General features: G+C 36.6%; 112 protein-coding genes and 1 tRNA gene (2 of these 113 cut by a window edge). 88 read left to right on the top strand and 25 right to left on the bottom strand.

All coding sequences use genetic code 11. The annotated features are described in order from the left end of the window. The 3 genes from HZY91_RS06625 to HZY91_RS06615 form a co-directional block, all read left to right on the top strand. Window positions 1–898 carry the 3' portion of a DUF2207 domain-containing protein gene (locus tag HZY91_RS06625; RefSeq protein ID WP_197115485.1) on the top strand. The gene continues 1,022 nt to the left of window position 1, outside the view, so the window shows 898 of its 1,920 coding nt (coding positions 1,023–1,920); the start codon falls outside the window, past its left edge; its stop codon occupies window positions 896–898. Window positions 899–971: 73 nt separating this feature from the next. Next, complete coding sequence (locus tag HZY91_RS06620) at window positions 972–1,790, top strand: MBL fold metallo-hydrolase (RefSeq protein WP_197115529.1); 819 nt, start codon at window positions 972–974, stop codon at window positions 1,788–1,790. Window positions 1,791–1,922: 132 nt separating this feature from the next. Beyond that, complete coding sequence (locus HZY91_RS06615) at window positions 1,923–3,230, top strand: S1C family serine protease (protein WP_197115484.1); 1,308 nt, start codon at window positions 1,923–1,925, stop codon at window positions 3,228–3,230. 109 nt (window positions 3,231–3,339) lie between these two features. Here the strand turns inward: HZY91_RS06615 and HZY91_RS06610 are convergent, their stop codons facing one another. Then, window positions 3,340–4,008, bottom strand: a complete 669-nt coding sequence (locus tag HZY91_RS06610) for a potassium channel family protein (RefSeq protein WP_197115483.1) — start codon at window positions 4,006–4,008, stop codon at window positions 3,340–3,342. A 17-nt stretch (window positions 4,009–4,025) separates the two neighbouring features. After that, on the bottom strand, window positions 4,026–5,402 hold the full coding sequence (locus HZY91_RS06605; protein ID WP_197115482.1) for a potassium transporter TrkG: 1,377 nt from the start codon (window positions 5,400–5,402) through the stop codon (window positions 4,026–4,028). Between the two features lie 75 nt (window positions 5,403–5,477). Between HZY91_RS06605 and rlmH the strand changes: the two genes are divergently transcribed. From rlmH to HZY91_RS06590, 3 genes are all read left to right on the top strand, one after another. Next, window positions 5,478–5,957 carry a 23S rRNA (pseudouridine(1915)-N(3))-methyltransferase RlmH gene (gene rlmH, locus HZY91_RS06600; protein WP_197115528.1) on the top strand — a complete coding sequence of 160 codons (480 nt, stop codon included), beginning with the start codon at window positions 5,478–5,480 and terminating at the stop codon, window positions 5,955–5,957. Window positions 5,958–6,130: 173 nt separating this feature from the next. Next, window positions 6,131–7,378 (top strand): LysM peptidoglycan-binding domain-containing protein, encoded by a 1,248-nt coding sequence (locus tag HZY91_RS06595; protein WP_197115481.1) that lies wholly within the window; start codon window positions 6,131–6,133, stop codon window positions 7,376–7,378. 129 nt (window positions 7,379–7,507) lie between these two features. Beyond that, window positions 7,508–7,580: transfer RNA gene (locus HZY91_RS06590), tRNA-Lys, on the top strand. A gap of 146 nt (window positions 7,581–7,726) precedes the next feature. Here the strand turns inward: HZY91_RS06590 and HZY91_RS06585 are convergent. The 3 genes from HZY91_RS06585 to HZY91_RS06575 are packed head-to-tail and all read right to left on the bottom strand — an operon-like array spanning window position 7,727 to window position 11,085. Beyond that, entirely contained in the window at window positions 7,727–8,944 is a 1,218-nt protein-coding gene (locus HZY91_RS06585) for an ABC transporter permease (RefSeq protein WP_197115480.1), read from the bottom strand. Continuing rightward, entirely contained in the window at window positions 8,931–10,154 is a 1,224-nt protein-coding gene (locus tag HZY91_RS06580) for an ABC transporter permease (RefSeq protein ID WP_197115479.1), read from the bottom strand. Before HZY91_RS06580 ends, HZY91_RS06585 begins: the two co-directional genes overlap by 14 nt. Then, window positions 10,147–11,085: an ABC transporter ATP-binding protein gene (locus tag HZY91_RS06575; RefSeq protein WP_197115478.1), complete on the bottom strand. Its 939-nt coding sequence runs from the start codon at window positions 11,083–11,085 to the stop codon at window positions 10,147–10,149. The genes HZY91_RS06580 and HZY91_RS06575 overlap by 8 nt, the downstream gene beginning before the upstream one ends. A gap of 139 nt (window positions 11,086–11,224) precedes the next feature. Here HZY91_RS06575 and HZY91_RS06570 point away from each other — a divergent pair, with 139 nt between their 5' ends. The 10 genes from HZY91_RS06570 (at window position 11,225) to HZY91_RS06525 (ending at window position 16,320) form a co-directional block, all read left to right on the top strand. Beyond that, complete coding sequence (locus tag HZY91_RS06570) at window positions 11,225–12,319, top strand: sensor histidine kinase (RefSeq protein ID WP_197115477.1); 1,095 nt, start codon at window positions 11,225–11,227, stop codon at window positions 12,317–12,319. A gap of 11 nt (window positions 12,320–12,330) precedes the next feature. Then, entirely contained in the window at window positions 12,331–12,978 is a 648-nt protein-coding gene (locus HZY91_RS06565; protein WP_197115476.1) for a response regulator transcription factor, read from the top strand. Between the two features lie 11 nt (window positions 12,979–12,989). After that, a complete protein-coding gene (locus tag HZY91_RS06560; protein WP_197115475.1) occupies window positions 12,990–13,460 on the top strand; it encodes an HAD family hydrolase in 471 nt (156 codons plus the stop codon). A 159-nt stretch (window positions 13,461–13,619) separates the two neighbouring features. Next, on the top strand, window positions 13,620–13,778 hold the full coding sequence (rpmF, locus tag HZY91_RS06555; protein WP_197115474.1) for a 50S ribosomal protein L32: 159 nt from the start codon (window positions 13,620–13,622) through the stop codon (window positions 13,776–13,778). A gap of 6 nt (window positions 13,779–13,784) precedes the next feature. Beyond that, window positions 13,785–14,189 carry a hypothetical protein gene (locus tag HZY91_RS06550; RefSeq protein ID WP_197115473.1) on the top strand — a complete coding sequence of 135 codons (405 nt, stop codon included), beginning with the start codon at window positions 13,785–13,787 and terminating at the stop codon, window positions 14,187–14,189. 3 nt (window positions 14,190–14,192) lie between these two features. Next, window positions 14,193–14,345, top strand: a complete 153-nt coding sequence (gene rpmG, locus HZY91_RS06545; protein ID WP_197115472.1) for a 50S ribosomal protein L33 — start codon at window positions 14,193–14,195, stop codon at window positions 14,343–14,345. Window positions 14,346–14,354: 9 nt separating this feature from the next. Then, on the top strand, window positions 14,355–14,624 hold the full coding sequence (rpsN, locus tag HZY91_RS06540; RefSeq protein ID WP_197115471.1) for a 30S ribosomal protein S14: 270 nt from the start codon (window positions 14,355–14,357) through the stop codon (window positions 14,622–14,624). Window positions 14,625–14,639: 15 nt separating this feature from the next. After that, window positions 14,640–14,753: a putative metal homeostasis protein gene (locus HZY91_RS06535; RefSeq protein WP_197115470.1), complete on the top strand. Its 114-nt coding sequence runs from the start codon at window positions 14,640–14,642 to the stop codon at window positions 14,751–14,753. 308 nt (window positions 14,754–15,061) lie between these two features. Further along, the gene (gene phoU / locus HZY91_RS06530; RefSeq protein WP_197115469.1) at window positions 15,062–15,718 is read left to right on the top strand and encodes a phosphate signaling complex protein PhoU; all 657 of its coding nucleotides are present in this window, start codon (window positions 15,062–15,064) and stop codon (window positions 15,716–15,718) included. A gap of 116 nt (window positions 15,719–15,834) precedes the next feature. Then, window positions 15,835–16,320 carry an LURP-one-related family protein gene (locus HZY91_RS06525; RefSeq protein ID WP_197115468.1) on the top strand — a complete coding sequence of 162 codons (486 nt, stop codon included), beginning with the start codon at window positions 15,835–15,837 and terminating at the stop codon, window positions 16,318–16,320. Window positions 16,321–16,411: 91 nt separating this feature from the next. Here the strand turns inward: HZY91_RS06525 and HZY91_RS06520 are convergent, their stop codons facing one another. After that, entirely contained in the window at window positions 16,412–17,158 is a 747-nt protein-coding gene (locus tag HZY91_RS06520) for a class A sortase (RefSeq protein WP_197115467.1), read from the bottom strand. Between the two features lie 210 nt (window positions 17,159–17,368). On the opposite strand from HZY91_RS06520, the gene lepB reads away from it, so the two are divergent. The 6 genes from lepB (at window position 17,369) to tsaD (ending at window position 22,612) form a co-directional block, all read left to right on the top strand. Further along, on the top strand, window positions 17,369–17,986 hold the full coding sequence (gene lepB, locus HZY91_RS06515) for a signal peptidase I (RefSeq protein WP_197115466.1): 618 nt from the start codon (window positions 17,369–17,371) through the stop codon (window positions 17,984–17,986). A gap of 272 nt (window positions 17,987–18,258) precedes the next feature. Further along, on the top strand, window positions 18,259–19,716 hold the full coding sequence (proS, locus tag HZY91_RS06510; protein WP_197115465.1) for a proline--tRNA ligase: 1,458 nt from the start codon (window positions 18,259–18,261) through the stop codon (window positions 19,714–19,716). An 84-nt stretch (window positions 19,717–19,800) separates the two neighbouring features. Then, complete coding sequence (gene tsaB / locus HZY91_RS06505; protein WP_197115464.1) at window positions 19,801–20,577, top strand: tRNA (adenosine(37)-N6)-threonylcarbamoyltransferase complex dimerization subunit type 1 TsaB; 777 nt, start codon at window positions 19,801–19,803, stop codon at window positions 20,575–20,577. Then, on the top strand, window positions 20,534–21,127 hold the full coding sequence (locus HZY91_RS06500) for a GNAT family N-acetyltransferase (RefSeq protein WP_197115463.1): 594 nt from the start codon (window positions 20,534–20,536) through the stop codon (window positions 21,125–21,127). Before tsaB ends, HZY91_RS06500 begins: the two co-directional genes overlap by 44 nt. Beyond that, on the top strand, window positions 21,127–21,579 hold the full coding sequence (rimI, locus tag HZY91_RS06495; RefSeq protein ID WP_197115462.1) for a ribosomal protein S18-alanine N-acetyltransferase: 453 nt from the start codon (window positions 21,127–21,129) through the stop codon (window positions 21,577–21,579). Before HZY91_RS06500 ends, rimI begins: the two co-directional genes overlap by 1 nt. Window positions 21,580–21,589: 10 nt before the next feature. Continuing rightward, window positions 21,590–22,612 carry a tRNA (adenosine(37)-N6)-threonylcarbamoyltransferase complex transferase subunit TsaD gene (tsaD, locus tag HZY91_RS06490; protein ID WP_197115461.1) on the top strand — a complete coding sequence of 341 codons (1,023 nt, stop codon included), beginning with the start codon at window positions 21,590–21,592 and terminating at the stop codon, window positions 22,610–22,612. A 170-nt stretch (window positions 22,613–22,782) separates the two neighbouring features. Here tsaD and HZY91_RS06485 read toward each other — a convergent pair whose 3' ends face one another. Then, complete coding sequence (locus HZY91_RS06485; RefSeq protein WP_197115460.1) at window positions 22,783–24,759, bottom strand: ABC-F family ATP-binding cassette domain-containing protein; 1,977 nt, start codon at window positions 24,757–24,759, stop codon at window positions 22,783–22,785. A 230-nt stretch (window positions 24,760–24,989) separates the two neighbouring features. Here HZY91_RS06485 and HZY91_RS06480 point away from each other — a divergent pair, with 230 nt between their 5' ends. From HZY91_RS06480 to HZY91_RS06450, 7 genes are all read left to right on the top strand, one after another. Then, the gene (locus HZY91_RS06480) at window positions 24,990–25,631 is read left to right on the top strand and encodes a redox-sensing transcriptional repressor Rex (protein ID WP_197115459.1); all 642 of its coding nucleotides are present in this window, start codon (window positions 24,990–24,992) and stop codon (window positions 25,629–25,631) included. 176 nt (window positions 25,632–25,807) lie between these two features. Then, complete coding sequence (locus HZY91_RS06475) at window positions 25,808–26,074, top strand: co-chaperone GroES (RefSeq protein WP_197115458.1); 267 nt, start codon at window positions 25,808–25,810, stop codon at window positions 26,072–26,074. 24 nt (window positions 26,075–26,098) lie between these two features. Beyond that, a complete protein-coding gene (groL, locus tag HZY91_RS06470) occupies window positions 26,099–27,718 on the top strand; it encodes a chaperonin GroEL (protein ID WP_197115457.1) in 1,620 nt (539 codons plus the stop codon). 197 nt (window positions 27,719–27,915) lie between these two features. Continuing rightward, a complete protein-coding gene (locus HZY91_RS06465) occupies window positions 27,916–29,778 on the top strand; it encodes a polysaccharide biosynthesis protein (RefSeq protein WP_197115456.1) in 1,863 nt (620 codons plus the stop codon). 11 nt (window positions 29,779–29,789) lie between these two features. Continuing rightward, window positions 29,790–30,536, top strand: coding sequence for a YveK family protein (locus HZY91_RS06460; RefSeq protein ID WP_197115455.1), 747 nt, complete (start codon window positions 29,790–29,792; stop codon window positions 30,534–30,536). 2 nt (window positions 30,537–30,538) lie between these two features. After that, complete coding sequence (locus tag HZY91_RS06455) at window positions 30,539–31,291, top strand: CpsD/CapB family tyrosine-protein kinase (RefSeq protein WP_197115454.1); 753 nt, start codon at window positions 30,539–30,541, stop codon at window positions 31,289–31,291. Continuing rightward, on the top strand, window positions 31,288–32,073 hold the full coding sequence (locus HZY91_RS06450; protein WP_197115453.1) for a tyrosine-protein phosphatase: 786 nt from the start codon (window positions 31,288–31,290) through the stop codon (window positions 32,071–32,073). The genes HZY91_RS06455 and HZY91_RS06450 overlap by 4 nt, the downstream gene beginning before the upstream one ends. Window positions 32,074–32,134: 61 nt before the next feature. Here the strand turns inward: HZY91_RS06450 and HZY91_RS11205 are convergent, their stop codons facing one another. Further along, entirely contained in the window at window positions 32,135–32,830 is a 696-nt protein-coding gene (locus HZY91_RS11205; protein ID WP_197115452.1) for a TMEM164-related integral membrane acyltransferase, read from the bottom strand. 64 nt (window positions 32,831–32,894) lie between these two features. Continuing rightward, window positions 32,895–33,773, bottom strand: a complete 879-nt coding sequence (locus HZY91_RS06440) for a hypothetical protein (protein WP_197115451.1) — start codon at window positions 33,771–33,773, stop codon at window positions 32,895–32,897. A gap of 279 nt (window positions 33,774–34,052) precedes the next feature. Between HZY91_RS06440 and HZY91_RS06435 the strand changes: the two genes are divergently transcribed. Together HZY91_RS06435 and HZY91_RS06430 are read left to right on the top strand one after the other, a co-directional pair. After that, entirely contained in the window at window positions 34,053–35,900 is a 1,848-nt protein-coding gene (locus HZY91_RS06435) for a LysM peptidoglycan-binding domain-containing protein (RefSeq protein ID WP_197115450.1), read from the top strand. A gap of 187 nt (window positions 35,901–36,087) precedes the next feature. Next, on the top strand, window positions 36,088–37,920 hold the full coding sequence (locus HZY91_RS06430; RefSeq protein ID WP_235991613.1) for a LysM peptidoglycan-binding domain-containing protein: 1,833 nt from the start codon (window positions 36,088–36,090) through the stop codon (window positions 37,918–37,920). A 44-nt stretch (window positions 37,921–37,964) separates the two neighbouring features. Here HZY91_RS06430 and HZY91_RS06425 read toward each other — a convergent pair whose 3' ends face one another. Beyond that, complete coding sequence (locus HZY91_RS06425) at window positions 37,965–39,233, bottom strand: BaiN/RdsA family NAD(P)/FAD-dependent oxidoreductase (RefSeq protein WP_197115449.1); 1,269 nt, start codon at window positions 39,231–39,233, stop codon at window positions 37,965–37,967. Continuing rightward, entirely contained in the window at window positions 39,223–39,783 is a 561-nt protein-coding gene (locus tag HZY91_RS06420; RefSeq protein WP_197115448.1) for a hypothetical protein, read from the bottom strand. The genes HZY91_RS06425 and HZY91_RS06420 overlap by 11 nt, the downstream gene beginning before the upstream one ends. A 205-nt stretch (window positions 39,784–39,988) precedes the next feature. Here HZY91_RS06420 and rplM point away from each other — a divergent pair, with 205 nt between their 5' ends. The 3 genes from rplM (at window position 39,989) to HZY91_RS06405 (ending at window position 41,911) form a co-directional block, all read left to right on the top strand. Then, window positions 39,989–40,432 (top strand): 50S ribosomal protein L13, encoded by a 444-nt coding sequence (gene rplM, locus HZY91_RS06415; RefSeq protein WP_197115447.1) that lies wholly within the window; start codon window positions 39,989–39,991, stop codon window positions 40,430–40,432. A gap of 11 nt (window positions 40,433–40,443) precedes the next feature. After that, window positions 40,444–40,836 (top strand): 30S ribosomal protein S9, encoded by a 393-nt coding sequence (gene rpsI / locus HZY91_RS06410; RefSeq protein WP_197115446.1) that lies wholly within the window; start codon window positions 40,444–40,446, stop codon window positions 40,834–40,836. Between the two features lie 280 nt (window positions 40,837–41,116). After that, window positions 41,117–41,911 carry a CPBP family intramembrane glutamic endopeptidase gene (locus HZY91_RS06405; protein WP_197115445.1) on the top strand — a complete coding sequence of 265 codons (795 nt, stop codon included), beginning with the start codon at window positions 41,117–41,119 and terminating at the stop codon, window positions 41,909–41,911. 99 nt (window positions 41,912–42,010) lie between these two features. Here HZY91_RS06405 and HZY91_RS06400 read toward each other — a convergent pair whose 3' ends face one another. After that, entirely contained in the window at window positions 42,011–42,895 is an 885-nt protein-coding gene (locus HZY91_RS06400) for an alpha/beta fold hydrolase (RefSeq protein WP_197115444.1), read from the bottom strand. Next, window positions 42,885–43,664, bottom strand: coding sequence for a MerR family transcriptional regulator (locus HZY91_RS06395; protein WP_197115443.1), 780 nt, complete (start codon window positions 43,662–43,664; stop codon window positions 42,885–42,887). Before HZY91_RS06395 ends, HZY91_RS06400 begins: the two co-directional genes overlap by 11 nt. 501 nt (window positions 43,665–44,165) lie before the next feature. On the opposite strand from HZY91_RS06395, the gene HZY91_RS06390 reads away from it, so the two are divergent. The 3 genes from HZY91_RS06390 to HZY91_RS06380 all read left to right on the top strand — a co-directional run bounded on the left by HZY91_RS06390 (window position 44,166) and on the right by HZY91_RS06380 (window position 46,539). After that, window positions 44,166–44,489 (top strand): PTS sugar transporter subunit IIB, encoded by a 324-nt coding sequence (locus HZY91_RS06390; protein WP_197115442.1) that lies wholly within the window; start codon window positions 44,166–44,168, stop codon window positions 44,487–44,489. Window positions 44,490–44,618: 129 nt separating this feature from the next. After that, window positions 44,619–45,575, top strand: coding sequence for a tRNA modification radical SAM protein MnmL/YtqA (gene mnmL, locus HZY91_RS06385; protein WP_197115526.1), 957 nt, complete (start codon window positions 44,619–44,621; stop codon window positions 45,573–45,575). Window positions 45,576–45,687: 112 nt separating this feature from the next. Continuing rightward, window positions 45,688–46,539: a hypothetical protein gene (locus HZY91_RS06380; protein ID WP_197115441.1), complete on the top strand. Its 852-nt coding sequence runs from the start codon at window positions 45,688–45,690 to the stop codon at window positions 46,537–46,539. Between the two features lie 24 nt (window positions 46,540–46,563). On the opposite strand, the gene HZY91_RS06375 is transcribed toward HZY91_RS06380, so the two are convergent. Then, window positions 46,564–47,877: an alkaline phosphatase gene (locus HZY91_RS06375; protein ID WP_197115440.1), complete on the bottom strand. Its 1,314-nt coding sequence runs from the start codon at window positions 47,875–47,877 to the stop codon at window positions 46,564–46,566. A 130-nt stretch (window positions 47,878–48,007) separates the two neighbouring features. Between HZY91_RS06375 and HZY91_RS06370 the strand changes: the two genes are divergently transcribed. Continuing rightward, window positions 48,008–48,436, top strand: coding sequence for a pyridoxamine 5'-phosphate oxidase family protein (locus HZY91_RS06370; RefSeq protein WP_197115439.1), 429 nt, complete (start codon window positions 48,008–48,010; stop codon window positions 48,434–48,436). 29 nt (window positions 48,437–48,465) lie between these two features. Here HZY91_RS06370 and HZY91_RS06365 read toward each other — a convergent pair whose 3' ends face one another. Beyond that, a complete protein-coding gene (locus HZY91_RS06365) occupies window positions 48,466–49,677 on the bottom strand; it encodes an NADH-dependent flavin oxidoreductase (RefSeq protein WP_197115525.1) in 1,212 nt (403 codons plus the stop codon). 151 nt (window positions 49,678–49,828) lie between these two features. Between HZY91_RS06365 and ftcD the strand changes: the two genes are divergently transcribed. Further along, entirely contained in the window at window positions 49,829–50,737 is a 909-nt protein-coding gene (ftcD, locus tag HZY91_RS06360; RefSeq protein ID WP_197115438.1) for a glutamate formimidoyltransferase, read from the top strand. Window positions 50,738–50,787: 50 nt separating this feature from the next. On the opposite strand, the gene HZY91_RS06355 is transcribed toward ftcD, so the two are convergent. From HZY91_RS06355 to HZY91_RS06325, 7 genes are all read right to left on the bottom strand, one after another. Next, the gene (locus HZY91_RS06355; RefSeq protein ID WP_197115437.1) at window positions 50,788–51,384 is read right to left on the bottom strand and encodes a pyridoxamine 5'-phosphate oxidase family protein; all 597 of its coding nucleotides are present in this window, start codon (window positions 51,382–51,384) and stop codon (window positions 50,788–50,790) included. 89 nt (window positions 51,385–51,473) lie between these two features. Beyond that, entirely contained in the window at window positions 51,474–52,457 is a 984-nt protein-coding gene (locus HZY91_RS06350) for a permease prefix domain 1-containing protein (protein ID WP_197115436.1), read from the bottom strand. Between the two features lie 2 nt (window positions 52,458–52,459). Continuing rightward, complete coding sequence (locus HZY91_RS06345; RefSeq protein ID WP_197115435.1) at window positions 52,460–52,786, bottom strand: PadR family transcriptional regulator; 327 nt, start codon at window positions 52,784–52,786, stop codon at window positions 52,460–52,462. Window positions 52,787–52,933: 147 nt separating this feature from the next. Continuing rightward, window positions 52,934–54,667, bottom strand: coding sequence for an ABC transporter permease/substrate binding protein (locus tag HZY91_RS06340; RefSeq protein ID WP_197115434.1), 1,734 nt, complete (start codon window positions 54,665–54,667; stop codon window positions 52,934–52,936). Then, entirely contained in the window at window positions 54,660–55,871 is a 1,212-nt protein-coding gene (locus HZY91_RS06335) for a quaternary amine ABC transporter ATP-binding protein (RefSeq protein ID WP_197115433.1), read from the bottom strand. Before HZY91_RS06335 ends, HZY91_RS06340 begins: the two co-directional genes overlap by 8 nt. 139 nt (window positions 55,872–56,010) lie before the next feature. Continuing rightward, complete coding sequence (locus HZY91_RS06330; protein WP_197115432.1) at window positions 56,011–56,637, bottom strand: GntR family transcriptional regulator; 627 nt, start codon at window positions 56,635–56,637, stop codon at window positions 56,011–56,013. Between the two features lie 133 nt (window positions 56,638–56,770). Further along, window positions 56,771–57,457 carry a phosphoribosylaminoimidazolesuccinocarboxamide synthase gene (locus HZY91_RS06325; protein ID WP_197115431.1) on the bottom strand — a complete coding sequence of 229 codons (687 nt, stop codon included), beginning with the start codon at window positions 57,455–57,457 and terminating at the stop codon, window positions 56,771–56,773. A 157-nt stretch (window positions 57,458–57,614) separates the two neighbouring features. On the opposite strand from HZY91_RS06325, the gene uvrA reads away from it, so the two are divergent. The 40 genes from uvrA (at window position 57,615) to HZY91_RS06125 (ending at window position 103,510) form a co-directional block, all read left to right on the top strand. Next, window positions 57,615–60,455 carry an excinuclease ABC subunit UvrA gene (gene uvrA / locus HZY91_RS06320; RefSeq protein WP_197115430.1) on the top strand — a complete coding sequence of 947 codons (2,841 nt, stop codon included), beginning with the start codon at window positions 57,615–57,617 and terminating at the stop codon, window positions 60,453–60,455. A 194-nt stretch (window positions 60,456–60,649) separates the two neighbouring features. Continuing rightward, window positions 60,650–62,368, top strand: coding sequence for a DUF4097 family beta strand repeat-containing protein (locus HZY91_RS06315; protein WP_197115429.1), 1,719 nt, complete (start codon window positions 60,650–60,652; stop codon window positions 62,366–62,368). Continuing rightward, entirely contained in the window at window positions 62,368–62,667 is a 300-nt protein-coding gene (locus HZY91_RS06310; RefSeq protein ID WP_197115428.1) for a PspC domain-containing protein, read from the top strand. Before HZY91_RS06315 ends, HZY91_RS06310 begins: the two co-directional genes overlap by 1 nt. Window positions 62,668–62,798: 131 nt before the next feature. Further along, the gene (gene hprK, locus HZY91_RS06305) at window positions 62,799–63,743 is read left to right on the top strand and encodes an HPr(Ser) kinase/phosphatase (RefSeq protein ID WP_197115427.1); all 945 of its coding nucleotides are present in this window, start codon (window positions 62,799–62,801) and stop codon (window positions 63,741–63,743) included. After that, window positions 63,733–64,587 carry a prolipoprotein diacylglyceryl transferase gene (lgt, locus tag HZY91_RS06300; protein WP_235991507.1) on the top strand — a complete coding sequence of 285 codons (855 nt, stop codon included), beginning with the start codon at window positions 63,733–63,735 and terminating at the stop codon, window positions 64,585–64,587. Before hprK ends, lgt begins: the two co-directional genes overlap by 11 nt. 4 nt (window positions 64,588–64,591) lie before the next feature. Next, window positions 64,592–65,623, top strand: a complete 1,032-nt coding sequence (locus HZY91_RS06295) for an NAD(P)H-dependent glycerol-3-phosphate dehydrogenase (protein ID WP_197115426.1) — start codon at window positions 64,592–64,594, stop codon at window positions 65,621–65,623. Between the two features lie 22 nt (window positions 65,624–65,645). After that, on the top strand, window positions 65,646–66,587 hold the full coding sequence (gene trxB / locus HZY91_RS06290; RefSeq protein WP_197115425.1) for a thioredoxin-disulfide reductase: 942 nt from the start codon (window positions 65,646–65,648) through the stop codon (window positions 66,585–66,587). 135 nt (window positions 66,588–66,722) lie between these two features. After that, window positions 66,723–67,088: a hypothetical protein gene (locus HZY91_RS06285; RefSeq protein ID WP_197115424.1), complete on the top strand. Its 366-nt coding sequence runs from the start codon at window positions 66,723–66,725 to the stop codon at window positions 67,086–67,088. Window positions 67,089–67,198: 110 nt separating this feature from the next. Beyond that, window positions 67,199–68,917, top strand: a complete 1,719-nt coding sequence (locus tag HZY91_RS06280) for a phospho-sugar mutase (RefSeq protein WP_197115423.1) — start codon at window positions 67,199–67,201, stop codon at window positions 68,915–68,917. 135 nt (window positions 68,918–69,052) lie between these two features. Further along, entirely contained in the window at window positions 69,053–69,970 is a 918-nt protein-coding gene (gene rapZ, locus HZY91_RS06275; RefSeq protein WP_197115422.1) for an RNase adapter RapZ, read from the top strand. Continuing rightward, a complete protein-coding gene (locus HZY91_RS06270; RefSeq protein WP_197115421.1) occupies window positions 69,954–70,988 on the top strand; it encodes a gluconeogenesis factor YvcK family protein in 1,035 nt (344 codons plus the stop codon). Before rapZ ends, HZY91_RS06270 begins: the two co-directional genes overlap by 17 nt. A 36-nt stretch (window positions 70,989–71,024) precedes the next feature. Further along, a complete protein-coding gene (gene whiA, locus HZY91_RS06265; RefSeq protein ID WP_197115420.1) occupies window positions 71,025–71,957 on the top strand; it encodes a DNA-binding protein WhiA in 933 nt (310 codons plus the stop codon). Window positions 71,958–72,020: 63 nt separating this feature from the next. Further along, entirely contained in the window at window positions 72,021–72,437 is a 417-nt protein-coding gene (locus HZY91_RS06260) for a single-stranded DNA-binding protein (protein ID WP_197115419.1), read from the top strand. 147 nt (window positions 72,438–72,584) lie between these two features. Next, window positions 72,585–73,295 carry a response regulator transcription factor gene (locus HZY91_RS06255; RefSeq protein WP_197115418.1) on the top strand — a complete coding sequence of 237 codons (711 nt, stop codon included), beginning with the start codon at window positions 72,585–72,587 and terminating at the stop codon, window positions 73,293–73,295. 3 nt (window positions 73,296–73,298) lie between these two features. Next, window positions 73,299–74,711, top strand: coding sequence for an ATP-binding protein (locus tag HZY91_RS06250; RefSeq protein ID WP_197115417.1), 1,413 nt, complete (start codon window positions 73,299–73,301; stop codon window positions 74,709–74,711). 72 nt (window positions 74,712–74,783) lie between these two features. Beyond that, complete coding sequence (locus HZY91_RS06245) at window positions 74,784–75,866, top strand: hypothetical protein (RefSeq protein WP_197115416.1); 1,083 nt, start codon at window positions 74,784–74,786, stop codon at window positions 75,864–75,866. Window positions 75,867–75,962: 96 nt separating this feature from the next. Beyond that, a complete protein-coding gene (locus HZY91_RS06240; RefSeq protein ID WP_197115415.1) occupies window positions 75,963–76,646 on the top strand; it encodes an NAD(P)H-dependent oxidoreductase in 684 nt (227 codons plus the stop codon). Window positions 76,647–76,662: 16 nt separating this feature from the next. Next, window positions 76,663–76,848, top strand: a complete 186-nt coding sequence (locus HZY91_RS06235; RefSeq protein WP_197115414.1) for a hypothetical protein — start codon at window positions 76,663–76,665, stop codon at window positions 76,846–76,848. A gap of 65 nt (window positions 76,849–76,913) precedes the next feature. Continuing rightward, window positions 76,914–78,182 (top strand): tyrosine--tRNA ligase, encoded by a 1,269-nt coding sequence (tyrS, locus tag HZY91_RS06230; RefSeq protein ID WP_197115413.1) that lies wholly within the window; start codon window positions 76,914–76,916, stop codon window positions 78,180–78,182. A 243-nt stretch (window positions 78,183–78,425) separates the two neighbouring features. Next, the gene (locus tag HZY91_RS06225; RefSeq protein WP_197115412.1) at window positions 78,426–80,105 is read left to right on the top strand and encodes a C40 family peptidase; all 1,680 of its coding nucleotides are present in this window, start codon (window positions 78,426–78,428) and stop codon (window positions 80,103–80,105) included. Window positions 80,106–80,223: 118 nt separating this feature from the next. Next, window positions 80,224–82,254 carry a methionine--tRNA ligase gene (metG, locus tag HZY91_RS06220; protein WP_197115411.1) on the top strand — a complete coding sequence of 677 codons (2,031 nt, stop codon included), beginning with the start codon at window positions 80,224–80,226 and terminating at the stop codon, window positions 82,252–82,254. A 104-nt stretch (window positions 82,255–82,358) separates the two neighbouring features. Further along, complete coding sequence (locus HZY91_RS06215; RefSeq protein ID WP_197115410.1) at window positions 82,359–83,144, top strand: TatD family hydrolase; 786 nt, start codon at window positions 82,359–82,361, stop codon at window positions 83,142–83,144. A 1-nt stretch (window position 83,145) separates the two neighbouring features. Then, a complete protein-coding gene (gene rnmV, locus HZY91_RS06210) occupies window positions 83,146–83,709 on the top strand; it encodes a ribonuclease M5 (RefSeq protein WP_197115409.1) in 564 nt (187 codons plus the stop codon). Between the two features lie 58 nt (window positions 83,710–83,767). After that, a complete protein-coding gene (gene rsmA, locus HZY91_RS06205; protein ID WP_197115523.1) occupies window positions 83,768–84,613 on the top strand; it encodes a 16S rRNA (adenine(1518)-N(6)/adenine(1519)-N(6))-dimethyltransferase RsmA in 846 nt (281 codons plus the stop codon). A gap of 83 nt (window positions 84,614–84,696) precedes the next feature. Further along, window positions 84,697–84,924 carry a Veg family protein gene (locus HZY91_RS06200; RefSeq protein WP_197115408.1) on the top strand — a complete coding sequence of 76 codons (228 nt, stop codon included), beginning with the start codon at window positions 84,697–84,699 and terminating at the stop codon, window positions 84,922–84,924. Between the two features lie 134 nt (window positions 84,925–85,058). Beyond that, window positions 85,059–85,619: an aminoacyl-tRNA hydrolase gene (pth, locus tag HZY91_RS06195; protein ID WP_197115407.1), complete on the top strand. Its 561-nt coding sequence runs from the start codon at window positions 85,059–85,061 to the stop codon at window positions 85,617–85,619. Between the two features lie 66 nt (window positions 85,620–85,685). Then, window positions 85,686–89,270 (top strand): transcription-repair coupling factor, encoded by a 3,585-nt coding sequence (gene mfd, locus HZY91_RS06190; protein WP_197115406.1) that lies wholly within the window; start codon window positions 85,686–85,688, stop codon window positions 89,268–89,270. 8 nt (window positions 89,271–89,278) lie between these two features. Continuing rightward, window positions 89,279–89,539 carry an RNA-binding S4 domain-containing protein gene (locus tag HZY91_RS06185; protein WP_197115405.1) on the top strand — a complete coding sequence of 87 codons (261 nt, stop codon included), beginning with the start codon at window positions 89,279–89,281 and terminating at the stop codon, window positions 89,537–89,539. Window positions 89,540–89,612: 73 nt separating this feature from the next. After that, on the top strand, window positions 89,613–90,062 hold the full coding sequence (locus tag HZY91_RS06180; RefSeq protein ID WP_197115404.1) for an FtsB family cell division protein: 450 nt from the start codon (window positions 89,613–89,615) through the stop codon (window positions 90,060–90,062). 47 nt (window positions 90,063–90,109) lie between these two features. Beyond that, the gene (locus HZY91_RS06175) at window positions 90,110–90,643 is read left to right on the top strand and encodes a S1 domain-containing RNA-binding protein (protein ID WP_197115403.1); all 534 of its coding nucleotides are present in this window, start codon (window positions 90,110–90,112) and stop codon (window positions 90,641–90,643) included. 79 nt (window positions 90,644–90,722) lie between these two features. Next, entirely contained in the window at window positions 90,723–92,183 is a 1,461-nt protein-coding gene (tilS, locus tag HZY91_RS06170; RefSeq protein WP_197115402.1) for a tRNA lysidine(34) synthetase TilS, read from the top strand. Between the two features lie 69 nt (window positions 92,184–92,252). Then, entirely contained in the window at window positions 92,253–92,795 is a 543-nt protein-coding gene (hpt, locus tag HZY91_RS06165; RefSeq protein ID WP_197115401.1) for a hypoxanthine phosphoribosyltransferase, read from the top strand. Between the two features lie 79 nt (window positions 92,796–92,874). Further along, window positions 92,875–94,920, top strand: coding sequence for an ATP-dependent zinc metalloprotease FtsH (ftsH, locus tag HZY91_RS06160; RefSeq protein WP_197115400.1), 2,046 nt, complete (start codon window positions 92,875–92,877; stop codon window positions 94,918–94,920). A gap of 104 nt (window positions 94,921–95,024) precedes the next feature. Beyond that, the gene (hslO, locus tag HZY91_RS06155; RefSeq protein WP_197115399.1) at window positions 95,025–95,906 is read left to right on the top strand and encodes an Hsp33 family molecular chaperone HslO; all 882 of its coding nucleotides are present in this window, start codon (window positions 95,025–95,027) and stop codon (window positions 95,904–95,906) included. An 84-nt stretch (window positions 95,907–95,990) separates the two neighbouring features. Continuing rightward, on the top strand, window positions 95,991–97,502 hold the full coding sequence (lysS, locus tag HZY91_RS06150) for a lysine--tRNA ligase (protein WP_197115398.1): 1,512 nt from the start codon (window positions 95,991–95,993) through the stop codon (window positions 97,500–97,502). A gap of 203 nt (window positions 97,503–97,705) precedes the next feature. Then, window positions 97,706–98,116 (top strand): 30S ribosomal protein S12, encoded by a 411-nt coding sequence (rpsL, locus tag HZY91_RS06145; RefSeq protein WP_197115397.1) that lies wholly within the window; start codon window positions 97,706–97,708, stop codon window positions 98,114–98,116. A gap of 49 nt (window positions 98,117–98,165) precedes the next feature. Next, window positions 98,166–98,636 carry a 30S ribosomal protein S7 gene (gene rpsG / locus HZY91_RS06140; protein WP_197115396.1) on the top strand — a complete coding sequence of 157 codons (471 nt, stop codon included), beginning with the start codon at window positions 98,166–98,168 and terminating at the stop codon, window positions 98,634–98,636. 86 nt (window positions 98,637–98,722) lie between these two features. Next, complete coding sequence (gene fusA / locus HZY91_RS06135; protein WP_197115395.1) at window positions 98,723–100,816, top strand: elongation factor G; 2,094 nt, start codon at window positions 98,723–98,725, stop codon at window positions 100,814–100,816. A gap of 150 nt (window positions 100,817–100,966) precedes the next feature. Then, on the top strand, window positions 100,967–102,154 hold the full coding sequence (gene tuf, locus HZY91_RS06130) for an elongation factor Tu (RefSeq protein WP_197115394.1): 1,188 nt from the start codon (window positions 100,967–100,969) through the stop codon (window positions 102,152–102,154). Between the two features lie 129 nt (window positions 102,155–102,283). After that, window positions 102,284–103,510, top strand: coding sequence for a mechanosensitive ion channel (locus HZY91_RS06125; RefSeq protein ID WP_197115393.1), 1,227 nt, complete (start codon window positions 102,284–102,286; stop codon window positions 103,508–103,510). A 151-nt stretch (window positions 103,511–103,661) separates the two neighbouring features. On the opposite strand, the gene HZY91_RS06120 is transcribed toward HZY91_RS06125, so the two are convergent. From HZY91_RS06120 to ppdK, 3 genes are read right to left on the bottom strand one after another with little or no spacing between them, the layout of a single operon-like run. Then, complete coding sequence (locus HZY91_RS06120) at window positions 103,662–104,483, bottom strand: pyruvate, water dikinase regulatory protein (protein ID WP_197115392.1); 822 nt, start codon at window positions 104,481–104,483, stop codon at window positions 103,662–103,664. Between the two features lies 1 nt (window position 104,484). After that, window positions 104,485–105,099 (bottom strand): helix-turn-helix transcriptional regulator, encoded by a 615-nt coding sequence (locus tag HZY91_RS06115; protein WP_197115391.1) that lies wholly within the window; start codon window positions 105,097–105,099, stop codon window positions 104,485–104,487. 25 nt (window positions 105,100–105,124) lie between these two features. Continuing rightward, on the bottom strand, window positions 105,125–107,743 hold the full coding sequence (gene ppdK, locus HZY91_RS06110; protein ID WP_197115390.1) for a pyruvate, phosphate dikinase: 2,619 nt from the start codon (window positions 107,741–107,743) through the stop codon (window positions 105,125–105,127). A gap of 290 nt (window positions 107,744–108,033) precedes the next feature. Here ppdK and nox point away from each other — a divergent pair, with 290 nt between their 5' ends. The 9 genes from nox to HZY91_RS06065 form a co-directional block, all read left to right on the top strand. Next, window positions 108,034–109,380 carry a H2O-forming NADH oxidase gene (nox, locus tag HZY91_RS06105; RefSeq protein ID WP_197115389.1) on the top strand — a complete coding sequence of 449 codons (1,347 nt, stop codon included), beginning with the start codon at window positions 108,034–108,036 and terminating at the stop codon, window positions 109,378–109,380. 149 nt (window positions 109,381–109,529) lie between these two features. Further along, window positions 109,530–110,681, top strand: coding sequence for an NAD-dependent epimerase/dehydratase family protein (locus HZY91_RS06100; protein ID WP_197115388.1), 1,152 nt, complete (start codon window positions 109,530–109,532; stop codon window positions 110,679–110,681). A gap of 6 nt (window positions 110,682–110,687) precedes the next feature. Next, the gene (locus HZY91_RS06095) at window positions 110,688–111,812 is read left to right on the top strand and encodes a glycosyltransferase family 4 protein (protein WP_197115387.1); all 1,125 of its coding nucleotides are present in this window, start codon (window positions 110,688–110,690) and stop codon (window positions 111,810–111,812) included. 56 nt (window positions 111,813–111,868) lie between these two features. Continuing rightward, on the top strand, window positions 111,869–113,221 hold the full coding sequence (locus tag HZY91_RS06090; protein WP_197115386.1) for a YeiH family protein: 1,353 nt from the start codon (window positions 111,869–111,871) through the stop codon (window positions 113,219–113,221). Window positions 113,222–113,225: 4 nt separating this feature from the next. Beyond that, complete coding sequence (locus HZY91_RS06085) at window positions 113,226–113,420, top strand: hypothetical protein (RefSeq protein ID WP_197115385.1); 195 nt, start codon at window positions 113,226–113,228, stop codon at window positions 113,418–113,420. Window positions 113,421–113,682: 262 nt separating this feature from the next. Further along, window positions 113,683–113,991, top strand: a complete 309-nt coding sequence (rpsJ, locus tag HZY91_RS06080) for a 30S ribosomal protein S10 (protein ID WP_197115384.1) — start codon at window positions 113,683–113,685, stop codon at window positions 113,989–113,991. Window positions 113,992–114,017: 26 nt separating this feature from the next. After that, the gene (gene rplC / locus HZY91_RS06075) at window positions 114,018–114,653 is read left to right on the top strand and encodes a 50S ribosomal protein L3 (RefSeq protein WP_197115383.1); all 636 of its coding nucleotides are present in this window, start codon (window positions 114,018–114,020) and stop codon (window positions 114,651–114,653) included. Window positions 114,654–114,679: 26 nt separating this feature from the next. Continuing rightward, window positions 114,680–115,303 carry a 50S ribosomal protein L4 gene (rplD, locus tag HZY91_RS06070; protein ID WP_197115382.1) on the top strand — a complete coding sequence of 208 codons (624 nt, stop codon included), beginning with the start codon at window positions 114,680–114,682 and terminating at the stop codon, window positions 115,301–115,303. Continuing rightward, a protein-coding gene (locus HZY91_RS06065) for a 50S ribosomal protein L23 (RefSeq protein WP_197115381.1) crosses the window boundary here: on the top strand, window positions 115,303–115,343 show its beginning. It continues 256 nt past the right edge of the window; only the first 41 of its 297 coding nucleotides appear in the window; it begins with the start codon at window positions 115,303–115,305; the stop codon falls past the right edge of the window. Before rplD ends, HZY91_RS06065 begins: the two co-directional genes overlap by 1 nt.

The following is a 115,343-nucleotide window of genomic DNA, read 5'->3' as shown; positions in this document are numbered from 1 at the left end:
GATTATTGAATTAGAGTCTATTCAAAGCAAAAAAAAGAAACAAAAAACGATTCAAATTACGAAATTAGTTACTAAAGAGGCTCTGCCAAAAGAATTAGAGCCACATGAGAAATATGTATGGGAATACTTTACTTTAGCGGGTGATCAAAATAAAGTAACAATTGAAGAATTAGATGAGTATATTGAAGGAAATAATCAATTTCACACAAGACAAAATAGTCATTGGACAAAGTTTAAATCTTTTTTAGCAGTTGATCGAGAGCAATACCGTGGAAAAACGCTTCCTCCTAATCACAAAATTCTTTTTCTGCTTGTTTTTTCTAGCATAGTGACTGTTTTATCTGTTGTATTATCTATCATTATCTTAAATGCTTCCTTTATCAGTCGAGAGTTATCTTTTGGAAAATGGTTTAGTTTAATTTTATTTGGGCAGATACTTGCTTTAGTGATGAATTTGATTTTAGGTTTGAAGTGGTGGAGACATCCTATCATGACAAAAGATCAGGCATATATGCATGATATGTGGCAAGGATTTCGTAAGATGTTAAAAGATATTGGGAATTTTAAAGCAAGAGAAATAGCGAGTTTGCCTTTATGGGAAGAATATTTAGTTTATGCTACTTCATTGGGAGTTGCTGATAAAGTTGTGGATGCTTTAAAAGTGGAATTTTCTGAAAAAGAACTATTAGCGGAAAGTCGTCATTATTCAGGTCTAAATCATCCGTTTTTGATTAGCCACCTCATTCGGAGTCAAGTGAATCAAACGGTCCAAAGTGTAGCTCCTCAAAGCTCAGTTTCAGGTGGCTTTAAAGGAAATAACCAAGGAGGATTCGGTGGCGGTTTTTCTGGAGGGTCTATGGGAGGATCAGGTGGCGGAACGCATTCTGGAGGTTTTTAAAATTAGTAACAAACAAATAAATTTACAAGAGCAATTGTATTCGACTTATCAGCAAGACTCGGCTGTAGCCGTGATGCAAGAAGTTGCTGCTGATAAGAGTGATTTACGCTTTTCTATTCTTGCGAGTGGATCAAGTGGGAATTGTACATATATTGAGACAGGACAAAAGCGTTTTATTGTAGATGCTGGTTTAAGTGGCAAGAAAATAGAACAGTTATTTCAGCAGATAAATCGAGACATCCGTCAAGTAGATGCTATTTTTGTAACTCATGAGCATAAAGATCATATTCATGGAGTGGGGGTTTTATCTCGGAGGTATAATCTTCCTATTTATGCTAATCACAAAACGTGGCAAGCAATGGAGAAAATGTTAGGACATATTGCACCAGAAAATAAACAATATATTGAACCCGATACCATGTTAGAAATGGGTGATTTGGATATTGTAAGTTATAACGTGAGCCATGATGCTGCTCAACCACAATTTTATGCTTTTCAAAAAGGGAAGAAACAATTTGTCATGTTAACCGACACAGGCTATGTATCGGATCGATTAAGAAGCCAATTAAAAGATGCAGATGCCTATCTAATTGAATCAAACCATGAGGTTGAGTTATTACGTTATGGAGCTTATCCTTGGTCTGTAAAGCAAAGAATTTTGAGTGATAAAGGTCATTTATCAAATGAAGATGGAGCGTTAGCAATTCGTGATTTAATTGGGAATAAAACCAAAAATGTTTATTTGGGCCATTTAAGTCGGGATAATAATACCAAAGAATTAGCAATGGATAAGATGGAAGAAATACTTCAACAATATGATATAGATACGGGTTCTGATATTACTTTGCATATGACAGATCCTGATCAAGCCACTAATATTCAATGGATATAAATCAAGAAAGCTTTGTCTTTCTTGATTTTTTATTTTAATAGGATTGAAATTTTAAGCATGTATATTTCATACTTTCTTAATAATGTAGTGATATACTATTGATGAAAATGATAATAGAAAGGGTGTATATGAATGTTGAACGATCATTTTAAGGCTTCGAGTGCAAATTTAAAGAAATGGAAGAGAATTTTTAGAGGAGTCAGTGCTTCGACTTTAACAATTCTTTTAGCCGCAGGTATTATTACTAGCCATGAAGATTTAGCGTTTTCACGAGAAAATACCGAACAAGTGAGCTCTCAAGTTCAGACGTTGGAACCAGAAGCTTTATCAAACGAAGAACAGAAAATTGTAGATACAGTAAATCAAGCTAGCGAAGCAGTTGTATCGATTGCTAATTTACAAAATGTAGGGAGCCAGCTCGATCCTTATAGCCAGTATCAATCTAATAATTATTTTATGCCTGAAGAGGAAAATAGAAACCTTCAACCAGTTGGAGAGGGGTCTGGTGTGATCTATCGTATTGATGGTGATCAAGCTTATATTGTGACTAACCATCATGTCATTGAAGGAGCAGAAGCTTTAGAAGTTCAATTAAAGAATGGCGAGACGCTCGATGCAGAGTTGATTGGTTCTGATTCTTTAAGTGATTTAGCTGTTCTAAAAATGGATAGTGCAGGGATAGAAAAGGCGTTAGAATTTGCAGATTCGGATAAGATTCAGGTAGGCCAAACAGCAATTGCGATTGGATCTCCTTTAGGAAGTGATTTTGCTACTTCTGTAACGAAAGGAATTGTGTCTGGTTTAAACCGCTCAGTACCAGTAGATACAGATGGAGACATGACCCCAGATTGGGATATGAATCTTCTTCAGACCGATGCCGCGATTAGTCCCGGGAACTCTGGTGGGGCACTTATTAACTCTGCAGGACAATTAATTGGGATTAATTCGAGCAAGTTATCTGCCAGAGGGGTAGAAGGAATGGGATTTGCCATTCCTACTAATGATGTAGTTGATATCGTGTCACAATTAGAAGAGAATGGTGAAGTCATACGCCCAGTATTAGGAATACGTTATACAAGCTTAGATAGAATTCATCCAGATTATCGAACAGAAGTAATGGGATTAGATCAAGAGGAGTTGAATGGAGCCTTCGTTATGGAAGTTGTTCCTGAAAGCTCTGCAGATAAAGCAGGAATCGAAAAATATGACTTAATTACGGCTCTTGATGGAGAAGAAATTGAAGGAACAGCTGATTTAAAACAAAAACTTTATAAGTATCGTGTTGGGGATAAAATTAATGTAACTATTAGAAGAAAATCAGAAGAAAAAGAAATTGAAGTAAATTTGGATGCAGCAATTGAAGAAGAGAATATTCAGTCGACTACTCCACTAGAGCCTTTACAACCGGAGTCCGAAGAAAACGAAAATTCTCTGTTTTAATATAAAACTAAAAAATAATTAGGTTATTAACAAACATAAAAAGTTATCCACAGATAAAGGCGTTTTGGTTGTGGATAACTTTTTTCTTTGTGCATAAATCTGTGTAACGTTATGCAAAATAGCCTAAATAATCATATTTTTCGAAAGTATTATCATCTGCAATGGCTACTAGAATAATTTCATCCATAAGTAGAGCATTAGGAGAAAGTGTAAGCAATGGTCCTCCTTTTTCTTCTCTCATTCCAATAATATTTAAATGGTATTTGTTACGGAGATCTAATTCAACTAGACTTTTACCAATCCATTCTGCAGGAATTGTAAACTCAATTAAAGCTGTGTTTTCATCTAAACGTAAAAGCTCATCTAATTTATTGCGGAGGATTTTGCTGGCTAATCGGATACCTGAGTCTCTTTCAGGGCTGATGATAGATGAAACCCCTACTTCATATAGTACTTCTTCATATGTCAGACTTTTAGCTTTAGCTAATATTTGTTTGACTCCTAGTTTTTTACAGTGAACAATAGCTAATACAGAACTTTCTAAATTAGTTCCTGTTCCGATAATAACGATATCGCAGTGTTCGATACCAATATCTTTTAAGAGATCAATATCAGTAAAGTCCCCGATAGCAGCGTAAGTGACAGAATCGGAAACCTCTTGTACATTTTTAGCATTATTATCAATTGCAATGACTTCGCATCCATATTTGCTAAGTTCGAGTGCTACAGTTTGGCCAAAGTCGCCTAAACCTAGAACTCCGACAGTTTTTACTTGCATATCATACTCCTTTAAGTTTAACCAATTAAAATATTTGCCTCTGAATAATGTATCTCAGTATTCTTCTTTTGCAGAATGGCTAATAAAACAGTGATTGGCCCTACACGGCCTGCGAGGGTTAAAAACAGAATGATCATTTTACCGAAGTAATTCAAATGTTCAGTCACATCTAAAGAGACACCCAGCGTTCCCATAGCAGAAATGGTTTCAAAGAGAAGACCAATGGAATTAAGATGAGGGTGGGTCAATAATAGAGCACCATATCCAAACAGTGTAATAAAGATGAAAAAAATGGTGATCATGACAGCTTGTTTAACAAGGTTATCTGGCACAACTCGCTTATTATAAATAACTTTGGAATAACTCATTAATTCAGCTCGAAATAGTAGATAGAGGATGGCAACGGTTGTGACTTTTAAGCCACCTGCAGTACCTCCTGGAGCTCCTCCAATTGTAGCAAGTAACATATATATAAATTTTGTAAAAGGTTGAGAACCTTTGTATGAGAATGTTGTATAGCCAGCTGAACGAGTCGATGCGGACTTAAAAAAACTTTCAAGTATTTGTTGGGGGAAGGGTTTATTAGCAAGAGTATTCGGGTTATTGTGCTCGACCATCCAAATTAAGAGCGTTCCACCGATTAACAAGAAGAGTGTCATGGTTAATACTAAACGTGTATGGGTCGAGATATTATGGAAAGCTAATTTGAAATGACGAGGTCTTTGTTTGATGAAAATCTCTAACCGATTAAGGATTTCGAACCACACAGAAAAACCCAACCCTCCCATGATGACTAAGAGAGCAACAGTGATAGTTATGACAGGATTTTGATTAAAAGTTTGAATAGAAGCAGAACCGATATTATCAAATCCAGAGTTTGTAAAAGCAGCAACAGCTAGAAAAATAGAATTAAAGCTACCTTTTAACCACCCATATTGAGGAATAAAATAAGTCATAATAATGATACTACCGGTTAACTCAACTATAGCGGTTAGTATGTAAATTGATTTTAAAAAGTCAAATAAATTTGAATTAGTGTTTCGATTTAGTGAAGCTTGAATTAGGTACTGATTCTTGAGTGAAAGTTGTTGGTTTAAATAAAATAGGCCTGTGTTAATAATGGTGATCACTCCAAGACCTCCAATTTGAATGAGGATGAGGGCAATGATTTGACCAAAAATAGTATAGGTTTCACCAATAGGCAGAGAGGCTATACCAGAGACACAAACTAGAGAAACGGCTGTAATAAAGTGTTCAAAAAAAATCGTTTGAGTATAGGGGTGTGTTGCGAATGGCATGGAAAGAGCAATACTTCCCACGAGCGCAAGACTAATAAAGCTTAGGGTAATAATAACAGAAGTAGACCAATTTCGGGGATTAAGGTGCTTATCCACAAGTGCTCCTCCTTCATAGATATGTTAATATAATAGCACAAAAGTAATAGTTTTTAGGAGATAAAGGATAGAATGATCAAAATTGATATTATTTGTGTTGGAAAATTAAAGGAAAAATATTATAAGCAAGGAGTAGAGGAATATCTTAAACGACTTGGGACATATGCAAATGTGACTGTACATGAGGTCAATGATGAACCAACAAAAGAAGAAATGTCTGCTGTTGAGCGAGATCGAGTATTAGCATTAGAAGCAGAGCGAATTAAGAAAAAGATATCCCCCCAGCATAAAGTTGTGGTTTTAGCGATTGAAGGAAAGTTAATCTCCTCTGAGGATCTTGCCAATCAATTGGACGCATATGCAACTTATGGACAATCAAAAATTTGTTTTATTATTGGAGGTTCTTTGGGCTTAGCCACGAGTTTGAAACAAGAAGCTGACTGGTCTATTTCGTTTGGTCGGATTACTTTACCGCATCAGTTAATGCGTGTAGTCTTAGTGGAACAAATTTATCGTGCTTATCGGATAATAAACGGTCATGCTTATCATAAATAAGAATAAGTTTCTAAGTACTTAAACATTAAAATATTACATAAAAACTTACTTGCTAGACGAATATTACAAAGAGACGTCAATTCATTTAAGAAAAGCTAAAAGGGCTTGTTAAAAGACTATCAAATGATTTAGACTAGGTGCAGATAAAAAAAGAAAAAGGGTGTATATATAAAATGAATTTAAAGAGAAAAGTATGCTTCGGATCTATCTTATTACTTTTATCACCAGCTGCACTTGTCTCAGCGCAAGAATGGAATGCGAGAACAATTGATCAAGTGGCTTCAGAAATAATGGTCAACGAGCAAAATCAAGTATCTTATCTTGTAAAAGAAGGAGATACACTGGGTGTAATTTCAGAAGCAATGTCTATAGACTTAGAGTATTTAGCAGAAATTAACCAAATTGAAAATATTGATTTAATTTTTCCTGGTACTTTACTTTCGGCACAATTGGATGAGTATGATCGTCCGGAAAAGCTGACTGTAGAAGCTCCTGATGGCCAGATTGTTGAATTTGATGTTCCAGTGGACTTATCTCCAGTCGAAGATATTGAAACAATAGGTGGAGATGGGATTGTTTCTCAACCTTCCAATGAGGAAGTGTTAGAAGAGACGGTTGAAGCTGAGTTTGTTTCTAACGTTGCTCCAGCAGAAGATTTTCTGAGTGTAGAATCTTCGGAAGTGGTAGAAGAGGAAGGCGTTGACACTCCAATAATAGAAACAACAGTTGCAGAAGAAGTTGCAGTAGAAGAAGTTTCTGAAACCACAGTAGGAGAACCTGTAGAAGAGGAAGTTATTGAAACAACAGCAACAGAAGTAATGGAAGAAGTTGCTGAGACCACAGTGGAAGAACCTGTAGTAGAGGAAGTTATTGAAACAACAGCAGCAGAAATAATTGAAGAAGCTCCTGAAACCACAGTGGAAGAGCCTGTAGTAGAGGAAGTTATTGAAACAACAGCAGCAGAAATAATTGAAGAAGTCCCTGAAACCACAGTAGAAGAGCCTGTAGTAGAGGAAGAAGTCATTGAAACAACAGTCACAGAAGTTGTGGAGGAAGAAATTCCTGAGACAACTGTTGAAGAAGTGGTAGCCTCTGATCCTCAAGGATTACAACCACATGCAGCAGCTTATCGGGATCAAATTGTTAGTCAATACGGTGTAACCGCCTATGGCTTACGTCCAGGAGATTCTGGAGATCACGGTAGTGGTTTAGCGGTTGATTTCATGGTTCCTGAAAGTTCAGCAACAGGTGATGCGATTGCTAATGATGCAATTAGTAGTATGGGAGCCAATAACATTTCGTATGTGATTTGGAAACAACAAATTTATGGTGATTGGACGAATGGCTGGGAAGGAATGGAAGATCGTGGTGGTGTAACCGCAAATCATTATGATCATGTTCATGTGTCGTTTAATCCATAATTGAATAGATAGATTATTGAGCTTTAGCCAAAAATTAGGGCTAAAGCTTTTCTATTTATTAAAAATCATTATTAATGAAAACTTGAATGCACTATTTATTGAGAGTAGAATAGGAGCAATTAAATTGTTGTCTCCTTAGCTTAGTTGGTAGAGCATCTGACTCTTAATCAGAGGGTCGTAGGTTCGAATCCTACAGGGGACACTGTGGCTACAGGATCATCTTTATAGGTGATTGGTAGCCATAATTTTTATATTCAGAATCATGACAAGATGCACAAAAGTATCATCGCTAAATAACGCCAGAATAAAAGCCCATATTCAAGATATGAATATGGGCTTAGCTTCATCTTAGGAAGGGCGATGAGATAAAAAAATGTTATGACGATGTCGATACTGTTGAATGACGAGACTAAGAGCAAAATACGCACCTGCAATTAATAATTGAATCCCTGAGTAAGTAGCAATTTGTTGCCAATCCTGATAAGACCATTGATCCTTATAAAGCAAAATTTCGTTGGTATAAACGTTCCAGATCGGTGTAGCAATAGAGGCAATTGTTTTGAGAGGTTTGGCAATGATATTTAAATCGATAAAACTTCCAGAACTAAAGGCGATTAAAATACTGACAAAGGTTGATAGAAAATTGACCATTCCTTTGTTGGGGGCTAAAGTAACTAAAAAATAAGAGAGAGATTGTATTCCCAATAGATTAATTAAGCTGGCTATAATAAGCAGTATTCCCTTTTGTGAAAAGAGGGTAGAAGGTCCATAAAAAGCACAAGCGATCAGGATGAGTAGTAACCAAAAGATCCAACTAAACACGATACATGCTAGTAATGTTTGCCTCCATCTTTTTCCTTCTGTCATGATACTTAGACGATCGCGTTTAACAATTTCTGGATGTCTCATAGATAGAATTCCAGTACCAAATCCAGTGATACAAGTTGAAATAAGAGTGTAGGATATAAATGGAATAAAAAAGACACCAAAAGTTAATAGTTTTGATTGATTTTTTCTGGGCATACTTGGGATGACAGTGATTTCACTTTCCTCTAGGGATGATCTGACTTGTTCAGTCAGAGTTTGAAGGTCGGTATCATTTGGCTTTTCTGGAAGACTAGTAGCTAATAAGTCAAGGTTTGTCAAATAGGAATTGATAATAATATCCATATTAATCTCATCCATTTCAGATTTGATGACTTGCTTTTCTAATGAAATAGGCTGGGTTTCTGCATCAATCATACTAGCACCAAAACCTTCTGGAATAGTCAAAGCGTAGGATATCTTTTCATTATAGAAGGCATCTGCGATCGCTTCATCTGAATCATTGACATATGTAACTTCAGCTTTTTCTTGTAGGTAATCAATTAAATCCTGACTAATCGGATCTTCTTTATCATAATTAAAGATGGCTAAATTACTTTGCTTAATCGAAAAATCTTCATCCAGATTACTGTTATTTTGAGGATTGGTAATGATTGTGACAAAGATTAGAATCGCTAAGTTTAAGATGAAACTAAATTTACTATCTCTTAGAAGCTTAAAAAATAAATTAAAGACTTGCATAATCTTTCCTCCTTAGTCCAAATAAAGTAATAAGCGTGAGGATAAGGCAATAAACAATAATCATTAAAATATTTTGATTATATTGCTTATAGCTAGGATAATTATTGAGATAATATAACCCGTCATTAATGAGACTAACTGGATTAATTTTGTTGATCCAAGGGGCTCTTTCGTTGATGGTGATCTTAATACCATGTCCCATCATCCCTGAAGTCATAGCAAAAAATAGAGGCAACCCAATTGCTAAAGCTTGAGATAATTTTTCTCTTTTTCCAGCTATACTGGAAATGCTTGTCCCGATTAAAAGACCTAGTAATACGCCTAAGGTCATTAGGAGATAGACTCTCCCCCAATCATCTCCTAGGGGAACGCCATAGAGATAATATATGCCAACTAATAGGTAAGTGACTAATAGACAAGGAATGCCCCATGCGATGAAACAGATGATAAAACGTTTCCATTTGGGGGCAGGACTATGGGTAACAAGTAAGGAGGAAGAAGAATTGTAAGCTTGATTAATTTCTACCATACTAGCCCCCATATGAGTAAAATAAATACAGATATAAGCCAAAGCAGCATAGAAATAAACAGAAAGAGAGGAAGTCCCCTTTTTTTGTTCTTTTTTAACAAGATAGGGATTTGATTGGAAATTATCTAATTTTTGGGTTAACATTTCAATTCTTTTATTGGCATTTTCTGTTTTTACAGCATTCATGAAGGCTTGCTGGGCGCCATTTGAAATGCTTGAATAGGAAGATAGAACGGAATAAAGAATCGATGAAGAGAATTGATTGATGGCCCCAGGAGCTATCTCCATTGAAATTTTAGCAGGATCGCCTTCCATGATAATATAACCATTGAGTTTTTTTTGTTCCATTATTTCTTTTGCAGATTTGATATCATTTACTGGATGATAAACAATTAGCGCTTCTTCTTGATTATCAGTTTCAATGGCAATCAATTCATCTTTTTCATTAAATTTTCCCTCTTGGGCAACAACCGCTATTTGTTCTTGCAACTTATCTTTTTGTTCACTTTCAAAAATTGCCGCGACGGGCACAGGATCAAATTCATTATTAAGAGTTAGAAGATTAGAAAAAGCAAACAATAATATGATGGCATAGAATATCGGAAAGAGTAGTCCCCATAATGTTCCTTCTGGGTTTCGGTACATAATCAATGGCGTATAATGAAAAAGGTGTTTAAGCATGGTCTCTCAGCTCCTTGCCTGTTATTTCTAAGAAAACATCATTTAATGAGGGCTGTTTTACGCTCATGTTAATTACAGGGACTTGATTTTCTTCTAAAATGTTCATTAAGCGGATGAGATGACTCTTTCCTTTCTCAAAAGTAATCGTTGCTTTTCCGAATTCATAGTTAAAATCTGAAACTTCATTTAAATTGGTGATTTGATTTTGTACTTCATTGTTTAATTCAAACACTTCAAGCGTAATAATTTCTCCACTTTTTGACATGTTCTTGATTTCATCACTGGTTCCTGTAATAATCTCTTTGCCTCGATCTAAGATGGTTAAACGGTCGCAAAGATACTCTACTTCTTCCATATAGTGAGTTGTATAGAGAATGGTTCTACCTTCACTCGCTAATTGTTTAATTCCAGCTAAAATATGATTTCTAGACTGTGGATCAACAGCTACAGTAGGTTCATCCAAAATAATCAAATCTGGTCGGTGAGCAATCCCGCATGCAAGATTTAATCGTCTCAATAATCCTCCTGATAATTTTGTAGGCTTAAATTTTCGAAATTCGTCTAAGCCGACAAATTGTATAGCTTCATCGACACATTCTTGACGGATTTTGTTGTTATTAATATAGAGCCCACAAAAGTAATCAACATTTTCTTGGACCGTTAGTTGATAATAAACGCCAATATTTTGCATTACTAAACCAATACGGCTTTTAACAGAATAGTTATTAGGATGCATTCTCTCGCCAAAAATATGGACTTCTCCACTATCGTATTGTAGTAAGGCTAACATGCAGTTAATGGCAGTTGTTTTTCCGCTTCCGTTGGGACCTAGCAAACCAAATATTTCTCCTTGGCTGACTGTCATATTAAAGTGATCGAGAGCCAGTAACTCTTGATAGCGCTTAACTAGATTGTTTATTTTAACAATCATATGTGTCCATCCTTTCCTTTATTGAGTATTTACTATTAGTATGAACAAAATGGATCAAGAAGGGTAGAGTAAATTGTCATATAGGTTGATGACAATTGTCATGAATAATATGCTACTATTACACTATGGAGGTGCTTACATGTCGAGTCTAAGTTTATTTCTACGCAGCATCTTACTTGTATCTTTATTTTCATATCGACTCTCACAAACTAGCCCTGATTTTGCTATTATCGAACTTTCATTGATTATTATTTATACGTGTCAAGCCATTGTTTCTGGTACTTATTTGAAGGGAAAGTTTAAGAAGAAAGATTTGATCTTCTGGCTATTTTTTTTCGAGTTTGTTTTAACCTGTATTTTTTTGCCAAGTTTTTTTTATGTTTTCCCTTTATTATTTTTTGAATGGAAGATTAAGGGTTGGAAGGATTTTTTTATTTTTCTCTTAGTTGTTTTAGTTGGCTTTTGGTTAGTTGAGCCTTATACGGTAGTATTTATTATGGGTATCTGTGTAGTAGCGGCGTATTTAAGTACGTTAATTGATAGAGAAGAAGAATTAAAAGAAACTTCTTTCACTAAAATAGATCAATTGCGATATGTTAATCGGCGCTTTAAAAGTGAGCAGGCACAACTGGTTGAGTTGCAAGACGAAAAGGTTAGAAATACATTGTTAGAAGAGAGAAAACGGTTAGTAGGAGAAATTCATGATTTATTGGGACATCAACTCTCATCTGCTGTTATCCAGATAGGTGCTTTAGAGTTTCTGGTAGAGGATTTAAGCTTAAAAGAATCTCTCAGACAAGTAAAAGAAGTATTATCTTCTAGTATGGATAATGTCAGAAGAGTGATTCATACAGAGAGAGAGACAGCACTAGATTTAAAACATGAACTTTCTTTATTAGTAGCGGATTTTGAAAAAGCCGAAATAGAATTTACCTTCGAGAATCAGACTTCTCTATCGAATCAGAAAGCACATTCTGTTGTAAATATCATAAGAGAAGCATTGACAAATATTAACAAGCACTCAAATGCAGATAAAGTCATATTAAGATTTGTGGAATTGAGCGATAAGTGGATTTTGTTAATATCAGATAATGGAACAATCCATTCAACTAGCAATCAGCATGGAGGGATTGGTTTGCTAACGATTGAGGAGAGAGTTAGGAATATGGCGGGAACTCTTCATATTAGTCAAAATCAGGGGTTCAGAATTTTTATTACGATACCAAAGAATTAGGAGGATCAAATATGCGAATTCTGGTAGTAGATGACGATCCAATAGTAACAGGGGGGATTAAAACGATTCTTGAAGTGGCTAGTCAGTCATACTCTGTTCCATTTCAAGTCATTGGTTTAGGTCATAATGGGCAAGATGCTATTGATTTATACAGTCAGTTAAAGCCAGATATACTATTAATGGATATTCGAATGCCTGTTATGGATGGAATTTGTGCTGGGAAAATGATATTAAAAGCAGACCCAGAAGCAAAGATTATTTTTTTAACTACTTTCCTTGAGGATGATTACATTGTTTCAGCTTTACAAATAGGTGCTAAGGGTTATATGATGAAAACGGATTATGAAAGTTTGATGCCTGCCTTAGAAGCAGTTAGTAATGGTCAACGCGTATTTGGTGATGAGATTATTGCCAAAATTCCCCATTATTTATCGTCACAAGAGAGTAGAATAAAGAAAACCTTGGCTAACTTTTCTGACAAGGAAATAACTTTAATTCAAGGGGTTGCGGAAGGACTTAATAATAAGGAATTAGCAACGAGCATGCATTTTAGTGAGGGCACCATTCGAAATTATTTATCGTTGATTTTAGAAAAATTAAATCTTAGAGATCGTACGCAACTGGCGATTTATTATTATAAATATATGCAAGATGAATAAAGGAGAGTAAGATGTTAAGATATCAGATACCAGGCAGAGAAGAAATTAAAATTTGTCAGCTAGTATTGGACTACAATGGGACGATTGCTTTTGATGGCCAACTAATTGAGGGAGTCGAAGAACTTATCATAAAATTAGCAAATTTAGTAAAAATTTATATAGTAACGGCTGATACATATGGTACAGTTGCTGCCCAATGTGAACATCTTCCTGTGACCGTTAAGACATTTCCAGCAGAGAATGCTGGACTTGAGAAATTAAAAATTGTGGAGTCACTTGACTCCTCACAAACTCTCTGTATTGGAAATGGATATAATGATGTAGAGATGTTTGAAAAAGCAATTTTATCTATAGCAGTGATAGAAAATGAAGGAGTCAGCAGTCAAGCCCTAATGGCATCCGATGTTGTGACACATTCAATTATTGATGCATTGACGTTGTTATTAAATCATCATCGGATGAGGGCGACTTTAAGAAATTAAAAAGAAGGCTAAGTGGATAAACCATTTAGCCTTCTTTTTGAATAATATCAAAAAAATTTAATTCAATACACGCATAGAAAAAGATTGACAGTAAAAGTTATTTTTATATAATAGTAATTATTACTATTAAAGTTTGTTTAAATTGAAAGGAGTTAACAGATGGCAGTGCCAAAGAGAAAAATTTCTAAATCTAAAAAGAGAAGTCGGCGTCATCATCAAAAAATGAAGACTCCTAATATTGCTTGGGATCCTAATTTGGGAGAATATCGACTCCCTCATTATGTAAGCCAAAAGGAGGTTTATAAAGGGGAAGAATAACTAATAATGAAATATCGAATTAAATTTTGTTTTTATTTGGAAGTAGTTCGTCAGATGTATCAGCAAGTAAAATTGATTCATAATGATATTAGAATTTTTCAAGTCTATGAAGAACTTGTAGAGCTAAACGTAATTGAGACGGATGGTCGTCCGACTCAAGAAGCGATTCAGTCAGGAAGACTAGAAATTTTATGCGAAACTCCAGATATGAGTTTTGAAGAATTTATAAAAGTTTACCCAGTATTTACTAATTATAATAAAGAAGGTTTTATTTTTGAAAACCAATTTTGGGAAATGAAAGAAGAACTTTTTCATAGAGTTCAAGTCGATCGACAAGAACATAAATTTAATTCATTAGAATTAAAACAAATTAATCAGTATTTTGAAGATCGTAAAATGATAGAGGAGTAAAAGATGCGAATAAATATTCTATTAGAGTGTCCTGAAACGCAGGAACGCATATATTTAACCAGTAAAAATAGGAGAAATAATCCTGAACGATTACAATTGCGAAAATATTCACCCAAAGCGCAAAAACATTTACTTTTTATTGAAGTGAAAAAATAGGGGGGAAGTATGGCGAAGAAATCTAAAATTGCTAAATATAAAAAACAGAAAGCTTTAATTAGTCAATATGATGAGCTACGTAATGAACTGAAAAAGAATAAAGATTATCAGGCTTTAGCCAAGTTACCACTTAATTCTAATCCGAATCGACTTAAAAATCGTGATCAAATTGATGGAAGACCACGAGGATATATGCGCAAGTTTGGAATCTCACGAGTAAAATTTCGTCAATTAGCCCATAAAGGATTAATACCGGGAATTAAAAAAGCTTCTTGGTAGAAGGAGGTAAGACGAATGGAAAAAAATGATTTGGCTTCTGCCTATCGACGCTTGAAAAGTCCGAATCAGAAAACGAAACAACGGGCAAAAAAAATAATCCGACAATACAAAAAAAGTAAAAATCATTAAGAAATTTCCGATAGTTAGATGAGAAACTAACTGTCGGATTTTTTTGGATGTGTCAGAAAAGGCATTTAAATTTTGCAATTATAGGCTTTATATTTTCTGTGTTTTGATGTAAAATGATTATCAATAATATAAATGTTTTGCAAAAAAAGCTATACAAAAATTCATAAAAAAATCACACAAAAACCTTAATAAATACACATTTATGGTGTATAGTTATTTGTTATAGCATTTAAGGAATTACAATTCAATATTTTAAAATTTGTATTTTTTTAAAATGTTCATAATATTAAATAGAAGGAGGAGAAGAGATGAGACAGTTATATATTTTAGAATTAGAAGGTTTAGTAGATAAAGTCGATCAGTTAGCAAGTTTTGTTCAAACTGCGATTAGTCAGGCGATGCAAGCAGTCAATGAATCAAATGTTGATTTAGCAAACAAAGTGGTTGAAGCAAATGAGGCAATTAACCAGTATGCAGCTGAGATTGAGAAAGAATCATATCGAATTGTTGCTTTACAACAACCTGTTGCTGGTGACTTACGTTTAGTTTTTGCTATTATGCATATTGGCGTTGAGATGAAACGGATGGGAGAGCATGCTTCAGTGATCGCTAAGAAAGTGATTCGCAATAAAGCAGACATTACTGCTAGCCTTGATTTGATTGAGGTTCTCAATGAGATGGCGGATCAAGTATTGGCGATGTTCAATCAAGTCATTGAATTGATTCATGAATCAGATTTAGAGAGAACTGGCGAAACAGCCCTGATGGATCCTAAAGTGGATGAACTATTAAATTATGTCTATCAAACAGCCACTCAAAGAATGATTGAAGATGAAGAATCAGTTCAAGCTGGAATTCATATTATTGATGTCGCTACCAGTTTAGAGCGTATTGGTGATTATATTACTAATATTTGTGAACATCTTGTTTATCTTGAAACAGGTAGCATGATGCGTTTAAATTAATTTGATGAAGTAGTCAAGAAAATTCTTGGCTACTTTTTATTTTGGGGAAATGAGCCTTAAGACCGAGAGATAGGAATTAAATTTTGCTATAATGTATTAGAGATAGGAGGATGGATATGAAGTTGTATATGAAGCAAAAAGTATGGTCTATTAAACAAGATTTTGATATTTTTGATGTTGAAGAGTCTCCTGTTTATCATGTTAGTGAGAAAATGTTTACTTTTGGTCGGCAAATGACGATTATAGATGCTATAACTAGGGATACTTTATGTGAGGTAAAGCAAAAGTTGCTGAGTTTCACTCCAACATTAGAAGTATTTTGTCAAGGGAAAAAGATTTGTACGATTCGCAAAAAGATAACTTTTTTTAAACCTTCTTACGAAGTTTCTGGGTTAAATTGGAGTATTAAAGGTGATTTCTGGGGGCATGATTACACAATTAATGAGTCTGACGGGACGATGATTGCAGATATTAGAAAAAAATTCCTTTCTTGGTCTGATACGTTCGAATTCAATATAGTGTATGATGATATTGATCCAGTCCAAGTTGTAGCGGTTATTTTAGCGATTGATATGGCAATGGATATGGATGATTCAAAATAAACAAGATGAGAAGATCCCCATGTTGATAATTGATATGCCCCCTTACTAGCTTTCTCAGTAAGGGGGCATATCAATTTGCGGGGATCAATGTTTATTGAACGATTGTTTGTTGGACATCAAAGGCTGCCATCATTTCATCGCTAGCTTGTTCAATTGGAACTTCTTCTATGAGAGAACCTTGAACAACAATGCGATTTTGAAGATCGTATGTACAGGTGATAAGTGTAACAATGGGGTAAGAACTTGGATCTAGAACATAGCCATCATTGGGTGAGACGGTTAGTACATTATCTATTTCATAGACATAGACCTTTTCTAAATCAGTCAGATAGATGAGTTGTCCATTCTCTGCTTCAAGTAATGGAGCGAAAAGTAATTCAGGATCAGAAGAGTGGTGACTGGCTAGTGGATAGTTAGAGTATCCCATCTCTTGATCAGGAAAGAGAGTTCCTGCTCCATAGTACATTCCTTCATTGGAAGTTCCCATATTGATAGGTAAATTCATATCTAAATCAGGAATAGCAATTCCTCCGATTACAGGAAGATCTGAGGGATTCACGCCATCTGAAATCACAGTCATTGGATCGATAGCTGTCACATTAGCGAAATCAAAACTGACATCCTTTTGCTGATTTTCAAGAATTTGTTCGCGAGTAAGATTAGGAACGGTTATATTTTCCGTTTTTTGAGCGATCATATAGTTTTTTATAGGATTAAGTAAAAGCAAACCGATTGCGATTAGGATTAATAAGATACCTAGAAAACTTGTAAAAGAAAATCCCTTTTTCTTTCTGGCTGCAGACCGACTAGGCTGTTGGTTAGAATTTGAACGTCTCATGGCGACCTCCATTTTTTTAATAACTGTATAGCTAATATTACCACCTGAGAATGATTATTTAAAGGAAACTAAAATTTATCTAAAATTAAACATTGTTTTTTCAAGTTTTCGTCTTAAAGTTAAAATAGTATGTCATTGATAAATAGTCGTGCATTTTAAATGATTTAGTTATATGATAAAAAGCGAAATAAAAAAGAGGTGGATGCTAGGATGGATAAAATGAGTGCTTTCTTTAGGGAAGTGTTAAGCTGGATTGGATATTTAGCAATATGGTTGATTGTTTTATTTGGGGTGTATCGATGGATAGCTCAACCCTTTTCAGTAGATGGATCATCTATGGAACATACATTAGAGGACAGTCAAAGAGTTTGGATGTGGAAATTATCAGATCCTGATCGGTTTGATGTTGTAATTTTCCCTCAACCAGATGCACATGCTGAAGAGAAAGCGAAGCTGTACGTTAAGCGTGTTATTGGCATGCCAGGAGATACCATTGCTTATAAAGATGATCAATTAATTATTAATGGAGCTGTAATGAAAGAACCTTATTTAGAAGAGAAAGCTAAAGAATACAAGCATGTCTCAGAAGATTTTTTTACATCTGATTTTGACTTGGAAATGATAACAGGCCAAACGAAAGTTCCGGAAGGGAAACTATTTGTAATGGGAGATAATCGTCGAAATTCAGTAGATGGACGTAGCTTTGGTTTTATTGAAGCTGAATCTGTTCTTGGGGAAGCTGATTTTATCTATTGGCCATTATCTGATTTTGGATTAATTCCACAGTATCAATTAAATGAAGAGCAGACAGCAATCATTACGAAATAGAGTGATGATTGACTTGCAGAAAGAGAATTAATCGCTATAATTAAGAGCATAAAATAGATTAGTAGATTGTGGATGGATGAAGCGAGAGATAGATAGTGTGAGTATCTCCCCTCTCAACAATTGAACCTACTATTGACAAGAATGGGTAGCCCCTTTATCGGCATTAAGTTGGCATCTATAAAGGTGCAATAAAGGTGGTACCGCGGAGACTGACTGTGCTTCGTCCTTTTGGACGGAGACAGTCAGTCTATTTTTTAGGAGGAATTATTATAATGGTGACACGTAAAGAAGATTTTTCAAAATGGTATTTACAGACAATTCAACAGGCAGATTTGATGGATTACTCTCCAGTGAGAGGTTGTATGATTTTTAAGCCAAATGGTTATGAAATATGGGAGCATATACAGGATTATTTTAATAGTCGTCTTAAGGAAGAAGGGATCCGTAATGCCTATTTTCCAATGCTAATTCCCGAGTCTTTCTTTAGTCGTGAAAAGGAACACATTGAAGGGTTTAGTCCAGAACTTCCATGGGTAACGGAGGCTGCTGGTGAAATATTAGAAGAACGCTTAGCTTTAAGACCTACTTCAGAAACAATGATTGGAGATGCTTTTTCTAACTGGATTAATTCATATCGTGATCTACCGTATGAAATCAATCAGTGGGCCAATGTTTTCCGTTGGGAAAAAAGAACCCTTCCCTTTTTAAGGACGTCTGAATTTTTATGGCAAGAAGGACATACTGCCCACATTGATGAAAAATCTGCTAGAGAACGAACAATGAAAATGTTGGGGATCTATGTTGAGATGATTGAAGAGTTGTTAGCCGTGCCAGTTTTTCAAGGAGAAAAAACGCCTTCTGAGAGATTTGCTGGGGCAGAGCAAACTTACTCTGTTGAATCTATGATGCAGGATGGCAAAGCAGTTCAGACAGGAACGTCGCATTATATGGGGACTAAGTTTGCAGAAGCATTTAATATTAAATTTCTTAATCAAGATAATGAGCATGTATATGCTCATACAACTTCTTGGGGGGTCTCTACTCGTTTAATCGGCTCTATGATTATGGTTCATTCTGATGATAAGGGGTTAGTGTTACCCCCAGCAGTAGCCCCACAACAAGTTGTTTTTATTCCAGTAGGACCCAAGAAGAAACTAGCGGATGTTTTGGTCAAGATAGAAGAATTGGATCGTGCTTTAAAAGGTATTGGAATTAGAACTTATATTGATGATTCAGATAACTCTGCAGGCTATAAGTTTAATGAGTGGGAATTAAGAGGAGCTGCTATCCGAATTGAAATAGGACCGAGAGACATTGAGAAAGATCAAGTCATCATTAAAGCTCGTGATGAAGATGAAAAAATCGAAGTAAAGTTTGATGAGTTGATTGAGTATGTTGAATTAGAATTAGAAAAAATGCAAAAACGGTTACTTGATAAAGCTCGTCAGCGCAATATAGAAAATATTTATACAAATATTGAGACACTGGATGATTTGGTAGCGCACATTGAGAACAAACGACAAGCCGGTGAATTGCCGGGATGGATCTTAGCTGGTTGGGATGGAAGTGAAGAATCCGAAGCTAAAATCAAGGAGATAACCGGTTTTACTACTAGAAATATACCATTTGATTCCTATTTTGAAGGAGAAAACGCCCTCCCTCATAAATCGAAATGTATCGTGACAGGTAAACCAGCAGTTGCAACTGTTTGGCTTGCAAGAGCCTATTAATAAGAAGGGTGCTTTTAATGACTGATCTTATTGAGTTTAGATAAATTTGGATGATTTAATTTCGTTTGATGTAAAGGAGGATCTATGAAGCAGTTATCATTTGATACTTCTGGCGATAATTTAAACGTTGCTGTATTTGAAAGCGGTCGTGTGCTTACGCATTTTGAATGTAATGTTTCAAAGCAGCACGGAGAACATTTACTACCAGTTATTCAAGAGGTTATTCAAGGGGTAGGATGGAAACCAGAGGACTTGGATGAAATTTACGTTGGAAGAGGACCGGGATCCTATACAGGTCTTAGAATTGGAATTACAATGGCCAAAGTTTGGGCCAAAATGATGAATTGTAAATTATATACTTATTCCAGTCTTTCCTTGATAGCTAGCCAAGTTTGTACGTTTGATGTAAAGACATTGCTCATTCCAATGATAGATGCAAGGAGAGGAAGTGTCTATGTTGGAGCTTATCGATGGAATAAACATATCTATCAAAATGTTATGAAGGATGTCCATCAGGATTGGCAGGACTGGATCAATCAACAGTTAATTCCCTACCTTGCTAATAATCAAATAGAAAATCTTGTTTTTGTTAACCTTGTAGACCGAGAATTGCTAGAAATGGTAGAGAACCGATTAGAAAGTAGTTCATATAAGATTCATACTGTGCTAGAACCGCGGTCATGGCCAAACACAATTCATACTTTTCAAGTGGAATGTAGTCGTGAAAAGGATGTGGATCTTTTAGTTCCTTACTATGCACATGCTAGTTTGGCTGAACAAGAATGGGCGGAGCGTAATAGAGGAGAAGTCAATCAAGATGAAGGATATATTGAATACTCTTATGAATCGGACTTTCCATAAGCAAATGGTTAAGTTAGAGCCTCTTATGGTTCATTATCCAGCTTTTCAAACAGAGGATTCGTCTGAAGCAAGTCGATTTGTGCTACGATTTGCACGAAAGGAAGACTTACCTAATATTGTAGAACTAGAAAGAAAAGGCTACGATGGCTACTTAGCTTGGGATCTTGTTGATTTTAGTAGGGACTGGAATCGAAATAGATATGGCGTTTATATCCTTTTGGAAAAGAAGGGTGATGAAAATAAACGGAAGTTAGTGGGGATGGTAATTGGGCGCTTTGTGATGAATAGGTCGCATATTAGCCATCTGGTGGTGGCTCCTGATTGTCATAGTCAAGGGTTAGGTTCTTACTTGCTGGAATTTTGGTTGAAATCGAGTTTATATTTAAATAAAAATGAAGTAACCTTAGAAGTGAGAGAGTCAAATTTTAAAGCGCAGCAATTATATTTTAAATATGGATTTAAAATTCAACATATAAAAAATGATTATTATGATAATGGGGAAGCGGCTCTATATCTTAAAAAACTATTGGGATTTGAGGAAGGCTTTTAATGGAACTATATTATTATCAAGACGGGAAAGCTCAGCTTTCTGAACGTGAAAAAGAGTTTATTTATCAAAATAATTTAAGTATATTGAATTGGTCTATAAATCTTACAGATTCAGATTTAGCTAATCCATTATCAAGAATTGTTTTGTTATATTCAGAAAATACATTAATGGGTTATTGCGGTTGGCAGGAAGTCTTGGATGAGGCTAGCATTAATTATATCGTAATAGGCCAGGCATTCCGTTCTTGTGGTTATGGCTCAGCGCTTTTAGAAAAAAGTATAAATTGTATGCGTTCAACAGGTATTAAATTTATCCATTTGGAAGTTCGGGAGAGTAACCAATCAGCTATTTGTTTATACAAAAAGTTTGGTTTTAAACGTATCTTAACTCGACCTAATTACTATCATCAACCACTTGAATCGGGATATATTATGCAATTAAAGCTTTTATAGGAGGGGTTATATGAATAAATCGATTTTCATTTTAGCGATTGAATCCTCTTGTGATGAAACAAGTGTCGCAATTATTGAAAATGGGTCATCGATAAAAGCTAATATAGTGGCTTCACAAGTAAAAAGTCATGTTCGTTTTGGAGGTGTTGTCCCTGAAGTGGCCAGTCGGCACCATGTAGAACAAATTAGTCAATTAATCGGAATGGCGATAAAAAAATCCGGCATTTCCGGCTGGGGTCAAATTGATGCGGTTGCAGTAACTCAAGGGCCCGGATTAGTGGGCCCGTTGTTAGTTGGAGTAACAGCAGCGAAAACATTAGCTTATATTTATCACAAGCCACTGATCGCGGTTAATCATTTAGCTGGGCATATATATTCCAGTCGTTTCATGAGTGAATTAAAATTTCCTTTATTGGCTCTAATTGTGAGTGGTGGGCATACGGAACTCGTTTATATGGAGGGAGATCATCGATTTGAGGTGGTCGGTGAAACTCAAGATGATGCTGTCGGAGAAGCATATGATAAAGTAGGACGTTTATTAGATTTGCCTTATCCAGCTGGTAAATATCTTGATGTGTTAGCTCAAAAAGGAGATCCGAGAGTTTATGAGGTTCCTCGCGCAATGATAGATGAGGAGAATTTAGATTTTTCTTTCTCAGGAATGAAAAGTGCGGTGATGAATATAGTTCATAATGCTAATCAGAGAGGTGAAACTATTCAATCGGCAGATTTGGCAGCAGGTTTTCAATTAGCAGTCATTGAAGTCATTGAGACGAAAGTTCGGAGAGCTTTAAGAACCTATCCTCAAGTTAAGCAATTTGTTCTGGCTGGAGGTGTAGCAGCTAATTCAGGTATTAGAACCCAGTTAAGAAAAATGATGGATGAAGAGTTTTCTCAGGTTGAAATGTTAATTCCGCCCTTATCACTTTGTGGAGATAATGCGGCAATGATAGGTGCTGCTGCTTATCCTTTATTTTGTGAAGAACAGTTTTCAAATTTAACGATCAATGCGAAGCCAGGTCTAATGTTATAGATAAAATATTATATGTTCTTAATGGTTGATTTATTTTTTGGAGAAAAGGATAATTTTGTTGAAGACTGTTATGAAGAGATATTTGTCTGAGAAAAATCTCCTATCTCATTCCATTACTGGAATGAGATAGGAGATTTTGTTTACTTTTATTATGAGAAGTCAGGGAATTATTATTGAGACGTTTTTAAATGAGGATGCTGTTCTAAAAACTCTTCTAATAATAGCGAATGATATTCCCATTGATTAAGAGCTTCTTCAGTTTGTTTTTGTGTTTCTTTAAGTTTTAAATCTAGTGCTAATAGTTGCTCTTGATCATTATTATTAGCAGCAGTTGTCATTGCAATATGAATCTGAGTGATTTCATTTTCTAAGCATTCAGTGAGTTTCCATGCTTTGTTGACTAAATTTTGTATTTTGCGTAATTCGCTTTTGAGCTTTTTATTTTCTTTATAGGAGAAAGTTTTATCAGTTTCAGTATTTTCTATGGGCACTTCTACTTCTGTTTGAGTATTGAATGCTTCCTCTTCCTCTTTTTTAGCTAAGTAATAGTCATAATCTCCTAAGTACAATTGACTACCTTCAGGGGTGATCTCTAATATTTGAGTGGCGATTCGATTGATGAAATATCGATCGTGTGAAACGAAAAACAAACTGCCATCAAATTCAATTAGTGAGTTTTCCAGAACTTCTTTAGAATCAATATCCAAATGGTTAGTAGGTTCATCTAATAAAAGAGTATTATCATGGTTGGTTGCGAGTAGGGCAAGTGCTAGTCTCGCTTTTTCACCACCACTTAATAGAGAAACTTTTTTTTCAACTGCTTCGCCACTAAAAAGAAAGCTTCCTAGAATAGAGCGAATTTTCCATTCATCTATATTATCATGAGCTTGCCAAAGTGTTTCTAGGATGGTCAAGGACTCATCTAATGTATTAACATTTTGGGCATAGTAACCAATACTGACATTGCTTCCGATAACTACATTTCCTGATAAAGTGGGGAGTTCTCCAAGAATGGTTTTAAGTAAAGTTGTTTTTCCGATTCCGTTTGGCCCCACAACTGCTATCGCTTGTTGTCGTCTTAAATCAAAATTAATATTATCTGCGATAACAAAGTCTTTTTGGTAACCAATGGCAAGGTTTTTTGCTTCAATAACACGATCTCCTGATTTTTTTTCAGCCTTAAACTGGATGCGAGGTGCTTGAGCATCTTGTTTTGGAGGGGTGATTCGTTCAATTTTTTCAAGTTGTTTTCTGCGGCTTTGTGCACGTTTAGTGGTGGAAGCTCGTACAATATTTTTTTGAATAAAGTCTTCTAGTTTAGCAATTTCACTTTGCTGTTTTGAATATTCTTTAAGATCTTGTTCTAATCGTGCCTGTTTTTCAATAATATAGTTTGAATAATTTCCTTTGTAAAGATGAGCTTGATGATTGCGAATCTCAATAACTTGATTGGCAATTTTGTCGAGAAAATAACGATCATGGGAAACAATCAATAGTGCTCCCTTATAAGAAAGTAGATACTTCTCTAACCAATTGAGCGTCTCCATATCTAGATGATTGGTCGGTTCATCTAGAATGAGTAAATCATAGTCCTTTAGAAGGATTTGCGCCAAGGCTAGGCGGGTTTTTTGCCCTCCGGAAAGAGATTGAACAGGAGTGTCATAATCTTCTTCATAGAAACGAAAACCGTGTAAAACCATTCTAATATCAGATTCTATCTGATAAACATTTTGATTTTCTAAATCTATTTGAAGCTGATCATACAGTTGCACAGCCTCATGGTATTCTGATGATGAAGTATCACCAACCTGGGCGAATTGTGCAATTGTTTCTGCAGCCTTTTGAGCTCTATCTCTTAAAAGCAAAGGCTCTTTAAAAATAGAAAGCATTTCTTGCCAGATAGTTAAATTCGAATGGATTGCAACATGTTGTTCAAGATAACCGATCTTTAGTTTTTTTGCTCGAGTAAAATTTCCGTTGTTGATGGGTTCGCTTCCCATTATCTGTTTAATTAGGGTTGATTTTCCTGTTCCATTACGTCCAACTAAAGCAATACGATCGCGTTCTTGGATGCTAAAGTTGACATTTTCATATAATGTGTAATCAGCGAAGCGCCGGCTAATATTATTTGCTTGTAATAAAATCATTTTTATAACCACCTTTATAATCGAAGTAATTATAGCATTAAAAGAAAGATCTCACTAGATGTGAGGGTTGAATGCAAAAATGCTCACAAATATTAAAACTTTGTGAAAAATTCAATATTTTTACAGAACTTATTTGGAAGTATTGGTATTTGATGGTATACTAGTATTAAATATATTGTGATTAAAAATACAAGCGAACTGAAAAATAAAATATTAATGGAGGTAACAAGGTGAAAGATATACCAAGAGCTACAGCAAAACGTTTGCCCATTTATCATCGCTATTTGCGATACCTTCACAATGCGGGTAAAACACGAATTTCGTCAACAGAATTAAGTGAAGCTGTAAAAGTGGATAGTGCAACAATTCGTCGTGATTTTTCTTACTTTGGTGCACTTGGCAAGAGGGGTTATGGGTATGATGTAGAGTATCTCCTGCAGTTTTTTGGAAAAACATTGAATCAGGATCGTTTGACAACTACCGCTTTAATAGGAGTTGGGTCTCTAGGAAATGCGCTATTGAATTATAATTTTAGAAAATCAAATAATGTTAGAATTGGTGCAGGGTTTGATGTTAACAAGGATTTAGTGGGAACTGTTCATTCTGGAATTCCCATTTATTCGATCGAGGAATTAGAAGAGCAATTAGAAATTCAAGCCATTGACGTAGCGATTTTAACTGTTCCTCAAGAATTCGCTGAGGAAATTGTAGATCGTTTGGTAGCTGCAGGTATTAAAGGAATCTTAAATTTTACACCGCTTCGTTTTGAAGTTCCTAGCCATGTGAGAATCCAAAATGTAGATTTAACGAATGAATTACAGACCTTGATTTATTTTATTAATCAGGATGAAGCAAATCTTAGCATGGAATAGACACTTATGATCTGACCAGCTGTGAAATACAGCTGGTTTTTTGTTTATCTAATTTGAGTATTAGACTTGCAATTTGGTCAAAGATGGTCTATTATAATAAATGTAATTAGCACTTATGATCAAAGAGTGCTAATTCTTTTGACCACAAATAAAAATATGAAGTTGGAGGGACTACTATGTTAAAACCATTAGCAAAAAAAATTGTCATAAAAGCAAAAGAGGTTGAAGAAACTACTGCAAGTGGATTCGTATTACCAAGCTCCGCTCAAGAAAAACAACAAATTGGAGAGGTTGTAGCGCTTGGACCTGAAATTGAATCGGAAGATGGTATTAAAGTAGGCGACCAAGTAATTTATAAATCATATTCAGCTACAGAAGTGAAAGATAATGATGAAGACTTCACAATTATTGAACTTAAAGAAGTTTTAGCAGTTATTGAATAATAATAGAGAAGAGGAGTAGAAATTATGGCAAAAGAACTTAAATTTTCAGAAGATGCTCGTACAGCTTTATTGCGTGGGGTGGACATTTTAGCAGACACTGTCAAAACAACTATTGGGCCTAAAGGTCGTAATGTGGTTTTAGATAAAACTTATGGTTCTCCTTTAATTACCAATGATGGTGTTACAATTGCTCGAGAAATCGAATTAGAAGATCGTTATGAAAATATGGGCGCACAGCTTGTCCAAGAAGTAGCTTCTAAAACCAATGATATTGCAGGTGACGGAACAACCACTGCAACTGTTTTAACTCAAGCTATTGCACGTGAAGGAATGAAAAATGTAACAGCTGGAGCCAACCCTGTAGGAATTCGTCGTGGTATTGATAAAGCAACTCAAACTGCTGTTGCAGCACTTAAGGAACTTTCACAGACTGTATCTTCAAAAGAGGCGATTGCTCAAGTAGCAGCTGTTTCATCTGGGGATGAAAAAGTTGGAGAATTAATTGCAGATGCAATGGAAAAAGTGGGTAATGATGGTGTCATTACGATTGAAGACTCACAGTCTATTGAAACAGAACTTTCAGTTGTTGAAGGAATGCAATTTGATCGAGGATATTTATCACAATACATGGTAACAGATAATGAGAAAATGGTAGCAAGTCTTGAAAATCCTTATGTTTTAATTACCGATCGTAAAATTTCAAATATTCAAGATGTATTGCCAGTCTTAGAGTCTATTATGCAGTCAGGTCGTTCTCTATTATTAATCGCAGAAGATGTAGAGGGTGAAGCACTACCTACACTAGTATTGAATAAATTACGTGGAACATTAAATGTTGTGGCAGTAAAAGCACCAGGATTTGGAGACCGTCGCAAAGCAATGCTAGAAGATATCGCAATCTTAACAGGAGCAACTGTTATTTCTGAGGAATTAGGATTTGAATTAAAAGATGCGACAGTTGAACATTTAGGTTCTGCTGGAAAAGTTACGGTAACTAAGGATAATACTACCATTGTAGAAGGTGGAGGCGCTTCTGATAAGATTCAAGAACGGGTGGCATTAATTCGTTCGCAGACAGAAGACACTACTTCAAGCTATGATAAAGAGAAATTACAAGAACGATTAGCGAAATTAGCAGGTGGAGTTGCAGTTATTAAAGTAGGGGCTGCAACTGAAACTGAGCAAAAAGAAGTAAAACTACGTATTGAGGATGCTTTGAACGCAACACGTGCTGCTGTTGAAGAAGGGATTGTTTCAGGAGGAGGAACTGCATATCTTAATATTCAAGAGAAAGTAGCTGCGACTGAAACTGAAACTGATGATGAAGCTACTGGAGTGAAAATTGTAGTGCGTGCGCTTGAAGAGCCGTTACGCCAAATTGCTGAGAATGCAGGTAAAGAAGGATCTGTAGTAGTAAATGCTATTCTAAACGCTGATAAAGGCACAGGTTATAATGCTGCAACTGATCAGTATGAAAATATGATTGAATCGGGAATTGTAGATCCGACAAAAGTGACGCGCTCTGCTTTACAAAATGCAACATCAGTGGCTGCTTTGCTACTTACAACAGAGGCTGTAGTGGCAGAAATCCCTAAAGATGAGCCTGAAGCACCAATGCCAGGTGGCGGAATGGGTATGATGTAATCAAATATTTTAAGTTGATAAACCCGTACAATACGTACGGGTTTATTTTTTGTCCATTTAATAAAGAAAACTTAATAATTCGTTGAAAAAAAATGAGAAGACCGGTAAAATGGGAGAGTGTTAGTATAGATTTAATATACTATATTTCCGCATCAATCCAAAATGACTAAATTGATGTTAGGAGGGAGTTAAAGTAAATGACACAGACAAGTTTAACCAGTAAAGTGGTAGAAGTAGTAGATAAAATGTCATTTTTTCAAAAAAGAACAGTTTGGTTAGTGAGTGATTTTTTAGCGTTTATCTTGGCTTCTATTGCAACAAGGGCCATTTTTTATGGGCTGTTTCAAGAAGGATTATCGCTATATCTATTACATATTTTATTAGGTTTTATTTTTTATAATCTCATCTCTTCACTACTGAACCTTCGAACAAGGATTAATCGTTATGCCCTCATGAGTGATATATCGCTTTTATTCGTTATTGTAATTATTGCGAATATTTTAAGTGGTACGATTTGTAGCTTTATAATTGAACAGTTTCCCATTCGTTATGCTGTGGTTATGAGTGGCTTGTCCGCGATTTTAGTGGTAGGACTACGATTGATTTGGCAGACTATTTATTTTAAAAGGTTTGGGAATCGCTATGTTAATGAAAATAGTGAGATAGAAAATATTGTTTTAATTGGTGCTGGAGATGGCGGTTCACTGTATATGAGTTCTCAGCGTAGACATCTAGGCAAGGAAAATGTCGTAGCAATCTTTGACGAAGATGCGTCTAAAGTAGGATTAAATCTTGGTGGGGTCAAAGTCGTCGGGGGATTAGAAAAATTACCAGAAGTTACCGAAGAATTTGGAGTAAGCAAGGCTGTTATCGCGATACCTTCTTTAAAACCTGAAAAATATGAAGAGATTCTTCAAAAATGTAATGAATTAGATATTAAAGTTTACAATATGCCGCCGGTGGAAGAGGTTTTGCTTGGTATTCATAACGATAATAATCAAGTAAGAGAAATTAATATTGCAGATCTTTTAGGACGCAAAGAGATTGAGTTGAATGAGGAACGATTACGAAATGAGATAGAAGGTAAGAAAATATTGATAACCGGAGCCGGTGGTTCGATTGGTTCGGAAATTGTGCGTCAAATTTCAAAATTTAACCCTGCCAAATTGTTACTTTTAGGACATGGAGAAAATTCAATTTATCTAATCTATCACGAGGTCAACATTGGAAATCGGATGACGCAATATGTTCCGATTATTGCTGATATTCAAGACTATGATCGAATTTATAAAATTTTTAAAAAAGAAAAACCGGATATTGTATATCATGCTGCAGCTCATAAGCATGTGCCTTTGATGGAATCAAATCCAGTGGAGGCATATAAAAACAATATTATTGGGACTTATAATGTAGCCAAAGCAGTGGATAAAGCTGGAGTGCCTAAAATGGTCATGATTTCCACAGATAAGGCAGTGAAACCACCTAACATTATGGGGGCTACGAAACGAGTAGCAGAGTTGATTATCACTGGGATGAATGAGAAATCTAATTCTACTTATTGCGCCGTAAGATTCGGGAATGTTTTAGGAAGTAGAGGAAGTGTGGTACCGGCTTTTAAAAAGCAAATCTTAGCTGGTGGACCAGTACAAGTTACAGATTTTAGAATGATTCGATATTTTATGACAATTCCTGAGGCAAGTAGGTTAGTAGTATATGCTGGAGCTTTTGCCGAAGGAGGAGAGGTGTTTATTCTTGACATGGGAGAACCGGTTAAGATATTAGATTTAGCTAAAAAAATGATTTTGTTGATGGGATATACGGTTAGTGAGATTGGTATTGAAGAAGTGGGAATTCGCCCAGGAGAAAAGCTTTATGAAGAATTGTTGACCAACTCCGAATTAGTTGAAAATCAACTAAATGATCAAATATTTATTGGTCGTGTGGCTTCCATTCCGTTGGAAGAAACGTTACAATTTGTAGAGAGTCTGAAAAAGTATATAGAACAGCCTCGTGAATTAAAAGAAAAAATAATTACATTTGCCAATGAAAGTGCAGAATAGTGGAGGGTAATATGCATCAAGAAGAAATCAGTATAGCAGATTTGTGGAAACTATTTTTAAAGCATGCCTTTAGAATCTTTACAGTAGTGTTGTTATGTATGATATTAGCAATATCATTTATGATCTTTTTTGTACATCCTAAGTACGAGTCTACAGCACAACTTTTAGTCAACCAACCAGAAACGAATTTAAAAGAAGCTCCCATTCAATATAGCGAGTTACAAGCAAGTTCACAATTAATCAATACCTATCGGGATATTATTACTGGAGATTCTGTTTTATCTCAAGTAAGTCAAGAAATGAATAATGATTATTCAATTGGACAATTACAGGGGGCAATTGCTGTGGAGCAATCGCCTAATTCACAGGCTTTTAACATCACAGTTCAGTTGGATTCACCAAAAGGAGCACAAGAAGTTTTATATAAAGTGGTTTCTATTTTTGAAGAAACAGTCCGAGATGTTTACGGAGCGAAGGAAACAAATATTTTTATTTTATCTCCTGCTTCCTATAATCCGAATCGAGTTTCACCAAGCCTACCTATTTATGCTATTATAGGTGCGATGATTGGGTTAGGTGTGAGTATATTATTAGTATTAATTAGTGAAATTTCGGATACTACTGTAAAAGATGATGAGTTTATGACGAGCTTAGGATTGAACAATTTAGGGAAAGTTTATGAATTATCTTCTAAAGACTTAAAACAGTCGCGTATGTCTACTGTTAAAATGAATAAACGTAATAGAAAGACGGTGTAAGTATGTTTGATAAACGTAAGAAAAGAGAGCAAAAATTATTGCGAGAACAAGAACGTGGGACTACTCTTATAACCTATACTGCACCTCAATCTATTAGTGCAGAACAGTTTAGAGCAATTCGAACAAACGTAGAATTCGCTCAGGTAGATAGCAATTTAAGTAGTATTTTAGTTTCCTCGTGTATTCCTGCTGAAGGGAAATCAACAGTATCCTCAAACCTGGCAATTGTGATGGCTCAGACAGAAAAGAGAGTTTTAATTGTGGATGCTGATATGCGTAAGCCGACTTTACATAAGACTTTTCATACGGACAACACAGTGGGCTTATCAACTTTAATTTCGAATCAAGATATGAAATTTAATCAGATTGTACAGTATAATAAGGAAATTGGCTTATATATTTTGCCTTGTGGCCCAATACCGCCTAATCCGTCAGAGCTATTAGGCTCAGCTCGGATGGCGGCTATCATGCAAGAAATGTCTCAGTATTTTGATTTGATTATTTATGATGCTCCGCCTGTTACAGCTGTGGCAGATCCGCAGATTCTGGCAGCTAAAGTGGATGGCGTACTTTTGGTTTCACGATACGGATATGTTAAAAAAGAAGAAGTTCGTCAAGCTAAGGAGATTCTAGAGAATGTTAATGCTAAAATTCTAGGATATGTTATGAACGGTGTTCCACATGAAGAAAATTCTGGTTATTATGCTTACTATGGTTATGGCCATGGCGCTCAGAAAGAGTCGAAGAAAAAGTGATTATAGATTTACATGCGCATTTAATCCCTGGCGTTGATGATGGAGCACAGACGCTCGAGGATTCAATTGAATTAGCAAGGATAGGGCAGGCAGAGGGTGTGAAGCATATTGTATTGACCCCTCATCATCGCAATGGTCAATATATAAATCCTAAACAGGATGTTTTAGCTTTTGCTGAAGCTTTAAGTGACACTTATGCTCAAGCTGGATTAGAACTTGAAGTATATCCTTCTCAAGAGATTAGGTTGACGGAAAAATTTATGGAAGATTATTACAATCAAGATCTGTTATCTTTGGATGAAATTGGGCGATATTATCTGATCGAATTTCCTACTAAAACCGTCCCCTCATTTGCTAAAGAGATTTTAGGACATTTAATTGAATTAGGGATTACCCCTTTAATCGCTCATCCAGAGAGAAATCATGCTCTAGCCTCTGATTATGATTTACTCTATGAGTTAGTGGCGATGGGTTGTTTAGGACAAATTACTTCTTCTAGCTATGTAGGCTTGTATGGAGAGCAATTACAATATCATGCCCGAAATATGATTGAAAGAAATTTAGCACATATTATAGCCTCTGATGTTCATCATATTGATTATCGTCCTTTTAATATGAAAGCTGCATTTGAACAGTTAGAAAGAGATTTTGGGATAGAAAAAGTAGAGCGTTTCAAACAAAATGCTCGTGATATATTTAATGGTGATACGGTCCAAGTGTTACCCCCGATTGGAAAGATGCCAAAGAAAAAAAGAAAGAGACGTTTTTTTGGATTCTTTTAGAGAATGGTTATTTGATGAAGCGCCCCTTAAATCCGAATAGGATCTAAGGGGCGCTTCAATATTATGGAATCTCTTTTCTATGCTGAATAATATATACTAGAAAGAGATGGAAAAAGTAAAATAAACATAAGGTAGTTAAGGCTAATAAAACCATATAAGATTGAAGAGATAAGGATTGAAAGATACTTAAGGGTCTTTGATTTAAATAAAAATAATTTCCATTTGTTAGCTGGTTGATTAGGGGTAAACTAAGCAAGTAAAAAATAAAATAAAAATAACTTTTAACAAGAGCTTTAAGAGTAGGTCTCCATTTATAAGCGATAATTGCAAAGTATGGCAAAATAATAGTAATAACATGGTTTATTAAGAAAGATAAACCAAGAGCATGATAACCGGGATGAATTTTGGCAGGGGCCAAAAAACTTAAATAGGCAAAGGTGCTAAAATAAGCCATTATATGCTTGTTGAGGGTCAATAAATATAATATGCCTAACAAGCTAGAAATTCTGCTAATATGAAAAGGTAAGGCTTCTGAAACAGGAAAGTTTTCTTGATCAAGATACCAGAGGTAGAGAATTATTTGTTGAAATATAGATATTGTTAAAAGACTGTAACGATATTTGTTGGGCTTCTTGGCAATGGTTTTTTGATTTTTTATCAGCAAGAAAAAACAAAAAATAAAAAATATAAGATAAAACCAATGACTCCATGAAAACAATTGAATGTAAGGAATGTTATGTGACCAGAACCAATCCATGGTTTTTGCTCCTTTTTACTATATCTTATTAATTATTTTACTAGAAGGTTAACTCTTTAATCATTTAGGATTGAGCATCTTCTAGAATTGAATTTTCATATTGTTCGACAGCTAAATAAGTTTTGGCACCTGGAACATTATTCTGGATTAATTTATCTAAGAAATAGTGATTATGATAGGCATAAGAATGATAGATAGAGATAAACAACTGATAATCGAGATAGTCTTGAATAATGGAAGGATCGATTAGGATATTGTTCTTTCCAAGATAAGTAGCTAAACAATTATGTTTATTTTGTTTAAGAATTAGTTGGAAATATCCAGCTAAAGACGGATTAGGATAACTTTTTAGGTAATGAATGGTGAGCCATGCTTGAGTGATATAAGAACAAAAGTAAAGTCTAAATTGTAATTCAGGTGTGTGGGGAGCCATTAAAAGGAACTCAAAGTAAGGGCTAGGTTTGAGATGAAAGACAGCATATCCCTGATTCTGAGAAATGGTAGGGATCATTCTAAATTCATTACAATATGAAAAGTTTAGCCATATAACAGAGTTAAAATCGGTATTTAAAGGAAGAAGAACATGTTGATATCGTACGTAAGGATATAGAACATGGTGAGTATGGAAATAAAAATTAATGTATTGATTCCAATGCTCAAAGTCGCCATTTATACTTGTGCAATATTGGCTAAGATACTGATTAGGTTTATAAGTAGTCGTCCAACCTCTTGCCTCGCTATCGATGATGATTGTTTTTTCTTTTTTGTTTAAAAAGCTGATGTCACTTATCAAAATTGGATTTAAAGAGCGATTTGATGTCAGAGGTTTTGAATGGTAGAAGAGATGAGTAAGGACAGTTTGAAGTCTTTTGGTAAAAAGTGGTAAACTGATAGGGGTTGTTAAAGAGTAGTCTATTGGAGAGGGTAAATTTGACATTGACATTGACAGATGCACCTTTCTAACATTAATATAATTCTAAAATATCATAGGATAAATCGTTATTCAAGCTCGTTTATCTTGTATTTTATATATTGTAAATTTAATGTTTTTTACTTTCATGAAAACCCCTTCATTTTAAAGGGTTTATTTGTAAATGACAAAACGACACGAAAATGTAATTTGATTGTAATATACAAAAAGGTCTATCATTTTGTGAACATGATAAACTAGAGAAAGAAAATGTTCGTTACCTTGATCATACATATTAAAGGAGACTATTGAATGTTAAATAAAAAAGTACTTTTTGTTTCATCCGTAGTATTATCATCTATCGCAGTATATACATCAAATACTATAAGTATATCTGCTCAAGCAGCTGATATTCATGTGATTAGTCAAGGAGATCAATTAGAAACGATTGCAAACCAGTACGGTGTTACGATTGATGAATTAATGAGTTGGAATGAACTTTCAGGAATAGAAGAATTATCTGCCGGAGAGACTCTATTCGTTACAGATCCCTTAGCTGAAGAGGTGCTTCAAGAAGAAGAGAACATATTAGAATCAACAGAGTCTTCAGAAGAATTAATAAATGGGGAGGTGAGTACAGAAGAATCTTCGTTAAACACAGAAGTAGAAACAGAAGTATTGGAAACACATGAAACGATAACAATAACCCAAAATATTTTTACTTCTGAGATGAACAGTCATTATGTTGTTAAACACGGGGATTCATTGTGGGCCATTGCGAATGCAAATGGCATAACTGTCGCCCAATTAAAAGAGTGGAACGGATTAAGTTCCAATTATATTTATACAGGGGATCGTTTGGTTGTAAGTAATCCCAACGTAACAGCGCCCGAAACACCGCAACCTGATGAGCCAACACCTCCCGAAGAAGAACCTGAAAATCCAGCTCCTACCAATTATTATACAGTCAAGCAGGGGGATTCATTGTGGGCCATTGCGAATGCGAATGGCATAACTGTCGCCCAATTAAAAGAGTGGAACGGATTAAGTTCCAATTATATTTATACAGGAGATCGTTTGGTTGTAAGTAATCCCAACGTAACAGTGCCCGAAACACCGCAACCTGATGAGCCAACACCTCCCGAAGAAGAACCTGAAAATCCAGCTCCTACCAATTATTATACAGTCAAGCACGGAGATTCATTGTGGGCCATTGCGAATGCGAATGGCATAACTGTCGCCCAATTAAAAGAGTGGAACGGATTAAGTTCCAATTATATTTATACAGGAGATCGTTTGGTTGTAAGTAATCCTAACGTAACAGTGCCCGAAACACCGCAACCTGATGAGCCAACACCTCCCGAAGAAGAACCTGAAAATCCAGCTCCTACCAATTATTATACAGTCAAGCACGGAGATTCATTGTGGGCCATTGCGAATGCGAATGGCATAACTGTCGCCCAATTAAAAGAGTGGAACGGATTAAGTTCAAATTATATTTATTCTGGAGATCAGCTAATTGTTTCTAAAACGACCAATACTCCAACTGATCCCATTCCGGTGACAAGTCGATCAGTGTATATTGATGCGGGGCATGGTGGGAGCGAGACTGGCGCTTCCTTTTATGGAGTCCATGAGAAAAACTTAAATTTAAAGATTGCTACGCAAGTTGCAGATAAATTACGAGCTCAGGGTTATTCTGTTTTTGAAACACGTCGTGATGATCGAACTGTTGACCTGCACCAACGTGATGATCTGCCTAATGAATTGAAGACGGATATTTTTGTGTCAATTCACCATAATGCAATGCCGGCTCATCTGCAAGGGAGTGCTAGAGGTATTCTGACGTTATACCATGATCGCTCGATTGATGAACCTGGTTATAACACCCTTCCTCATCATACAGATCAAATGCTAGCTGAAGGAAAGCGCCTTGCTCAATTACTTCAGCAAGGCATGGTAGAGTCTTCGGGAGGGATTGATCTTGGGGCTCGTCCACAAAACCTCCATGTGACAAGAACCACGGATATGCCAGCAGCTTTGGTAGAATTAGGTTTTATGGATAACTGGTCAGATTTTAAGAATATTACGGATTCAGTTTATCAAGCAAAAATGGTTGATGGTTTAGTTCGAGGGATTAATCGTTACTTTGGAGTTTAAAATTGTAGTTATTAATTTTATTTTTGGGACTCATGGAGTCCCTTTTTATATAGAGCAGGAGTCTCATATTTTGTAACATTTTTATGAAGTTTAACTGACAAAATGGTTAAAAACTTTGTAGATTAATAGTAACGTGTTATACTGGTCATGATTCTATAACCCTTAGAGTAAAGGAGATGGGGACATAATGAAATACATGTCAAAAAATATTTTATTACGATCAGTAATTGCTCTTTCATCTATGAGCTTATTGACTTTTAGTGTGCAACATGTTGTCAATGCACAAACAACATATACTGTGCAAAAAGGGGATAACTTATATCGTATTGCGCAAACATATGGTTTAACGGAAGAAGAACTAATGACTATCAATGGTTTGACTTCAACATTTATTGATGTAGGGGATCAGTTAATTGTGGAGGGAACCCCGAATGCGTCTGCACCTGAAGCGGGGGGAGATCAAACAGAGAACGGCAGCGTTTATAAGGTTAAACCTGGAGATACCTTGTCAAGTATCGCGAATACGCACGGGATTACGGTATCTGAACTAAAGGCTCTGAATGGTCTAAGTTCAGACTATTTAGATGTGGGAGATGAGCTAATTGTAGCAGGCACTGGTCAAGCTCCCGTTGTTGATAATGGGAATAATTCAGGGCTTCCAGATGGAACTTATATTGTTAATCCTGGTGATAGTTTATACACTATTGCAAGCAGTTATGGAGTAACTGTAGAACAATTACTAGCTTGGAATGGTTTGGTCACAGATCTTATTTATCCAGGTGATAAAATTTCTGTTTTGGGCAGTGGACAAGGTCCTGTTCAACAGCCTTCAGTTCCTGCTCCAGGAACAGGGGTTACAGCGGACGGTGATCACTCTCATGTTGTACAACCTGGTGAAAATTTATATGATCTTGGGCGTGCGTATGGAATGACAGAAGAACAAGTCATGGCTTACAATGGGCTATCTTCTAATTTGATTTATCCAGGGGATGTCATTTATTTTCCAAGTTCTTCATCCGAAGTTGTAACAGAACCATCTGCTCAAGCGCCAAGTTCCAATGAAGAAACGAATAATGTCAGCCCAGTTACGTCTTCTGAGGGGCCGGGAGAGACTCCAAATGCAGCAGGAGCAGATAAGGAAGATGAGTCAGAGTCAAAAGTTAGACGTCCTCAATCTTCGAAGAAAGAAAAAGAAAAACTAACTGATCCAGAAACTAAGGCTGTTTCACCTGATCAAATAGAGATACAGACTCACGAGGTTCAAGAAGGAGAAAAATTGGCGGATATTGCTAAGCAATATGATATTTCGGGGACAGATATTCGAAAATGGAATGGATTGTTAAATGATGAAATAGCAGCAGGAGATGTGTTATATGTTTCGGATCCAAGTCAAGTTGTTACGAAGTTTAATCAAGAACGTCCTTTAAAAGATACTTATCCTATTCGCTATAGTTTTACTCGTACTGACAAAATGAAAGATCTTGAAAAATTATTTAATACCTCTGAAAAGCAAATTCGTGAGTGGAGTGATATTGCTGAAGATGCTGAAATAGAAACAGGTCAAGAGCTGACTGTTTCACATCCTGATAAGAAACCAGGGATTCATGAAGTTACAGAAGAAGATAGTATTGCTTCAATTGCTAAGAAATACAAAGTATCGGTAGAAGCTATCCGAAAATGGAATGGGTTATTAGATAACTTACTTTATATTGGAGAAGAAATTGCCGTCGCGAATCCGTGGTCAACTTATCATCAAGTAGAACCAGGCGAAACACTAGAGGTCTTAGCAGATAAATATAGTGTATCGATTGAGGAATTGCGTCAATGGAATAATTTACCGGAAGAATCAATGATTGTGAATGGTGTTCTAATTGTTTCTGACCCTAAAGCTTTTGAAGACGAAAATGAAACTGCAGAATCGGAAGAAAGTAAAGAAAATTCTACGAGTGATGAAACCACAGCTGAAGACGAGACTAATAATGAAGAATCAACCGTTGAACAGTCTGAAACTTCAGAGTAATTAATAGACAATAAAAAGCAAGGCACAAAAGTGCCCTGCTTTTTTTAATTTATCTGACTGTTCCAAGCAGCATGCATACCAGCGACAGCTCCAGTCGAAAAGGCAGCTGTGATATTATATCCTCCGGTATAGCCGTTGATATCAAGGATTTCGCCACAGAAAAATAATCCCTTTATTTTTTTGGATTCCATAGACTGCGGGGTGATTTCTTTGAGGCAAACTCCTCCGCCTGTTACAAAGCCTTTAGCAATCGGTTGGGTTCCATAAGCAGTAATTGGAAAAGCTTCAAGTAACTGAAATAGTTTTTCAATTTGTTTATGGTCTAGTTGTTTGTAACTCAGTTTGTTAGAGCAATTAAGTAGATTTAAGAGTAATTGGATTAATTTATCTGGTAACCATTGCTTTAAAATATTTGAGAGTTGTTTATCTCGATTTTGTTCAGCATAATCGAGAACGGCTTGTTTTGAGTAATCAGCTATGAGATTAATAGATAAACGAGCAAAAGGAGCTTTTGTTTCTTTTAGCAATAGGTTAACGTGACCTGAGCAACGTAAAATAGCAGGACCACTATAGCCAAAGTGAGTAAAGATCATGTCCATTTGATGGGTGACTATTTCTTTTCCTTGATCATTCCACAAAGTAATAGCAACATTACGTAAAGAAATTCCTTGTAAGCTTTTATTGCTAATAAAGGAATCATTAGATAAAAGTGGAACTTCTGTAGCGTAGAAGTCGGTTAAATGATGTCCGGCTTGTTTTGCCCATTGATATCCATCTCCCGATGAACCGGTTCGAGGATATGCTTGCCCTCCAGCTGCAACTATTACGCTGCGACAGCTATGGTATTCCCTTGATTGGTCATGAACACCCTTGACGCTTTGATTAGATAAATCATATTCAATGTGATTTACTGGATTATTGAGACTGACCGTCACGTTTAATTTTTTTAATTCATTAATTAAACAGTCTCTAATGGTCCGAGCTGAATTTGAAATAGGAAACATACGTCCATGGTCTTCTTCTTTGAGTGCGATACCTCTTTGAATAAAAAAATCCATAATGTCCGATTGATCGAATTGGTCGAGGCTAGAATATAAAAACTTGCCATTTCCGGGAATATGTTCAATCAGGTCTTCTCGACTTGAGTTATTGGTGACATTACATCGGCCTCCGCCAGTTAAGATGAGTTTGCGACCTAATTGTTTGTTCTTATCGATTAACATGGTATGAGCGCCTTGTTGAGCAGCTTGAATAGCTGCCATCATACCACTTGTTCCGCCACCTATCACGATTACATCATAATCATATTTCATGGGACACCTCATTTATTTTTAGATGATTCGGGAATACTAACTTATGTTTATTGATTGAATGAGCTAGCAAATGAGCAAGATAAAAGTCAATAATTCCATGGATAAGAGTGCCAAGTCCAACCAATAAAACAACAGTATAAAAATAGTGAAGGTCGAATTGTAGGCTTGTAATTGCAGTGACCACGATTACTTCTGCAACTGCATGAAATAAATTAATTATAATATTAAAGACGTTGAAATTTACTGTGCTGATTGAGATCAGTTTATTGGCTCCATAGTATGCAAAGAGTAAGTGTGATGCCGCTCTTAGGACAATAACGATTGGAAATCCAGCGAGAAAGAAACCTAAGGCAGTTCCGATCGCAACAATACTTGCAACCATGGGAGAGATAAACATCGCTAACATGATTGGGACATGGCTGGCCAAGGTATAAGAAGCGGGGCCAATTATTATTTTGATGGGCATTAGCAGGGGAATTAATATACCAATTGCCGTTAATAAAGCAGCTTGAGTAATGACAGAGCTTTTATTCCAAGTTTGATGTGGCATTTTGATCTCCTTAAATCATAATAGTTATTTTTACTATACTATAAGTGACTCATAAATAAAATTCAATCCAGTAAAATGTAGATTGGTCATTGACTTTGCTTAATATTCGCGTTATGATGATTAACGGTATTGTTTACCCCACTGATGAGCCCCGGAAACTCATAGTAACCGTAAACAACTAGATATAATAATGGAGGAAAACAACGTGCGTCAAACATATATGGCTAAAAAGAACGAAGTTGAACGCAACTGGGTATTATTAGATGCCACAGATGTTCCTTTAGGACGTCTTTCAACAGTTGTAGCATCTATCTTACGTGGAAAAAATAAACCAACTTACACTCCTCATGTTGATACTGGGGATTTCGTTATCGTAATCAATGCTGACAAAGTTGCGCTGACTGGACATAAAGCAACAGATAAGAAATATTACAATTATTCAGGACATCCAGGTGGAATGCGAGTAACAACTGCTGGCGCTATGCGTGAGAAAACACCAGGTCGTTTAATTGAAAGATCTGTTAAAGGCATGTTACCTGATAACCGTTTAGGTCGTAAACAATTTAGTAAGCTTTTTGTTTATGCTGGATCAGAACATAATCATGCAGCACAACAACCCGAAACTCTAGACATCAATACATTAATTTAAGGAGGGATTAAATGGCTACAGTACAATACTTAGGAACAGGTCGTCGTAAAAACTCATCAGCTCGTGTACGTTTAGTACCAGGAACTGGTGAATTTACTGTAAATGGTAAACCATTAGATGAATATATTCCTTTTCCTCACTTGCATGAAGTGATCAAACAACCATTCAACGCGACTGAGACTTTAGGATCTTACGATGTGATTGTGAATGTACAAGGCGGTGGCTTCTCTGGCCAATCAGGTGCTATTCGTCATGGAATTGCACGCGCATTGCTAAATGTGGATCCTGATTTCCGTTCAGCATTAAAGACTGCTGGATTGCTAACTCGTGACCCTCGTATGGTGGAACGTAAAAAAGCTGGACTTAAGAAAGCTCGTAAAGCTTCACAATTCTCAAAACGTTAATTGCTGGAGTCGTTGCGAATTTATTCGCTTACGGATACAGTATGGAACGAAGATTCTATTAAGAATCGAGTACCATTCATTGCGAAATACAACGTTTCAAAGCGCTTTCCAAAATTGGAGAGTGCTTTTTTGTTGTCGTGACTAACTTTATTATTCAGAATTTGGTTATGAAAGGGACGATATATAATAGAGATCTTGCTTACTAAGAATCACTTAGACTTTTGTCTATGGCATCGATATAATAAAAATAGAAGGAGACTTCAAATAAAGGGGAGAGGTTATGAAAGTAAATCATTGGTTGAGATATAGCTGGTTAGTATGTGCTGTTCTATTCTGGTATTTCATGAATCGTATGTTAACTAAATTTCTTACAAACTATTTGAGTCAAACTTTTATTAACCTTCCTTCTGCCATGCACACTCTGATTGTAACAGTTTTGATCCCTTATGGTTTCTCGATGATTATCCTTTACTTACTTATTAAACCGCTGGTTCCTTATCGCTTTCTTGCTAAGAAAAAAATGACTTTTAAAGAATTGGTTAACTATTCGGTTGTCATGAATGGGATCGGAATGTTTATTTTTTTACTTTTTATTTTGGGGTGTCGATTGATTGGCGTTTCGATCAAGCAACCATTGGGGGATTCTATGGTTTCTGAATGGCTAATGGCCTTACTTCTCTTGCTTTTAAATCCCATCTTTGAAGGAATTCTTTTTCGTAAGCTGTTACTAGAAAGAGTTCCGGCACTTCCACATCTAAAACAAGCGCTACTCGGGGGTCTGTTATTTGCTGTACCGCATTTTTTTAGTCTTGGAATTGTTGGGGGGTTACGGACCTTTTGGCTTGGGATTTTTTTGGCATATGTGACTCTCAATTCAAGATCATTGAAATATTCAGCTATTCTGCACTCTATCAGCAATTTGTATGCTTATTATTTATTGACTTTCTTGCTAGACTACCCCGTTCTTTTTTTCTTATTCTACTTTGTAGGGATGCCGTGTTGGGCTTTCTATCTTATTCAACGGTACTTTAAATCTGCCCCTTCTTCCGAAAAAGATTGGGAATGTAAACTATAATGAAATATTTAAAGCACCTTTCAATTATGTTTGAAAGGTGCTTTTTTAGTTTACAGGTTAAAAGTGTCGGGAAACCATTTTGCTTTTTGAAAGAGGTACTTATTGAGTAAAATTGATTAGTTCTTCGCTAAATTCTTCTGGGTATTCCATCGGTAATGAATGGGTCGCATTCTTCCAGTTTTTGATGTCAACATTCTCAATACTAAGCAGTGCTTTTTTTACGATCTTTTCAGAATTATGTAAGCTACTTTGGTCAGCTACTCGGATATAAATAGGATGCTTGATCTGGTTAAGTGATTCTCCTGTAATAAGATCTGGTATGGGGAGTTTTACTTGAAAGTATTCGCTCGAGTATGAGATCATTCTTGCCACTGGATCCTTTAAATCTACCTCACTTGAACCACTAATTTCTTTTAAAAGATCTTCTTTAAAATTTTTCGGTAAAAAAGGAAGGCTGGCTGGAATGGATTTTAAAAAAATCATGGGCTTTAAGCCTTCAATTACAAAGACGGGTTCTAATAAGCTGAGTGATTTAATATCCTCTGGATAATGAGTGGCATGATTACTTGCCAGCCATCCGCCAAAGGAATGTCCCACGCTATGGACTGGCCCTAATTCTAGCTTTGTAATAAATTCGTGTACCCACTGAGCTTGATCTTTAGAATCTTTTATAGCTTTTGTTTGCTTGCTTAACCCTGAATCACCGATGGCATCAATGACTATGACGGTTCGCTCTTGTATTAATTCTTTGATATTTGCCTCCCACATTGGAGCACCTGAATGGCGTCCAGGTAACAGTAATAAGGGGGCCTTTTTTTGTGTAGGATGTTCATATAAATAATATTGCACCTCTCCATAACTCGTTTTGATTCTACTTTGTTTGGAAGGTTTAGGAAGTTGTTTCATTGAGGCGTAATAGGCTTCTAAAAATAAGGCTTGTCCTTGTGACGATCGAAAGGAGCTAATTGATCGTTTAAATGTCATTATTATCACCCTTTTTGATATGATTTTGTTTAAGAAAAGTCTCTAAAGTGTTATCCAAGAAGTTAGATGCCGCTATAATGGCTTCATTATGCCCCAAAGAGACATGGTTGAGTAAATTTTGATGAGCTATTTGATTAATCAGGTCTCGATTTCCATTTGTCAAGGCGATAATAGCTTCCCACCAATCGGATGCTAGTTCCTGAGCTTCATTGCTTTTATAATCTATTTCTTCATAAATTAAAAGATTAGCCTTTAAGAGACATCGTTTCCACTCGTGGTAAAAATGAATCACATCATTACTTTTTATTGTTTTATAGGCGTTCCAATCTGTTGTATTTTGGTGAAGGTTTAAGATCTGAGTAAAAATATCATCGTCCGGTGCAATTTCCAGATGCTGGATCATAAAAGCTAAATCTATTTTTTCCCCTTGATTTAAGCGTTCTTCAACAAGTTCCAACATTAAAAAGGAGGTGTTTAGTTTTTCGATTTTTTGTAAAAGTAGTAACTGTTGCTTTTGAATAAGTGATTGAAAGTCTTCAATTTTCTCCGCTTTTTCTAGGTTATTTTTTACCTCTTTTAAGGGAAATCCTAACAGCTTATAGAACATAATTTGTTCTAGTAGATGTAAATCTTGTTCATTATAAGTCCGTTTGCCACTCTGATTGCGCGTTGAAGGTAGTAAATGGATATCATCATAGTACTGCAAAGTTCGGATACTGAGTCCAGATAGTTTGGAAAAATCTCCAATTGAGTATTGATTATCTTTCATATGAATCACCTCTTTTATTTAGTATAAGTGATGACGTTAGGGGATGTGCAACCATTGTATTCATTAATTTTAATGTGAGGCACTTATGAGCCAATATAAATTTCATCTATTAAATCATGAAAAATTTATGGAACGCTTGAAAATCGGTGAGAAAGTTGGGTGCGATTTATTTGGCTTAAACGATTTATTAATAAAGATAAGTCATTTATTATAAGGGATTATTATCCAAAATAATAAATAATTTATTTGAGGAATGTGTATTCATTTTTAAGTAGGTATCGTTCGGTCAATTAGAAAATAACAGATAGTTGAAAGTTAACTTGGAGAAAAAATTTATTAAAAATACGAACTTGATTAACTAGTCTTAATTATTACATAAAAGTATACCAGCAAGTAAATAAAGTAGTATGAGAGTGAGGTTATTTTTAATTGAAAACGCTTTATTGATAAATTATGATAACTTACAAGAAGGCTTTGAATATTTTTTGGGGAGGAATAAGGATGTGTAAAAAAACAATCATGTTAGCCTGTGGTTTGGGGATGTCAACGAATATTCTGGTGGAAAAAATGAAGAAAATCATAGCAGATCAAAATATAGAATATGAAGTGTTGGCAAGTACTACAGCCCAAGTTGAAGGAATTATTAATAAGCAACCGATTGATGTACTATTGTTAGGACCACAAGTCGCATATATGGCAAATCGTTTAGCTGAAAAATATGCTAGTCAAGGAGTGAGAGTCGGAGTGATTGATAAAGATGATTATGGTTTGGCTCGTGCAAGACGGGTATTAGATTTAGCGGAAAATTTATTAAAAGATGGGTAATTACTGACCAATACTTTAGGAGTGGGTTCTATAAATGGTTTGCAAGTTTGAGATAAGTATGTAAGTTCCTTTAGATAAAGGGACTTTTTTGTGGAATTTATAAAAATGATTAACGCTCAATATGGCTTTATGCTACTATGGAAGAAAGGCGGTGGAAATGTGTCAGGAGAAGATAAGCGTTATAATTCATGGAACAAACATTTAAAAGAACATTTTGGTGAGAAAGTATTTAAGGTTTCTTTGGACGGAGGCTTTACCTGTCCCAATCGGGATGGAACGGTAGCAACGGGAGGATGTACCTTTTGCTCAGAGTCTGGGTCTGGTGATTTTGCCCAAAGTAGGTTGGACCCTTTACCGATTCAATTAGGAAAAGGTATTAAGCAAATGCACAAGAAGTGGCCGAGAGTACAAAAATATATTGCTTATTTCCAAAATTTCACAAATACTCATGCTCCGGTGGAAGTGTTGCGACGCCGATTTGAGCAAGTTCTGTATCATGAAGGGATTGTAGGGATTATGATCGCCACCAGACCGGACTGTTTGCCGCTTGAGACGGTAGAGTATTTAGCAGAATTGAATCAAAGATATTATATGTGGGTTGAATTAGGTTTACAGACTATTTACGATCAAACAAGTCAGCATATTAATCGAGGACATGATTATGATTGTTATCTTGAAGGAGTGGCTAAATTAAGAAAGCATCATATTCCTGTCTGCACCCATTTAATTAATGGTTTGCCAGGAGAAACAACAGATATGATGTTGACGAGTGTCAGAAGAGTGGTGCAAGATTCAGATATTCAAGGGTTGAAATTACACTTACTTTATTTAATGGAAGGCACCAAGATGGTAGAAGATTATGAATCAGGTTTGCTAACTTTAATGGAACAAGAGGAATATATTCAAGTGATTTGTGATCAATTAGAATATATCCCGAAACATATTATTATCCATCGTTTAACAGGGGATGCTCCTCGTGAGCGCCTGATTGGCCCTCAATGGAGTCTAAATAAGTGGGAAATATTGAACGCTATTGATGATGAGCTGGTGCGTAGAAATTCTTATCAGGGTATTTCTGCACCATGAGTTTATAATTTTCATTTTGTGGTAGTATGAATGGAAAGAATAATGATTGAAACCTCCTTACAATAAAGTTACAATGAAATTATAAAAAAATGGTAAGGGAGTGTCCTATTACATGTTTTCCAAAGCGAGTAGTGAATTGAAAGAAAACTATGGGTATTATATTGGCTTATTTTTTCTACAGATAGTGATAATGTTGATCGTTCAGACTGTAATTAGTATGTTTTTACCGACTAATCCTGCATTCTTGGAAATGGCGACCATGTCTCCTCAAGAAATGTCTGCCTTTGATCCTGTTCAAAATGTTAATGCGTTTATTAATCAATACACTGGTTTAGCTGGTGTTTTAAATCTGGTTTCAATGTTTATTTCTACTTTAATATCAGTATTAGTGACTAGATCTGTATTTCAGAAGATTAATTATTCTGAAACAACACTTAAAGATTCTGCCTTATTTAATACAAATCCTGGACATGCTTTGATACTTCCTTTTAAAGTTTTTGTAGCCAATTTACTCATGACCTTATTAACTATAGTCGTGATGGGGGTCGGAATCTTGCTTGCTATCCGAACAGGGGACTCTAGTGGGACTTCTCTTATCATAGCGTTAGGACTGTTCTTGGTGATGTTGGTGATTGCGGTAATTGTTTCCCCTATTTCCTATTTGATTGCGTATGATGTAGAACGACGATATAATTTCTGGACATCGTTTACTAAGGGGATTTCGATTGGAACGAAACACTTTGGACGAATTTTTAAAACGATTATTAGTATTGTTTTACTGTTTATTTTGTTTTTTGCAATTGTAGGAACGGTTATCACAATGATTATGCATTCCACAAATTCTATCTTAATTGGAGGAATTTTAGGATTGGCGGCTTTTCTCGCTTTGATTTTTTGGTTAGCTCCTTTCAACCTTATTTATATGGCTGAAACAATGAATGAAATCATTTCACAAGAATATTAAGTTAGAAAGCTTAGCCAAAAGAGGCTAAGCTTTTTTGTTTTGAATTAAATTAATAAGTGTTTGTCCGATATCTGAATTTTGATGGAAGCCTAAGAAGTTCTCCCATCCAGGACCATAAGCATAGAGGTTAACATCTCCACCAGTATGATTAAAAGATGTCCAACCAGAATTAGTACGCCAATTAATAAATTGGATGAGATTGGACAAAGTTTCTTTATAAGGATCCGCAAACATCCCTCCTCTTGAATTAGAGAGCGTAGCAATTTCGATAGGGGTGAGATCCCAATCAATGTACTTCTTAAGAATAGCTTCATCATCTTGATGAATGATAAGTTCCTGAGCAATTTTTTCTGGTGAAGCATGCATTTGTAAAAGTGGGTTGACATCAAATGTTTCTTGACCTTTAGAAGCTACCGAAAAGCCACCTGTATCATGATCAGAAGCGGCAATCACCAAGGTTTCACCATTTCTTTTAGCGAAGTCAATGGCAACATTCCAAGCAGCTTCATAATCTTCCATTTCACTCATTGCACTAGCAATTGAATTGAGATGAGCAGCGCGATCAATTTGGCTAGCCTCAACCATGAGAAAAAATCCTTCTTCATGTGTACTAAGACGTTCCAGTGCACAATGGGTCATTTCGGCTAAGGTAGGGATAGTTTCAGGCATATCCCAATATTTGGGTAGGAAATAATCAGCAAATAGTCCTAAAATTTTAGACTCCTTACTTGTCAGCAGGTCATGTTTATTATCGACAAATATGTAGCCTTTTTGTTGAATTTCCTGGATTAAGTTGCGATCTTGGCGCTTGAAATAAGGGGTTCCAGCTCCCATTAGGATGTCAACTTTTAATTCACCGTTGCTTGCTGGGTGATCAAGTAGTTGATCAGCGATATGTGCTTTTTCATTACGGTTGGTAGCGTGTGCATAGAAAACAGCAGGAGTTGCATGGGCAACATCTGCGGTGACTACAATACCGACTTTTTTATTTACTTCTTTAGCATATTCAGCCATATTTTTAATCGGATTACCTTTGTGATCCATTGAAATGGCAGAGGTGTACGTTTTTTGTCCGGTGGCAAAAGCTGTGCCCGCAGCGGCAGAATCCGTTACGGTTATAAAAGTTTTACTGGAATCGTTTTTAGGGCTGGTTGAAACTTGTCCTAATAAATAATCATCCATAATAATCCGATTCATAAAAGCTGCATAGCCTTGGTTTTTGTATTGACGGTAGGCTGCATAGAGTGATGGGCCAGCCCCATCGGGGATTACGAAAATAATATTCTTGGGGATTTGCCCCATTGAGGTGTGTATGTGAAAGTTATTCGTTTTTGTCATAGTAGACCTCCTTGATTATGGGATATGACTCTTATATTATACAAGAAGTAAGAGAGAAAAGTTGTAAAGCTTATGTAAAGAAATGATTCAACATGTATAAATGTAAAGTTCAAAAAGGAAGAGGGTAGAGATGAAAGTATCAGAAATTATGAGTATTTTACAAGAAGAGATGAAAGCCGCTGTAGTTGCAACGGTAGATATAAAAGGAAAGCCTCATGCTCGCTATGTGAATATAGGAGTGGCAAATGAAGAAGGGGTATTTTTTATGACCCACCCTAAAACTAATTTTTATCAACAGCTACAGGATCATCCCCACATAGCCATTACAGGAATGAAAGAGGAAGGGTATTTGATTCAAGTGATTCGAATGGAAGGGGAAGTAAGGGAGTTAGGGAAAGAAAAATTAGAAAGAGTTCTGGCTAATAATCCATATGTTAAACAAGTTTATCCCAATCAAGAAGAGCAGTCAGCTATTCATGTTTTTCAATTATATCGAGGTGAAGGTTTTTATCATAGTCTTACTCAAGGTCATAAATATATTTTTAAAATTGGACAATAATAAATAGAGGAGCAACAATGGTTGCTCCTCTATTTAAATTCTTTAAAATATGAGTGTGAGCTTTGTTCCGCAATGCGTCGAAATTCATCTCTTGTTTCTTTAGGAAGGGAACCACCAAAGTCCATGAATTCAACTAAATCTTTAAAAGCTCTTTGCGGAATTGCTAAATCAGGTAATTCTTCTAATGATACTCCTAAATTAATCTCGTCCTCATTACCGTTTGCTAATTTTTTGACGAAATCTGGTTCTGTCACTAGAACTGAAGACATTCCGATCATATCAGCGTTGTCTAAGGCTTCTATCGCTTTTTCTGGTGAATTGATACCTCCTGTTGCTATCACAGGGACTCGCCCCTGTACATGGTCAAGAACAAGACGATTAATATATTCTCCTTTATTTTGACCTGCTCTTGCTTTTTCTCTGAAAATATCATGCCCCCATGATGCAATCGCATAATATTGGATGTTAGAAACTTCTAATAGCCAGTCAAAATATTGATTAAAATCTTCCACTGTATAGCCTACTTCTTGTCCTCGAGTTTCTTCAGGCGTTCCTCGGAAACCAAGAATAAATTGTGAAACCGAATGCCGATCAATTTCTTTTTGAACGGCTTTCATTATTTCGATTCCAAAGCGAGCACGATTTTCGAGGGATTGTGATCCATATTCATCTGATCTTTGGTTGGAAAAAGGTGAGAAAAACTGCTGAGGTAATAATCGTTGAGCATTTGAAATCTCAACTCCATCAAATCCAGCTAAGATAGCACGACGAGTCGCATCGGCATACTGTTGAATAACTTGGCGGATTTTACGATGAGACATTTCAAGGACGTCGTGTTCAATTGGACTCTTTAAATGCATGGGACTAGGACCATATACGACCCCATAATCTTTTAGGGAAATTTTTGCAAAGCGACCAGCATGGGCTAATTGTAAAATGGCCTTAGCCCCATCTTTTTTCATAGCAGAGGCTAATTTGGAGAGGCCATAGATATAAGAATCATCTTTAATACTGGGTCCATATTCGAAAAGTTGAGCATAGTCTTCAATATAAGCCGCAGTAGTGACTTGAAGAGGAGCTGACTGACTTCTTCTTTCAGCGTATTTGATTTCTTCTTCTGTAACATAACCTTCGATTGAAGAAGCATTTGTTGTTAAAGGGTTGAGTGAGAAACGGTTTTCTAAACGGATGCCATTAGGAAGTTTAATGGGTTCAAATAAAGCTTGGTAAGTGTGATTCATCATATCGTATCCTCCTTGGTAAACTCTTCTCATTATATCATAGTCATAAGTTGAATAATATTGGGGAAAATAGTGGTGAAATATCAGATAATCAATAAGGGGTGTATTTATAAGGGAATGATTTATAATGAGAGAGAAAGGATGGGATAAAGTGAGTCAACTAATTCAGACAATTCCAAATTTTAGTGAAGGAAAGAATCCTGCGTTTATTGAAGGTTTGGAAAAAATTGCGAAAGAAGTTCCAGAGATTATGATTTTAGATGTTTCTTCGGATGTGAATCACCATCGTTCCTCTATTGCTGTATTGGGTGGAGCGAAAGCCATTCAAGAGGTTTGTTTTCAATTGGTTAAATATGCCAGTCAAAATATTGATATGAATCAACACCAAGGCGAGCATCCTCGAATGGGTGCGACGGATGTCATTCCTTTGATTCCGGTGAAGAATATTAGCTTAGATGAATGTGTCGTAATTTCTCAGAAAATTGCAAACCGGATTAGTGAAGAATTAGGGATTCCGACTTATTTATATGAAGCTTCTGCCAAGTGTCAAGAAAGACGAAATCTATCGAATATCCGTAAAGGAGAATTTGAAGGCATGCAAAAGAAGATTCAAGAAGAAAAATGGCATCCAGATTTTGGGCCAGTTAAAATTCACCCTACAGCAGGGGTTACTGCGGTAGGAGCTCGAAAGCCTTTAGTAGCTTTTAATGTGAATTTAGCAACGGATAATCTTGATATTGCTAAAAAAATTGCAAAAGCGATCCGCTCCTCTTCTGGCGGCTTTCGTTATTGTAAAGCGATAGGAGTTAATTTACCTGATAAAGGAATCGTACAAGTATCAATGGATTTGGTTGATTATACTCAAACACCCATTCATAGGGTGTTTGAAACAATCAAAATGGAAGCAAGTCGTTATGGCGTTCAAGTTCTAGGTTCAGAAGTTTATGGAATGATTCCGGCTCAAGCATTAATGGATGTGGCAGAACATTATTTACAGTTGGAAGGTTTTGAGTCTGCACAGCAAGTAACAGAGCAAAGGCTAATTGAAGAGTTTTTGTAGAAAATCGTTTCCCCCTCGCAGTATTCTTTGCTGAGAGGGGGAAATAATAATTAATAGTATAGTTCTGGCCATCCTCGGCTATTTTTCATTTCAATTCCTTGGGAGTCATATTTTTTACGTTTGCCTGTTAGGTGGTTGATGTCAATTGCATAAACTTGAACACGATCGAGAGCAGTGTTGATGGCTTTATCAACCAATGGATAGCGGTTACTGACATATTTTTTAGCGATAGCGCGTAGTCCTTTTCGTAATTCTTTAGGATCCGTAATTTTACGAATTGTGCCGTAGACAATAGCAGATTCAAATTGAGTAGTAAAAACTGTTCTGGCAAGTTTTGACCATTCATTGGGGTTCGCTTCAATGTCTTTAATCTCTTGATCAGAATAAAGGTTAGGAACACTTACCTCTCCAACAAAAGAAATACAGACTTTTGGTTCATCGTTTAGCAAAGTAACTTTTTTTCCTTCATTTGCTGAATGGAAATAAAGTGTTTGTCCTACTCTTGCTATGGAGAGAGGCAGACTATAAGGGTAGGGTTGGTCTGGGATGGCAAGCGTTCCAAAAGTTGATTTGTCAATAACATAATAAGCAAAATCGGCTGGCATTTCTCGATCATCTCGTCTCATTGGATTGTGAATGTCAGTCATAGATACACCTCAGTTTCTATAAATTATATTTAATAGAGGGGGAGGAAAAGGGGTTTTCATTTGATAAAGTAGCTATTTTGAACATTTATTTATTGCTCTTTTTCAATATCAAAAAGAGCTCTGATAGCATCTTCAAAAATGCCCGCTATGACAAAGATCAGCCAAGATATATGCCAAGATCCCCTTGAAAAAGACCAAAGGAAATAGATAACCGTAATGATTGGCCAATAGATATCTTCAATAAGGCGGTTCGTCTTACGATTTCTTTGGTGTTTTTGAATATCTTTGGGGCTGCTCTTTTCACTGATTGTATTTTTAAGTAAAGATTGGTACATAGATTTGATATTTCCGAAATAGATAAAGATAAAGACAGCGGCAGCAATACCTAGAACTAAGGCAGAGGTAGCTAATAAGATAAATCGGTCTGATAGATCCATCATTCCTACAATTACAACAGGAATCACAGGCAGGAGGATGAGAGCAATCCCCATAATAGTAGAGAGCGAATGGGTTGATTCAAAGGATTCGGCTTGTTTAATAAGTTCATTGCGGTTATTATTGGACAGACCATATTCACCTTTGTCAATGTATTTATATTTTTTATCTTTTTTCCCACCGATAATATAGAGGGCAATTGCTAAGACAACAGAAATAATAATTAAAGAGGTTCCTGCTATAGTGGCGAAGTTACTTTCTTCTCCAAAAAGACTGAGTAAAGAGATTAGAATAGCGACTGAAGCAATAATCAGAAAAGTTCCTAGACCGGTAAGTAAACCAGCGTATGTTTTATCTGCTAAATAGTTATTGATCTCGCTCTGGTTTAAAAGTGGGAGGGATGGGGTAATTGCCTGTGATTGTTCTTGATCGATGTTGAGTTCGTCTAGTAATTCATCAATATTTCCAAACTCAGAGATAACTTTTCCGACTGCTTCATTTTCTGATGCTCCATTCTGAATGAGATCGTGATATTTATCGAGCATATTCGAGTGTATTTCTTCTTTTAAATGTAGGACTTCGGGACTATCATCTAAGTGGGCGAACATTGAGTCGAGATAAGTTTGGATGGTATTCATTTTTATGCTCCTTTTATAATTTGTTCAATAACTTCTTTTGTGAGTGACCATTCTTTGAGCTTCTGATAGAGCGCATCTTTACCGCTTGGGGTTAGCCGGTAGTAGGTTCTTTTGCGACCATTTGTTTCGGTTCCAGGAAAAGATTCTATGTATTGTGCTTTAGAGAGTCGAGTAAAGGCAGAATATAACGTTGTCTCTTTAATAATATACTGACCGTTTGTTAATTGTGAAATTTTTTTGCCAATTTCGTAACCATAAGATTCACCATCAAATAAGATTCTTAGAATAAATAGATCATTGTAACCTCTTATCACATCACTGGATATCAAATAACCACCTCTCTTCTGTTTTACTCTATCTATCAGAGTAATTTAATTATAAAACATTTACTCCGTCAGGTAAAGTAATTCTAGCGAAATCCGACTTGAGACCGAGTAAACAAAAAGGTTCTAAGCTTTTGCTTAGAACCTAGAGTATTATTTAAACCAATTATCGGTTAGATCGCGATTATTGTCGATCCATTCTTGGGCAGCTTGTTCAACGGGAGCGCCAGATTCCATATCTAACATCATTTTTTCTAAATCTTCTAATGGCCATTGGAAGTTATCTAAAAATTGATAAACTTCAGGCATATCTTTATCTAGGCCTTTACGAGCGAAGGTCGTGACTTCTTCGGCTCCACCCATTGTTTCTTTAGAATCTTCTAGAAACTTAATATCAAAGCGTTGGAACATCCAATGAGGTGTCCAGCCTGTAATGACAATTTCTTCTTTGTTTGCAATGGCTTGTTCTAATTGAGTGGTCATAGCTCCTGTGGAGGAAGTTTTTTGCTCCCAATTAGTCAGATTTGGATAAGAATCAAGTGTCTCCTGAGTTAATTTAGTAATTCCAGCACCTGGTTCAATCCCTGTAATAACTTGATCAGCCTGTTGATCAAGATCTTCAATCGAATTGACATCTTCCATATAGGTTGGAACAGCTAACCCGCATTTAGCGCCTACTGTATTTGGTCCTAAATTGACCATTTGGTCACCATATTCCTCGTAGAGAGCTCCATGAGTAATGGGAAGCCAAGGAACAAGAGTCCCATCAGATTCACCACTAGCGACTGAGGAGAAGAGTATCGCAGGATCTAGTTGGGTAATTTCAACTTCATAACCTTTTTCTTCTAAAAGAATTTTAGCAATTGTTGAAGTTGCCATATCCGCATCCCACTGGGTACTGCTTAAGATTACTTTTTGAGTATTACTTTCTTGGTAAAGATAGTAGCTAGATCCTATAATGCCGACTAGCATGGCAGCAATGAGACCGAAAACAGTTCGTTTACGGCTTTTTCTACTTTCTTCTTTTGTTCTTGCAACACGGGGGCGATTTAAGTATTGAGTAAATCGGTCCACAATGATTGCAAGAAAGACAAGAGAGACACCATAGACAAAACCAGAACCGATGTTAGCTCTTTGTAAAGCGGTTAGGACTCCTTCTCCAAGACCTGGGGCACCAATCATAGAAGCTGTTACAACCATAGATAGTGCCAGCATTGTCGTCTGGTTAATTCCAGCAAAAATTGTGTCTTTTGCAGTAGGTAATTCAAGCTTGAATAGTTTCTGCCAGCCTGTTGAGCCAAATGCTTCAGAAGCTTCTACAAGGTCAGTCGGCACTTGTCTGATTCCTAGATTAGTAAAGCGAACGGTAGGGGGCAAAGCAAAAATGACTGAAGCAAAAACACCTGGAACCATTCCGATTCCGAAAAAAGCGACTGCCGGAATTAAGTAAACAAAAGAAGGCATCGTCTGCATAAAATCGAGCACAGGGGTAATAATACTGGAGGCTAGTTTACTTTTTGACATCAAAATCCCGAGAGGAATCCCGATAATGATGGAGATTAAACTGGCCATCATGACGAGTGTAAGAGTATTAATTAAGTGATCCCAAAGTCCTTGATTATACACAAATAAAAGCCCTAGCAAAGTGAAAATTGAAATTCCCCAATTGCGTTTACTAATGATAAACATTCCGAGAGTAATGAAAGCGATGAATAGTAAGGGAGGAATAGCTCCTAAAATACCTGAAAAGCCATTCATCATTGCGTTACCTAAATTTTGTAAGAGATTAAAAAGACCTGAAAAAGTGACGGTTATCCAGTTCGTTGCGGCATCTACCCAGTCTGCTAATGGGATAGGTTGCTGTAAAAGATCGAGTATGTTAGTCATTGATGATCACCTCTTCTTTTTCTTCGCTACTTGTTTTGGCAAGCGAGTCGATAATTTTCCCACGTCTAATAACGCCTAGCAAGCGATCTTCTTCACCTACTACAGCGATGGGAGCAGGGGAGAGGTTGGTTAATTCAAAAAGGTCACCGACTAGAGTTTCTTTTCTTACTTTTGTAACATTAGGATTAATAACATCTTTTAATGGTAAATGTTCGCGACGGGCACGAAGGAGATCTTCTGCATCCATGTATCCATATAATTTTCTCTTGGAATCAATGGCTAATACTAATGATGTGCCTTCGTGTCGCATATGTGTAAAGGCTACGTGTGGACCATCAGTGTGGATGTTAGTTGTAATAGCCGGTTCCATAATGTTCTCTGCGGTAAATACCTTAGAACGGTCAACCTCTTCTACGAAGTCTCGCACATAATCATTGGCAGGGTTGGTTAAGATTTCTTCGCCGGTTCCAATTTGCATTAACTGGCCATCTTTTAGGATAGCAATTCGATTCCCAATTCTAAGTGCTTCATTCAGATCGTGGGTAATGAAAATGATTGTTTTTTGAACATTTTCTTGTAATTCAACGAGCTCATCTTGCATTTCCCGACGAATTAAAGGATCGAGTGCAGAAAAAGCTTCATCCATTAAAAGAATCTCCGGATCATTTGCTAAGGCGCGTGCAAGTCCTACTCGTTGTTGCATTCCACCGGAGAGTTGATCAGGAAACTGGTCCTTAAAAGCAAGCAGACCTGAATTATCCAGAGCCTTCTCAGCCAGAGTCTGACGTTCCGCTTCTTCAATACCTCTTAATTCAAGCCCATATTCTGTATTTTCTAGAATAGTACGGTGAGGGAAGAGGGCAAAGTTTTGAAAGACCATATTAATTTTTTCACGTCTAACTTTTCTCAGTTGTTCGTGATTTAATTGATTAATATCTTCACCATCAATATATATTTCACCAGAAGTAGGTTCGATTAAACGATTAATGAGGCGAACAAGTGTGGATTTACCAGAACCAGATAGCCCCATAATTACAAAAATTTCGTTTTCTTCAATATCCATTGATACATCATAAACTCCGACTGTTGCGCCGGTGCCTTTTAGTATCTCTTGCTTAGTTTTATTTTGTTTAACCATTTCTAAAGCAGGCTTTGTTTTTTTGCCGAAGATCTTGGTTAAATTTCTAATTTTTACTTTTGTCAATTGTCGACTCCTTTCTTAAAATGAATGTGTATTGTCTAAATAAAGTGCAAATCAAAGTGACTATATTATATTACACAACATTGTCACTTTTTGCAAAGAAAATAGCGCTCATTTTCATGAAAAGCGCTATGTAAACGTTTTATAATGTAGGGGAGTAGAAAAATTGTTGCATGCGATGCATGGCATCTTCGTCGCCAATAAAATATAAGATATCCCCGATTGTCACTTTGGCATAAGGACCTGGTGATAAAATAAGGTCCTTTTCGTGCTGGATAGCTATAATAGTGGCACCTGTGGTTTGCCACAGTTTAAGTTCTCCCGCTGTTTTTCCAATATGTTGGGCATTCTGGGTGATTTCTAACTCATAAGGAATGAAGGGATTTTCTTGATTAACTTGACGAGTATAGGTTAAGAGTTGTGATAACTGATCTTGGATATGATTCCACTCACGGGTCTGTCGTTCAATACTTGTCATAAGTTCTGACCGCATTTTATCGATCGTCATAGAGCTTTGGTATTTTTCATAGTATTGGACTGCTTTTTCGGTTGAAGCAACGATTGTTCCTGACCCGTGGTGAGGTTCCATGATGGCCAGATCCACTAGAACTTGGACTGCCTTTCGAGCAGTTTCTGAGGAAACGTCAAATTGACTGGCAATATCTGATCGGACAAATAGTTTCTGTCCCTGGTGATAATAGCCATTTGCAATCATTTCAGCTAATTGGAGTGCAATTTGCTGGTACAAAGGTTGTTTGATTTTAGTCATAAAACTTTTCGACTCCTATGGATTAATGAGTGAAAGAGAGCCCCACTATCATTGGTAGAATTCTAAAGATCCAGTTGATTTTTAAAATTTTGCTGATATTGAGGCATTTAATTATATCCGATTTCTGAGGTGTTTACTTGGAAAATAAGATTCTATGGAGTTCTAAAGGTTCAATATAACGATCTCCTTGATAAACACGCATATTTCCACCAGAGATTTCATCAATTAAAACAACTTCCTCACTGCCTTCTAATAGTCCGAATTCAAATTTAATATCATAGAGATCTAATTGATGCTGAGCTAGATCTTTCGCTACAAGACTAGTAATTTGACGAGTGAGAGAAATGATTTGTTCGATTTGTTTGTCATTCAAAATATTTAGGATCATTAATCCTTCAGCATTAATAGGAGGATCTTGTCGTTCATCATCTTTAATAGTGAATTCAACAAATTGAGGTAAATCAGCGCCTTCTTCAATGTATTCTCCATAACGACGATAGAAGGAACCAACGGCCTTCAGGCGACAAATGACTTCTAATCCCTTACCAAAAACTTGGGCAGGTTTAACTTCCATTGTCTGTTCATCCAAATTGGCCTTAACAAAATGGGTCGCAATATTCGCTTGATTCAATTGATCGAAAAAGTAGCTAGACATTTCTAAGCCTGCACGCCCCACACCCTCGATACTTAATCCAACTGAGTTTGCTCCAGGATCAAATTTTCCATCTTCGCCTGTTACATCATCTTTGAATTTTAGAAGGTAGTGACCGTTCTCCAATTGATAGACATCTTTTGTTTTTCCTTTTTTTACTAGCTGCATTTTCTTCACTCCTTATATTGATAATAGGCATATTGTAGCACATTAAAGATTTAACGGATATCTTTTTTGAGGCTTTTTTTACGAACGTATATTCTGTTTATTCGAAATGATTATGCTATAATGTAGCGTGTATAATGATGAAGGAGTGATCATAACGATGGCTAAAGACAAAATTACCGTAAAAGGGGCACGCACCCATAATCTTAAAAATATTAATATTGAAATACCTCGTGATCAATTAGTTGTGATAACAGGATTATCAGGATCGGGAAAATCGTCTTTGGCTTTTGATACCTTGTATGCTGAAGGGCAAAGACGGTATGTTGAAAGTTTATCAGCTTATGCACGCCAATTTCTAGGCCAAATGGATAAACCGGAAGTCGATTCGATAGAAGGGCTGAGTCCTGCTATTTCGATTGATCAGAAAACGACTAGCCAGAATCCGAGGTCGACAGTAGGAACAGCCACTGAGATTAATGACTTTCTGCGTTTGTTATACGCACGTGTTGGGGTGCCGTATTGTCCCAAGCACCACATTCCGATTGAGCGTCAAACAATTGATCAGATGGTTGATCGAATTTTAGAGTTACCTGAGCGGACAAGAATTCAAATTTTAGCTCCTCATATTCGTAATCAACGTGGACAACATAAGAAAGCCTTAGAAAAAATCGCTAAGGAAGGTTATGCACGTGTCAGAGTTGATGGTGAAATATATGATATATCCGAGGTCCCTGAGTTAGAAAAAAATATTAAACACACAATTGAGATAGTTGTAGATCGTCTAATTATGAAGGAAGGTATTCGTTCGCGTTTATTTGATTCTGTTGAGACAGCGATCACTTTTTCTAAAGGCTATATGGTTGTAGATGTAATTGACGGCCAGCCTCTTTATTTTAATGAGCATTTTGCCTGTCCTTTTTGTGACTTTTCAGTAGATGAAATTCAACCTCGATTGTTTTCTTTTAATGCTCCTTTTGGTGCGTGTGAAGCTTGTGATGGGTTGGGGGCTCGCTTAACTCCAGATGAAGAATTGATCATTGTGGATCCGAGTCTAAGTTTGGCCGAGGGAGCTTTTGTCCCGTGGGGCAAAAAAGGTTCTGGCTACTATGCTTCGATGCTGGAACAATTTGCTGAGGCCAAAGGAATTTCAATGGATATTCCTTACCAGGATTTAGAAGAAGAGGAGCAGCAAGTATTAAAGTATGGCGATCCTCATTTTACCTTTAAATTTACATTTGAGCCCATGCATGGTGGGAGAAAACGAACAGTTGATCAGGTTTTTGAAGGAGTTATGAATAATGTTGAACGGCGCTATAATGGAACCGGTTCGAATTATATGCGCGAAGTGTTAAGAGAGTACATGCAGGAATTAGAATGTCCCACTTGTAAAGGACAGCGATTAAATGAAGAAGCACTCTCGGTTAAAGTACAAGACAAAAATATTGCCGAAGTAACAAAAATGTCAATTGGATGGGCAAAGAATTATTTTGAGGAAATTACGTTTTCGGAGCATGATCGAATGATTGCTAAGCCGATTCTCAAAGAAATTATTGATCGACTCAGTTTTTTAGATAATGTAGGTTTAGATTATCTAACTTTAGACCGTATTGCGGGTTCTTTATCTGGAGGAGAGGCGCAGAGGATTAGACTGGCGACACAGATAGGATCGCAGCTGAGTGGTGTTCTCTACATATTAGATGAGCCTTCTATTGGTTTGCATCAAAGAGATAACGATCGATTAATTAATTCCCTTATTCAAATGCGAGATTTAGGAAATACTTTAATAGTAGTAGAACATGATGAAGAGACGATGCTTGCTGCCGATTATTTGATTGATATTGGTCCCGGAGCGGGCGAGCAAGGTGGACAAATTATTGCAGCAGGTACTCCTAAAGAAGTGATGGCAACGGAACAATCTCTAACAGGAAAGTATCTCCGCGGAGATTTGGGCATACCTTTACCTAACGAACGCCGAGATGAAGATCGGGGTTGGATTCAAATTAAGGGAGCTCGAGAGAATAACCTAAAGAATATTGATGTAAAGTTTCCAATTGGACGCTTAACTTGTGTGACGGGAGTCTCGGGTTCAGGAAAGTCTTCTTTAGTGAATCGGATATTAAAAGTGGCGTTAACGAAGCGCCTGACTTCCACAAAAGAACGACCAGGGATATTTGAAGAAATTCTGGGTTATGAAAGTTTAGAGAAAGTAATCGATATCGATCAGAGTCCGATTGGACGAACACCTCGTTCGAATCCAGCTACTTATACGTCTGTGTTTGATGATATTCGAGGATTGTTTGCAAGTACGAATGATGCCAAAATGAGAGGCTATAAAAAAGGACGTTTCTCTTTTAATGTTAAGGGAGGAAGATGTGAAGCATGTCAAGGTGGGGGAATTACTAAAATAGAAATGCATTTTCTACCGGATATATATGTTCCTTGTGAAATTTGTCATGGAGCAAGATATAATTCTGAAACGTTGGAGATTAAGTATAAAGGAAAAAATATTTCAGAAGTGTTGAATATGACAGTTGATGAAGCGGTTGATTTTTTCTCTGCGCAACCGAAGATCTCACGTAAAATGCAAACCTTACAGGATGTCGGTTTGGGATATATTCGTTTGGGACAATCCGCTACAACTTTATCAGGAGGAGAAGCTCAAAGAATGAAGCTTGCTTCTGAATTGCATCGAGTATCGAATGGAAGCACACTTTATATACTAGATGAGCCAACTACAGGCTTACATGCTCACGATATTCAAAAATTATTAAATGTTATTAACCGTTTAGTAGATGCTGGAAATACGGTGGTGATTATTGAACATAATTTGGATGTCATTAAAACAGCAGATTATATTATTGATATGGGACCAGAAGGTGGTGAACGTGGGGGAGAAGTAATTGCCACTGGGACGCCTGAAGAATTGGCCGAAGTTGCGAACAGCTTTACAGGCCAATATTTAAAAGGGATTATTCAACGTGATCAACCGAAAAAATAAAAATCATTGGTTCTTTGGCATAGGTTTGGGGAAGTTAGGCCCCAAGTCCTATGCTTTTTGTTTAGATGATTGCGATAATGGACATAGTCCATTAGGAAAGTATTCAAGATCAGCCTAGGGACCTATGATTAAACTGTCAAACGATGACATAATAAATATTGTAGATAGATGATAAGCTAATAGGAGGAAAAAATATGAATGAAAAAGAACGCATCATTGAATTAGTTCGTCAAAATGTTATATCCATGGATGAAGCTTTGCGTCTTTTAGAAGCGAGTGGTGACCAGACGGAAACTAACGTTGAAACCTCTAAACCTAAAAAAAATGTTGAAGATAAAAATAAAAAATCGAAAGATGGTTTAAATCGCTTCTTCAAATCCGTTGTAAATGTAGGATCTGTAGTGGTAAAAGAAGTAGTGGATGCAGGAAGCACAGTGATTCAAGAGGTCAATGATTCATTAGAAAAGACAGCAGATAAACCGGAGAAATCAGAACCATCTCCTGATCCAATCTCTGAGGAAGAGACAGCAGAATATCAAGCTCAGGTTCATGAGTATAAGACTAAAGGTCAAGAAATTTCCGACCAGATTGAGCAGTTAAATGAGCAGTTGCACCAAGCCCATGAAGAAGCAATTATTGTGCAGCAAAGACAAAGGGAACTTGAAATTTATGCTGAAATTGATGAGATGACTCCTGAATTGAAAGAGCAAGAGGCAAAACTTCGAGAAGAAGAAGAAGAAATTAAGCAAAAAGTTGCTGATTTAGAAGAACAAATTGAGCTTCTTTATAAACAGCAAACAGAATTGCATGATAAATGCCAACAAGATCAAAAATCAGACCCCGATTTTAGAGCCTTTTTGGAGAAATCAACCGAAGTGCTCAATGAGAAGGCAAGTAATTTTAGCCAAGAAGCTAGTCGAGAAGGGCGAAAATTAGGGCACCAAGTAACAGAACTGGTTAAGTCGACCATGAGTAATTTTACTACTAAAGATGTGAATGTTTCTTTAAATGTTCCTTGGGTTAAAACCCAAAGCCTATCTCATCAGTTTACATTTGAAGCATCCGATATCCAAGAGTTGGATATTGATGTCTTGAATGGCAACCTTCAGCTAGAAGCTTATGAAGGAGAGTCCATTGTGGTGGATGCGTCTATAAAACATCATGGAAATATTGAAACTTTGACACCGGAGTTAGTGACAGAGATGAGTACATTTGAGACGATTGAGGGCAAACTGATTATTCATGTTCCCTCTCCTAAGTTAATGATGGATGCCACTATTAAGGTTCCTCATAAGGATTATCAAACGATCAATCTAAAAACACTTAATGGGAATATGGTTATAAATGATTTGGAATGTGTTGATGTGATATGCACAAGTAAGCGTGGGCATTTAAATATGAGTCATGTCGAAGCACGTGAAATGAAATTAGATACTAAATTGGGTAATGTAGAATTAGAGCAAGTTTCAATTGAATTATTAGATTTAGATTTAGTGAATGGCAATGTTGAAATAGCTGACAGTAAGATTTCTTCTATTGGTTTGAAAAATATTAATGGTAATTTTAGAATGAATGGAGAGGTTGGCGACATTAAAGCGAACACAGTGAATGGTAATTTTTACATTACCAAATGTGATTCTGTTGCTGCTAATATCTCTGTGGAAACTATGCATGGTAATTTGAAAGTGAGTTTACCTTCAGAGCAAGCTTTTAGAGCTAATTTGAAAACTTCTGCTGGTAAAATTCAGCACCGAATGGCTAGCCTTGATATAGAAGAAATTTCTGAAGAAGGTAAGAAGGCAAAGCTAGAAAGACAATCTAATGATCCTGAATCAGCAGTGCAACTGGATTTAACTTTAACAGCTGGTAATATTTACCTAAAAGATAATGATTTAACCAAGGAGGAATTATAATGGCACACCCTAAAAGATTAACCCGTTCATCGACTGACAGACGTATTTTTGGAGTTTGTGGAGGTTTAGGTGAATATTTCAATATTGATTCGACCCTTTTCCGAATTCTTTTTGTGATTTTGATGTTTGTTTTCTCTGTAGGATTATTTCCCTACATCATCTTGGCATTAATTATGCCATATGATTATCAAGTCAGCGATGCGGGTCAAATAACAAGTCAGAGAGGTTTTCAGCGTTCAATGAGTGGTCATCGTCAAGATGTAACTCCAGCAGATGAAGATCATTGGAGTGACTTTTAATTAATAAAAAAATTTCAGCCACATGCAACTTTGCATGTGGCTTTTGTCTTCTGATAAGCGTCTCTCTCTGCTAGTCAGGGCGGTTTTTCTATGGTAACATTCTTATGAATGATATGAATGGGGGACATGGAATGCACAAATATGTTACTGTCCAGGATTTAATTAATACATTAGATATGGAAATTGTATATGGTCATGAGTTTGCTTCAAATAAAATTATCTCGAGCGAAGTTTCAAGACCAGGTTTAATTTTATCAGGATTCAAAGAGTTCTATCCAAGTGAGCGTATTCAATTAATTGGGCGGACGGAGATATCTTATTTAAATTCACAGACGAGTCGTGAAAGAATGGAAAAATTCCGTTCAATATGTCGTGAAGATACACCTGCCATTGTAGTGGCACGCAAAATTGATACTCCTCCAGAGTTGGTTTATGTTGCGCATGAAATGAAAGTGCCTATTATTAGTGCTCGATCTAAGACCAGTCGTGTTTTAGCTAACTTAACAAACTTTTTAGAAGGAAAATTAGCTGAGCGTTTTTCTAAGCACGGAGTCTTTTTAGAAGTGTTTGGAATGGGGGTTCTGTTGACAGGAACGTCTGGTGTTGGTAAATCTGAAACGGCTTTGGAACTTATTCAAAGAGGACATCGTTTAATTGCAGACGATCGGGTGGAATTTTATATGATTGATGAACTCACTTTGATGGGAGAGGCACCAGAAATTCTGCAAAATCTTCTCGAAATACGGGGCTTAGGTATTGTAGATGTGATGAGCTTATACGGAGTTTCAGCAATCGTTCGGTCTAAAAAGCTTGAAGTTATTATTGAAATGGTATTGGATACGGGGCAAATTGAGTATGACCGTTTGGGTTCTGGACGAGAATATGATCGGATTTTTGATGTTCAGATACCTAGGATTCGGATACCTGTTAAAACTGGACGGAATTTAGCTGCAATTATTGAAGCTGCTGCCATGAATTTTAGAGCAAATGAAATGGGATTCGATGCTACGGAAACTTTTAATAATAAATTAGATGCCTTAATTCTATCAAATCGAGAGGCTGAAAATGATGGGTAATTTGTCATTCGTATTCTTTAATCAATTAGACCCTATCGCTTTTCGCTTAGGTTCTTGGCCTGTTTATTGGTATGGGCTGTTGATCGGATTGGGAATGGTTACAGGATATTTTCTTTATACTTTTGAGATCAAGCGAAAGGGAATGGATGCGGAGAAAGCATTTGATTTAATGTTTTGGTCTATTATTATCGGGTTTGTGGGAGCTCGAATTTACTATGTTGCTTTCTCTTGGGAACAGTATAGTGAAAATATATTGGATGTGCTTGCTATTTGGAACGGCGGTATTGCGATATATGGTGGAATTATTGCGGGAGCATTCACCTTAATTTATTTATGCCGTAAATATGAATACCCTATCCCACTGATGACTGATATGGTAGCTCCGGCGTTAATGGCAGCTCAAGCCATTGGTAGGTGGGGTAACTTTATGAATCAAGAAGCTTTTGGAGGAGTAGTAGAGCGTAGCTTTTTAGAAAGAATGTATTTGCCAGAATTTGTTATTCAACAAATGTATATTGCGGGACAATATCGACATCCAACTTTTTTATATGAATCTGTTTGGAATTTGTTAGGTTTAATATTTTTGCTTGTTTTACGAAGAAAAAGACATTTCTTGTTGGAGGGAGATATTACGCTGTTATATGTCATTTGGTATGGGGTAGGCCGAGCGTATATTGAAGGGATGAGAACAGATAGTTTATATCTAGGACCTTTCCGGGTGTCTCAAGTGCTATCCTTATTCTTGGTGGCGAGTGCGGTTATAATATTTATCTATCGGCGAAAGACAAATACAAAAATTCGTAAATATACTGACAGTGATCAGCTTATAAAGATGAAGGGGTAACTATATGAACATATCAATTATTGGTTCAGGGTCTTGGGGAACAGCTTTGGCCAAAGTATTAGCAGATAATTCTCATCAAGTGATATTGTGGGGGCTAGATACTTCTGTTGCAGAAGAGATTAATAAGTATCATACGAACACTTCCTATTTGCCTGAACTTAAACTTCCTGAAAATATTAAAGCCTCAAATGATTTAGAAAACAGTATTTTATTGGCTGATATTATTTTAATAGCATTGCCAACTAAGGCGATACGATCAGTTATGAGCGGGGTACATTCCTTTTTGAGCAGAAAAACAAGGAAGCCCCTTTTAGTTCATGTGAGCAAAGGCTTAGAACAAGAAACACATATGCGAGTTTCCCAGATCATATCGGATGTAGTCCCCCGTGAGCTTTATCAGGAAATAGTGGTTTTATCAGGGCCTAGTCATGCTGAAGAGGTAGCGCGGGAAGATATTACAACGATTACAGCGGCCAGTGAGTCGTTAGAAGCGGCTCAAAAAATACAGGCTTGTTTTATGAATCACTATTTCAGGGTCTATACGAATACTGATGTGATTGGGGTTGAATTAGGAGCAGCACTTAAAAACATTATTGCGTTAGGAGCTGGGATCCTTCACGGTCTAGGATATGGTGATAATGCAAAAGCGGCTTTAATAACTCGTGGACTAGCTGAAATTTCTCGACTTGGTATTGAAATGGGAGCGGATCCTTTAACTTTTGCTGGTTTGAGTGGTGTCGGGGATTTAATTGTTACATGTACAAGTATTCATTCACGGAATTGGCAGGCAGGTAATTTGCTTGCTCAAGGATATCAACCTGAAGAAGTCACACAAAAGGTTCGAATGGTAGTCGAAGGAATGTCAACTTGTCGGGTTGCATATGAGTTGGCTCAACAATATCAAGTAGAGATGCCTATTACTGAAGGGTTATATCAGGTGATATATGAGAAGGCGGAGTTGAAGGAAGTTATGCGCCAGTTGATGAGCCGTTCAGGTAAACAAGAAGCCTCAATGGCTCAACATGAAGAAAAGTAATTAAAGAGAGTGGTGGAATATTATGTCAGTTACACAGGAAGAATTTTACGTTGATGTCATCGTGATTGGTGGAGGACCAGCTGGGATGACGGCTGCTTTGTACGCTTCTCGAGCAAATCTAAGAACCGTCATGATTGAAAAAGGAATACCGGGGGGAGAGGTCAATAATACAGCAGATGTAGAAAACTATCCGGGTTATTCAAAGATATCAGGGCCTGAATTAGCTGCTAAAATTTACGAAGGGGCGATGAGTTTTGGTGCGGAGCATATTACTGCAAATGTTATTTCTCTTGAAATACACAATGAAGAGAAGTATGTTCAAACTGAAGGCGCAACGTATATTGCTCCAGTTGTTATTATGGCAACGGGATCTCACCATCGCCAATTAGGAGTTGCAGGTGAAGAAAAGTTGAGTGGACAAGGAGTTTCCTACTGTGCGGTATGTGATGGCTTCTTTTTTAGAAATCGTCATTTAGTGGTGGTTGGAGGCGGTGATTCTGCGGTGGAAGAAGGTGTTTATTTGACGCAATTTGCTGATAAAGTAACGATTATCCATCGTCGTGATGAATTACGAGCCCAACAAATTTTACAAGATCGTGCTTTTAATAATGAGAAAATAAATTTTATTTGGGATAGTATAGTAGAAGAAATTGAAGGCGATTTTAGTGTCAAAGGGGTCCAATTACAAAACTTAAAAACAGCGGAGCGAAGTTTTTTACCATGCGAGGGAGTCTTTATCTATATTGGTTTAATTCCTAATTCTGAGTTAGTCAGAAATCTAGGTGTAACGGATGAAGAGGGCTGGATTGTGACGAATGAGCGAATGGAAACGACGATTCCAGGCCTTTATGCGGTAGGTGATGTTCGACAAACTCATCTTCGTCAGATCGCTACAGCCGTAGGTGATGGTAGCCATGCAGGACATATGGCTTATCAGTATATTCAGACATTAGCTGATAAATAGTCATGGAAAATACCTTTCAAGAAATTTGATGGCATGAAAGCTATGAAAATCTTGAAAGGTATTTTTGTGAGGAGTCAATCTTGCGTTTGCAAAAACGAACTTATGTTCGTATAATGTGAGTGTGAGGTGGTTTCAATGAAAGAAAAGTTTTATCGAAATAGAGAAAATTTGAAAGTAGATCGTGGGATGGTGAAGTGGCAAGGTTTTATTTTATCGGAACATAGTGAAGTTTTGAGGGAGTTGACAGAACAGTATAGTGAGTGCTATGAACCACCTGTTCAGCAAGTAGAGTATGAAATTGAACAAAGATTAAAAATGGCTTATATTCAGCATCTCCGAATTCAAGTGATTTTAAATTTTTTAGAGAACGGTCGTTATTTTTACTGTACAGGATATGTATTGGGTTATGATGGAGAAGATATTTGGATTGGTCATCAGAAAATACATCGGACGGCCATCCGGCGTATTATTTATTTAGAAGAAGTAAAATTCTGGCAATAAATAAAGAATGCGATTATATGGGGCTTATCTCCTAATTCGTTTTGGGATAAAGCTACACCTTTTTATATAAAACATGCTATAATAATCTTTATAAGAAAGGTGGCGATAGTATGGAATGGCGCGAGACCTATGATCATTGGAAAAATGCTGAAAGTCTTGATCAGACTGTACAGACAGCTTTAGAAGATCAAACTGAAGAAGAACTACAAGATGCTTTTGGTGGATTTTTAAGTTTTGGAACAGCTGGTATGCGCGGTGTGATCGGCGCTGGACCTAATCGCATGAACGTTTATACAGTGAGACAGGCAACAGAAGGACTGGCAAAATTAATTGAAGAAGCTGGTTCTGAAGCAATGGAGCGTGGCGTTGCTATTGCTTATGATTCTAGACACTTTTCACCAGAGTTTGCGATGGAAGCTGCTTTAGTATTGGGGAACCATGGAATTAAAGTTTATGTTTTTGAAAGCTTAAGGCCTACTCCAACTTTATCATTTACTGTTCGATACTTGAATGCATATGCGGGCATTATGATTACGGCAAGTCATAATCCTGCTGAGTATAACGGGTATAAAGTATATGGGGAAGACGGGGGGCAGATGCCACCTGAAGAAGCTGATAAATTAACAGACTTTGTCCGGCAAATCGACGATCCTTTAGCAGTAGAAATAGGGAATAAAACTGAACTATTAGGATCAGGACAAATTGAAATAATTGGAGAGCGAGTAGACCAAGCTTATTTAGAAAAAATGAAAACTGTTACAATTGATTCTGAACTTATCCATTCGATGGCAGAAGAGGTTAAAATTGTCTTTACACCTCTTCATGGTACGGGAATGTATCTAGGGATGAAAGCGTTGGAACAAGCTGGCTTTACTCATGTTCATGTGGTCGAAGAACAAGCAAAAGCAGATGGATCATTTCCAACGGTCACCTCTCCAAATCCTGAATCACCTGCAGCATTTGATTTAGCGGAACAATTAGGTCGCTCAATTGAAGCGGATATTCTGCTTGCAACGGACCCAGACGCAGATCGTTTAGGTGCTATGATTAGAACGGCAGAGGGCAGTTATCAATTATTAACTGGAAATCAAATTGCTTGTCTTATGTTAGATTATATTTTACAGGCTTTACAAAGTAATGGGCAATTACCTAGTAATGGGGCTGTTGTTAAATCAATGGTTTCGACAAATTTAGCAGATAGAATTTGTGACGCATATGACGTTGAGATGATCGAAGTGCTAACAGGTTTTAAATTTATAGCAGAAAAAATTAAACAATATGAAGAAAGTGAATCACATGAGTTCTTAATGGGATTTGAAGAAAGTTTTGGCTATTTAATTAAACCTTTTGCAAGAGATAAAGATGCGATCCAAGCCCTAGTAGTCTTAGCCGAACTGACTGCTTATCATAAAAAGCATGGACATACATTAGCAGATGCTTTAGATCAAATTTATCAGAAGTATGGTTATTTCTTTGAGAAGACGATATCGGTCTCCTATCCTGGATTGGAAGGACAAGCACAGATGAAGACCATAATGGACAAGATTCGTCAACAAGAAATCAAAGAATTCGCAGGGGTTAAAGTGATAGAAAGAATTGACTACTTAAGCGGTAAGTTAATTTATGAGGATGGGCGAGAAACACAATTGACTTATCCTAAATCAGATGCTTTAAAATTTGTGCTGGAAGATCAGTCTTGGATGGCCTTAAGACCAAGTGGTACAGAACCTAAGATAAAATTATATATTGGGGCATCTGGAAATAATCAGCAAGAAGTGGAAGAAAAGGCAGCTAAATATGAAGAAGTCTTAAAATCACTTACTAAGTAGAGTAGATGAAGAGCCCGTGGAAAGCACTGTGGGCTCTTGTTGTTTTCAAACAACATACCCAAGAGTACCGTCTGCGCTAGTTTATGATATACTAAGAATGAGCTTTGCTATAATCAAGCAGAAATGAGGCAAAACATGGCAGATAGTTTAGAATTAGTCATTATTACGGGGATGAGCGGTGCAGGAAAAACTGTTGCAGTCCAAAGTTTTGAAGATCTAGGTTATTACTGTATTGATAATATGCCACCAAGTTTATTGCCTACTTTTTGGCAATTAATGAAAGAAACAGGAAAAATTACAAAAATAGCTTTAGTGATTGATTTACGAACGAGAGATTTTTTTGATGAACTATCGAATGTGATATCAGCGATGGATAACACCCAAGATATTACAACTCGAATTCTATTTTTAGAAGCGAATGATCAGTCGTTAGTATCTCGGTACAAAGAATCTAGGCGAACCCATCCTTTAGCACACGGTGAAGAAGGTCCGACGTTGGAAGCCATTCAGAAGGAGCGGCAATTATTATTAGACTTGCGAACACGAGCCCAAATGATTGTAGATACTTCAAACATGCAACCGAAAGAATTACGTTCGATGATTATTGAGCACTTTGCTTGCGATGATCAAACGACTTTTCAAGTTGAAGTCCTTTCCTTTGGTTTTAAATATGGCATTCCGATTGATGCTGATATAGTAATGGACGTTAGATTCTTACCGAATCCTTATTATATTGAGGAATTAAAAACTAAAACAGGGACAGATAAAGCGGTATATGACTATGTAATGAAACAGCCTGAAACAGAGATCTTCTATCATAAATTAATTGATTTATTTGATTATTGTTTACCAGGTTATAAACGTGAAGGAAAAGCTAAAGTGACCATTGCTATTGGTTGTACCGGTGGACAACATCGGTCCGTTGCAATTGCTAAAAGATTAGGGGAGCACTTTATTCATCAACAATATACAGTTAGAGTGTTTCATCGTGATAAAGAACATAATCAAACACAAGTTATAGAGAAGGATGCTGGGAATGACACATGCAAATAAACCTCGTTATAAAGTAGCGGTAATTGGTGGCGGAACAGGATTGCCTGTCATTTTAAGAGGATTAAAAAATTTAGATGCACATATTACTGCGATCGTAACGGTTGCGGATGATGGAGGCTCATCTGGAGTGATTAGAGATTATATTAACGTTGTTCCTCCAGGAGATATCCGAAACTGTATGTGCGCTTTATCAGAAGCTGATTCTACTTTAATCGACCTTTTTCAATACCGTTTTAATACGGATGACGATTTTTTTTCAGGGCACGCTATTGGAAATTTATTGATTGCTGCTTTAAAAGAAATGAAAGGCTCTCTTTCTGAATCCATAGAAATCCTTAGTAAATATATGCACATTAAAGGGGACATATTGCCTGCAGCACCTGAACCTTTAATATTGAATGCTTTATTCGAGGATGGTACGATTGCGGTTGGTGAATCTAAAATTGCTTTACACCGTAAGAAAATTCAAGAAGTCAATGTGATGACAATAGAAGGGGAGAATGCGATTGCTGCGGCTCCCAATGTAGTGAATGCGATTATGGAAGCTGACTTGATTGTTTTAGGGCCAGGGAGCTTATATACTAGTATCTTACCAAACTTAATGATAAAAGAAATTGGAGAAGCAGTTAATAGCACTCAAGCTCATGTGGTCTATATCTGCAATATTATGACTCAATTAGGCGAAACAGAAAATTTTACTGATGCAGATCATGTAGAAGTACTCCATAATCATTTAGGCGGAACTTTTATTGACACTGTATTGGTTAATACAACTGAAGTGCCTGCAGATTATATTATTAATCAACCAAATGAAGAGTACTTATTACAAGTTAAGCATGATTTTGATGGTTTAAGGAGACAGGGTTGCAGAGTTATTTCCAGCGAATTTCTCAGTATGAAGGCAGGCGGAGCTTATCATGATACTGACAAAGTTGTGGAGGAGTTAAAACATTTGTTAGAAACCGCCAAGTTAAATATAAAAAATCAAAATAGCTGGAATAAATGTCCTATTTCCTAAAATGTATTTTGATGAAATATGTGGGAGGGGAAGGCTGTGACCTTTGCTGCTGAAGTGAAAAAAGAATGTACTTTGCTTGAAGTACATAAAGAACATGCAAGGGCTGAATTAACCGCTTTGATCAGAATGAACGGAGCAGTAAGTATCTATCAGCAACATTTTATCTTAAATGTTCAGAGTGAAAATGCAGCGATAGCCCGTAGAATATATGTCTTACTTAAAGACTACTTTCAAGCTGAAAGTGAGTTGATTGTTCGACGTAAAATGAAATTGAAGAAGAATAATATTTATATTGTACGCTGTCGTTATAGGGTTCATGAGATACTGAAAGATTTAGAGATATTTGACAATATGCAATTAAACCCTCGTGTTTCAGCAGAAATTATGAATAGTGAACCTAAAAAAAGATCATATCTTCGTGGAGCTTTTTTAGCGGGAGGGTCCGTTAATGATCCTAAGTCATCTTCTTACCATTTAGAAATATATTCAAATTATGAAGATCACAATGAAGATCTTTGCAACATGATGAATAGTTTTCATCTGAATGCTAAGACAATAATTCGGCGTAATGGTTATATCACTTATATTAAAGAAGCTGAAAAAATTGCTGACTTTTTAGCGGTTATAGGAGCAAATCGAGCAATGTTAAATTTTGAAGATATCCGAATTGTTCGTGATATGAGAAATTCAGTGAATCGTTTGGTTAACTGTGAGAACGCTAATTTAAATAAAGTGATCGATGCGGCACAGAGACAGACAGAAGCCATTAAGTTGATTGAAATGAAAAAAGGGTTAGCAATTTTGCCAGAAAAGCTTCAGACGATGGCTAAATTTAGATTGGAAAATCCAGAATTAAGCTTGAAAGAATTGGGAGAGCAAATACCAGGGGGACCCATTTCTAAGTCTGGCGTGAATCATCGCTTGCGGAAAATAGTGGAAATTGCAGAGAAGTTAGTAGAATCTGATTAGAAAATAGCGCAAATTAGTAATAGTAGGGTAATTATTAGTACTGCTATACTAAGGAGGAAAGCTATGAATCAAGTAATACTAGTGGGAAGAATTTGTCGTGAGCTTGAAATAAAAAAAGTAGGGGAGGATCGCCATGTTGTTAATAATGTTTTGGCGGTTAACCGAACTTATAAAGATCGGAATGGAGATTCTATTACTGACTTCATTCCTTTTGTTGCATGGAATACCCTTGCGAAACTTTTGATGCGGTATGCTTGTAAAGGGCAAAGAGTTGTTTTGGCAGGGGGAATGCAGAGCCGAAAATATACGGATTCTGCAGGTAAGGAAGTGTACGTCATTGAATGTAATGTTAACGAAATTACTTTGTTAGATAAACCGCATCATCGAAAGATTGGTGAGGGCGAAGGAATGAATCTTGATCGGGATGAAATGACACTTCCACAAGAAGTCGTCGAAGAAGTCATAGAGAAAATTAAATGAGACCCCCTCAATACAAGCTATTGAGGGGGTTCAGTCTAGGGTCTGATGTATTAAATGCAATAGGCGATAAGATTAAAATTGTGTATAATGGAATCACATATTTATTCAAGAAGAAAGCAGAACCTTGATAGAGGAGGAAACAAGTTCATGAAAGTTTTGATGATTGAAGATAATGAATCAGTTTGTGAAATGATGGGAATGTTTTTTGAAAAAGAAGGTTTTAATTCTACCTTCCATGGTGATGGCAAAGAAGGTTTTGAAGCATATCAAGAACGGCCATTTGAGTGGGATCTTGTTATTTTGGATCTCAATTTACCATCAATGGACGGAATGACCATTTGCCGTAAGATTAGGGAAATTTCAAAGGAAACTCCTATTATTATGCTGACCGCTCAAGACTCAGAAAGTGATCAAGTCATTGGTTTAGAGATGGGAGCGGATGACTATGTAACTAAACCTTTTAGCCCCTTAACGTTACTTGCTAGAATGAAGGCTTTACATCGTCGAGCTCAGGTTATACCGAGTGAGGGAGTTCAAGAGGAAGAAGATAAATTCAACGTCAAAACGGCAACCGTCAAAATTAATACTTCAACCCGTGAAGCCTATTATAATGGAAACTTGATTGACAATTTGACTCCTAAGGAATTTGATTTATTTGTGATGTTTGCTAAACATCCTAAACGGGTATTTAGTCGGGAACAACTCTTAAAAAGTATTTGGGAGGATCCTTTTTTTGGTGATGAAAGAACTGTGGACGCTCATATTAAAAAATTACGTCAAAAAATTGAGAAATATGGACCTCAATTAGTTCAAACAGTTTGGGGAGTAGGCTATAAATTCGAAGAACAGGGAGAATAGGTTATGAAATATCTTTGGCAGCAAATTACGGTCTTTTTAATCGTTCTTATGACGGCTTTAACTTTGTCTGCCTATCAGATCACTGCTTATATGGAAAAGAGAATTTATCATGATCGAGAGCAACAATTATTGTTGTACGGAGAGAATATAGTAGATAATCAATTTTCTAGAAATGATTTAGTGATTGCATCAAAGTTATTATCAAGTGAAAAAATTGTCATCCAGGTTTATTTGAGTGATGGTCGAATTATTTATCCAACCTACGATCAGAAATATAGCTCACAATTGAGTGAGAAGGACTTGAAAGAGATTGCTGAAGGTGGAAATGTAGGATTGCGCTTTTCTCAGCGTTTTTTAGATCCAGATACGCAATTACAAATGGCTACAGTCTATATACCACTGGAAGAGAATCAAGTAGCTGGTTTCCCAAAAGGTTTTATTAGTTTAGGTGCACCTTTAGAAGATTTAGAAGAACAAGTGTCAGCGATGCAAGATCAAGTAGGAATTGCATATTTAATTGCAGGTCTATTAGGAATATTGGTGAGTGTAGTATTTGCTATTTATCAAACGCGCAAGCTTAAGCAGTTACAGAAAGCAAGTCAGGAGATTGCTTCAGGTAATTATCATGTCCAAGTTAATACTGCAGGTAAAGATGAGTTTGCAGATCTTGCGCGAGATTTCCAAGTGATGGCAGATTCCTTAGTTGAATACCAAGAAGAAGTGAAGCGACAAGAAGGTTGGCGTCGACAATTTATGATGGATGTTGCCCATGAAATGCGAACACCTCTCACAACCATGAGCGGTTTGCTGGAAGGTCTTAAATATGATATGATTCCAGAAAATCAGAAAGAACGAAGTTTAGAATTAGTTCACTCGGAAACTCAACGTTTGACACGTTTGGTAAATGAAAATTTAGATTATGAAAAAATTCGTAACCGCCAAATTGTATTAAAGAAGACACTCATAAATGGACCAGAATTATTTGAGCATATCCGAGCGCAAATGCAATCAAAAGCTGAAGATAAAGGAGACACCATTCTGGTTGAAGCAGAGGAAGATCTTGTGATTTGGGCTGATTATGATCGCCTGATTCAAATACTGATTAATTTGGTGACAAATGCTATTCAATTCTCTGAAGACAGTGAAATTTTGATTAAAGGACGAATGCTAAAAGAAGCGTGTGAAATACAAGTGATTGATCATGGGATAGGTATTGATAGTGATCAAGTAAGGTCTATATGGGAAAGGTTTTATAAAGTAGATGTTTCCAGAAAAAATACAAAGTATGGTGAATCAGGGATTGGATTAGCTGTTGTTCAGTCTTTAGTAGATGCGCATGATGGCAAAATAGAAGTGGAAAGCGAACTTGGGAAAGGTTCTATCTTTATCATTACATTGCCAAAACAAAGCGAATAGTATAAAATATACCCTTGCTAGATCAATTCAGTTATACACCAGTTAGGAAGAGGTAAAAGGAGAGTTATAGTAATGGGCAATAAACTAAAGGTGATAATTACTTTAGTACTAATTGTACTTTTAGGTGGGGTGCTTACTTTGTACAATTATATGGAATCAAATTCTACAGCTAAGCATACACAGAATACAAATTCCCAGCAGACAGAAAAAACGGATGATAAGATACAAAAGCAGATTGATGCTTTGTATTTTGATGAAAAGAAGGATTTTTTAGTTACTGATATTTCGGCTGATAAAATTAAAGAGTTAAATGAGCAAGTTGATAAATTGAATGAAGCCACTCTTGTTAAAGAGGAATACTTAGAAGAAATTTCAGTTTTACAAGATCGTTTTGAAGCTCAATCAGCTGTAAACAAACTATATCAAGGGAAACAAGCGGCTATTAATGGAAATCAAGTGAAGGATGATCTCGCTTATAATGAGGATTTGACAGCAGAAAAAGTGAAAAAAGTTAAACAAGAACATTATTTTATGAATGATTCAGAAGAATCTATTTCAGAGTCAACAGGCGATGGTGGAAATCGTCAAGCATTAGATAAGTTCCAGCAAGCTATTAATCAATTAATAGACCAGGCGGAGAACGACATGAACGCTGATAAAATTTTATCAGAAGGAATTAAAAAGATTGAAGACATTGAGATCTTAGATGGAAATATTGGGCAAATTGCACAAGCAATGGCTGACTTCGATGATGAATTAGAAAAAATTAAAGACACTTTACCTGACTTGTATAAAGAATATGATCAAAAAGCACAGAAGTATACGGATTTATTTGTTGAAAAAGTAGTTGAAATTTCAAAAACAGTACCACAATATTATAATTTGTTACTTATTGCAGTAGAACCTTCGCAACGTTTGACTGCGGCTCTTGAGGATAATTTTGATCTGTTTACAGTGGAAGAAACAACTACAACGGAAGAAGAATCAACGATTGAAGAGACTGTCACAACTATTGAGACAACGTCGAACGATTATTATTATGATGATACACCAGATGATGATTGGACTGATCCGGGAGATCCTTGGATCGATCCAGAACCTGATCCGGTGGAAACAACTCATACAGAGACACCACCATTCACAGAAACAACGTAGGCTTCAATATATTAGATGATCAGAAAACACACTTAACAAATTGTTAAGTGTGTTTTCTGATATAATTCACTTAGCGTAGGAAAATGGGGGCGGATTATGAGAACAATTATTTATATTGCACATGATGATGCTAGCTCTTCGTCAAGCCAACAGTTTTTGCTTGCCGCTGGGCGCTCAATGACAAAAACCGATTATGTAGACTTATCAGTAGAATACAAACAGAATACTAAATTTGATGATGACATAGAATTAGAACGTTTGCAAAAATATGATCGAGTTATTTTTCAATTCCCGCTTTATTGGTATCAAGCGCCTGCAATTATGAAGGTATGGTTAGATCAAGTTTTTGGTAATGTATTAAAGCTAGCTAAGTTTAAACAGGCGTTAAGTGGTAAAGATTTTGGAATTGTTTGTGTCGTTGGAGCGAGACCAAGTCATTATCAGCTTGGAGGAAGAGATGGTGTTACGTTATCTAGCTTATTATCCCCATATTTTGCATGGGCAAATTATATGGGGTTACATTTTTTAGAACCTTTTGTTATTTATCAGTTTCAAAATAAAATAGAAAAAGAGAAAATGCGTTTAATGATGGAGTATTCCATGTATCTTGAACAAGGTCTGGTTGAAGATTTTTATGCACTCCAGTCTTATGTACTAGACAAAATGAGAGCAATAAATTTGGAGCTTTCACCAATTGACTCTCTGATATTTCAGCAATTTATGAATGACTTTGAGAACGGACTGCAGGAATTGGAAGAAATAAATTTATTGAATCAATGAGGTGGGAGGAATAAAGATGCAAGAACAATATAAAGAACACATGATAAAGTGGCAAGCGGCGGCAAAAGATTATCCCACCAAAGCAATCCTTACGATTGCTCATGACTTATTTCTTCAACAAGCAGAGGTGCTAATGATGAGTCAGTCGAAATTAGATGGAAAAGCTTGGAGTCGAGAAAACTGGGATGAAGATTCAATATAAGCTATCTTGCAAGAAGATTAAAATCAAATTATAATGTTTTAAAGGAAGAGATTAGGAGTGGTAAAATGGAAATCGTTGAGGATTTAGAATGGCGTGGAGCAATTAATCAGCAAACAGATAGTGAAGGTTTAAAAAAATTATTAGAGAGTAAAGCTGTTACTTTATATTGTGGGGTTGATCCGACAGGAGATTCGATGCACATTGGTCATTTGATTCCTTTTATGGTCTTAAAAAGATTTCAATTAGCGGGTCATCAACCAATTGTTGTGATTGGAGGGGCTACGGGTTCTATTGGAGATCCATCGGGGAGAACTAGCGAGAGGACTTTGCAAACAATGGAGACTGTTGAAGAAAATGCTCGTAAATTGACTGCTCAAATGAAACGTTTGTTTTTAGAAGAGGATGCTAGTGAAAATAGTTTCAAGATTGTGAATAATTATGATTGGCTGAGTAACTTCTCTCTTTTAGAATTTTTGCGCGATTATGGAAAACACTTCAATATTAATACGATGTTAGCAAAGGATGTTGTGTCCAGTCGATTAGATACTGGGATTTCTTTTACAGAATTTGCGTATCAAATTCTTCAATCTGTTGATTTTCATCACTTGTTCCAAGCGTTTGGGGTTCAGTTACAAGTAGGTGGGGCTGATCAGTGGGGAAATATTACGGCAGGTTTAGATTTTATACGGCGAATGGAAGGCTCAGAGGCAGAAGCATATGGCCTAACGATCCCTTTGATGCTTAAATCAGATGGAACTAAATTTGGCAAATCAGCTGGAGGGGCAACTATTTGGCTGGATGCAGAGAAAACGACTCCTTATGAATTTTATCAATTTTGGCTAAATCAAGCAGACAATGATGTCGTAAAATATTTAAAATATTTTACTTTCTTGAGCCAAGAAGAAATTGCGGAGCTTGAAAAGGAAATAAGTGAAGCTCCTCACTTAAGAAGTGCTCAAAAACGGTTAGCCGAAGAAATTACACGATTTGTTCATGGTGAAGAAGCATTACAGGAAGCGTTACTAATTACCGAGGCATTATTTACCGGTAATGTGCAAGAATTAACCCTTAAACAAATTGAAGCAGGCTTTCAAAATATGCCACAGGTAAACTATGAAGTGAAAGAGCAAAATATTGTTCTTTGGCTAGTGGAAACCGGCATTGTTAAATCGAGAAGAGAAGCTCGTGAATTTGTTTCAAATGGTGCCATATTGTTGAATGGCGAGAAAATAACCGATCTTGAATATACTGTGAAATCCTCTGACGCAATAGGTTCAAAGTATATCATTGTGCGACGTGGGAAGAAAAATTATACGTTGGTGACGTATTCATAATGAGTATTTAGGGTATGTGCTATGCTTGTGGCGAAAGACAGCACGGCTTACTTTGTTACGTTTCTATTACAACTCCTATACGAATTGGCGAAAAATAGTATTTTCTTTGAAGATTGTGTTAATATTCATTCAGGCCTTAATTTGTGGAATTATTCGCAAATTGATTTTTTGTATTTATTAAATAAACCATCAAAATTAAAAAAGAAAATAAATTTTAAACATTCAAAGGAGTCGTAATAAATTATGAAGAATACTTTCAAAAAAAGCTTATTCAAAACTTTATTAACTTCAGCAGTCGTATTATCAACGACAAGCAACATCAGTGTATTAGCTCAGGATTATGATGAGGTTGCTAACGAAGCACAAGGAGCAATCAATAATTTAACACCTGAACAAACACAATTATATGCACAATTAGTCAATTCTTATAATCAAATTGAATCGATCAAGGAAGAAGCTAATGAACTACAAAGCTCAATTGTGGAAGATGATAAAAAGATTGAAGAATTAAATTCAGAGATTGAAGACTTACAAGAACAAATTGATAAACGTCAAGAACTGATTGCAGAGCAAGCAGTGTCTATTCAAGAGAATGGTGGCGCTACAAATTATATTAATGCCATTGCATCTTCAGATTCTATTTCTGACTTTGTAGGACGTATAGATGTTATTCGTAAACTTGTAAGTGCAAATAAAGATTTACTATCTAGTCAAAAAGAAGATAAAGAAGCGGTAGAAGAAAAAGTAGCAGCAACAGAAGATGCTAAAGCAGAAAAAATTGCAAGTATGACTAGCTTGGAGGCTTTAAAAGGTGATTTAGAGGTTGAAACCGCTGAAGCTGAATTAGCCTATAGTCAATTAGCAAACGATGCTACCTTAGCAGAAGAGAATCGTTTAGCCTTAGAGGCTGAAATGGTCGCTTTTGAAACAGAAGTAGTCCCTGTTGCGGAAACTGAACCCGTTGGAGAAGATGTTGTTCTAGCAGCAAAAGAAACTCCATATATAGAAGAATCAGTAGTAAGTGAGCCTGTTGTTGTAGAAACAGTGCCAACTGAAGGAGCGGAAACTACTTATACTGAAAACCAAGAAACAGGCTATGAAGCTGTACAACCAGAAATTGTAGAAACAAGCTATGAAGAAGTGGTTCCAGAGGCAACTTATGAAGAAATTGTAGAAACAAGCTATGAAGAAGTGGTTCCAGAGGCAACTTACGAAGAAGTAGTAGAAACAAGCTATGAAGAAGTGGTTCCAGAGACGACTTACGAAGAAGTAGTAGAAACAAGCTATGAAGAAGTGGTTCCAGAGGCAACTTACGAAGAAGTAGTAGAAACAAGCTATGAAGAAGTGGTTCCAGAGGCAACTTACGAAGAAGTAGTAGAAACAAGCTATGAAGAAGTGGTTCCAGAGACGACTTATGAAGAAGTAGTAGAAACAAGCTATGAAGAAGTGGTTCCAGAGACAACATATGAGGAAACGGTGGAAACCACTTATGAAGAGGTAGTTCCAGAGACAACATATGAGGAAACAACCTATGAAGAAGTAGTGGAAACAACAGAAGATTTATCATATAATACTGGCTCGTTAATTGGAAACGCAGAGAAGTATTTAGGTACCCCTTATGTATGGGGAGGTAAGTCACCCTCAGGATTTGACTGTTCAGGATTTACTCAATATGTATTTAGAGAAACATATGGAATGGAAATCGGAGGTTGGACAGGTGCTCAAGAGAGTGCTGGAACTCGAATTTCAGTAGAAGAAGCACAACCAGGAGATCTATATTTCTGGGGTAGTCCAGGTGGAACATATCATGTGGCAATTGCAACTGGTGGAGGGAATTATATCCATGCTTCTCAACCAGGAACACCTTTAGAGTATAATAGTATTCAATGGTTTACACCACAATTTGCCGTTCGTGTGCTGTAATTTTTGATTAAAGGCCTTAGTGGAAACTAAGGCTTTTTTTTGTATGCTGAATATTTAAAGATGCTAAGAGTGTGCTATAATTAGAGAATAAATATATTTGTGAAAGGGGCACTCATTTGTGACCGAAAAACCAACTTATTATATTACAACTCCTATTTATTATCCAAGTGGACGACTTCATATAGGAAATGCATATTCCACTTTAGCTTCAGATGCGATGGCTCGTTATAAGAGATTGATGGGCTACGATGTTTATTTTTTAACAGGAACTGATGAACACGGACAAAAGATAGAACAGAAAGCAGAAGATCTAGGAATTGAACCGAAAGAATACGTTGATCAAATGGCTAAAGATATTCAAAACCTTTGGAAAAAACTTGGAATATCGAATGATCAGTTTATTAGAACGACTAATCCGAAACACGTTGAAGCTGTACAGAAAATTTTTGAGTATTTACTTGAAAAAGGTGATATTTATCTTGGGGAGTACGAAGGATGGTACTCTGTTTCTGATGAAGAATATTTTACTGAAACTCAGCTTGCAGAAGTATATCGTGATGACAATGGAAAGATAATCGGAGGTTTAGCTCCAACTGGAAATGAAGTAGTTCTCGTAAAAGAAGAATCATATTTCTTTAAGTTGAAGAATTATGCAGAACGCTTAATAGAGTATTATCACTCTTCTGAAAATGTTATTGTTCCATCCTTTAGAAAAAATGAGATGATCAATAATTTTATAAAACCAGGTTTGGAAGATTTGGCTGTATCACGAACCTCATTTTCTTGGGGAGTTCCAGTTCTTTCAAACCCCAAACATGTCATTTATGTTTGGATTGATGCCCTTTCTAACTATATTACGGCTTTGGGCTATAACTCAGAGGATCCTTCCCTTTATGAAAAATTTTGGCCAGCAAATGTACATGTATTAGGTAAAGATATTTCGCGTTTTCATATGATTTATTGGCCAGCGCTTTTGATGGCTCTTGATCTTCCTTTACCCAAGAGAATATATGCTCATGGTTGGATAGTGATGAAAGATGGTAAAATGTCTAAGTCAAAAGGGAATGTTATTTATCCTGAAACATTAATTGAGCGTTATGGATTAGACAGTACGCGCTTTTATTTACTTCGTGAGTTGTCTCAGGGAAATGATACTGTTTTCACACCGGAAGATTTTGTTAGCCGCATTAATTCAGAATTAGCCAATGATCTTGGAAACTTATTAAATCGTACAGTAGCGATGATGAATAAATATTTAAATGGTAAGGTTCCAACTGAAATGGAAGGGCGACAAATTAATTCGCCAGATGAAGTATTTGAAGAATTGATTGCTAAGAAGCTTGAAAGTTTCCATAATGAAATGGATAGAATGGCTTTTGACCACGCTTTAGCTGAGGTAATGAAAATTGTGAGTAGAAGTAATAAATATATTGATGAAACCGAACCTTGGCTTTTGGCTAAAAATGATGAACAAATAGATAACCTAAAATCAGTGATGTATCATTTAGCAGAATCATTAAGAATTATCGCTCATTTATTGAGACCTTTTATGATTGAAGTGCCTAATAGTATTTTTACTCAATTAGGGATACAAAATGAAAGTGAGAAGGAATTAATGAACCTGAAATTTGGAGACTTTCCAAATCAGGCTAATGTAATTGAAAAAGGTGTTCCAATTTTTCCAAGATTAGATCCCGAAGTGGAAATTTCTTTTATCTATGAGCAAATGACAGGAAAAAAAGAAAAGGATAAGGATGATTTGATGGATGAGAAAACAGAGTGGAAACCAGAAGAAGTAGAATTAATTTATGAAGAGACAGAATCTATTGACTTTGAAAGCTTTACGAAAGTCGAAATAAAAGTAGCGGAAGTGATAGATGTTTGGCCTGTCGAAGGATCAAATAAATTACTCCGTTTCCGACTGGATGCTGGAGATCAAGGGCATCGTCAAATTTTATCGGGAATTGCTAAACATTATCCAGATCATCAAGCATTAATTGGAAAGAAAGTAACAATTGCTGCAAATTTAAAACCAAGAAAAATGATGGGATATATTAGTCAAGGAATGATTTTATCAGCAGAAATAGGTAAGGATTTGCACCTACTTTTTGCGCCTGATCAGGCAGAGAACGGTTCTTTAATTGGATAATAATGATAAAAATGCTATACCGAAGGTATGGCATTTTTTTATTGAATATCTCGCTAGAAAACTGAATATATGGTATGATTAGCGATTGAAATAGGAGGGGAAATATGCATTTATTTGATACACATACTCATCTGAACGCAGATGACTTATATGATGATACTGAAACTTATATTCAACGAGCTCAAGAATCATTTGTTTCTTACATGGCAGTTGTGGGTTTTGATCGAACAAGTATTTCTAGAAGTTTAGAGTTGAGTGAGAAGTATGCTAATTTAATCAGTGTAGTGGGGTGCCATCCTACTGAAGCGAAACACTATGATATTAATTTTGAAAAAGATTTGCTTGATTGGTTAGATCGAGACAAAGTATATATGTTAGGAGAAATAGGGTTAGATTATTATTGGGATGATTCTCCTAGAGATGTACAAGCTAAGGTGTTTCGGCGACAGATAGCAATTGCGAAAGAGCTTCATTTGCCGATTACTATTCATAACCGTGAAGCTAGTCTAGATTGTTATAAAATTCTTAAAGAAGAAGGAATTCCGGAAGCAGGAGGAATCATGCATTCATTTGGTGGCGATAGTGAAATGGTCAAAAAGTTCTTAGATTTAGGCATGCATATTTCTTTTAGTGGAGTGTTAACTTTTAAGAAAAGTATTGAAGTACGTGAAGCGGCTAAATGGGTTCCTCATGATAAACTTTTAATCGAAACGGATGCTCCTTATTTAGCACCGGTTCCTAAAAGAGGTAAGAAAAATGAGCCAGCCTATGTCAAATATGTAGCAGAAACTTTAGCAGAAATAAAAGAGTTATCTGTAGAGGAGATAGCTGAGCTTACCACTCGGAATGCTATGAATTTGTTTAAATGGTTCCCTGAAGGAGTGGACTAATTTGTTAGAAAACATCCCAAGTGAAGTGATTATTGTAGAAGGACGTGATGATACTAAACGTTTGATTGAGACTTTTGGGAATCAAGTTAAAACGATTGAAACAAATGGATCAGCCCTAGATAAGCAGATAATAGATCGAATTGTAAAAGCTGATCAAGAATATGGGGTAATCGTTTTTACAGATCCGGATTATTCAGGATTGAGAATTCGTAGAATGATTCGTGAAGCGATACCAGGCGTTAAAGAAGCTTTTTTATCTCAAGCACAAACTGTTTCTAATAGGAAGCATGCTTCGTTAGGAATTGAACATGCAAGCAAAGAAGATATCCGACTTGCTTTGTCCCAAGTAATGACCCCTCCCACAGAGACTCATTTGGAAATGATTCCGCTTTCTCATTTAATTGAATTAAGATTAGTGGGTTATCCTCATTCGAAGGCGTTACGTCAAAAAGTAGCCAAGCATTTTAATTTAGGATATTTGAATGCTAAACAATTACAGAAACAATTATATAAATATGGTATTAAGCAGAAAGATCTTGAAAATTATTTGAAGGAAGGTGAATGATTTGTGTAGTGATAAGAATGATAAGTTGATTGCAACCCCTTCTAAAACCATTGAAATAATGCAGCAGCACGGAATAGTGATGAAGAAAAGTTTGGGACAAAATTTCCTTGTTGAGCCTCAAATTCTACAACATATGATAGACGTTGCAGAAATAGACAAGAATACAGTGGTGATAGAAATCGGTCCAGGAATTGGAGCATTAACCGAATTTTTGGCCAAGAATGCGAAAGAGGTTTTTGCTTTTGAAATTGATCAGAGATTTATAGAGATTTTAGAAGAAACTCTTGTTTCTTACGAGAATGTATCGCTAATCCATCAAGACATTCTGCAGGTAAATTTTTCCGATGAGCGGTATCGAAAGCTTCACCAAGCAGATCGCTTAGTAGTGGTAGCGAACTTGCCATATTATATCACCACTCCCATTATTATGCATTTACTATCCAGTCGTTTACCCTTTCAAAGTCTTGTGATGATGATGCAGAAAGAAGTGGCGGAACGTATGACTGCTAAAGTGGGAACCAAGGCATATAGTTCTTTGACGGTAGCCATTCAGTTAGAAATGGATAGTGAACTTGCATTTGTAGTACCCAAATCAGTTTTTATTCCTCAGCCAAATGTTGATTCAGCCGTATTAAAACTTAGTAGACGGGGGAAAGCCCGAGTTGAAGTAGAAGACCCTGAAAAATTTCAAGCTCTTGTGCAGGTTAGTTTTAAACAGCGTAGAAAGACACTTTGGAATAATTTGAAAAACGAATTTATTCAAAAGGGAAAATTAGATGAGGTTCAATTGCAACAGGTATTAGAGCAGAGTGGTATCAATCCCCAAAGACGAGCAGAAACGCTTAGTATAGAAGAGTATGCAGAGCTATATTATCATTTAGAAGATGTGTTAAATAAATTGTAATAATTTCTTGAACATTTTTTTATCTTATGGTATATTGATTGTTTTGTTATTACATGTTATAATAACAATCGTGAGGTGATAAGATGCCAAAAGATCTAATCGAAATTAAGTCTTTACTTGATGACAAATTAGGTGAAGAAATTGTTGTAACCGTACAGATGGGGCGCAAGAAGAAGCGCGAAAGACGCGGCACACTAGCAGAAACTTATCGTTCAATTTTTATTGTTGATTTGAACGAAGATAATAATATTGATCGAGTTTCCTTTTCTTATCGGGATGTTTTGACGAATGCTGTAGAAATAGAATTTTAATTATATATTTATTCATGTCCCTTGACGATCGTCAAGGGACATTATTTTTTATTAACGATCTATATGATGAATAAACTTCATTTGAGAGGCGAATATGCTATAATTGTCGAAGATTAAATAAATGAGGTGGAATTATGAAAATGGTAGTTGGCCTTGGGAATCCAGGTAATCAGTATGATGGGACTCGGCATAACGTGGGATTCGAAGTGATCGATTATCTATTAAATGAACATCAAATTAAAATGACGGATCAGAAATTTACTGCTGATTATACCATTTGGCGACTAGAGAGTGAAAAAATATTGCTAGTTAAACCTTTTACTTATATGAATAACTCTGGGGAAGCTGTACTTCCACTTATGAGTTATTATGGCATCGCCATAGAGGATCTTTTAATTATTTATGACGATTTAGATTTAGAACCTGGGAAAATAAGATTGAGAAAAAAAGGGTCCGCCGGAGGACATAATGGAATGAAAAGTATTATTCAATTGTTAGGAAGTTCTGAGATAAATCGGATTCGCATTGGAATTGGTCGTCCACAAGGGGGATGGAAAGTAATCGATCATGTGTTAGCACCTTTTGATAAGGAGAGTAGATTATTTGTGGATGAGGCATTACCTTTAGCGACACAAGCCATAGTAGAATGGGCACAGGGAGCTTCTTTTGCGGCCGTAATGAATCAGTATAATTAGATAATAGAGTTGAAGTTTTAGGTGAAAACTTCATGCTCAGTTGTGTAGAGGGTAAAGGGGTAAAAAATGTTAGATATACTACAGACGCAAGCTTTTGAACAAGATTTAAAAACCATTAATAAACCAGATCAAGCTTCATTTCCGTTTCTTGTGACGGGGCTCGATGGAAGCGCGAGGGCTGTCTATATAGCTAAATTATTTCAGAGACAACCTTGTCAAATGGTAGTTGTGGAGTCTAATCATGTAAAACTAGTGCAATTAGTTGAAGATTTAACTAGTTTACTGCCAACAGTTAATGTCTTGACTTTTCCATCCGAAGAGAGTTTGGCTCTAGAGTATTCGATTGCTTCTTTAGAAGGGGTTGCTCAACGTGTTGAGGTGCTTCAAACGCTACATAGTGGAGAACCTGTGATTATTGTAACGGGTGTATCAGGTTTAAGAAAGCGTTTAACACCAGTTGAGGAATGGCAAAAAAGTCAAAAATGTTTAACAGTTGGATCTGAGATCGAACATGATGATCTCGAAAAACATCTTTTTAATTTAGGTTATCAGAAAGTGTCGATGGTCATGTCACCTGGGGAATTTTCAGTCCGTGGGAGCATTGTGGATTTTTATCCTTTAAATAGCTCAGCTCCAATAAGACTAGATTTTTTTGATACAGATTTGGATTCGATTCGTTATTTTGATGCTGAAAGTCAGATTTCACAGGCTAATATAAATCAGGTAATGCTAGAACCGGTGACAGATATTTTATTTAGTCCATCTCAACAGTATAAAATCTTATCTACATTACAAAAAAAATATCAGGCATCTTTAAAGAATATTAAGGATTTAGATTATCGCGAACAGTTTCAAAAAGTTATGGGTCAACAGCTTGAGGGGCTATCTCAAGGAGAAAGTTTAAGTCATGCTTCGGCTTTTCTATCTTATTATGATGCTGATGGAACTTGTCTTTTGGACTATATGCATGCAAGTGGTCGATTGGTTGTCAATGAATTCTCAAAAGTTCATCAAATGGAACTACAAATGATTGAAACGGATCAGTTTTGGTTGGAACAAGAAACGGCCAAAGGGTTACTTTTTCCGAAGCAAAAGCTCAAATTAAGTGTTTATGAAGTAATTCGTACTGCTCAACAACAAACTTTTTATTTTTCAGTTGTTCCTAAAGGGATGGGGAAAGTTGAATGGTCTGCTGTGTTTAATTATCAGTATCGTTCTATGAATCCTTTTTTTAATCAAATGCCTTTAGTAAAAACCGAAATGGATCATTGGTTGAAACAGGATCATTCAGTTCAAATAGTGGTAGAATCGGATGCAAGAGCAGGAAAAGTCCAAGAGCTTTTTGCTGAAAACCAAATGAAATCGACAATCATTCGGAATCAGTCAGAAATGGAGTCTACATCGATCCAAATCCTAGTGGGTTCACTCTCACAAGGATTTGAGCTTCCACTTGAAAAGTGGGTATTAGTAACGGAGAAAGAATTGTTTAACCGGATGAAAAGAAAAGTGGTTAAGCAACAAAAAATTTCGAATGCAGAGAAGATTAAGTCTTATAATGAATTAGAGATAGGCGACTATGTCGTTCATATTAATCACGGAATTGGTCGATATACTGGAATTGAAACGATGGAAATATCAGGAGTTCACCGTGATTTATTTGCGATTGAATATCAAAACAAGGCTCGGGTGATGGTTCCGGTTGATCAACTACATCTTATCCAAAAATATGTTTCAACGGGAGAAAGCAAAACACCAAAGTTACATAAATTGGGTGGTGCTGAATGGACCAAAACTAAGCAGAAAGTTACAAGTAAAATAGAAGATATTGCAGATGAATTAATTGAATTATATGCTAAACGTGAACAAGAAAAGGGGTATGCTTTTGGTAAAGATAGTCCAGAACAAGAAGATTTCGAGAATGCCTTTCCATATGTCGAAACGCCTGATCAGCTTCAATCAGCCAGTGAAATAAAGAAAGATATGGAAAAAGATCGCCCGATGGACCGCTTATTAATAGGAGATGTAGGGTACGGGAAGACGGAAGTGGCCATGCGAGCAATTTTTAAGGCATTAATGGATGGGAAACAGGTCGCTTTTTTGGTTCCGACCACGATTTTGGCTCAACAACATTACACTAGTTTATTAGAGCGATTTGCTGAATATCCTTTTGAGATTAAAATGTTAAGTCGCTTTGTTAGTAAAGCCGATCAAAAACAAACATTGTATGATCTTAAAACAGGAGCATGTCAAATTGTAGTAGGAACACATCGGATCTTGTCAAAGGATGTAGAATTTTTAGATTTAGGCTTATTAATTGTGGATGAGGAGCAACGTTTCGGAGTGAAGCACAAAGAGCGTTTGAAGCAAATTCGTTCAGAAGTCGATGTATTAACCCTAACTGCTACTCCCATTCCTAGAACGCTCCACATGTCAATGATTGGAGTTCGTGATTTATCTGTAATTGAAACTCCTCCAAGCAATCGTTATCCTGTTCAAACCTATGTAATGGAACGCAATGAAGGAGCCATAAAATCTGCGATCGAGCGAGAAATGGATCGAGGCGGACAATGTTTTTACTTGTATAATCGTGTGGCGACCATATACAAACGAGCTGAAGAGATTAGCCTGCTGGTCCCAGAGGCGCGTGTTGCAGTAGCTCATGGCCAAATGAGTGAAATCGATTTAGAAAATGTTCTTTTTGAATTTATTCAAGGGCAATATGATGTGTTGGTGACCACTACTATTATTGAAACGGGTGTTGACATTCCGAACGCTAATACACTTTTTATTGATCACGCTGATAAAATGGGGCTTTCTACTCTTTATCAATTAAGAGGTCGTGTGGGAAGAACAAATCGTTTAGCGTATGCATATTTAATGTATGATCCAATGAAACAGTTAAGTGAAGTGAGTGAAAAGAGGCTCAATGCTATTCGAGAATTTACAGAATTAGGTTCAGGATTTAAAATAGCAATGCGCGATTTATCGATTAGAGGTGCTGGAAATTTATTAGGCTCTCAGCAGTCAGGTTTTATTGATTCTGTTGGGTTTGATCTATATTCACAATTATTAAAAGAGGCTGTAGAGAAACGACAAGGAAAAAATATAGATAACAATTCTACCAATCAAGTTGAGATTGAAATTGATTTGGCAGTGGATGCTTATCTACCTTCTGATTATATTCAAGATGAACGACAAAAAATAGCAGCATATAAAGCAATTCAGCGAATTGATTCTGAAGCAGCCTATCGTGAAGTACAGGACCAATTAATAGATCGATATGGTGAATATCCAGATGAGGTGGCAGATCTGTTAGAAATAGCGCTTATTCGATATATAGCAAGTCAAACGGGCGTTGAAACAGTCAAAAAACATCACCAGTATGTTACCTTTACTTTTAGTAGAGAAGTTTCTGATATTTTATATGGACCAAGAGTTTTTGAAGCTTTACAAGATGTGAGGGTCAAGGAAACGGTGACTAAACAGAAAGATCGGATGCAGGTAAGATTTTTAGTTCAAGGGAAAGCGAGTTACGATATTTTAAGTTTAATCAAGAAATTTTTGAAGCAAGCCTATCAAGTGATTGTGGAATATCAGCAAGAAGAGACAAATTTCAATGAAGTTTTTAATGAGATAAGTAATAAGAAATGAGGTAAAGAATGAGACTCGACAAATTTTTGAAAGTGTCACGTATTATAAAACGTAGAACCATTGCTAAAGAAGTGGCCGATCAATCGAGAGTGACGATTAATGGCCAGGTGGCGAAATCGAGTAGCGCTGTACATGAGGGGGATGAGATTAGCATACGATTTGGCAATCGAATTTTAACAGTTAAAGTGAATCTCCTACAAGATTCTACCAAAAAAGAAGATGCGGTGGAAATGTACACTGTTTTAGAAGAAAATAAAATTGAGGATTAATTTTATTGTTGTTTGGTCGTGCAATCTTGTTCAAATACTGCTATACTCGAAAATGAGAAAGTGGTGAAAAACTATGATAAAAAATCAGCGGGTATCGATAACGGATCAGCGAAATAGAAAAGTACTGCCTTTTCAACAAAGTGAAGAAAATCGAGGAAACAGCAATCAATTACCAACAGGTTATCAAACAAATGTAACACATCATGGGGCTTTTCGCCTCGTTCTGACAGTATTAGGACTCTTAATTATGGGGTTAGTAGCCTATCCTTTATTTAAAACGATCGACTCAACTCAGTCCGTAAAATCACAATTAGTAGAGGCAGAAAAAAATTATCAATTGGCTCAAGAATATTATGAGACGGTTAAAGATGAGCACGAACGGTCGCAAGATCCTGAATATTTGGCAAAAATTGCTCGTCGAGATTATTATTATACCGATGATGGAGAGATTGTATTTGATATTGGAGAAGATGGGAAAGCTGTAGATCAGGAAATTTTTGATAATGCAGAAATAACAGAATAAGTTATAATAGATAATAAGAATAGTATTACAGGAGGAAACGGAAAAATATGGCTGTTGAAGTGGGACAAAAGGTCACAGGTAAAATAACGGGGATTAAGCATTTTGGAGCTTTCGTTGCTTTGGAGGATAACCAGTCTGGTTTGGTGCATATCAGTGAAATATCTGATGATTTTATAAATGATATTAATGATGTATTGACGGTGGGGGATGAAGTCACCGTAAAAGTAATGTCGATAGCAGATGATGGAAAGATAAGTCTATCATTAAGAAAAGCGAATGATGAGGCAAAAAAAACACCATCTTCCAAACCAAGTAAGATGGATCATGTTAAACGAGATTCTAATCCAAGCAAGCCCCGTAATTTTCATAATGAAAATCCGACCGTACCCCATGGGAAGGACAACTATCAAAAGTCAACCCCTCATCCTAACCAAAATGTAACGGGTAAGTATGCACAGCGTAGTAATGATGATTTTGATCAGTTAATGAGTAATTTTCTAAAAGATAGTGAAGATCGTTTATCTTCGTTAAAGAGAAATACCGAAGGCAAGCGCGGAGGACGTGGCGGTAGACGTAGCTAATTTTGAAGTGATAGGATTAACTGCAATATAATGCTTGGCATTGTTGCAGTTTTTTTACTTTAAGGCTAAGAGGTGGAATATGGAATCAGTTTTGCGCCAATTCAAAACAAAAATAGAGAGTTGGAAAGAGTGGCATGAATGCAAAGTTGTTGTATTAGCGATCTCCGGCGGAGTAGATTCGATGGTTTTACTTCATTTAATGTTAGAATTAACGAGATTACAAGAGTACCGACAAGTACGATTAATCGTTGCGCATTTTAACCATCGTTTAAGGTCAGATGAGGTGCATGCCATCGAGCAAAAGCTAGTTGTCGAAACAGCTAAAGCCCACGATTTGATTTATTTTGTGTGTAAATGGCAAGAACCGACAAAAACGAACGTTGAAGCGAATGCTCGAAAGGCTAGGTATCAGTTTTTAGCGGATGTTGTGCAGGCGTGTGAGGCTGATTGCTTGATGACAGCACATCATATGGATGATGCGGTGGAAACAATGTTGATGCGTATAGTACGAGGGACTTCGTTCAAAGGGTTAATTGGAATTAATGCGAATTATCGTAGACTAATGCAGACAAGCTCTGGAGAAGTTGTTTTCCCTCGAATGCTGCGACCATTGATTACTCAACGAAAAGAAGCCCTTTATCAATATGCTGCAGATCATCATATTGATTATTTTGATGATGAAACGAATCAAGAGCTTGAATATTTAAGGAATCGGGTTCGTAACTTATATTTGCCACAATTTGAAGAGGAGAACCCGCAATTCTTTCATAATTTAATCTCTATGCAGGAGCAAATGCAATCTGTTTATCAAGCCCATTACCAAGGGTTCATTGCGATAGAGCCTTATTTGCTAGTGAAGATAAAAGAAAGAGATTGGGTCTTGGATGTAGAAGCATGGCAAAAATTATCAGAAGATCTTCGTCATGTTTACTTAACGATTTTTTTTGAAGAAAGGTTAGTTCATGAGATAGGCCAATACGATAAGGAAGCAATATTATATTTAGATCAACAAATTACGAATCAGCTGACTCCCAATTATAGCTTTAATTTGGCCTCAGGTTGGATTTCTAGACGAGAATACCAATATATCTATATTGAGTCAGAACTTAAAGGTATAGAACAAGCAAAACCTAACCAAGTGGTGGATTTACTATCCTTAAATAAATGGCATAGTTTAGGTGATGGTATGTGGATCGGAATATTTAATGAACATTTTGTAAGTAATCAAATGAAGCAAGCAGTGGATGCCTACTATGCTATGGATTTATCTTCTTGTGAAGTTCTACCTAAGTTTCATGTTCGACACCGACGGGATGGAGATGTGATACAATTAAGGTCTAATGAAAGTACCTTTCATAAAAAGGTCTCAAGAATTTTAATTGATGAAAAAGTTCCTTTATTAAAGCGGGAGAGTATGTGGTTAGTAGTAAACGATCAAGAAGAAGTTATTTGGATGATTGGGCAACAAAAATCTTCGAGGTATCTTCCGGAAAGACCAGAACAAATTACTCATCACATATTAATCCAAAAGATGTATTAAACTTCATTTAAAAGTATGATAAAATGCATTATCACCGAATATATCCTGAAAATAGAAAAGGAGATTGAAATGTTAGAGCAAGATATTCTGTCCGTCTTAGTGACAGAAGAAGAACTGAAGGCCACTGTAAAACGTTTAGGTAAAGAGCTCACCGAAGAATACCAAGGTAAAGATGTGATTGTGGTAGGAATTCTGCGTGGAGCAGCACTTTTTATGACGGATTTAATCAGAGAAATGGATTGTTATCTAGAGATTGATTTCATGGATGTATCTAGTTATGGAGATGCCACTGAGTCCACAGGAGAAGTTCGAATTATTAAAGACTTAGATTCAACGGTGGATGGAAAAGAAATTCTGATTGTTGAAGATATTATTGATACAGGTCGAACTTTGAAGTATTTAGTAGATTTATTAAAAGTCAGAAATGCAAAATCGATTAAAATATGTAGTTTATTAGATAAACCTTCGAGGAGAATTATGTCAGACTTGACTGTGGATTATGTTGGAGTAGAAGTTCCCAATGAATTTGTAGTAGGATATGGGTTGGATTATAAACAGAAATATCGAAATCTTCCTTATATAGGAGTTTTAAAACCTGAAATATATTCATAAGTTAGAAAGATAGCTTGTTTAGAATAAATTTGCTATGATAACTAAGATAAACAATAAAAATTAAGGAGAAATGCACAGAATGCAACAACCAAATCGAAATCGTAATCCGTTTCGGAATACATTTATGTATTTGATCGTCGGTTTGGCTATTTTAGGTATCGTGAGTTTGCTAACAAATGGCAGCTCCATAATGAGTAATAGTCGTAAGATTACTTCTACTGAGTTTATTACTCAATTAGAAAATAATGAAATAGCTGAATTTGAAGTTCAGATTGGATCGGGAGTTTATCATGTTCGTGGTGAATATGAGAACGAAACGGTAACAGAAGAATCAGATGAAGAGTTGGTTCAAATCTTCCAAGGTTCGCCAAATGCCACATCTTTTGAAACAGAAATACTGGGTAATGATGCTACACTAGAGCGAGTGACAGGGCTTGCAGATAAGACCGAAACAAAATTTAAAGCAATTCCTGAATCATCTGCAGGAGTCTGGCTTAGTTTTGTCCCAGTTTTATTAATGCTAATTCCAGCGCTTTTTCTAATGTATACCATGATGCAATCTGCCAATGGTGGCGGTAAAGGTGTTATGAACTTTGGTAAATCAAAATCCAAAGATGTTTCTAAGCAAAAAGTTAAAATTAGATTTAGCGATGTAGCGGGAGCAGAAGAAGAGAAACAAGAATTAGTAGAAATTGTTGAATTTTTAAAAGATCCAAAGAAATTTACAGCTTTAGGTGCTAGGATTCCAGCGGGCGTTCTATTAGAAGGCCCTCCCGGTACAGGTAAAACGCTACTTGCAAAAGCTGTCGCAGGAGAAGCTGGGGTTCCTTTCTTCTCTATATCTGGTTCTGAATTTGTTGAAATGTTTGTAGGGGTTGGAGCGTCTCGAGTTCGGGACTTATTTGAAAATGCGAAGAAAAATGCCCCTTCTATTATTTTTATTGATGAAATTGATGCTGTTGGACGCCAACGTGGAGCTGGTATGGGCGGTGGTCATGATGAGCGCGAGCAAACCTTAAATCAGCTCTTAGTTGAAATGGATGGTTTTGAAGGTAATGAAGGTGTTATTGTAATGGCAGCAACTAACCGGTCAGATGTTTTAGACCCTGCATTGCTAAGACCTGGTCGCTTTGACCGCCAAATATTAGTCGGAAATCCAGATGTTAAGGGTCGAGAAGCGATCTTGAGAGTACATGCTCGCAATAAAAAATTAGCAAAAAATGTAGATTTAAAGGTGATTGCTCAACAAACACCAGGCTTCTCCGGAGCGGATTTAGAAAATTTATTAAACGAAGCAGCGCTTATTGCTGCAAGATATGATCGTAAAGAAATTATGGAAGAAGATGTAGATGAGGCCCATGACCGAGTAATTGCAGGTCCTGCTAAAAAAGATGCGGTTATTTCTGATAAGCAGAGACGTACCGTCGCATATCATGAGGCTGGGCATACTGTGATTGGTATGGTCTTGAGTGAGGCACGAACAGTTCATAAGGTTACAATTGTTCCGCGAGGTCGGGCAGGTGGCTATGCAATCATGTTGCCAAAAGAAGACCAATATATTGTTACCTCTAAAGAATTGTTTGAACAAGTTGTTGGATTGTTGGGAGGACGAGCTGCTGAAGAAATTGTGTTTGGTCACCAGTCAACGGGAGCAAGTAATGATTTTCAACAAGCAACCTCTATTGTTCGAAGTATGGTGACTAAGTATGGAATGTCTGATAAAATTGGTACAGTTCAATATGAAGGAGAAAGTCAGCCTTTTGCTGGACGTCAATATGGAGCTGGCAACCAAATTGCTTATTCAGAACAAATTGCATATGATATTGATACAGAAATTCATCGTATCATGGAAGAAGCACACCAAGAAGCACATCAGATTATCAATGAGCATCGTGAACAATTAAATCGAATTGCTGAAAAGTTATTAGAAATCGAAACATTAGATGCACGTCAAATCAAATCCTTATTTGAAACTGGAGAGATGCCAGTCGAAGAGCCGGATGATCAAGAAGAAATTGAAAAAGCAGATAGCTTTGAAGAAGCTAAAGAGAAAGCTGAAAATGAGGATGACTCTTCTAACTTAGAAGCAGATAAGCATGAAACAACTCAGAATAATGAGCAGTAAAAGTAAATGTATTAAGACAGGCTCACTTGCCTGTCTTCTCTTATGAAATACTTATAAAATCATTATGTAAAAATATTAAATAGAAATGACAAGGAAGTGAAAAAATGTCCGATCAATTAATAAAAGCCCTTGCTTATGATGATCAAATTAGGATCTTTGTTGTGGATGCAACTCAGACGGTTTCTCAAGCTCAAATATATCATGATACTTGGCATACTGCGACTGCTGCCTTAGGGAGAAGCTTGGTTGCGACCCTTTTGTTAGCAGCAAATTTAAAAGGTGAGGACAAGTTAGGGGTTCAAATAAAGGGGAGTGGTCCTTTAGGAATGCTTGTAACCGATGGCAATAGTCAAGGAGAAGTGCGAGGCTATGTCAATAACCCTCATGTTGCTTTAGAGCTAAATTCAGAAGGGAAACTGGATGTTGCGGCTGCTGTTGGTTTACCAGGACTTTTGCAAGTAAGAAGAAATATTGCTGGAGGAGATCCTTTTACAGGGCAGGTTTCTCTAATTTCTGGTGAGTTAGGAGAAGATTTCACTTATTATATGGCTGTTTCAGAACAAACTCCTTCGGCATTTGGTTTAAGTGTATTAATTAATCCAGATGAAAAAGTGTTGTCTGCGGGAGGTTTTATGATCCAAGTTTTGCCAGGAGCGAGTGAAGAAACGGTAGATGAACTTGAAAAGAGAATCGCTTCATTAGGAAAATTGTCTGATTTAATCGACCAATCCCAAGGGCTTTCTTATTTGCTGGAGAAGCTAGTGGGAGAGGGTAATTATAGGGTGATTGCTACACAACAAGTGGCTTATAGTTGTCCTTGTAGTAAAGATTCTTTTACCGAATCGATGACGGTCATTAGTCCAAGTGAAATAATGGAAATGATTAAGGAAGACCATGGTGCTGAGGTATGCTGTCATTTTTGTAATAAAAAATATTTCTTTAATGAAGAGGATTTAAAGCAAATTTTAGAGAGACAAGCAGAGTAGTGGCAAAGAGGTCATGACAAAGTTGGAGAGATCGGGTAGAATAGAACAAGAATAGACATCAGGCTAAGATAGGGGAGAGCAATAATGTCAGAACAAGAACATAGTCAATTGTCGGAAGAGTTAAATGACCAATTATTGGTAAGAAGAGACAAAATGCAAGCCATGAATGAAAATGGCTTCAATCCATTTGCTGCTGGCTTTGAACGTCAGCATTATTCAAGTGACTTAATAGAAAAATATGATGAACTAAGTAAAGAAGATCTTGAAGCACAAGAAGCAATTGTAGTTAAGATAGCAGGTCGAATGGTTTCGAAACGAGGCAAAGGGAAAGCAGGCTTTGCTCATCTTCAAGATATGAAAGGACGTATACAAATTTATGTTCGTCAAGATGAAGTAGGTGAGGAAGTTTTTCCTTGGTGGACAGCTGCAGATTTGGGAGATATTGTTGGAGTGGTTGGACGACTCTTTAGAACGAATACAGGAGAATTATCAGTGCGAGCTTTTGAATTTGTTCCACTTACAAAAGCTTTACGCCCATTGCCTGATAAATTTCACGGTTTAACGAATGTTGAACAACGCTATCGTCAAAGGTATTTAGATTTGATTGCGAACCAAGAAAGCTATGATCGGTTTGTAAAACGATCAAAAATTATCAGGGAAATTCGTCATTACTTAGATGACCGTGACTATTTAGAAGTAGAGACTCCTGTTCTACATAATTTGGCTGGAGGAGCTTCGGCTAGACCATTTATTACCCATCATAACGCTTTAGACATGGAACTTTATTTAAGAATTGCTTTAGAGTTGCATTTGAAGCGCTTGGTTGTAGGTGGAATGGAACGTGTCTATGAGATCGGACGAGTGTTTAGAAATGAAGGTATTGACACCACACATAATCCAGAATTTACAATGTTGGAAGTTTATACGGCTTATACTATTTTTACGGATGTGATGGATTTAACGGAAGGGCTAATGCGAGAGGTTGCCAAACGAGTGTTGGGGAGTGCAGAGGTTGAATATGATGGACAAAAGATTGATTTAGAGACACCCTGGGTCCGCAAGCACATGGTTGATTTAATTAAAGAAGAAACAGGAGTAGATTTCTGGCAAGAAATGACATTTGAAGAAGCGAAAAATCTTGCGAAGGATCACCATGTCCCTATTCAGGAACATGAATCAACGATTGGCCATATTATCAATAATTTCTTTGAAGAAAAAGTTGAGCATACACTCATTCAGCCGACCTTTGTGTATGGTCATCCGGTAGAAATATCACCTCTAGCTCGAAAGAATGAAGAAGACGATCGATTTACAGATCGCTTTGAGCTATTCATTGTAGGGAAAGAGTATGCCAATGCTTTTACAGAATTAACCGATCCGATTGATCAGCGTGAACGTTTTGAAGCTCAAATGCAAGAAAAAAATGCAGGTAATGACGAAGCGCACCCAGTGGATGAAGATTTCCTAGAAGCCTTGGAGCACGGAATGCCACCAACAGGTGGGTTAGGGATAGGAATTGATCGCTTCGTGATGTTATTAACAGGTTCACAATCAATTCGTGATGTTTTATTATTCCCAACATTGAGAAACCATTAAAAAAACAATTGACGCCTCCATAAGATCATGCTATGATAATGGAGGTGTTTTTATTGACAGATTCCTGTTTACCAGTCGTGCTGACTGCTATAGAATCACCCTGGAGCGCAGATTCTCGTGAAAAGCGAAGCTGCGATAATTTTATATAATTTAATGACACACTTGGATGTGTGGACTAAGAAAAAATGGAAGGAGGACTTTTGATGCCAACAATTAATCAATTAGTTAATAAGCCTCGTAAATCAAAGATGACAAAATCTAAGTCACCTGCTTTAAACGTAGGTTATAACAGCTTCAAACGTTCAAACACAACAACAATGTCTCCGCAAAAACGTGGTGTATGTACACGTGTGGGAACAATGACTCCTAAGAAACCGAACTCGGCTTTACGTAAATATGCGCGTGTGCGTCTATCAAACTTGATGGAAGTGACGGCGTATATTCCAGGAGAAGGGCATAACTTACAAGAACATAGTGTGGTATTAATTCGTGGTGGACGTGTAAAAGACTTACCAGGGGTTCGTTACCATATTGTTCGTGGAGCATTGGATACGGCTGGGGTAAATGATCGTAAACAAAGCCGTTCTAAGTACGGAACTAAGAAACCAAAATAAAGCATAATTAAATAAAGTTTTAATCATATTAGCGAAAGGAGGAGTTTGAATGACTCGTAAAGGGAATATTCCAAAACGTGAAGTATTACCAGATCCAATTTATAATTCAAAATTAGTAACACGTACTATTAACCGTTTGATGGTTGATGGCAAACGTGGAAAAGCATCTTCTATCTTATATAGTGCTTTTGATGTTGTTCGTGAGCAAACTGGTCAAGACCCAATGGAGGTTTTTGAACAAGCGATTGAGAACATCATGCCATTATTAGAAGTAAAGGCTCGTCGTGTTGGAGGATCCAACTACCAAGTACCAGTTGAGGTTCGTCCGGAACGTCGTTATACTTTAGCGATTCGTTGGCTAGTTAGCTATTCACGCTTACGTGGAGAGAAAACAATGGAAACACGTTTAGCACGTGAGATTATGGATGCTGCTAATAATACTGGAGCATCTGTCAAAAAACGTGAAGATATGCACAAAATGGCAGAAGCGAACAAAGCCTTTGCACATTACCGTTGGTAAGATTTATAATAGAGTTGCCGGTTTATTTTGTATAGGCTGGTGCTGTATCAACATCTATTCATTAAATGAAAGAGGGGTAAATATAGATGGCAAAAAGAGAATTTTCTCTTGAAAACACTCGTAATATTGGTATTATGGCCCATATTGATGCTGGTAAGACAACGACTACAGAACGTATCTTGTACTATACTGGTAAAATCCATAAGATCGGTGAGACCCATGATGGGGGAGCTCAGATGGACTGGATGGAGCAAGAACAAGAACGTGGAATTACAATTACGTCTGCTGCAACAACAGCACAATGGAAAGGTCATCGTGTAAACATTATCGATACACCAGGACACGTGGATTTTACTGTTGAAGTAGAACGTTCATTACGTGTATTAGACGGTGCGGTTGCCTTGCTAGATGCTCAATCAGGGGTAGAGCCACAAACTGAAACAGTTTGGCGTCAAGCAACTACTTATGGAGTTCCACGTATTGTTTTTGTCAATAAAATGGACAAATTAGGAGCTGATTTTGAGTATTCATTGACAACTTTACATGATCGACTAGATGCCAATGCGGTTGCAATGCAAATTCCAATCGGATCAGAAGATGATTTCCGCGGTATTGTAGATGTTGTTCATAAAAAAGCATACCTATACAATAATGACCTAGGAACTGAGATTGAGGAAATTGATATTCCTGAAGAATTACAAGATAAAGCTGAAGAATTTTATAACAAAATTGTTGAAGCAGTGGCCGATACTGATGAAGAAATCATGATGGCTTATCTTGAAGGTGAAGAGATTGAGGAAGCTACTCTTAAAGCAGCGATTCGTAAAGCAACTTGTGCTGTTGAAATGTATCCTGTTTTTTGCGGAACTGCTTTCAAGAATAAAGGGGTTCAATTGCTTTTAGATGCGGTGATTGATTACCTACCAAGTCCACTAGATGTTCCGCCAATTATTGGTTTTGAACCAGGAACAGATAAGGAAATTGAACACCACGCGGATGATAATGAACCGTTTGCAGCTTTAGCTTTTAAAGTTATGACGGATCCATTTGTTGGACGTTTAACTTTCTTCCGTGTATATTCTGGTACTTTAGAATCTGGTTCTTATGTACAGAACGCTACCAAAGATAATCGTGAGCGTGTTGGACGTATTCTACAAATGCATGCAAACTCTCGTGAGGAAATTTCTGAAGTGTTCTCTGGAGATATCGCTGCTGCAGTGGGGCTTAAAAATACTGGAACTGGAGATACTTTATGTGATCCAGCAAACCCAGTTATTTTAGAGTCAATGGAATTCCCAGATCCAGTTATTGAAGTTGCGATTGAACCTGATTCAAAAGCTGACCAAGATAAGATGGGTATTGCATTAGCTAAATTAGCGGAAGAAGATCCAACATTCCGTGCATCAACAGACCATGAAACAGGACAAACCATTATTGCGGGTATGGGAGAATTACACTTAGATATTATTGTAGACCGCTTGAAGCGTGAGTTTAAAGTTTCAGCAACTGTTGGGGCTCCGCAAGTATCTTACCGTGAAACATTCCGTGCAGCAACACAAGCAGAAGGTAAATTTGTTCGTCAATCAGGTGGTAAAGGTCAATACGGACATGTTTGGATTGAGTTCGAACCAAATGAAGAAGGCGCTGGCTTTGAATTTGAGAATGCAATTGTTGGTGGGGTTGTACCTCGTGAATATATACCAGCAGTTGAAGCCGGCCTGAAAGATTCAATGGAAAACGGTGTGCTTGCTGGTTTCCCATTAGTAGATATCAAAGCTAAACTTTACGACGGATCGTACCATGATGTCGATTCATCAGAGACTGCCTTTAAAGTGGCTGCTTCAATGGCGCTTAAAGCGGCGGCTAAGAAAGCACAACCATCTATTCTTGAACCAATGATGGCTGTAGAAGTAACGGTTCCTGAAGAATATTTAGGAGATGTTATGGGTCACGTTAATTCACGTCGTGGACGTATTGAAGGAACTTCAACACGTGGAAATGCACAAATTGTTAAATCATTTATTCCATTATCAGAAATGTTTGGTTATGCGACAACTTTACGTTCATCTACACAGGGACGTGGAACATTTACGATGCAATTTGATCACTATGAAGATGTTCCAAAATCAATTGCAGAAGATATAATCAAACAATATGGTGGATCTTCATCAGAAGCATAATTATTAATGTATACATTGTTGCAAGTTTATAAACTTGTAAAAACCGAATCTAGGGAATTCATTGAATTTCCCTAGAGATCTCGGTATAATAATTTTGATAGATTGCTTAATCTATAAACTTTTAAAAAATATTAGGGGGATTTACTCACAATGGCAAAAGAAAAATACGAACGTACCAAACCACATGTTAATATCGGAACTTTAGGGCACGTTGACCACGGTAAAACTACTTTATCAGCTGCGATTGCAACTGTTCTAGCAAAAAATGGTTTCGGTGAAGCAAAAGACTATGCATCAATCGATAATGCACCTGAAGAAAAAGAACGTGGAATCACAATCAATACTTCACATATTGAATATGAAACTGCAAATCGTCACTATGCACATATTGACGCTCCAGGACACGCGGACTATGTTAAAAACATGATCACTGGTGCTGCACAAATGGATGGAGCTATCTTGGTAGTTTCTGCAGCAGATGGACCAATGCCTCAAACACGTGAGCATATCTTGTTATCACGTCAAGTTGGTGTTCCTTATTTCGTAGTCTTCTTGAACAAAGTTGACATGGTTGATGACGAAGAATTATTAGAATTAGTTGAAATGGAAGTTCGTGAATTATTCTCAGAATATGACTATCCAGGAGATGACATTCCAGTAATTGCAGGATCTGCTCTTAAAGCTTTAGAAGGCGATGCAGACTATGAAGCTAAGATTTTAGAATTAATGGAAGAAGTAGATGCTTACATTCCAGAACCAGAACGTGAAATCGACAAGCCATTCATGATGCCAGTTGAGGACGTATTCTCAATTACTGGTCGTGGTACAGTTGCTACTGGTCGTGTTGAGCGTGGACAAGTTCGTGTTGGAGATGAAATTGAAATCGTTGGTATTGCTGACGAAACAATGAAATCAACTGTAACTGGTGTGGAAATGTTCCGTAAAATGTTAGACTATGCTGAAGCTGGAGACAATATTGGGGCTTTATTACGTGGTGTTACCCGTGAAGATATTGAACGTGGACAAGTATTAGCAGCTCCTGGTTCAATTACTCCTCATACTCGCTTCAAAGCTGAAGTATACGTATTATCAAAAGAAGAGGGTGGACGTCATACACCATTCTTCTCTAACTACCGTCCACAATTCTACTTCCGTACAACAGACGTAACAGGAATTTGTGAATTACCTGAAGGTACAGAAATGGTTATGCCTGGAGACAATGTATCAATGACAGTAGAATTAATTCACCCAATTGCGATTGAAGATGGAACTCGCTTCTCTATTCGTGAAGGTGGACGTACAGTTGGTGCTGGTACAGTAACTGAAATTGAAAAATAATTAATTTTAAAAAGCATTTTGCTCATGCAAAATGCTTTTTTTATATTCTATTTACTGAATCTCTGGTGAGAAGTTTACCTGAATGTTATAATTAGGTAGTAAAGCTTATGTATAGAAAGGGGAATGACCATGGACTTTAACAGTTTAGTGGGTTCGATTTCAGGTATGGTAGGGTCGGTATTGCTTCTAATAGCAGCGCTAATCTTAGCCCATTTTGCTAAGAAATATGTAATTAAAGGGTTAGAGGGGATTGACTTTGATCTTAAATTACAAAAATGGGGATTGGCTCGTACAGATGAGGAATCAATTGCGTTTGTTGAGACAATTGGAACGTTACTTTATTTTATAATTGTTTTATTCTTTGTACCTTTTATTTTAAATGGCTTAGGCTTATCTGGTGTGGTGGATCCAATATCTAACATGTTCAGTAAATTCTTCGCCTTTATACCAAATATTGTTGCTGCCGGATTGATTTTGTTTATTGGTAATCTATTTTGTAAGTTTATTAAACAGTTAGTTCAAAATCTTTTAGAAGGTTTTAATATTGATAAATGGTATAGCAAACTGACGGGTCAGATTGGGCAGGTTGATAATGTAAATGAAGCGAAATTCGCAGAAGTATTATCAACAGTAGTCTATGTATTGATTTTTATTCCAATTTTAACTGTTGCCTTAGAGACATTGGGAATTCGGACTATTTCAGAACCCATTGTAGGTGTTTTAAACAGTGTGATGAGTGCTATTCCTAATATTATTGTGGCAGTAATTTTAGTCTTTGTGGGTGGCTTTATCTCAAAACTATTAGGCGACTTAGTAGAAAGTCTGTTAAAAACTTCAGGGATCGATCAATATTCAAAATATTTGAATTTTAAAGGTGAAAGTAAAATTCAAATTTCAAATGTTGTAGCCCAAGTAGCTAAAGCATTATTAATGATCTTCTTTATTGTTGAAGCTGTATCGGTCTTAAATCTCGAGGTTTTAAATTCAATTGGAACTTCTATTATTTCTTATATTCCTGATGTTATTTCTGCGGCTTTAATATTAGCAGTAGGAGTTATTGGAGGTAATGTCTTAGCAAGTTTCTTAAAAGAAGTTTCTGGTAGTAAATTATTTGGAGAGTTTGTAAGATATGCTATCATTATTTTAGCGATTTTCATGACTCTAGACCAATTGCAATTTGCTCCAACAATTGTTAACGCAGCTTTTATCATTATTTTGAGTGCAGTGGCTATCGCTTTTGCTATAGCAGTTGGACTTGGCGGTCGAGAATTTGCTTCGCGTCAGTTGAATAATTTAGAACAAACGATTGATCAAGAAGTTGAAGCAGGTTCTAATGAAGAACATCATGGGTATTAAATAAGGTATTTACAAAATTAGTATAAAAACAGTTGAATCATATGATTCAACTGTTTTTTTTATTACTAATATATTGTGAGCTTGGTATTTAGAGCATGAGTTGATTTTTATTACATGGATGTTAATGTGGTTGGCTATTCAGAAAATTGTTTTATGCTAGAAGTTCATTATAGCGACTAATAATTTGTTCGGATAATTCTTCAATAGATTGATTTTCAATATTAATGACGCTTGCATTTAGACGGTGATATAGATCGTCTGCAAACATTAACTCTTGTTTAACTCGTTCTAATGAAGAATAACTGGCATCTGAGCCTAGTCCCATCATTTCGACCCGCTTTTTTCGGATTTTTTGAATATAAAGAGGAGATGCAGTTAAGCCAAACACTCTGCGAGAATCTGCTTCATATATTTCTTGTGGAATATGAACTTCTGGAAAAATAGGAAGATTCGCTACTTTATATGATTTATTGGCTAAATACATACTCAAAGGTGTCTTAGAAGATCGAGAGACTCCTAACAACACAATGTCAGCAAGTTCAAACCCTTTTCTATTTTTTCCGTCATCATATTTGACTGCGAATTCAATAGCTTGAATTCGGTCGAAATAGTGATCATCAAGACGATGAAGGGTTCCAGATTGTTCACTTGCGATGAGTCCGGTTCGTTCGCTAATGATATTTAGGATAGGGTCAATCACATTATGATAAGATAGATGATTATCTTTTGCGAAAGTAGATGCATAAGATTCAAGATTATCATCAACAAGTGTGGTAATAATAATTGCGTTGACCATTTTAGCTTCATTGAGAATTGGGATTAGCTCATCTAAACTATTGATAAAAGGGAAACGTTTTAAACTAGTATTTGTTAATTGGGGGAATTGAGCCAAGGCTGCGTTAGTAGCTCTAAGGGCAGTTTCTCCCACTGAATCAGAAATGATATAAAATTTTTGTGCAAGATTAGCTGTCATATTAGACCTCCGATTGACATATTTCTACTAGTAGATTCACGATATTCGATTTAGAAAGTTTACCGAGGATCTCATAGTTAGGAGTCACGATCGGTAGCGAATCAATTTGATGTTGAGCAATTAGTTTGGCAGCGTCCAGTATAGATTGGTTAGGTTGAGCTACAATAATATTGGGCATTCTTGTCATAATAATGGCAAGAGTAGTATTGTGAGTTTGACCAATAATTGAGCGTAATAAGTCTTTTCTTGAAACGACACCAGCTAATTGATTGTTTTCTGGGTCAACAACATATAAAGAGCCGGCATCGTACATAAATAACTGTGTAATAGCATCATTTACAGTCATGTCTGGATTAGCTGTTATAGCTTGAATCATGTGATCTTTTATCAAATATTGAGAAAGAGATTCGGCCAATAATGACTGTTCTGCTAAGCCGGAATATATATATCCAACCTTTTGACGGGCATCTAAGATGCCCGTCATAGTAAGAACTGCGAAATCACTGCGTAAGGTCGATTTGGTTAAACCAAGTTTTTTAGCAATTTCATCTCCACTAATAGGTTCATTATTTTTGACAATGTCAACGATTTCTTCCTGTCGGGGTGTGAATTTCATTGTGCCCCTCCTTAATTTTGACAGATTATAAATTTGAAATGGTTGCTTGAGCAGCTGCTAGTTGAGCAACGGGAACGCGATATGGTGAGCATGAAACATATGATAAACCAAATTTGTGGAAGTGTTGAATAGAACGAGGATCTCCTCCAAGCTCTCCGCAAACCCCAATTTTTAATTGATTATCTATTTCTCTACCTTTATTTGTTGCAGTTTCTACTAGTTCAGCGACAGCGTCTGTATCGATTGTTTGGAACGGATCATCTTTTAGTACACCCGTTTCAAGATATTGATTTAGGAATTTACCAGCATCATCTCTAGAATATCCAAATGTTAATTGTGTTAAATCATTTGTTCCAAAGGAGAAGAAAGCAGCATCATTTGCTAATTGATCGGCAATTAGACATGCTCTTGGTGTTTCAATCATCACACCGATTGAATAATCAACAGTAATTTTTTCTTCTTCAAGTACTTGATCCAATTGAGCTTTAATTTCTTCTTTAAGGAATTTAAGTTCAGATTGGTTACTTACAAGAGGGATCATGATTTCAGGCTTTACTGAAATTCCTTGTTTAGCAAACTTGATTGCGCTGCGCAAGATTGCCTCTGCTTGTGTTAAGTAAAGCTCTGGATAAGTCATTCCCATTCGGCAACCACGGTGTCCCATCATTGGATTGATTTCTTGCATCGCATGAATACGGTCTACTAAGCTTTCCGCATCTATTTCTAATACTTTAGCTACATTTGCAATTTCATTTTCAGCATGTGGTAGGAATTCGTGTAAAGGCGCATCAAGTAAGCGAACGACTACTGGCTTATCTTGCATTAATTCAAAGATATGTGTGAAGTCTTCTGTCTGATATTCTTTTATCTTTTCTAGAATATTTGCTCTTAATTCTTTATCTTTCGCTAATAAAAAGCGTCGAATGGCAATTAAACGGTCTTCTTGGAAGAACATATGTTCAGTTCGGACTAAACCAATTCCTACAGCACCGAAGCGAAGGCCGTTTTCAATATCGTTAGCTGTTTCAGCATTCATTCGAATTGCAAGAGTAGCATATTCACGTGCCCAATCCATTATTTGATCGAAGTTTTCGTTTGCTCCACCAGCGATTGTTGGGATTTCACCTAAATATAGGCAGCCGCTAGTTCCATCTACGGAAATGATGTCTCCTTCTTTTAAGGTGCCGCCTGGATATTGTAGTTGTTTTTTCTCTTCATTAATTTCTAATTCGCTACATCCTGCAACGCAACATTTTCCCATGCCTCTCGCAACAACTGCCGCGTGGGAAGTCATTCCACCTTGACTTGTGACGATGGCGGTTGCTGAGTTCATTCCCACAATATCTTCTGGAGAAGTTTCATGACGCACAAGTATTACTTCTTTTCCTTCATCTGCCCATGATTTTGCAGTGTCTGCATCAAAAACGATTTGACCTGTTGCTGCACCAGGACTAGCAGGAAGACCTAGTTTTGAAATGACAGGTGAATTATCGACGGCTTTTGGATCGAAAGCAGGATGGAGTAGAGTATGCAAAGACTCTGGATTAATTGTCATCAATGCTTCTTTGGGAGAGAGAATACCTTCATGAACTAAGTCAACGGCTACTTTTACAGCTGCTTGAGCAGTGCGTTTACCATTGCGGGTCTGTAAGATATAAAGTTTGCTTTGTTCAATAGTAAATTCAACGTCTTGGATATCACCGTAATGTTTTTCAAGGCGGTCCGTTAAATCTAGGATTTGCTCATAAATTTCAGGAAATTGTTCTTGGAGGCGAGTTATTGAGACCGGTGTGCGAATTCCTGCTACAACATCTTCACCTTGTGCGTTCGTTAAATACTCACCGTATAGTTTGTTTTCACCGTTTGCTGGGTTACGAGTAAAAAGAACTCCTGTCCCACAATCATCGCCTTTATTACCAAAGACCATTTCTTGGATATTGACAGCGGTACCTAAATCATCAGGAATATTATTTAACTTACGATAGACAATTGCTCTTTGGTTGTTCCATGAACTAAAGACAGCTTCGACAGCTGCATAAATTTGTTCATAAACATCTTGTGGGAATGGATGACCAAGTTCTTCTTCATAGACCTTTTGGTAGTCAAGAACAATTTGTTTCAGTAAATCTGCGCTTAGCTCGGAATCATAGTGGATGTGATTCTTGTTTTTAGTATCATTTAGAATTTTTTCGAATTTATCCATTTTGATTTCGTACACAACATTACCAAACATTTGTAACAAACGACGATAACAATCGTAAGCGAATCTTTCGTCGTTAGTGAGTTTAGCGAGTTTTTCTACATTTTCATCATTAAGACCTAAGTTTAGGATGGTATCCATCATGCCCGGCATTGAAAATTTTGCTCCTGAACGGACAGAAACTAGCAGAAGATCATTTGGATCATTAAATTTTTTATTTGTAGTCTCCTCCATCGCTGATACTGCTTGATTAATTTCATTTTTTAATTCTTCTAAGAGTTGTTTATCATTTTCAAGATATTCTAAACAAGCCTTCGTTGAAATTGTAAACCCTTGTGGTACAGGGAAATCGAGGCGAGTCATTTCAGCTAAATTTGCCCCTTTTCCTCCAAGCAAATCTTTCATGCTAGCATTACCTTCATTAAAAGCGTATACACGTTTCATTTAATATCCTCCTAGTAATTTATGTGGCATTTTAACCATTATATAATGCGTATTATTTGAAGTCAATAACATATTATATGTTATAATATTTACAAATAGCACAAACTTTACAAGGGAATATGCTGTAAAAAAATAATACAGTTTTTCGGGACTGTTTAGCTGATATGACGCTATTTATTATAATTATTAATACAGGAAAAATTTGTTTTTAAATTTTATTCATGGTAAAATCAGTTCAATGTTAGTGAGTTTTTGAACATATAGAACGAATGGATTTAATGGAGGAAAATATGAAAATAGTAATTATTGGAACGAATCATGCAGGAATAGCTGCTGCAAATACAATTTTAGAACAATACCCTGAGCATGAAGTAGTTATGTTAGAACGTAATTCAAACTTATCATATCTAGGTTGCGGAACAGCCTTGTGGGTAGGAAGACAAATTGATGATTATCAAGGTTTATTTTATACAAATGATAAGGAATTCTCTCAAAAAGGTGCTCGTATTTCAATCGAAACTGAAGTGAAGAGTATTGACTTTGATAATAAAATGGTTCACGCCCAAACAAAGGATGGACAAACAATTGAAGAATCTTATGATAAACTAATTTTAGCAACCGGTTCTTTACCGATTGCCCCAGAACTCCCTGGAAATGATTTAGAAGGTCTTCACTTCCTAAAGTTATTTCAAGAGGGACAAGCAGTAGACAAAGCTCTTGCAGATGAATCGGCAAAAACTGTGTGTGTCATTGGTGCGGGCTATATTGGAGTTGAAATTGCTGAAGCTGCTCAACGACGTGGAAAAAAAGTCCATATTTTTGATGCTGAGAATAATTCTTTAGCTAACTATTATGATCCTGAATTTGCACAATTAATGGATCGTAATTTAGAAGAACATGGAATTGAAACTCATTTTGGCGAATTGGCTGTGGAATATATTGGCGAGAATGGCAAAGTAACAGGTTTGAAGACATCTAAAGGTACCTATGAAGCGGATGTTGTTATCAATTGTATTGGATTCCGAGCAAATAATGATTTAGGAAAGGACCATTTAGAATTATTTGAAAATGGTGCTTACTTAGTAGATCGTCACTTCAAAACCTCTGACGCTGATGTTTATGCGATTGGTGATTGTGCGACAAACTATTCAAATGCTATTCAAGATACTACTTATATTGCTTTAGCTTCAAATGCGGTGAGATCTGGGATTGTTGCTGCTCATAATATTGCTGGAACTGAATTAGAAGGAGCAGGTATCCAAGGGTCGAATGGTATTAATATTTATGACCTGAAACTTGTTTCGACTGGTTTAACTTTAAAAGCAGCGGAAAAATCGGGGATTGAGGTAGAATATGTTGATCATGAAGACACACAATTTCCAGGTTTTATGCCAGAAAATCATAAAGTCAAGTTGCGTATTACTTATGCTAAAGAGAGTCGTCGCATTGTGGGAGCCCAAATAGCTTCTGATTATGATGTTTCTTTGCTGGTGCATATGTTCTCTTTAGCAATTCAAGAGGAAGTGACAATTGATAAATTATCCCTGTTAGATATCTTCTTCTTACCACATTTTAACCAACCATATAATTATATTACAGTCGCTGCTTTGAAAGCAGGAAAAGATAAAAAAGAATAATAAAGAATGTTGCAATCACATTGTGATGAGGGCTGAAGTTAGACAATTTTCTAGCTTTTTAGTAAACTTATTATGATGTGGTTGCGATTTTTTTGCATATCTACATTTACATAGGAAATAAAAAGATAAAGTAAATGGGGGAACGGAAGATGAGAATTATCGTTGCAGGTGGAGATGGATTTTGTGGATGGCCAACATCGTTATACTTATCAAAACAAGGACATGAAGTAGCGATTGTGGATAATTTAGTTCGTCGTGAAATAGATGAGGAATTGAATTCAAACTCATTAACTCCAATTGCTTCATTATCTGAGCGAGTTTCTAAGTGGAAAGAATTGACTGGGAATGAAATAACTATATATGAAGGGGATTTAAATGATTATGATTTCCTTTCAAAAGTTTTTAAAGAATTTCAACCTGAAGCTTTCGTTCACTTTGCAGAGCAACGTTCAGCGCCATATTCCATGATTGATAGAGAACATGCAGTATACACTCAGTCAAACAATGTGCTAGGAAATATCAATGTCTTATATGCTATTAAGGAATTTACACCTGATTGCCATTTGATTAAGTTGGGAACAATGGGTGAATATGGAACTCCGAATATTGATATTGAAGAAGGTTGGATTGAGATTGAGCATAAAAATCGCAAAGATACCGTTATGATGCCTAAACGTCCAGGTTCTTTTTATCACTTATCTAAGGTTCATGACTCTCACAACATTGAATTTGTGGTACGTTCGTGGGGCATCCGAGCTACGGATCTGAATCAAGGGGTCGTATATAATGTTAACACTGCTGAGACTTCAATGGATCCTATCTTATATAATCGTTTTGACTATGATGGTATTTATGGAACGGTGCTTAATCGCTTTATTGTTCAAGCAGCGAATAACCTACCGATTTCAGTTTATGGTAAGGGTGGACAGACACGCGGTTTTATCAATATTGAGGACACTGTTCGTTGTATAGAATTAGCTGCCCTAAATCCAGCAGAAAGAGGAGAGTTCTTAATTTATAACCAAATCACAGAATCTTTCTCAGTCCAAGATTTGGCAGATCGTGTTCAAAAGGTTGCACAAGAACAATTTGATCTAGAAGCGAAAGTGGAGCATTTTGAAAATCCTCGTTCTGAAAAAGAAGAGCATTATTTCAATGCAGTATATACCGCGCTGAAAGATCTAGGATTACAGGAACATTTATTAACAGATGAAGTCATTGCGGATGTTTTCCGTCTGGCATTAGAGAATAAAGATCGTCTTAAAAAAGATAACGTCATGAATTCACCATCTTGGAAGTAGGAAAAGATGCGGATAGCAATAGTTACTGAAACCTTTTTACCTTCAACGGATGGGATTGTAACGAGAATTACAAAGGCCATTGAATTCATGTGTCGGCAAGGGCATCAGGTTTTAGTTATCGCTCCTGATATAGAAGGTTTACCGGAATATTTTGAAGGCGCTAAGGTCCGCGGAGCTAATACGATAAAATTTTTTCTTTACAAACAGCGACCGTGGGCAATACCAGATAGTAAAGTAAAAGTTTGGTTGGAAGAATTTCAGCCGGATATTGTTCATGCTGTAAACCCTGCCTCTTTAACGGCGAGCGCTGTGTATTATGCCAATAAGTTGAAGATTCCTTTGTTGTGTAGTTTTCATACGAATCTTCCAGATTATGCAGACCGTTATCGTGTTGGCTTTATCAAACCCATTTTGTGGCGATATATACGTAAAATGCATAACAAAGCCTTAGTCAATTTGGTAACGAGTCAAGCCATGTATGATTTGCTTGAAGCAAAAGACATTTCAAATTTACAAATTTTACCCAAAGGAGTCGATACGATTAATCGGCATCCTCGTTTTCATTCGGAAGAAATGCGTCATCATTTATGTCAAGGGAATCACAATAAGAAACTATTGATCTACGTGGGAAGGTTGGCTCCAGAAAAAGGCATTCAGCGTTTACGGCCGCTGTTTGACCAGAGGAAGGATATTTGTTTGGCTATAGTGGGAGATGGTCCTGCCAGAGCAGAACTTGAAGAAGTTTTTAAAAATACGCCTACATTTTTTACTGGATTTCTTCATGGAAAAGAATTATCTATGGCGTATGCTAGTGCTGACGCTTTTGTTTTTCCTTCTACGAGTGAGACGTTGGGTCTAGTTATTACTGAAAGTATGGCATCTGGTACTCCAGTCATTGCAGCGTATTCCCCTCCTACTGCTGAACAAATTGACCATGGGGAAAGTGGTTTGATTTATCAAGAAGAATCAATGAGTACGCTTCATCAAGCGATTGATTTATTAGAGGATAGTCAATTAGTTGAAAAAATTAGGCTCAATGGGAGAGAATATGCAGAAGCATTTTCTTGGGACAATGCTTCTCAAGCAATGTTAGATGCATATACTTTAGCAATTGAACGATATAAAAATTAAAAGAGCCATCTGGGCTCTTTTTATATGTGCATTCACAATAGATAGGAGAACAAAAGATGGAAATTCAGAACCAAAAAAGAAGTTGGCTAACAGATGATTTTTTAGCCATCTTTATTGCCGGTGTTATCGTACTTTTTACGATTTTTAATAATTTATTTGATTGGCCAATTTTTTCAGCTGTCAAATTCAGTAAATGGGGAACGATGTCTGAGCTTATTAATCAGTTGTTCGTGCGAACGTTTACTTGGCAATATCTGCTGACGGCCGTCATACTGACTATGATTTATGCGGGAGCAGAAAAGGCCAAAAAAGGTCAAAAGTGGGCAGTTTCAATTAAATCTTTTCTAGGAATCTATTTGCTTGCGACAATTGTGTATATTTTATCAGCGCAGCAGACAATGAAAGAATATTTAGAGTATGCTTTTTGGGCGCTACTGATAGGTCTGATAGTTAGAAATGTGATAGGAGTTCCTAAGTGGTTAGAGCCGGCCCTTAGGTCAGAATTTTATATAAAAATAGGACTAGTTTTAATGGGGGCGGAAGTTCTTTTTAGTAATATTACTAAGTTTGGAATTTACGGCATTATGATCGTATTGATTGTGGTTCCTTTAACAATGACTTTTATGTGGTATTTTGGGACTAAGTTTTTACAAATGCGTGATGGAAGATCCGTAATGGTTATTGCAACAGCTACTGCGGTCTGTGGCGTATCAGCAGCAATTGCTTCGGCAGCAGCTGTTAAGGCTAAAAAACAAGACTTATCCTTTGCGGTTTCAATGAGTATCATGTTCACAATTGTTATGATGGTAGCGATGCCGCTCATTGCTAGGTGGCTGGGGCTTACTGAATTGGTTGGAGGTGCATGGATTGGGAACACAGTTGATTCTACCGGTGCCGTTGTTCTAGCGGGAGAAGCCTTAGGTCCGCTTGCATCCCAAGTAGCTTCTTTAATAAAAATGATTCAAAATTTATTAATTGGTTTTGTTGTGTTTCTTCTAGCAATCTTTTTTGCGAGAAGAGAACAGTTGGAGAAGATTGAAGAAGGAGAAGGGCATGTGGAAGTTCATTCTCGTGATATTTGGGATCGTCTTCCTAAATTTATTTTAGGTTTTTTGGCGATGTCGTTAATTTTTTCCTTCATTATATTACCACTATTTGGAATAGAATCAACTAACCAGATGATCGCAAGCCTCGGCACATGGAAAGGTTGGTTTTTTTGCTTAACATTTTTGGCGATCGGCTTAGAAACGGATTTTAAAATGATGAAAGAAGGAATGGAGGGAGGAAAACCAGTGTCTCTCTATGTTGTGGGACAATTATTTTCGGTGTTTTTAAGTCTTTTAATTTGCTGGTTGCTCTTAAGTGGAAAGTTTTTCGCTGTTCCAGATTTAATGATGATAGGAGGGTAGAGAGATGGATGATAAAGCCGATATTGTTAAGACTATAAATCGGATTTGCATTTTCTTTTTTATCATAATTATCTTTTTAGCAATCTATATAATGAGCCAGGGAACTGGGACCGAAGGAAGTGACTACGGACCAGGATCTTATTATTATAGTGATATTCCTAATTGGGAAGCGATATTTTATCCGGAGATAAATGAATAAGTTTTGTAAAGTCATTAGGTTAAATTCTAATGACTTTTTTTGCATAAAAAACCAAAAACAGCTTGCTTTTAATAGTGTTCTGACGTATAATGATCGTTGTGTCAATTGTAGAAAGATATCTACGCAGATACAGAGCCTTGTTATACAAGGAGTATGCGGTGAAGCGAGAGGTTGTGACACGCTAGGTTGAGTTGCCAAGGCCAGCGGTTAGAAATTCTTGTGGAGCGAGTCAAACATTTATCTTGACGAAGGAGGAATTATAATGGCAAATCAAAAAATTCGCATTCGCTTAAAAGCATATGAGCATCGCGCTTTAGATGTTTCGGCAGCGAAGATCGTTGAATCAGCACAAAGGACAGGGGCAAAGACATCAGGTCCAATCCCATTGCCGACAGATCGTTCGGTATACACAGTCATTCGTGCAACACACAAATATAAAGATTCACGTGAGCAATTTGAAATGCGAACACACAAGCGTTTAATTGATATCATTGATCCTACTGCAAAGACAGTGGATGCTTTGATGAAGTTAGACCTACCAAGTGGTGTAGATGTAGAAATTAAATTATAAAATATAAAATAAATGGAGGTGTACTCATGACCAAAGGAATCTTAGGAACAAAAGTCGGTATGACACAATTTTTCACTGAAAATGGTGAGTTAATTCCAGTAACAGTTGTTCAAGCTCCAGCTAACGTTGTGCTTCAAGTGAAGACAGCTGAGAATGATGGGTATGAAGCTGTACAATTGGGATATCAAGACAAACGTGAAGTGTTGTCAAATAAACCGCACAAAGGTCATGTAGCAAAAGCAAATGCTACTCCTAAGCGCTTCATTCGCGAGTTTCGTGATGTAGAGCTAGGAGAATACGAAGTAGGGCAAGAAATCACGGTTGAAACATTCGCAGTTGGTGACATTGTTGATGTAACGGGTACATCAAAAGGGAAAGGGTTCCAAGGTGCTATCAAGCGTCATGGCCAAGCTCGTGGGCCAATGGCACATGGTTCTCGTTACCACCGTCGTCCTGGTTCAATGGGGATGGCATCTGATGCTTCTAAAGTGTTTAAAGGTAAGAAGTTGCCTGGACAAACAGGTGGCGAGCGTATCACTATTCAGAATTTAGAAATTGTATCAATTGACCCAGAAAACAATGTGATTTTAATCAAAGGGAATGTGCCTGGTTCAAAAAAATCATTGCTAGAAATCAAACAAGCTATTAAAACAGTTAAATAATTTTTCCAGAAGGGAGGAACGAGTTAATGCCAAAAGTAACATTATTCAAACAAGACGGAACACAAGCAGGAGAAGTTGAATTAAACGAAGCAGTCTTTGGGATCGAACCCAATGAAGCGGTTGTTTTTGAAGCGGTAATGATGCAACGTGCTTCATTACGTCAAGGAACACACGCTGTAAAGAACCGCTCAGCAGTACGTGGAGGCGGACGTAAACCTTGGAGACAAAAAGGAACTGGACGCGCTCGTCAAGGTTCAACACGCTCACCACAATGGGTTGGCGGTGGAGTTGTGTTTGGTCCAACACCTCGTTCATATAGTTATAAATTACCAAGAAAAGTACGTCGCTTAGCATTATTATCTGTGTTATCACAGAAAGTAGCAGAGGATAAATTTACTGTAGTAGAAAGCTTAGCATTTGAATCTCCAAAAACAAAGGAATTCAAACAAGTATTGGCTAATCTAAATGCAGAAACAAAAACTTTGCTTGTTCTCGAAAATGATAATGAGGCAGCCTTTTTATCAGCTCGGAACATTCCAAATGTTAAAGTAATTGACGATGAAAACGTCAATATATTGGATGTTATCAATGCAGATCGTATATTAATCACACAAGCAGCACTTTCAACAGTAGAGGAGGCTTTAGCATAATGCAATTATCAGAAGTAATCTTGCGACCGGTCATTACGGA

Origin of the sequence: Facklamia lactis (genome assembly GCF_015863205.1) — a bacterium.
In the GTDB taxonomy this organism is placed as follows: Bacteria; Bacillota; Bacilli; order Lactobacillales; family Aerococcaceae; genus Facklamia; species Facklamia lactis.
The sequence above is the reverse complement of the archived record's forward strand: the minus strand, read 5'-3'. Positions and strand labels throughout refer to the sequence as shown.

Bases quoted from the DNA above. Each gene is read 5' to 3' on its own strand.
- HZY91_RS06620 (WP_197115529.1), top strand. From the start codon at position 972: ATGCAAGAAGTTGCTGCTGATAAGAGTGATTTACGCTTTTCTATTCTT.
- HZY91_RS06615 (WP_197115484.1), top strand. From the start codon at position 1,923: ATGTTGAACGATCATTTTAAGGCTTCGAGTGCAAATTTAAAGAAATGG.
- HZY91_RS06610 (WP_197115483.1), bottom strand. From the start codon at position 4,008: ATGCAAGTAAAAACTGTCGGAGTTCTAGGTTTAGGCGACTTTGGCCAA.
- HZY91_RS06595 (WP_197115481.1), top strand. From the start codon at position 6,131: ATGAATTTAAAGAGAAAAGTATGCTTCGGATCTATCTTATTACTTTTA.
- HZY91_RS06585 (WP_197115480.1), bottom strand. From the start codon at position 8,944: ATGCAAGTCTTTAATTTATTTTTTAAGCTTCTAAGAGATAGTAAATTT.
- HZY91_RS06580 (WP_197115479.1), bottom strand. From the start codon at position 10,154: ATGCTTAAACACCTTTTTCATTATACGCCATTGATTATGTACCGAAAC.
- HZY91_RS06575 (WP_197115478.1), bottom strand. From the start codon at position 11,085: ATGATTGTTAAAATAAACAATCTAGTTAAGCGCTATCAAGAGTTACTG.
- HZY91_RS06570 (WP_197115477.1), top strand. From the start codon at position 11,225: ATGTCGAGTCTAAGTTTATTTCTACGCAGCATCTTACTTGTATCTTTA.
- HZY91_RS06565 (WP_197115476.1), top strand. From the start codon at position 12,331: ATGCGAATTCTGGTAGTAGATGACGATCCAATAGTAACAGGGGGGATT.
- HZY91_RS06560 (WP_197115475.1), top strand. From the start codon at position 12,990: ATGTTAAGATATCAGATACCAGGCAGAGAAGAAATTAAAATTTGTCAG.
- rpmF (WP_197115474.1), top strand. From the start codon at position 13,620: ATGGCAGTGCCAAAGAGAAAAATTTCTAAATCTAAAAAGAGAAGTCGG.
- HZY91_RS06550 (WP_197115473.1), top strand. From the start codon at position 13,785: ATGAAATATCGAATTAAATTTTGTTTTTATTTGGAAGTAGTTCGTCAG.
- rpmG (WP_197115472.1), top strand. From the start codon at position 14,193: ATGCGAATAAATATTCTATTAGAGTGTCCTGAAACGCAGGAACGCATA.
- rpsN (WP_197115471.1), top strand. From the start codon at position 14,355: ATGGCGAAGAAATCTAAAATTGCTAAATATAAAAAACAGAAAGCTTTA.
- HZY91_RS06535 (WP_197115470.1), top strand. From the start codon at position 14,640: ATGGAAAAAAATGATTTGGCTTCTGCCTATCGACGCTTGAAAAGTCCG.
- phoU (WP_197115469.1), top strand. From the start codon at position 15,062: ATGAGACAGTTATATATTTTAGAATTAGAAGGTTTAGTAGATAAAGTC.
- HZY91_RS06525 (WP_197115468.1), top strand. From the start codon at position 15,835: ATGAAGTTGTATATGAAGCAAAAAGTATGGTCTATTAAACAAGATTTT.
- HZY91_RS06520 (WP_197115467.1), bottom strand. From the start codon at position 17,158: ATGAGACGTTCAAATTCTAACCAACAGCCTAGTCGGTCTGCAGCCAGA.
- lepB (WP_197115466.1), top strand. From the start codon at position 17,369: ATGGATAAAATGAGTGCTTTCTTTAGGGAAGTGTTAAGCTGGATTGGA.
- proS (WP_197115465.1), top strand. From the start codon at position 18,259: ATGGTGACACGTAAAGAAGATTTTTCAAAATGGTATTTACAGACAATT.
- tsaB (WP_197115464.1), top strand. From the start codon at position 19,801: ATGAAGCAGTTATCATTTGATACTTCTGGCGATAATTTAAACGTTGCT.
- HZY91_RS06500 (WP_197115463.1), top strand. From the start codon at position 20,534: ATGAAGGATATATTGAATACTCTTATGAATCGGACTTTCCATAAGCAA.
- rimI (WP_197115462.1), top strand. From the start codon at position 21,127: ATGGAACTATATTATTATCAAGACGGGAAAGCTCAGCTTTCTGAACGT.
- tsaD (WP_197115461.1), top strand. From the start codon at position 21,590: ATGAATAAATCGATTTTCATTTTAGCGATTGAATCCTCTTGTGATGAA.
- HZY91_RS06485 (WP_197115460.1), bottom strand. From the start codon at position 24,759: ATGATTTTATTACAAGCAAATAATATTAGCCGGCGCTTCGCTGATTAC.
- HZY91_RS06475 (WP_197115458.1), top strand. From the start codon at position 25,808: ATGTTAAAACCATTAGCAAAAAAAATTGTCATAAAAGCAAAAGAGGTT.
- groL (WP_197115457.1), top strand. From the start codon at position 26,099: ATGGCAAAAGAACTTAAATTTTCAGAAGATGCTCGTACAGCTTTATTG.
- HZY91_RS06465 (WP_197115456.1), top strand. From the start codon at position 27,916: ATGACACAGACAAGTTTAACCAGTAAAGTGGTAGAAGTAGTAGATAAA.
- HZY91_RS06460 (WP_197115455.1), top strand. From the start codon at position 29,790: ATGCATCAAGAAGAAATCAGTATAGCAGATTTGTGGAAACTATTTTTA.
- HZY91_RS06455 (WP_197115454.1), top strand. From the start codon at position 30,539: ATGTTTGATAAACGTAAGAAAAGAGAGCAAAAATTATTGCGAGAACAA.
- HZY91_RS11205 (WP_197115452.1), bottom strand. From the start codon at position 32,830: ATGGATTGGTTCTGGTCACATAACATTCCTTACATTCAATTGTTTTCA.
- HZY91_RS06440 (WP_197115451.1), bottom strand. From the start codon at position 33,773: ATGTCAATGTCAAATTTACCCTCTCCAATAGACTACTCTTTAACAACC.
- HZY91_RS06435 (WP_197115450.1), top strand. From the start codon at position 34,053: ATGTTAAATAAAAAAGTACTTTTTGTTTCATCCGTAGTATTATCATCT.
- HZY91_RS06430 (WP_235991613.1), top strand. From the start codon at position 36,088: ATGAAATACATGTCAAAAAATATTTTATTACGATCAGTAATTGCTCTT.
- HZY91_RS06425 (WP_197115449.1), bottom strand. From the start codon at position 39,233: ATGAAATATGATTATGATGTAATCGTGATAGGTGGCGGAACAAGTGGT.
- HZY91_RS06420 (WP_197115448.1), bottom strand. From the start codon at position 39,783: ATGCCACATCAAACTTGGAATAAAAGCTCTGTCATTACTCAAGCTGCT.
- rpsI (WP_197115446.1), top strand. From the start codon at position 40,444: ATGGCTACAGTACAATACTTAGGAACAGGTCGTCGTAAAAACTCATCA.
- HZY91_RS06405 (WP_197115445.1), top strand. From the start codon at position 41,117: ATGAAAGTAAATCATTGGTTGAGATATAGCTGGTTAGTATGTGCTGTT.
- HZY91_RS06400 (WP_197115444.1), bottom strand. From the start codon at position 42,895: ATGACATTTAAACGATCAATTAGCTCCTTTCGATCGTCACAAGGACAA.
- HZY91_RS06395 (WP_197115443.1), bottom strand. From the start codon at position 43,664: ATGAAAGATAATCAATACTCAATTGGAGATTTTTCCAAACTATCTGGA.
- HZY91_RS06390 (WP_197115442.1), top strand. From the start codon at position 44,166: ATGTGTAAAAAAACAATCATGTTAGCCTGTGGTTTGGGGATGTCAACG.
- mnmL (WP_197115526.1), top strand. From the start codon at position 44,619: ATGCTACTATGGAAGAAAGGCGGTGGAAATGTGTCAGGAGAAGATAAG.
- HZY91_RS06380 (WP_197115441.1), top strand. From the start codon at position 45,688: ATGTTTTCCAAAGCGAGTAGTGAATTGAAAGAAAACTATGGGTATTAT.
- HZY91_RS06375 (WP_197115440.1), bottom strand. From the start codon at position 47,877: ATGACAAAAACGAATAACTTTCACATACACACCTCAATGGGGCAAATC.
- HZY91_RS06370 (WP_197115439.1), top strand. From the start codon at position 48,008: ATGAAAGTATCAGAAATTATGAGTATTTTACAAGAAGAGATGAAAGCC.
- HZY91_RS06365 (WP_197115525.1), bottom strand. From the start codon at position 49,677: ATGAATCACACTTACCAAGCTTTATTTGAACCCATTAAACTTCCTAAT.
- HZY91_RS06355 (WP_197115437.1), bottom strand. From the start codon at position 51,384: ATGACTGACATTCACAATCCAATGAGACGAGATGATCGAGAAATGCCA.
- HZY91_RS06350 (WP_197115436.1), bottom strand. From the start codon at position 52,457: ATGAATACCATCCAAACTTATCTCGACTCAATGTTCGCCCACTTAGAT.
- HZY91_RS06340 (WP_197115434.1), bottom strand. From the start codon at position 54,667: ATGACTAACATACTCGATCTTTTACAGCAACCTATCCCATTAGCAGAC.
- HZY91_RS06330 (WP_197115432.1), bottom strand. From the start codon at position 56,637: ATGACTAAAATCAAACAACCTTTGTACCAGCAAATTGCACTCCAATTA.
- HZY91_RS06325 (WP_197115431.1), bottom strand. From the start codon at position 57,457: ATGCAGCTAGTAAAAAAAGGAAAAACAAAAGATGTCTATCAATTGGAG.
- uvrA (WP_197115430.1), top strand. From the start codon at position 57,615: ATGGCTAAAGACAAAATTACCGTAAAAGGGGCACGCACCCATAATCTT.
- HZY91_RS06315 (WP_197115429.1), top strand. From the start codon at position 60,650: ATGAATGAAAAAGAACGCATCATTGAATTAGTTCGTCAAAATGTTATA.
- HZY91_RS06310 (WP_197115428.1), top strand. From the start codon at position 62,368: ATGGCACACCCTAAAAGATTAACCCGTTCATCGACTGACAGACGTATT.
- hprK (WP_197115427.1), top strand. From the start codon at position 62,799: ATGCACAAATATGTTACTGTCCAGGATTTAATTAATACATTAGATATG.
- lgt (WP_235991507.1), top strand. From the start codon at position 63,733: ATGATGGGTAATTTGTCATTCGTATTCTTTAATCAATTAGACCCTATC.
- HZY91_RS06295 (WP_197115426.1), top strand. From the start codon at position 64,592: ATGAACATATCAATTATTGGTTCAGGGTCTTGGGGAACAGCTTTGGCC.
- trxB (WP_197115425.1), top strand. From the start codon at position 65,646: ATGTCAGTTACACAGGAAGAATTTTACGTTGATGTCATCGTGATTGGT.
- HZY91_RS06285 (WP_197115424.1), top strand. From the start codon at position 66,723: ATGAAAGAAAAGTTTTATCGAAATAGAGAAAATTTGAAAGTAGATCGT.
- HZY91_RS06280 (WP_197115423.1), top strand. From the start codon at position 67,199: ATGGAATGGCGCGAGACCTATGATCATTGGAAAAATGCTGAAAGTCTT.
- rapZ (WP_197115422.1), top strand. From the start codon at position 69,053: ATGGCAGATAGTTTAGAATTAGTCATTATTACGGGGATGAGCGGTGCA.
- HZY91_RS06270 (WP_197115421.1), top strand. From the start codon at position 69,954: ATGACACATGCAAATAAACCTCGTTATAAAGTAGCGGTAATTGGTGGC.
- HZY91_RS06260 (WP_197115419.1), top strand. From the start codon at position 72,021: ATGAATCAAGTAATACTAGTGGGAAGAATTTGTCGTGAGCTTGAAATA.
- HZY91_RS06255 (WP_197115418.1), top strand. From the start codon at position 72,585: ATGAAAGTTTTGATGATTGAAGATAATGAATCAGTTTGTGAAATGATG.
- HZY91_RS06250 (WP_197115417.1), top strand. From the start codon at position 73,299: ATGAAATATCTTTGGCAGCAAATTACGGTCTTTTTAATCGTTCTTATG.
- HZY91_RS06245 (WP_197115416.1), top strand. From the start codon at position 74,784: ATGGGCAATAAACTAAAGGTGATAATTACTTTAGTACTAATTGTACTT.
- HZY91_RS06240 (WP_197115415.1), top strand. From the start codon at position 75,963: ATGAGAACAATTATTTATATTGCACATGATGATGCTAGCTCTTCGTCA.
- HZY91_RS06235 (WP_197115414.1), top strand. From the start codon at position 76,663: ATGCAAGAACAATATAAAGAACACATGATAAAGTGGCAAGCGGCGGCA.
- tyrS (WP_197115413.1), top strand. From the start codon at position 76,914: ATGGAAATCGTTGAGGATTTAGAATGGCGTGGAGCAATTAATCAGCAA.
- HZY91_RS06225 (WP_197115412.1), top strand. From the start codon at position 78,426: ATGAAGAATACTTTCAAAAAAAGCTTATTCAAAACTTTATTAACTTCA.
- HZY91_RS06215 (WP_197115410.1), top strand. From the start codon at position 82,359: ATGCATTTATTTGATACACATACTCATCTGAACGCAGATGACTTATAT.
- rsmA (WP_197115523.1), top strand. From the start codon at position 83,768: ATGCAGCAGCACGGAATAGTGATGAAGAAAAGTTTGGGACAAAATTTC.
- HZY91_RS06200 (WP_197115408.1), top strand. From the start codon at position 84,697: ATGCCAAAAGATCTAATCGAAATTAAGTCTTTACTTGATGACAAATTA.
- pth (WP_197115407.1), top strand. From the start codon at position 85,059: ATGAAAATGGTAGTTGGCCTTGGGAATCCAGGTAATCAGTATGATGGG.
- mfd (WP_197115406.1), top strand. From the start codon at position 85,686: ATGTTAGATATACTACAGACGCAAGCTTTTGAACAAGATTTAAAAACC.
- HZY91_RS06185 (WP_197115405.1), top strand. From the start codon at position 89,279: ATGAGACTCGACAAATTTTTGAAAGTGTCACGTATTATAAAACGTAGA.
- HZY91_RS06180 (WP_197115404.1), top strand. From the start codon at position 89,613: ATGATAAAAAATCAGCGGGTATCGATAACGGATCAGCGAAATAGAAAA.
- HZY91_RS06175 (WP_197115403.1), top strand. From the start codon at position 90,110: ATGGCTGTTGAAGTGGGACAAAAGGTCACAGGTAAAATAACGGGGATT.
- tilS (WP_197115402.1), top strand. From the start codon at position 90,723: ATGGAATCAGTTTTGCGCCAATTCAAAACAAAAATAGAGAGTTGGAAA.
- hpt (WP_197115401.1), top strand. From the start codon at position 92,253: ATGTTAGAGCAAGATATTCTGTCCGTCTTAGTGACAGAAGAAGAACTG.
- ftsH (WP_197115400.1), top strand. From the start codon at position 92,875: ATGCAACAACCAAATCGAAATCGTAATCCGTTTCGGAATACATTTATG.
- hslO (WP_197115399.1), top strand. From the start codon at position 95,025: ATGTCCGATCAATTAATAAAAGCCCTTGCTTATGATGATCAAATTAGG.
- lysS (WP_197115398.1), top strand. From the start codon at position 95,991: ATGTCAGAACAAGAACATAGTCAATTGTCGGAAGAGTTAAATGACCAA.
- rpsL (WP_197115397.1), top strand. From the start codon at position 97,706: ATGCCAACAATTAATCAATTAGTTAATAAGCCTCGTAAATCAAAGATG.
- rpsG (WP_197115396.1), top strand. From the start codon at position 98,166: ATGACTCGTAAAGGGAATATTCCAAAACGTGAAGTATTACCAGATCCA.
- fusA (WP_197115395.1), top strand. From the start codon at position 98,723: ATGGCAAAAAGAGAATTTTCTCTTGAAAACACTCGTAATATTGGTATT.
- tuf (WP_197115394.1), top strand. From the start codon at position 100,967: ATGGCAAAAGAAAAATACGAACGTACCAAACCACATGTTAATATCGGA.
- HZY91_RS06125 (WP_197115393.1), top strand. From the start codon at position 102,284: ATGGACTTTAACAGTTTAGTGGGTTCGATTTCAGGTATGGTAGGGTCG.
- HZY91_RS06120 (WP_197115392.1), bottom strand. From the start codon at position 104,483: ATGACAGCTAATCTTGCACAAAAATTTTATATCATTTCTGATTCAGTG.
- HZY91_RS06115 (WP_197115391.1), bottom strand. From the start codon at position 105,099: ATGAAATTCACACCCCGACAGGAAGAAATCGTTGACATTGTCAAAAAT.
- ppdK (WP_197115390.1), bottom strand. From the start codon at position 107,743: ATGAAACGTGTATACGCTTTTAATGAAGGTAATGCTAGCATGAAAGAT.
- nox (WP_197115389.1), top strand. From the start codon at position 108,034: ATGAAAATAGTAATTATTGGAACGAATCATGCAGGAATAGCTGCTGCA.
- HZY91_RS06100 (WP_197115388.1), top strand. From the start codon at position 109,530: ATGAGAATTATCGTTGCAGGTGGAGATGGATTTTGTGGATGGCCAACA.
- HZY91_RS06095 (WP_197115387.1), top strand. From the start codon at position 110,688: ATGCGGATAGCAATAGTTACTGAAACCTTTTTACCTTCAACGGATGGG.
- HZY91_RS06090 (WP_197115386.1), top strand. From the start codon at position 111,869: ATGGAAATTCAGAACCAAAAAAGAAGTTGGCTAACAGATGATTTTTTA.
- HZY91_RS06085 (WP_197115385.1), top strand. From the start codon at position 113,226: ATGGATGATAAAGCCGATATTGTTAAGACTATAAATCGGATTTGCATT.
- rpsJ (WP_197115384.1), top strand. From the start codon at position 113,683: ATGGCAAATCAAAAAATTCGCATTCGCTTAAAAGCATATGAGCATCGC.
- rplC (WP_197115383.1), top strand. From the start codon at position 114,018: ATGACCAAAGGAATCTTAGGAACAAAAGTCGGTATGACACAATTTTTC.
- rplD (WP_197115382.1), top strand. From the start codon at position 114,680: ATGCCAAAAGTAACATTATTCAAACAAGACGGAACACAAGCAGGAGAA.